This window comes from Fusibacter sp. QWL-12 (assembly GCF_058683495.1).
Map to the genome: position 1 here is coordinate 113,181 of NZ_CM178745.1, position 115,343 is coordinate 228,523.

The window sequence follows — 115,343 nt, forward strand, 5'->3', positions numbered from 1 at the left end:
TACTCACTTGTCAGTTCAGTGCCAGGATAATAGTTCTTATTGGGAACATCGGCATAACACATTGGATAAGTTTCGCTCAACTTCCCGCTGGGGTTAACTTTACCTGAGAGGACATTTAACATGGCCAATGCGCCTGCTTGACCACTTAAATAACCGTGAACAATTGCATCACAGTGATTCTCCCAAGTCATATCGATTACTGAACCGCCACTAATGACTGCAACCGTCTTTGTAACTTTAGAAAGTTCATTTAAAAGTTCTATTTGTGATTTAGAAATATTAAGGTGTGATCGATCCTGCCCTTCAACCTCGTCAATCTCATTTAAACCAATATATACGACTGCAACCTTTGCCTTTTTAGCTAAAAGAATCGCTTCATTAACCAAATTCGCATCACTCTTACCAACGCGGTGATACCCTTGTGCATATCCAATTATGTTTAAACTAGATTCATTTAACACTTTTAAAGTGCTATCCAGTTTATAAGGGTTGACCATGCTTGAGCCAGCACCTTGATAACGAGGGACATTAGCGAAGTCACCTATTATCGCGATTTCAGTCTTTTCATCTAGTGGTAAAACCGCGTCGTTTTTAAGAAGAACGATAGAAGCTTCAACTGCTTTTTGTGCCAATTTATGATGTGCCTCTAGGTTTAGGGGTTCTTTAGTATTAATTTGCGTTTCATTGACTACCTTTAAAAACTCCACTACTCTTTCGTCAAGTACAGCTTCATCAAGTAATCCAGTTCGAACTGCATCAACGATCTGATGCACACTATCATATCCAGTAGAAGGCATCTCAAGATGTGCGCCAGCGATGATGCTATCTACAGGATTGTTACTGCCACCCCAGTCCGAAACGACGATGCCGTCAAAGCCCCATTGGTCCACTAGTAGTTCTCTTAGTAAATATGGGTGTTCATGTGAATAGGTCCCATTTACTTTGTTATAGGATGACATCACCGCTTTGGGCTTGCCTTCCTTAACAGCAATTTCAAAACCAGTAAGATAAATTTCATGCAGCGTTCTCTCATCGACGACAGAGTCATTTGTCATACGTAGATATTCTTGATTATTGGCAGCAAAGTGTTTCAGACATGCGCCAACACCAATACTTTGAATCCCATTCGTAAAAGCAGCTGCGAGTTTACCCGCTTGATAGGGATCTTCACTGAAATACTCAAAATTTCTCCCACACAATGGACTACGTTTAATGTTAAGACCTGGTCCTAATAGGATATTGACATCATTTGCTGCTGCCTCTTTCCCTAAAGCTTCTCCAACTTCTCTACACAGTTCTAAATCCCAGCTGTTTGCAACAGTCGCAGAAGTTGGAAAACAGGTCGCAGGAACCCCTTTTACAAGTCCAAGATGATCCCCTTCACTCGCTTGTTTTCTTAGCCCATGAGGACCATCTGCAAGTGCAATATTGGGAACATCGAGACGTTCAATTTTTCTAGAATGCCAAAAGTCTTCACCAGAAAGCAATGATGCTTTTTCTATTAAAGTCATTTTTGAAACCACTGATTTGTAATCAGAAATCATCAGTTGTCTCCTTTCAAATATAATAATGATTTTTAGTTAAAGCCAACCTTCTGCTGAGCTTTTTTGTAGATCAATAATGTGATTTTTCTGCCAACGATACCTGGTAAGTTCATAACAGAACCTACCGTACTGAGTTTCATTTTAAAATAAACTTTTTTATTGTGTTGCCATATGGAATGCCATAACTTCCGTTTGGTTTCTAGGGCATCCTTTGTCCCGATTTTTATCAATAAGATAGAAGATATCGTCGTGATTATGGTTAAATAATGCACCATATAACTTAAACGTTTTCGATCATTTATCTTATTTATATCCATTTGTTCTATCATAAGCTGGTTGACTTTTAATTGCTGATCAATTCGACGGATCATATTTTTCTCATTTACGGATTGGTCTTCTCTTCCTATAAAATAGTGATAGACACAAACGCTCATATAATAGATTTTTTCGACATATGGCATCGGTTGATAAACAAAAATGTTGTCCACATAAAAAGTGTGCTCTGGCAAAACCAGTTCACAACGCTTTAAGAGTTCTTTATTATATATTACAGAGTGCATTAATATATATTTTCCTGTGCCAAATCGCCCCATGTCTTCCCAGGTTAGCACCTTGTCCTCTGGAACAATGCCACGATAATGCATCATCTTTTTATCTTTTTCTCCAACTTTGTCATAGACAAAGTCACAAAGAAACATATCGATGCGGACATTCATCTCTTCAAATGCTTTAAGCTTATCGACAACCCTTCTTAAAGCAGTTGGATTCACCCAATCGTCACTATCGACAACTTTTATATATTTTCCAGTGGCACTGGCAATCCCTGTATTAACAGCGCCTCCATGTCCCTTGTTAACCTGATGAATTACTCTTACAGCTGGTGCATACTGTTCAGCAAGTCGATCTGACAAAGCAGCTGTACCGTCTGACGAACCATCATTTACGATGATAACTTCTATATCATTACCGCTTTCTACTAGAGTTCCAATGCATTTAGATAAATAACATTCTGAATTATAACTTGGAACTATAACAGATAGAATACTCATAGTTTCTCCTTCAACTCATATATGTGAGCTTATAATAGCATGGAATAAATTATATAAGGTTCTGATTGCGTGAACGGTCAAAATTAGCTCAATATTTGCAAAATTATTGGATGACCCAAATATAATTTTATAGAGGTATGGATAAGAATACATATACAAAGTATGCAAGTTTTGAACCTTCAAAATTTACCACAAGCGAGATTTTTGCACAAAAAAGGAGTTGGAAATGACTCTCCAACTCAATTACGACATTATACGTTATTATTTTTAGATGAACTTGACTTAGTATCTGATAGAATCGACTTATTTTCAGATGGATTAGGAAGTGGAATTAAAATCTTCATTGTGAACCAATTGTTTTCTGTAGATATGGATAAATTGCCATTATAGCCTTCTATGGTCTTCTTAATACTCTTTATGCCATAACCGTGATAATAAGCATCTGATTTTGTCGTAACAGGTAAACCGTCCTGAAATATCAAGTCGTTTTCATAGTAATTCTCAAAACGCATCATGAGAAAATCATTCTTAGAAAAAACGGCCACGCGAATTACGCGCTTTTGTATATCAGAAATTTTTTTTACACTTTCTATACAGTTATCGATTGCATTACCAAATACAGAACAGATGTCCATCACATACATAAAATCAAGAAGCTTGCCATTGACCACACAGCTTAAGGTTATATCGTTCTCAAGACAGACTATACCTTTACCAGTCAAAATGGTATCCACAACTGTATTACCCGTTTCATAGTGATATTCATATTCTTTAATCGATCGATCGATTTCATCTAAAAATTTCTCTTTTAGAATCGGATCTTGCTCATTTCTGATTTGCGCAATTTGATGTTTGAAGTCATGGTACTTTCGATTGATTAATTCAATGTTCTCCTTAGATGCCTGATACTGATCGTAGTGTTTGTGCAAAATATCATTAATCGCATTTAATTCATGATTGAGACTCATCTCTCTTCGCTGTTCATTAGACGCATAGAGAATTAAAAGGCCACAGAAATCAACCAAAGTTCTTATATAGAGCAAATTCGCCCTAAATGTATTTTCAGTAAATGGATTATCTATAACAAAATTGATGTTATTGATTAAGAACGTTGCAATTCCAATGATAAAGGCATTGATAAACTCTTTAAGAGACACACTTACCTTTCGGTCCTTAAATACCTTTCTTGCGTCAAGTAAATAAGCTAAAAAGAAGATAACACCATAGATAGCAAGCATAACAAACGCAGCCAGTAAATCACTATGTTTGACACCAAAATAGAGAATTGCATAATAGATTTGCCATCCAATAGCTGCTGCAAACTCAGCCAAAATAAAGGCTCTAATAAATAAAAAACCCGCATCGTATTTGGTCAAATTTGCTGTTCGCCAAATGTATAAAAACATGGTCAGCATCGCCGTTAACATGCCTGGGACCCAATAAATCAATGGCAATATGCCACTGATGAGCTGAACCACGGTTAGTACTATGGGTCCTAATGCTAATAGTAAATAGAGCTGAACGCCCTTATATCTTTTCTGTAGGGGTATGATATAGATTAGACAAGCGATGGCCTCTGCTATAGAGGTGAAAATCCTAGGAATTTCAATATATTGATCGACCGTCAACTATAATCACCTCCAATATACTCAGCCAGAGCACTCATAAATGCTTTCTTTTTGGATCGACTTATGACAAGTTGATCCCCGCCTACTTTTACGATATCTTTCTCTATGCGCTCAACATGTCTTAGACTAACTAAAAAACAACTGTTACATCTTTCAAAATGATAGGATTTAACTAGTTTCTCAAGGTTAGTTAGCGTATTATAAAGCGTTATGGTCTCATCCTCTAAATGTATGCTTACCTTATGCTCAATACTTTCCATATAGCAGATTTTCGTTACATCCAGTCGTATAATTTCATTGTTCACTGTAACGAGTAAAAAAGCATTACGATTTGAGATGATTTTATTAACTGCTTTATCTAGCTGCTGAGCGAAATCAATATACACAATAGGCTTTACAATATAACTGAGTGCATCAACCTTATAGCCTTGTATTGCATAACCCGACATGTTCGTAACGAAGATGATGATGGTATTTTTATCTGTCTCTCTTATTTTTTCAGCAGCGGATAGGCCATCCAGTTTTTCCATCTGAATGTCCATGAAAATAATATCATACTGACTTTTATAATTTTTCACTAAATCTGACGCATCAGAATAGAAGTCTATTTTAAATTTTTCTTTACTTTGATTTTCAAACTCATGAATATAGCGTTCTAGTTTGCTCTGTATGGTTTGATCATCATCTACGATTGCAACCCTTATCAAATTTTCCTCCAAAGGTTAACTGTATTTAGCCTATTATATCACTGTCCTCTTAGGATAGGCAAACATACAAAAAGACTGTAATTATGAGCATTATCAAAACTACAGCCTTTACGATTGATTTCATACAAATTGGGGAGAATAGTATGAATTACGAAATAACAAATCAATTAGTGGTGTATTCATTATACAGATTGAGAAGGATAAACTCGTCTTGATTTCGTAAAATGTCGAATATTCATCCTAATTTGCACTTTATATTTTTAAAACAATGTCTCTACGTATTGAATTAAGTCTTCGCTATTTTAAAATTATTAATTAATGATCCATTTAAATGCAATTCCAAATGCAGTCATTTTAACGCCATATGACATTAAGTAAGCTTGAATAAGAAGAACAAAGAAAAAAAGTTTTCTCAGCTTTTTTGTCGTCAATTTTTTATACCAAACAATTGATAACAGTGTGATTAACACTATGGGCACTTGACGAAATACAAATGAGAGTAACGACTGGGCGAAATTACCGTCATTAAATTCGACGCTATTAAATGGAACAATATTATTGAACGGAACATAAAGTATAGACATTATCAATGTAACTACAAGCTCTATCCCTATAAAGCCAATCCAAAATAGGAGTGCTTTTCTTACTTTCCTATCACTGTCTTTTGGAACTAATATAGCCCCAACAATTAAAGGCAATAGAAATGCGACACCTAGAAAAAATGCCATTGCGATTAACATTAAAATAACGATTGAAAAACCTGCCATATTTACACCCTATTTTCATCACTTTCTCTAGATCTTATGCCCAATGCAACTTCAATATTTTCTAGTCTACGATCCATGTTTCTAAAAAACATCACTACAATGATGATAAGAAATGGGATCGCAAGTAGAAACCCAACATACAAGATGGATCCAAACCCATTAAAAATTATATCGAACAAATCTACCTCCTTTTGATAGCTAACAAATATATATCAATAGACTGATTTTATACAGCAAATCCTATTTTTTTCTTATCAACTGATTAAAGGACTGTTTAAATATGCCTATAATTTCCTTGCTTTTATGATAAATGATAATGGTAGCATCTGAGCCTTTCTCATTTTTTCAGTCACCTCAACCTTAGTGTTCAAGGTTTCTTCGTCCGTTTCTTCTATCATTTCTTCTATTTGAAAGCCCGCTTTCGCCAATGCATTTATGTAGGTGGATATTTTCCGATTGCAAAGAATCATCTTACTATCATGCAATGGAATTTCGAAGAACGACTCATCAAAATAGCTCTTACTTAAATAAAGGGCACTGTCATTATGCTCGATTTGTGAGGTTTCTCTTTGAACAGTAACGCAGTAATTTAGAGTGTGATGCCAGCTAAAAATAAAATAACCATTCGGCTTTAAATAGGAAGCAATTTTATTAAAGGTTCCCTGTAAATCTGTTGTCCATCCGATTCCGTAAATAGAGTAGACATAGTCAAAATATTTTTCTGGTATGTCCTTCAATTCTTCCATAGGTGAACAAATCAAATGCGCGTGATGCGCACTGTCTGTTAATAGCTCATGCGCGTTTTTCAACTGTTCACTTGAAATGTCTACACCCCAAAGCTCAGCAGCCTTTCTCTCTGCATGATATTTTAATGAGTGGCCGCTGCCACAACAGATTTCTAGTAATTTTTTATCAGAAACATCCCCAAATAGATTTAATTCATTTTCTGTAAGACATTTAACACCGTATTTCGGAAGTGCTGTCGTTCCAAACCAAAAGTCAGCATTTTGATTCCAGTAGCTACGGTTGGATTCTAAGATTTTTTCTTCGTTCATTGTCTCCGCCTTTATGTTTGATTTGATTAATGTTACTTGACTTGCTTTGATTAATGTTGCTTGATTTGCTTTACTTTAGTTTAACTAATTGAATATTAAGACCACATATTTTTAAGGAATTTAACGACTTTTTTTGCCTCAGCTTCACTCTCTTCATACGCGCCAGAAAATTCAGTGACGACAATCCCCATGACCCTTTTATCCTTCACAATTTGTTGTAGTAAGTGCTGAAGCATAGTAATCGGCATTCCGTGTGGGCTTGGCATATAGACACTTTTCAAGTCCGATTCTTGAATGACGTCTAAATCTAAGTGAATCAATACGCGTGCATCTGGTTCTAGTAATTGAAAGTAATCTTGAATCAACGCATCGATATTCACTTGAGCAAGTTCGTTTTTACTCATGCCTTTGATGCCTGTTACATCATAGTTTTCATCGAGGGTAGTCGGTTCATAACCTAGGGCGAATATTTTATCTTTTCCAAACGACTTAGGCTTAGAAAACCACTGGTTTTCTTCAGTAAGAAACCATAGTGTGTATGCTGTAGCGCCCATGCAGACCTCTGCTGATGGCTTTCTCATGTCGATATGATGATCGATTGAAATGATATGTGATTGTGTGCCGAACTGATTATAAAAGTAATTAAACACGCCTGTAAAAGTACTACAGCCACCACCTATAATTATAGAAAAAGCTTCCTCTTCGAAGGAGCCCTCCAATTGTTTTATCGTTTCCTCCCAGACAATTCTTGGCGCAGGCCAGTTTCTAACTGGTGGCATATCATGTCTTGGTAGATCTAGTGGTAATACAACATCGCCTAAGTCTAATACTTGATGCGCCTTCGCTAACTCTGTAATCAAGCCTGCATTTCGCAACAAGCTTGGTGCCTTTTCTGTTCCTAGATTCATAGCGCCAGAATTCGATGGTATGCCTTTAATTATTATTTTCATTTTATCCTCCGTAACTATCAAAATTCTATTTTGAGTGTTATAATTATACTATACCCTTTTACGCAGTAACTATCAATAAAGTTTTATGGAGGTTACAAATGACAGCGTCAATCTGTTTTAATTTGGCAAATTCTATTTGGTTTATGGAACATAAAGACAATGATGTGTTGCTTGATCTAGAGTGGATCAATGAAAATCTCAATACTACAGGTGAACCAATAACTCAAAATGTAACTTCTAACTTAGTGGCTCAACTCAAGCTGCTTAGAAATTATGTTATTCAACTTTTCGAAAAAGGTTCTCTTGATTATGAAATCAATGACTTAAATCTGTTTTTAAAGAATGATATCTCTTATCAGCAGTTAGTTAAAACCAATGAAGGGTTAACGGTTGTAAAGACCTCCCTAGCATCAGTCGAAGAACGTATTTTATCCAATATCGTACTGGGTATGATTCAGCTCATCAACGATCAATCGACGTCACGAATTCACAGATGTGATAATGCGGATTGTCAATTCTATTTTATGGATATGAGCAAAAATCAAAGTAAAAAGTATTGTTCCATTAAATGCAATAATGTTGCAAAAGTCAGAAGATATCGTGCAAAGCTATAGGTTAAATGAGGAAGACAATAACTATGAACTGACTTTTATAAACTTCAACAGACTACAGCTTCACTCATCATCATATTTCAATAAATACAATGTCTTTGCATTTAACCCAACTATGAAAACCAATGTGATTAGGCCATATGTCGATAGCCAATTAAATAGTGTCAAATCGTTAGTGAACGTATATTCCCCCCACTCTAATAAAGCTCTTAATATAAAGCCAATACAGTTGGAGATAAAAAATATGACAATGGGTTGCAACTTTTTTCCACTGTAGATTCGTTTTGAAAAATTACCTAGTAGGAAGTAAGCGTATCCCAGTGAAAAGAGCAACATAATATTTACGAAATTGTAGGTCTTCCAATAGTTGGATAGAGGAAATATAAACACACCTTCAAATATATAGAATACGATCAGCGCAATTTTTAGCTTAGAGCGATACTTTGCAATAAAATCAATTCTTTTCATTTTAATCCTTTCATATATGCAAAAATCTCATTTTCGACTAACGACTTCACCTGCACCTTTCATGATACTGTTTTCTGGTACTATGCCCCTTACAGAACACAATGGGTACACAACACTGTTTCTACCCAGTATAGTGCCTGGATTTAGAACCGCATTACACCCAACCTCAGCAAAATCACCTATTATCGCACCGAACTTTCTCAATCCTGTTTCGATTGCTTTTGAATCTGCTTTGACTTTTACCAAAGAACCATCTGATTTAAGATTTGAGGTGATTACGCCGGCACCCAAATGGGCTTTATAACCCAAAACAGAGTCACTCACATAGTTAAAATGTGGCACTTGAACTTTATTAAATAGAATCGCATTTTTTAGTTCCGTGGAGTTTCCCACGATGACGTTATTCCCAAGGATCACATTGCCTCTAATATAGGCACAGTGCCTTATCTCGCAGTTATACCCAATGATTGCTGGCCCCTTTATCAATGCACTTTTCTCGATGGTAGTCCCTTTACCCACCCACACCATTTCATCTATTTGCTCAAAATCTTCAGGTAAGGTTTTAGCATATTCCATAATAAATGCGTTGATTTTTGTAAGCACTTCCCATGGGTGGTTAACCTCACTGAATATGGCGCTTGCATCACATTCTTTTGTATCTAAAAGATTGGTTACTGAAAAGTCTAACATGTTCGTCCTCCCTGTTAGCTGTGTATGGCTTTTTTTAATTCTTAGTTTCAATTATTTATTTTTATTCAACTCTGGCAAAAGCTATTCTTTCCATGTCGGAAATGACTAGCTTTCTTTCCCTTGGCTTTAGGTATGTCTGTTGATAATAGTCAGCACCAACATCTTCAATTAATGACAACCTATATGGTCTAATGAACTCGCTTAATTTTGAAGGGTCAATTCCGAATTGCCATTTTTGCTCACCCATCTCAATAACGGTTTGAAAATTGATTGCACTGATATCATCTGTCGTTCTATTAATTATGTTTTCTAGTATATAAGTGAACACAAGTTGACTCCCTGCTGGTGTACCTGATATGAATCTTAAAGTATTTTCAACCGCTCCTTTTGTAATATATTGAGTAACGCCTTCCCAAACGAAAAATATTGGTTTTGATAAATCCAGCCCTTTTGAAGTTAACACCTCATCAATTTCTTGCGAATTAAAATCAATAGGTGTATAGATCACATTATCTGGAAGTTTGCCGATAAACTTGCTAATCGTTTTTTCTTTCTTAATTTGAATGTATGGTAGATCAAGTTCAAAGATCTTTATATGACGCTCTTTTGAAAATCTTTGTGAACGGGTATCGAAGCCCGCACCCAATATTACGATTTGCTCAATACCACTCATGATGGCATTAGCTAATTTTTCATCAATATATTTAGTCCTACACACCTGTAGACCGAAAATCCCTGGCATCGATATATCGTACATAAACTTTGAAATGCTTCTAAGCGGCTTATGCTTCAGTTGAAATAAAATGTTCTTACCAAAAAAACTGCTGACGTATGGATCATTAAATAATCGAAGCGAGTCAGGTTCATATTGTTCAAGTAACCTTGCATAGGCTGCATTATAAGCGGTTTTATAGCTTTGATTCGATTCCATTTTTTCACCTCATAGATCACTCAATTACGCTTTTGATTTTTCGATCATTTATATGCAAAATGATACAGCATCAACCTGCTTATAAATCGTGTGTAGTTCAAACTCAAATTGGTCCAACCGATCATTGGGAACTTCTTGAAAAGATGCGATAAATAGTTTCATACTATGATCTCCTATTTTCTCCTTTGGCGAAAATATAAAGCCAATTGACGAAGCACCATTGGCACTTTGGGGTGGATCTATCCTCTTATCCAAATATGCTGTTGAGAGAAAAGGCAGTCCATTCATTGCCTCATATGTCATTAATACCAAGCTAGAATTTTTTGATTTCAAAGCCTCAAAGTAAATGGCCATATCAGTTCGCATCTTCTGAAAATGTGCCTCAAAACCTGGTGGTATTTCATGTTCTTCTAAGGATTTGATGTAATCTTGATAATCATAAGTTTCAAGCTTATGTACATAGAAGGATTCTACTCGATTTTCATACGGATTAAAATAGTTTAGCTCAACAGGATGGGATAAATCAAAAGGCACTTTGTATTGATTCAACACTTCCGCATTTTTTTTATATGCTCTCAGATTCAACTTAATGTTTTAATCTATATTTTCTATATCTAGCCTATCGGTAGGCGTAGAACTCGTATGTCTAATAAGACGAATTCGCGATAGGTCTATTTGATCCATTTGTTTTAAATCAATGCCTCTCTCAAGAAAATATTGCAATTTATGTATTCCTTGATTCTGATTAAGTCGTATTGGTTCAGCACTATACCCACTGAAACCGATTTTATCATCACCAATTTCAATACTCTCAATCAGTCTAATCTCCGGTTGAACGGTTCGCTCTAATCGATCTCTATTGGTTTGACTTAGTAGATCAACCGGTATCAAGTCGTCATTAATCTCTGGGATCACATCAACCACCCATAAAGAATATGAGTCAATGTCATAAGTTAACGCAAGTAGATGGTTTTGAGCGCCATCTATTTCGAAGGTACGATTAATAATGATCGTTTGTATCGGATTAATCATGAAAAATTCCTTAAACTCTATTAAATTCACGAAATTGACCTCCCTTATTACTTTGACAGATAAACAACCATACACTCGTCATAGATGTCGTTTATAGTGTTAAAATATTCTAAAACCTTAAAACCGACGGATTCTAGCTCTTTAATATGATTTTCCCAAGTTTTTTTACAAAAACTCGTGGCGACTAGCTTAACGCTCTCATGATCAGAGTAATGCTCTCTGTCTACAAGATTATAAGCTTCTCTTTTGTCTGTACAATGTTCAGTTTTGCCATCTCCTTTATTAACCAATAATAGTTTTCCATCTTTCTTTAAACCATTGAAAAGGTTATTTAAAAACATTTTCCGATCTGCATCATCCACAAGCATATGTAGCGTCCCAATGGCGTAAATCCAGCCAAACTGATGAAAGTTGGATTGTGGCGATGTAACAAAATCTGCTTTAAAAACCTCTAGTTTTAGCTGATTATCTTTTGCGATTGTTTCACACATTTTTACGGCTTCATCTGATATGTCAGTGGCAGTTATTGCATAACCTAACTTAGCGAGATGTGTTGCATCTCTTCCTTCTCCACAGCCAACTTCAAGAATCTCACTGCCTTTTGGCGCTTTGTTAATGGATAACCACTCAAGCAACTCTGGGGTCGGCTCATTTTTAAACCATAATTGTCCACGCTCATGTATCTTTTGATATCTTTCATCATATGCTTCATAATATTTTCGCATGTTGTCCCCTACGATCGATTTACTTTTTCACTCCCATTGCCAGTAAAAACTCACCATTATCTAACATTGAATCTTTGGTATAGCTTGCGATTTCAATGTTAACAATGGTATTCAAAGCATCTGAATTTTTGCTCATTTCCTCAATATTCGCCTGATTGCCACAAGAGATACATGGACTTCCGCCTAGTTTTAGCGCACTAAAGCCATTGTTTTCAAATAATGCTCTTAATTCCTGCGCCTCAAAAAAATGTCTTGCAGGCTGATTAACCTTTTCATGCTTTGGTAAATCTCCAGTTGCAATGACTTGATCTATCATCCAATATTCAGGATCACTAAAGAAGTCGGTCATCTGCCTGCCAATTAGCATTTTTAATATGCCCCATTTATTGTTTACGCTTACAAATAATTTGCCATTAGGTTTCAACAGCCTGTGAAACTCTTTTATAACCTCGTCTCTTCTTTCTAGAATATAAGATAATGGCGCACCATAACATACGATTACATCAAAAATCGCATCATCAAAATTAAGTTTCTCATTTAAATCCGCTTGAAGAATACCTTCAATATTATGATTTACTTCAGCTTCTGCAATTTTTTCCTTTGCAATACGAAGCTGCTCGTTAGATATATCGAGTAAAGTCACTTTACATCCCATTTGAGCGAACTCAATGCTAAATCTCCCCGAACCACATCCCGCATCCAAAACATTCATACCTGGCTTTAAATATTCTTTTATAAAATGCATATGTAGTAAGTAATTGATTCTACTATAGGCATTTTCTTCTAATCGATTCCATTCCTTTATGCCATATTCATCGTAAAATGATTTAACCTCATGATCCATGTTGCCCCCTAAAGGTTGGTGTTTTAGTCTTTATTTATTGCTTAACCGAACGTTGTAACTTAAAACCTGAAGCAAATAATATAATCATTATTAGTGTCGATAATAGATAAACTGAATTGACACTTACGTTTCCAGTAAAACTAAGTAGGGTTGCAGACAGTCTTATCATAGGTAAAAATACCATCTGCATTTGAAAACCAATAACTGAAAAAATGCCATGTTCCAAAAAAACATTTGATAATAATAGTGTAAAGTAGCTGATTAAAGCAATACTATTTCCAAGCAAAGTGGCTTCAATAATAGAATGAGAATGTTTTGAAGAGTTATAACCAACATATAGCCAAAACACGCTAAATAAGACACTTAAAACAAACATTGAAAAACCATACCAGTCCAATCTCACCATTAACACATTAATAATGTTACCAAAGAGTAGTGGTGTAAACGCAAATAGAATCAATACCATTTTCTTTTTCATTAGCAGATTCACCTTCCTAAAGGAATAGTTTGTTTCTATAATTCATACAAATTCAAGCCTACAATTACTGCTCTTTTACATATAGCAGCATTTTCTTATCATCTCTAAGCACTTCTTTTTCAAGATTCATACCATTCTTTAATGACACAGATTCTGAGCCTTTGTTTTTAGGATTAATTAATGCGATTACTCTATTCAGTTTCTTGTCTTCGAAGGCATAACTAATAAGCATTTTACAAATCTCAGACGCGTAGCCTTTTCCCCAATATGGCTTGTCGATAACATAGATTACTTCAACCTCATCGCGTCCTTCAACTGACTTGGATAAAAGACCACAGTGCCCTATAGGCTGGTTTGATTCTTTTTCTGTCAAAATCCATAAATCATACTCTTCTAAATAAGGATCGTCTAATACTTCTTTTACCGCATCTAGCATTTTTCCTTTATCTCTAGGACCGCCCATAAACTCTGTCACATCTGGATTTGTCCATAAATCTATAAAAAATTCGCTATCGGTTGATTTCATGTTTCTTAATAGGAGTCTATCTGATTCCAAATGCACTTCGTATCTGTTATTCATATTACCTCCAAGGAGTGTGTACTTTTTATTCCTCTTTATACTTTAACCAAAGATAAATTCCTAACCCTGGAACCATTGAAGCTAATCCCATTAAAAAAAACCATCCAAAAAGTGCTACACCATTATCGCCACCATTCTTAGTCAGCCTATAAGCTGTTCCATAAGCCAATATGCCTTGTACCATGGCTATTAGCTGCCATAAAATATACAGAAATCCCATTGATATCTCCTTTATGTATTATTTTTATTCAGTTCATACAATTTATTGTATACTTAATAGATATTTTATCATAAATTTTATGATATCTGATACATTACATACTTAATTTACCTATTTATCAAGTAACAATAATATTTCAAAACATCATCTTCTTTTATATACTCAAAACCTAGTCTTTCCAAAACAAACTGACTTCTTGAATTTCGATGAATGGCATCCGCATAAATTTTAGTTAGATTTAGACTCTCCGATGCATAGTTAAGCATTAGTTTAATTGCAGTTGAACCAATGCCTCTATTTTTGTATGCATCAGTAGTAATTAAGATACTTAGGGTGCCATGCCCCTCATTTTCATCTATATACTTCAATTGTATTTCGCCAACGATTTTATCTTCAAATTGTATGGCAAAAAATTGTCGTGATTTATCCAAAACTTTAATTTGATAATACCGATCTACTTTTTCCTGTTCATAAGTAAATAGATCATAAGTCATCATAGGATCAGGTACATATTGCTTATAGACTTCATGGCATCGTGTTAAAGTATATGGTACCAGAGTAACTTTGTTTTGTGTCAGCATTTTAGTCCTTCTTTCGTTATGATTTACGCGAGTCCAAAATGATTAGCAAGTATGTCTAAAGTCTCTTGTTGACAATTTTCTTTTCTTTCGATTACAAACATCCCGCTATTTATAAATTGATCATACTGATTTCGATTAACTTGTGAAATTGCTGAAACGAAATTATTATATACATCATTAGAATTTTCGCAATTATTTATTTGCTCTAAAAGGAACTTCTTTTCCTTATCTTCTCTTTCAAAGAATCTCTTTGATGAGATTTCAGGATCAGTTAACATTATTGCAATCTGATGATAATTTGCAATTTCAACCAACTTCTCTATCGGTATGTTTGTGTCTACAATTACCTTTCTATCCTGTGATAGCCTAATTAACTCTAAAACCTCAAAGCCTTCAAGTTCACTATTATTTCCATTTATCCAGCTTTCATATTGATCGGGCGTACGGGTCAAATATTCTTCCCAATTTTTTTTCGTATGAAAGTAACTCAAATTTGGTTGATCAACCTGATTAATTACCTTGAAAATCACGTCAGAATTATAGTTTTCTTCACAATGTACCAAATTATATTTCTCTGCTAATAGTTTGCACATTGTCGATTTTCCAGCGTAAGCAGTTCCGTTAATAAATAATACATTTGATAAATAATGTTTAAGTACATTGCTTTTAATATTCATCTTCTCTCCTTGCACACCAATCTTAGTCGGCATTCAAAAAAATATGGTCAATCTAGTTTCATCAGGATATATTTTCATTGCGAATTTTGCTTTCAATGCTTTCTAATCTACTTTCAATTTTCCTCAATGACCTTAAAACTATAAACATAAACCAAGGAATACCAATAACGACACCTAGAAACAATAATAAGTTTAACATTTGAAATATACTAATGAACATCTTTTACCTCCTCTTAAGTTTAATTCTAGTTTATTAATTATATTTAATTATTTTGAGCAAAATAATTATCAATTTTCAATATACTCATTTGCTTTGGTCATTTTTTTTATTATAAAATGTTTGATGGGATACCATGGTGCCATTGAACGCCGGTGGTTTTATTAGATTTTGGTCGAATCGATATAAACATCGTATTTAAATCGCTTTGATTACCATAAGGAATCATATGAATATAAAATGATCTAGCATTCCTCTCGTCATCGCCCTTCTTTCCCATTAATTTAGCGCTATACGGATTAATTCCTTCTGGGAAAATAAAATCTGGATAATCATATAAATAAACTTTTTTACCATCGCTTTGTATAATTTTTTGTGATTCAACTTCATAAAATAATTTTTTCTTATTTTTCCCAGTATAATCATGATAATAAACTTTAATCGAATCAAAATTTATAGTATCTTGCTCTACGAAATCACCTGCTATAACAATTTCTAATCCCCTTGAAATCCCCCCGTAGTTTGAACAACTCAAAATAAAAGGTTTCCCACTTTGACAAATAATATCACTTGAATTCCATTTTATTTTAGTTTCACCTTCACAAATAAAGGCTGGCTCTTCAAATGCACTATGTTTAGAACTAAAATGAAACTCAATCACTGAATCTAACTTCGATAAATTGCAAGTTTCAACAATAGCGCTACTCTTAAATGCATCAGAAATTTCGTTAGACAATTTATGTAACATTTCTATTTCCATAGTCTCAAGTTTATTTGATACGATAGTCATCCAAGGGGTATCGTCAATAATCATAAAAAGACTAAATTCGGATTGCAAAGGATTTTTAACAACATGGAATCCATATTTTGAGAAAGTATCCTCAAAATATTTACTAATATAATCTGTATAATAGTTAAATCCTTTTCGCTTCACTTTGATACATGTATTAAAGACCATTTTATTCTCCTCTTATTATTTTGACATTATAGAATAAAAAAGCCCCTAGTTTTGAAATAACAGGGGCTAGATATTATGTAACCAAATTAAAGACTGACTAATTATACAACTTCCTCACTAATTCTGTCAGGTTCAATCATTACGTTAAACTTATTCTCATTGATAAAGCTACGTTGATATGCATATCTTACAGCAATTAAGTAAAATACGATACTAATAGGTTCAGTTGATTCTATAACTAACATTGGTAGCTTTGAAATATACATATTCTGCACAGCTTCAAGTATTGACATATCCCAATATTCAGCAATTAGAACGATCATAGTTAACATTTCTCCGAGGAAAATGCTAATCAACGCAATTACGCCTGCAATAATTCCGACTGATTTTTTTGTACCTCTACCCGTTCTTACAAAACCTTCTGATACTAAATACCCAACTCCAATCGCCACGATTCCAATGTTATAACCAGTCACTTTTACCACAACAGCCCATAAAATTGCTCCAATTACGCCTAACAGCAACCCCAAAATAATACCCAGTCCCGTTCTAGATTCGCTATTCAACTTCTCTACCATTTCTTCGTATTCGCTTTGCTTCAACGACACATACTTATTTTCCATTAAATTCCCCCTATAAAAAATAATTTATATTTGTTCTTTCTTGAAATTAATTATCACATCAATTACTATTTATGTCAATTGTGTTTTAAAATGGATTTTTAGTTGTTTCAACACATATAGTTCTCTTTCAACCCATGGATTATTATCAATTAGTTTAGTCACGCCTGAATTTATTTCGATAGCTTCCTCTAAACTTACCCATCTTGGTAGAAATCCCAATTCTGCTTCATATTCATCTAATGATTGAGTTGATTTTTCTTCCGAAATTGTGCACATGTAATAATATGATTTCATTTCAAAGATACAATTAAGATCATATAAATCTTTTCTTTTTTCAATAATAATTCCAGCTTGAGCCCCTACATTCAACACCCTATATCCAGTTTCTTCTTCTACTTCCCTTTTAATCGCAATAGCATGCGTCTCACCTGTTTCAACGCCACCACCGGGAAACTTAATATCACCTTTATTATTGGTAACCATTAAAAGCTTATCGTCCTTCATAATAATCGCTCTTACTGCAATTCTCATTATGGAGTCATTTTCATTCTTTGATTTCGTAAATCCGATTTGATGTTCAAATAACATTCAGTTCTCCTTTTTAAGACCTACTATCATAAATCCCACACCACATAAAGCAGTAGCTTTGCGATTAATACTTAGGAAAATCATAATTAAATGAAAATAACCTTCTATTTGACTTGGACTAATATGAATATGAGCCTTATAAGCCGTGAAAGCCCAAGAAGTTATTATGATTATTAGCGACGATTATTCCATTAAAATAGATCTTAAGGTGTAATAACCATATGATTGACATAGCTATCATTATAACTCAGTTTAATATTTAAAATTCCCTTTATTAACTATTTTTTGAAACATACTCCCTCATATAATAGATTGCTTTCATTTCAGCACTTTGACATTTTTCATAAGTTCATTAGCAATTGCCAAACCTTCAGTTTTTGTTTTGCCTGGATAAGTCAACATATTACCATCCTCATTACTCCAACCATCTTCTAATATACTCACAGAAACCTTTGACAAGTCGCTATTTAAGAACACTTGACCGTAAATCCGAGTATACCCCTCTGTGCTGGCATAACTTAATAGATTAATGTCTTCAGACTCATATCTCAAATTATATTCTTTTCCATCAATTTCAAATATTCCTTCAAACCAAAGTTGACCTTCGGTATTAACTTTCGCAATTCCAACGATCTTCAAATTTGATTCTTTCGATTCAGTATTTTTTTCTCCTAATTTATAAGAAATACCATTCAAAGCTTTTTCGACTTCAAAAGATTGCGTCTCACTAGATGCATTACTGTTTGAAGCATTGCCCTGACTTGCATCAGTAGTTGGTTCATCAACAGATGTCTTTTGAATATTTATTGCGATAACCGTTTTATCTACGTACTCGACATCTCCTAGTATAGAATAAAACAACATCGAGTTACTAGATTCTCGGTTCCATATCTCGATTTGTTGCTTGGTTTTGTTATCTTCTAGAAGGATCTGATTGATACTTGCGTCAAATACTTTCCCTGCAAGGATATTTACTGTAGTTTCATCATCTATTTTTATTCTAAAACCACCTGTTAAATAGTCACTATCGCCTTCAAACTTGTGCAACGGTTCATTTCTAACCAGTCTGAATTGAGCCTTATTTTCTAAAAGGATAGAAGTTCCCAAGGCACCTTCTCTTTCAAAAAATACAATATTCACATCTTTATAACTTACTGTTGATAGGAACTTGTCCATTTCCGTTAATCCGTTCTCGATTGCTTCTTCCTTAGTTGAAAATGTCTCATATGTATAAGTGCGATCTGCTTTTGAACAAGCTGAAAGCAACAAAGTCGTTAACATTAAAAATAAGAGAATTTTTATTTTCATCTCACACCTCGCTTTTAATTTTGATTGATCATCACCTGTTCCTAATTCTGATATAAAACCTGTTCAACCGCAAAAATCTCATTCTCATCATCATAAGCGCTTATAACAATTTCTCGGTTATCGATTTTACTTAGATCTGCACTCCAATACTGCATTTTATCTAGGTTAATCGTTTGGCTTTCGATCTTCGATACTTGGTCCGAAAATTCTATATTAGTAATGGCTGAATCTGAAACAAGTCCTACGCAATACAGTTTGTTCTTCATATACACTTTTGGCAGTTCAAAAACAACAATATTATGTTCATCGAGTACGCGTTGATAATCACCCATATAGCCACTATACAAATGCTTATAATTAATAAGTCCTTTTTTAAGGATTGTAAACTGTATGACATCATCTATTTTAGTTAAAACAATGACTCTATTGTTAATTTCCTCGATATGTATTATTTCATAATTCAAATTAGGTGACAGATTCAGCGCTTCGTCGATTGTGTTTTGCTTAGGATCAATGATAACCACAGCAAATGTAATAACAATTAATAATAATACTACTGATATTAGAATCTTCTTTTTCATATCTTCTCCTTCTAGTGATAATTTGATAAAACTCATTTAAATGATAATACAGCTGATACAAAAGAGCTTAAATTCAAATATGCTTTGAAAAGTCTTCCATTTCAATTTATAAATAATAAATAGGTAATTTTGAAGTCTGGACTACGCTACCATTTTCATAATATACTTTTGCATAAATCACAAAGGTTGGTTCATAGGATATTGAGTTTTTTGGACCTCGTATTTGCTTGTTTATGTATTCACTGATTTTGTTGTTTTTATAGATCCACCCATCTGAAGAATCGTTGTCAACATATAAAGTTTTAATCTCTTCATCAGAACTCATTCTAAACATACAAATTTCAACCTTTAAAGCATCTTCATATCCCAACAATTCAAGTTTGAAGTTTTCATCACTTATGACATACCAATCATCCCTCACTATGTAAGGCGTATGAAACTTATATGTACGATCCAGTAAATTAAAACTGTCGTTAAAGTCATCTAATCTCGCTTCTGAGGAATATCTAATCATCCATATACTTTCTTTTAAAGTTTCAATTTCAATTTTATTTTGAGCTATAATCGATTCTAATTTCACGTTTTCATTTGATTTCTCAATTAACTCTTGCTTTATTTTATTGTTTTCATTGATTATTTCTTCATACTTATTATTTAACGCTTCAATTTCTTTAGAAGTACAGCCTGTTAAAGCTATCGTTAATAAAAGAGTTATAATTATGTACTTTTTCATAGAGACTCCAATCAATTTGTTATACTATGTACTTGACCAACATCACTTAAATTTTCTTGATTCATAATCATTAAGGCACTAAGATTTTCGATATTTACTATTATTTGTTAAATAAATTTTCCATCATTACAGTAATAAGATATTCATCATTCTCTAAGTAATGAGCTCCACCTTTCAATCCCTCAATTCCAGAGCCAATCCTCCTATATAGTTTTATCGTTTTAATTACCCTTTTTAATTGCCAGTATCTTTAGAAGCTTTTTTAGAAAATTGACTCGCTTAACTTCACCTTTAATTGCATATTGATATTCTTGTTTTGATATGTACTCAGTTAAGTTTATTGAATAATTTTCATTCCGGATACCAGATTCAACATTATTTTCAATAATTTGTAGTTCTTTTTTTAGCTGCTGAAATCTTTTAATTGGAGAAGCAATTCCTTCCCTCATTTCTATTGCCTTAAGTATTTTTTCCGCTTCTTCAGTAACAGTTATTTTTTCTTTAGAAATAGAAAGATAACCAGTTAAAATTAATCTTCCGATTCCTATGTTGATTTCCTCATATTCAAAGATTGAATGCTGAATAATGTCCCCCACCTCAATTACATGCTTTAAATCAAAGGTTCCATTCTTTTTCTTAGAATATAATATGGATAATAATAACCATGCATCAATTTCTGTAAGCTTAAACTGATTTTCCAAGTTGCCCCCCTTTATTGACAGTCATTTGACAATTCAGTTATAACACATTTTAATCTGTTGAACTTTGGTTTTATTTGGATCGGATTTTAGCTAACGTGTTGTAGCGTAAATGAATGCGTACTTAAATCAAATTATTATTTATACATAGAAAATATCCATTCAGCAAACTCATCAGCTATTTTAGGTGGATTTGCTTCAACCGTCTGTTTCGCAATTACATCGTAGTATTCTAATTCATGTATAACTATTGGTATATCTTTATTAAACTTGTTTTTTATTATTCCATCAGTATGAAGTCTTTTAGATACATTTACACAAGTTTGAACAAATTTTTGGGTTATTTCTTCCCCATATTCAAAATATTTTTCGCTTTCATCCCATTCAACTTCTTCATCTGTTAAATATAAATCTTGTTCCTGTATCCATTTCTTGACTTGTTCAGATGATATTTCATCTGAACCAAATATCAATTCCTTATTATGTAACCAAAAAGCAAAATTCCACCTTGCCTCGTCTTTATCATAAGCACTTTCAATAGAATCCAAATAATTAGTTTCTGTATTATATCCTAGTGTTAGTGTAGGTCTGCGACAATCATCTTCATCATCATAAATAAAAAAAGATATAGCATAAATTTCCTTAACTAAATCACTGTTCCAGCTCCCAATCACTTTTTTTACTGATTCGAAAATAGATTCTTCAAAGTTTGTCTTACTCATAATTTCCTCCAATAAGCAATTTATAATAACAATTTCACCTGATGCACTAATAGTACTCAGAGTGTAAATTGCTTTGACTATGTGTTATGGGAAGTTCAATACAAAAACGCTTTGTATTCTTTAGCATTTCCGATCAATTCTATTTCTCCACGATTTAAAATAACTGCACTATTACGCTCTAAAGTATATACTCTTAACCCAGTATCCTTAATAAACTTTTCGATACTTTCATTTTGTGTATTTTCGCTTGAGTAATGAACTTGTACGGCAAACTCACTAATATGATTCAATCCGCTATGCCTACTATACACTTTATAATATTTATCTGGCGATATGTAATAATCTGCTGACTGCAAAGTTGCACCAGCACTCCACCCCATAATAATTCCTTGAAATGAATTAATTAAGTCAATCATGTTCAACTCAATTAACCTCTTTATAGTTTTTTCTGGAAATCCTCCATTAAAATATATAATATCCGTATTATTCAATATTTTTGAAAGTTCTTCAGATGTGTTTTCAAAATAGTTAATCAGTTTAATATTTTCTTCCTTCACCCCAAAATGAAGGAAAGGAACTACCAACTCATTGTAAAATTTACCATTATTTTTATCGTAGCAATCATACCATGCCTTCTTATCTCTGACCCATTCTTCATGGAAAGCGAAAGGAAAAATTGTAATTCTTGTAGTTTTATCTAAAAATCTTGAAAATCTTTCTTTGGCCCATTCTTCATGAAAGTTTGGACTATCTAATAAAACATTCATATATAATTCCTCTCACTTTGTAAAGTTTTGACTGAACTTTTCATAATGTTCTTTCAGTCCTCACAGCGTTTAGTTGTGAGATTTTGAGTTATTATGGAGGCTAATTCTCGCTTCCATCTTTCAAATTAAACTCACAAACTATCCAAGGTTGCCATAAAGCGTTTTCAGCATCACATTCTTCTCGAATAAATTTGCACGCTTTTAAGGTTTCCTCATAAGAATTAAACAATCCAAATTTATTTGGTTTAATATTTAACTTATCAAATATTTCTGTTTCTAGATTACTACATAATACTGAATGTAGAATTCCTAAATCATATCCTAATATCTCATATCCAATGATTTTACTTGTATCAATTAATAATTTTTTCTTTAACAATTGATATACACCTAACTCGCCTTCATTTTCTCCTATTGGTTTATTGTGTTCTAAATAATTATTTGCCTCACTTATTTCCAGACCAATCCCAATAAGTTTTATTCGGTCTATATAAGAAAAGTATTTATCATACAAATACCTTGCAGTAACAATATTAAAAATTGCATTTGGATATCCCAACTGTTTTTTATCAAATAAACTTGTTATTTCTTTACACAGCTCGTCCATTTTTTCCGGACTCATATTGTATTTATCACAAAACTCCGATCTTTCATTTGTAACATCTAAATCCCAATTTAACATCCACCATGCTGGTAATATTGTAGCTATACATTCACTGTTTGTAACTATATCATCATAAATCAGATTTACATTCATGCAATCTGCTCTAGTGAATAATTCTATTAGTGCGTATCTGCCAATATAAAAATCACTTTTCATATTCACCCTTTCATACTTGAAATTCCATTTAATATTGGACAAAGTATTTTATACCTAGTTGCATCTAAAGCTTTTTAATGCATTAAAGAAACTCCTGAACCTGTTCCAATAATTTTTTTGTGAGTACAACCTGAATTACTTAATTCATGTCGCCACTTTTATCATTTGCCTTTATGCTACCTGAATCAAACCCAAATCCTGCCATAAGTAACCTCCGCTTTATTATTTGAATACATTTTTAATTGTATTGCACACTCAAATTGAACAATATTAATGACATCGAACCGACTCGTAATATTTCAAATCAATTTCTTAACTTTTAGCTTATTTATTACGAGCAAAGCTGTCTTTTCAACAAATGAGTATAACTCATCTCTTGAAACTGCTATTGGATTACACAGATTTTCATTCGTTGCTGGTAAACGTCCCATTACGCCAATCTTTCGGACGATACTTCCGTGAGGCAAATAATCAATATAATCGGGGAATTTTTCTAAGGTTAAGATTTCAGTTAAATACCCGGATGTAGGATTATTATAGAGATATTCTAACTCCATTGAAAATATCTCATGCATTCGATCTCTTGTGGATATTAGACTTTTTACAGAAGTCCAATCCTCAGAAAAGCCTTTAGCAAGTTCCCTTAACTTTTCATTCGCTTTAATACGGATCCACACATTTTTAACTCTTTTGTCATCATGCATATAATAATTATATTCCACGTCTGTGATCAAGTGTGTATAATAACCCAGTAAAAAACTGTAATGCTCATGAGATGAAATTTCTTTCTTACGATTTAAAATATATTCTTCATAAAACGCTTCATAATCTGATTTCACACTATCTTCTTTGGTTGTCCAATGCGTAAGCTCTCTTGGTCAAATCACAATTTGATTACGCCATCAAACATCAAAGTAGATATTACTTAGTTTCCAGTCATTTTCTTGATATGAAAACGCCATGATACAAATAATTATAGAATCCACTGATTCAACAATCACTTCATATCCTGTTATAAAACTCAAATTATCCTCGGATAATTCAAAATACCTTTGTCTTAAGCTATATTTATTACTCATTTCAGAAAACGAATATAAATTACCATTTTCAAAAGTTATTTTGTCGTTATCTATTAATACGCCCATTGCTATTTCTGTTTTTAAATAATCAATATCCGATGACACTAAAGCATTGTAAATCCCCCTTGCTTTTATATCCACAAGATTACGAATTTCATATTCAATACGGTACTTATTTTTTAGTTTTTCATACTCATAATTTTGCTCATCAATTTTAATTTTGAGACTTATATTTTCGTCTCTTGTTTCTTTTAACTCATTTATTTTTATGTATGTAAAAATTGAAAGTATCACCAGCAGAATTACGAGGAGTGCGCTATTTCTTTTCAATTAGAATCACCTTCTTTATTTATTAATTGCTGTACAAAACCCGCAACTTTTTTTGTATCGTTATCTACAGCTAACCAAATATACGAGCTCTTTTCGAGTATTATTAAATGTTTTTCTGGAGAGGGTGGATTTGGAAAAAGCCTATTAAGTTATCTGACGTAATGCCACTTATGGTGTTAATATATTTAATCATTTATTTGCTCCTTTATATTAATTATTAACTTCATTTTTCTTTGTAAAATCATTAGCTAATTGAACTAAACTACCATCTACCGGACTCACTATAAAAAATATATCATTTGTTCCATTACTTAAAGCGTAATAGTAAGCTCGATTTGTAACAAGAAGTCCCTTTGGATTATCACTGACGGGAATCGTGTTAACTCCTTTGTAATTTTCACTAAAATAATATGAACTATCGAAATTATTACTACTTTCAATTATTGTTTTACCCTCTTGATATGTATATTCAGGTACTGTTGTGAGTATTGATACTGGTATAAATATAGTAATTAAAACCATACAAACTATTTTCAACTTATAATATTTTGATGTGTTATTCTTTAGCAGTACCTGATACCAAATAAAGGATTGCAATAAAATAAAAGGTACAAAAACGAACGCTTCATATATGCCTTTATAATCTACATTCAATCTGTAAATGACAATTAATTCAGCAATAGTAACAATAAATATTAATAATAATATCAATAATCTAAACTTGATTATCTTATCATTCTTCATTACAACGCCCTTCTTTTAATCAAATATCATCGTCTATACATTTATCGTTAGCATATAGTCTAGCAATCACGGCGTAATTTGCGCGAGCTGTGTATTAGATGAAGTTTACAATTCTCTTTTCCTTTCTAAATGCTCTTTTATTCTTTCCTTTTTCATCCTGAATTTATATCCTGAAAACGTCTGCAAACACTCCTCTTCCAAAATTGGACCGACTACTTCAATTGGCTTGCCACATTGATGAAGGATTTGTTTCGCTGTAAACTTTTTAATTCCACCAGACTTCTCATTTAATTTTTCTTGTCTAACACCAAAGACAACCCTCGAAATCTTTGACCAATGAATTGCTCCACTGCACATAGAACATGGCTCTGTGCTTGAGTAAAGAGTATAGCCTTCTAGGGAGATGATTTTATGTAATCTACAATATTCTGATATCAACCTTTTTTCTGCATGAAATGTAGGATCACAAAACTCTATGCAACCATCATGCGATTCAAATACTACTTCATTGTCTTTCACAAGTACCGCACCAAAGGGATCTTCACCTTTGTTTTTTGCTTTTTGTGCTAATGCATTTGCTCTTCTTATATACTTTTCATCGAAGTATTGTTGAGTCATATTTTTCTCCTTTAATTTCATATCAGGTTCCAATAGTGTAAGTTACTAGGGCTGTGTGTTTTTAATTTTCATCTTCATGTACACTTATTAGATTTTTTACCAAATTATCAATACCATGCATAATCTCATACAAATTTTGTGATCCAATAAATGCAGGTGTAGAAATAACCTTATTTATTTTATCAACTAGGCATTCGGAAGATTTTGTATTTATGAACTCTATTCTTTTATTTTCAAAGATTTTCATAAATGAATTGTTGCTTGTACTCAAATATAAACTGTTAACTTCGTTTAGCAAACTTCTACCTACAAGTAATGATGCGCCACATATAGCACCTATTGGTTTTTGACTGACATAAAATCGCTTTATTAATTGATCTACTTCTTCATCAACACTATATGAATCTTTAGCAAAAAAATAATCCGACAAATTTTTAAATACGCCTTGTCCGCCAGGTATAATAAGCGCATCAAATTCATCATATTTAATTGATTTCAAGGAGAAAATCCGTCCCCTTCCAATCCTTGCAGATTCAATCAAAATATTGCGCGTTTCATCTACATCAACAGTTTCAGATAAGTGATTATAAGTGTGAATCTGTACTCTATCTGGTGCAAAACAAACATAATCAATTTGATATTTATCTAGAGCTAAATATGTAAGTATTACTTCTTCAATTTGGCTTCCATCACCTATACCGCACCCAGAAAGTAAAATAGCAACTTTCATCCACCCTCCAATTTACTTTTATCTATTATTCTTTAGATTTGCTTTTATCCCTTTTCTCATATTAACCTCTAAAATTAGAATTCTGTATGCAGCTCAGAGATCTTTAAAATCCACTGTTCAAGAGCCTCTTTACTGAAATATTTGTTCAAACCAATTTTGAAATATGGAATTCCCTGATCATATAGCTTATCAGAGTATAATATTATCTCATTCATATCATCAGTAGATAACCCTAAATACTTTGATGCACCTTCTAAATCTAATAAATACACTTCATTTATTTCGGGTTCATTTACTTGATTCTCTGCTTTTATTGATGTTCCAATAAATATACCACTGAAAATTATTGATATTCCTAAAAAAATTATTGCGGCAACTAACCAACTGTTTGTTTTCATAAAACCTCCACATCTATAAAATTTACTTTGGACTCTTCGTTGATTGAATATGTAATTCCTGATTTACCATGCTTCTTATATATCAAGTCTGATATTACTTTATTTTCTCCTATCAGAATTTATATTTGGGGTAGTATTCTTCAGAATTAAATAATTTATCAACTATAACCTTAATCGAGAGTAGTAAAGAAATAAGTCACATCATCTTCAAATGTATTATGCGTTTTATCACCACCAGCTTTTTCATATAATGAACAAGCAGCAATGTTGTGTTTTTGTGTAAACAAGAAAAATCTACATATTCCAGTCAACTTGCATAGATTTTTAATACTGCTTAGCAATTGAAAACCAATACCTTGTTGTTGAAATTGTGGTAGTACACCCACTTCATGAATATATAACATATTTCCTTTACTATCTAGTCGATTTAACTCATAGCCATATGCGAAACCAATTATCTGTTTGTCCTGTATGCAAGCAAAAATCCAATTCTTCGGGTTAAGTAGAAATTGTCTTGCATTTTCTCTACAAATAAAGTTATCTCTAAAATCTCCCTCCATATTTATAACTAATGGTATATCTGATATCTGTAGTTTTCTATATTCTCTCATATACAACACCGTCCCCCAAAATATCTTTAACTTTTTTTCCCTTTAACATGACGCATTCTCAAATATTACTTTTTGGGCATTAATTTTATATCCAGTATAATAGTGCATCATTTAATTGCATCTTTTCAGTTGCCCTAAATCAACTGTTGCGAGAACTTGTCGTATCACAAAACCAATTTGTAACTTGAACCTTTTTCATTTACCGTTTCAGCCTCAAAGCCTAAACTCTTAAATAAATTTTGTGACTTCTTATTATAATGATAAATTTCCTTAACCCTAAGTTCTTCTATTCCAATATTTCTAGCTATTTCAATAAATTTCATTATTATTGATCTTCCAATACCTTTACCTCTGTATCGCTCATCACCAATTACTATTGGTAAACTCGATTTCGAAAATGTTGCATCACCGACTGCTAACCAATCTGATTCTAATACTTCAATAAAATACAGATGTCCAACTTTTTCTAAATACCTATACATTCTGTTGATATCATCAAATCCATAACTTTGGGCTGAAATTCCTTCAGACATTAACAATACCTCTTTATCGCTATACCATGGCAAAGCATTTATCCATTCTGATTTTTGGGGTTTTCTCAACCTTAATTTATCGTTTACTAAAATTATCTTTTCAAAGTCCATTTTCCACCTCCTTATGATATGTCTTAACGTTCTTGCACTCCTCTCAGCTTAAGTTTCGAGTACAATGTGTTATATGAATGCCAACTATTTAAATGTATTTCTTGTATATTTGCATAATATAATCAATATTTTCATCAATACTCTTAAGACCATCAATTTCGATTATCTGTAATGACACCTTTTCTAACCAATTATCTATTTTATCAGAAGTACGTTTTTGAACCATCCTATAAAACGCTTCTTCTGAATCGTACATATCCCCACCCTGCTTAACTCTATCTCTAAATCTTTCAGTTGATCTTTGTCTAATCCGCATTAAACGAACATCTTTTGGAGCTGAAATATATACTCCTAATTTTATTGATGTAATTATTTCTCTTCCTAAATCACCTGTAACTGCTGATAAGACAAATTTTTCATTTTTTCTTATTTCTGATAGTATTGAACTGGCGCACTCTTCTCTTGTACGCGGTACACTATAAGGTACTTTGGAATGCTCAAAATAATAATCTTCAATATCCATAAACTTGTAATTTAGTTTGAAAGCAAGTTCTTTTCCTAAAGTTGTTTTACCGCTTCCATTTAATCCAAAAACAAGAATACCATAAGACATTTAGCTCTCCTAAAAATTAGTGTTTTTATTCTTTTATCTTTCTATACTATTAATGTTCTTATTCTTTCAATTTAAATTGTACTTAAAATTAACTGCTTCATAGATTTACATTATTCTAACTCGAGCAATTAGTAACTAACATTGGCTTTCGTATAACGCTCTTGCAGCTTCGTAGCGTAAATTTCGTTAACTGTGTGTTAGATGAAGTAATTTGATTATAAATATAAGCGCTTATCTGGTAAGTCCATATTTTTTAGTCTTTCATTTATGATTTGTTCAATAAAATCACCAATTTCTTTTATTGTTTTTAGTTCCACATTTCCTTCAGTTGGATCCTCAAAATTAGAAAAGTTGAAATTCAAAGTGCTCCATCGCACCTCATTTTTTTCATTTTGGTACTCTGCAATTAATTCAGATACACTTATAGGATTTATGTCCACCTTTAATAATCTCGGAAAACCGGAATGTATTTGCATAAAGTTTAATTGGCTCATTTTTAAAAATATTCGATTTTTTTCTTCTGTACTCAGCTTAAACTCAAGCTCGAGGATACCTTCCACAGAATCATACTTCAAAATTTCATTATATGTATCTATACTTTCTTTTCCATTGACGCCATACTTATATGTAAAATTGAAATCATTCGGATAATTTATATCTTCTTTTTTTTCATAGTTAAACACTATAAGCAAAAATGTAAATAATACGCATATGCCTAATATTATTCTTTTTTTCATAATAAATCTCCATTTAATATTCTTTTACAAACCATGATGAAATACTATAGATAAATCCTTCATCTTCTCCCGAGATTGCTAATTCATAGTCATATACTTCTTTCTTCACTTTATATAGAACACCAACATAATCAATGCTTCCACCATCCTTGTAGATTGCAACTGGAATACAAAATATTGGTCTGTGATCAGTTTTAACTCTGACGAAATCTGTAACAAATAAAGTTATCCAGATTAATACACCGACAAATAAAATTTTAAATTGCTTCTGATTAATAATTTTACTTTTCATCTATCACCTTCATCAAATTGATCCTATTCTGAAATGGGTTATGTCATCTAACGTCCTTGCAGCCATAGTTGCGAGGACTTTGTGTTAGGCGATGCTCGTAATATTGTTAACAAACTAGATACTTAAAGTTATTTACTGTAAATTATTTTTTTTAAATCACTACCTATTGAAACTATATGATTATTCTCTTCAAATGTTTTATGAACAATACCAGTATAAGTGTATTCTAAAATTATTCTCTTGTTACGATTATTGGTATAATCAATAGTAAAATTTACAAATTCACCTTCTTTTGTTTCTTTTATACCAAGAATTTCAGTTATTTCTTTACAATCAATTAGATGTGATTTTATAAATTCAAAATTATAGCCTAAAATACTCTTATATGTAACGATGTTTTCTCTATCAACCAACAGTTCTAACTCATCTATCATCAGATTTTTTTTAAGAAAATCAAATATCTCTGATTCATTTCCATCATAAACAATTCCTAATTTACTATACGACTGATATTCTTTATAGGTTATGTATTCAGTCCTGTTTCCCTGACTTCTCTCAAGTATCATTTTTCCAGCAAAAATCAACACAATTATAAATAAACCTAAGCATAATAAAATCTTTGTCTTTTTACTTATCATTTTAATCTCCCTCCAATTGCATTGGTCTTGATATGCTTCATTATATTATTACCAATAGAATTAATTGTCATTATGGTTTATACTGTTTTGTCCGAGTTTCGCCTAACGTTCTTGCAGTCCTCGCAGCGTAAGTTGCGAGGACTGTGTGTTATGTGAAGTTATATTTATTATTTTTATCTTGGCTCTTCTAAATGGTACTCTTCTAAAAAATCATTGTAATTGTACTCTACATTGTACTTCCAATCCATATGCTCATACAATGGTGCCCTAATCATCATATAAAGACCGAACAATATTAGAATAATATTGATAAAATATTGGATATTTCCTAGAGAATTTATTGGTAATCTTGCGGTAATAAATGATGCTTTGGCGTACAATCCGAAGCATCCTATTATTATAAAAACGCCACCCCATGTTAGACCATTGGTATCACCTTCAGCTTTTTTTACAAATATTTCCTCAGCATCTTGTGAAAATATAATCCGTCCATCATTTTTGTATAGATTTATTGATTCATAATCTGGAACTGTTGAAAATTTAAAATTCATATCAGTAGACCAACTTGCATAAATAAACAGCACGATATACACAATTATATATACAATTCTCCTAATTATTAGTTTGTTTTTTAATTGTTCTAATTTGATTTCATATTGTGAATCTTTTTTTAACTGAATCTTATTTAGATATCTATCCATAATAATCAGAAACAGGATAATTGTAATTATTAAAACTATTGTCATAATGTATTCCTTGTCACTCAAATTTAAATGCTATTTCACATTTTTTACTGCAGTTTTTTTGAAATAATTTCACATAACGTTCTTGAAGTCTTCGCAGCCTTTGTTGCGAGGACTGTGTGTTATACGAAGGCTAAACATTTTAACTTTCTTCATGATCTTTCTTAAAATCTCTTTTCATATTTTTATCGAACTTTTTCCGATATACCTCAGAATACTCTTCGGAACTAACATCAAACCTATTAAGAACATCTGAATAGTACATCATAATATCACACATTTCTTCAATAAACCTTGTACGAATTTCTGTGTTTTCCATGATTTCTGATTCACCTTTTTTCTTTATTATTGATATTACTTCGCCAATCTCTTCAATCATATACAAAATATATGTTTTACCATGTTCTGGCTGCATCGACCACCATATGTCTTTATGCTTTTCCCATAGTTTTTTTGACATTAATAGAGCTTCTTCTATATCTAAATTATTAGCCATGTAGCCTCCCTGTTTATGAAATAATTACTTGTTAGCTTTCGTATAACGTTCTTGCAGTCCCTCGCAGCGTAAGTTGCGAGGACTGTGTGTTATACGAAGCACTTAACCAATTTCACTTGAATTATCTTTAATCCATATTGCTGCTTCAAAGAAATCCTCAGCAATATAATCAGTCTCTATATCTTGCCATGTGTGTCGAAATTCTTTTAAACTCCCTTCACCAACACCAGTCAAAACTAATATTTTTTTTAGTCCAATATTATGTGCGAATACCATATCAAACATTCCCATATCACCAATCATATAACTTTTCTCAATATCAATTTTCTTAATCTTATTCGCTTCATCAAATAAACCAATATTTGGTTTCCTACATGTACAGCCATCTGATTTTGAATGAGGGCAACAATAAAATTCTAAGTTATCAATCCCATTCTCTTTTGCTTCTATAAGTAATTCAGATTTTTTTGCTTCGTAATTACTTATAGTGATTATATTTTTAGATATTTTACTTTGATTTGTTACTATAACAAGTCGATAGTTTTCATCCTGAAGAAGTTTTAGACCTTTTAATACATTTGGATAGAACTCAAAGTCTGTTATGTCTCCTATAGGATCACCTCCCAGTGTTCCCTGTAAGTCCATTAGAACAGTTCTCATATCGATTCACTCCCCTCGTGTTTCGTATAACGTTCTTGCAGTCCTCGCAGCCTTAGTTGCGAGGACTGTGTGTTAGGCGAAGGCACTTTATTTTATTTATAATCCTACTTGTAAAAGCTAAATGCAATAATTTCGCTCTTATCAGTGTCATTTCTTGGTAATGAATCTGAAGGATCTAATTTGCCAACTATATGCTCAATCGTTCCTTTGCATTCAAGTTTGAAACCAACACTTTCAAAATACTGGATATATTTATCGAAATCAGCATATAATCTATTTTCTAGTCCTAGTTCTAAAGCAGTTTCACTTCCTTTTTCATAGAAGATTTCTATAACAGAAAATCTACCTCCGTTTTTTAGAGATCTATAAACTTCTGAAACTAATTGCTGATATTCCATCACATTTCCAAGATAATTTCCCATAAAATTATCAATACTACCACTCTTAAATGGTAAAGGCTTGTCTAAATCTAAATCAATATAACCAATATTGTTTTTCTCTTTGTTTGCTTCCATGTGAGCTTTTAGAATATCAGGGCTTCCATCAGTTATAATAAATAACTGATCATCTCTTAATTTCTTAATCACTGTTCCGAAATATCCCGATGGCCCGCTTGCAAGGTCAATAATAATTTTCCCATTGTCTAATATTCGATCGAAAAAATTTAACGCCACTTCTCTCTTTGAATAATACTTGTCAAAAGCGTTATATTTACTATTCATTTCTAAAACGATTCCATGTTCTCTAAACATTGTCTGCATATGCATTGACCAAAAAGGTCTTTCTTCGTCATTCGCGAATAAACCAATATATGAATTTTTAAACTCAATTTCGTGACTACACGAATTGCATATAAAACTTTTATCATCAATTTCATAGTTTCCAGAACAATTACATTTCAAAATATCTTTATATGTATCAGCAATTTTCATATAGTTTCCTCTTCTTATGTTATTTTTTATATTTGTACATTTTCTTTATATGTAGATATGCTTCATTTATTGTGCTTTCGCCTAACGTTCTTGCAGTCCTCGCAGCGTAAGTTGCGAGGACTGTGTGTTATACGAAGCAATTATTTCTTTATAAATTTTTTTGTGTTTTCACGAATATATTTTATTCTCAACTCACTTAAATTCTCATCAATTGAATAAAACATACTGTCAACTTCATTCAATTTTGTAAGTTCATAAGACTCACTAAATGCTTCAATTGTTCCTATTTCCCTCATTTTTAATTGCATATCTATTTCATCATTAAAAATATCAACTGCTTGTTTGATCAAGTCTGCATGTTTTACTGCTCCAATTTCTAATAATCCTACATAAGCTTCTTCAACAAATTGATTTGATGAATTATAAAAATATTGATTGAATCCACCATTGTTAACTTCTGCTTCAAATATCCATGTTGAATAAAGCATTATCAATCCATCCGGTAACGAACTAATTATTTCTTTTTCCTTATCATAATCTGTTAGTTTCTGTTCCCAAATGTAATTCATAAGTGCATACTCAATTTTTTCATCTGGAATAGCATTCATTGATTCTTCTGTCAGGTAAGTTATTTTCTCAAAATTATTGAATTCTTTAATGCTTTCCTCGATATAATCAATGGCATTTTCATTGATACTTGATTCGGAATTTAATTTATCATTTTTAACTCTTAATGGACTTTTAATGAATATAATTACTCCAATTAAAATTAATGCGGCAATGCCTATATATTTCATAGTCCCTCCTTGTTTCGTATAACGTTCTTACAGTCCTCGCAGCCTTAGTTGCGAGGACTGTGTGTTATGTGAAGTGATAATTATATTCTCTTTAACTATAGCTCTTCTTTTAATAATTTATGAAACGATCAATATTAAACGTCAATTATTATTTACAACCCCTCTTAAATGCTAATACTCAATTGCTTCAAAATACATTAATTCGACTACATTCGTTTTGTTAATGTAAACTGATTTCTTCTATCTCTTTTAGATATAGCATTGTCAATATATTTTCCAATATCGTTTTTAAAATCATCCATACTTACTAATGAAATATAAGAATCTTCTAAGCTATCATATATGCCTTGGCATCTATTTTTTTTGTAATCTACTTTAATATTGATCATGTTTTTTCTTACAAGATTGTTAAAATAATGTAGCAGATTAACTTCTGAAGTTTCATTACATTCATTGCACTTATGGCTACTTGTAGAAAATAATAAGCTCTTTGCATTTTCTGTATAAACTGCAACAATACCACTTGTTTGGTTGTTTTCTCTATCCTCTAATGAATAACGTAGTTCATCATACATCCAGTCATCATATTTGTTTGTCGAGAAATCTTTATAATACTCAATTGCATTAGGCGTCAATATTACAATAGTTACGCTTGTCCTTTTAAGTTTTTTATAAAGATAATTTCTTATTGAATCATCTGTCATATGTGATCGGTCTTCATCTTCTGAGAAATCAATTACATCCTCACTTTCATCAAACAACTCACATAACTCTTCCTTATACTCTTTCCCGTCACTGAATCTAAACGAAATAAAAACTCTTCTAGCCATCTAATTAACCTCCTCAACGGTTTTAATATGTTCATGAATCATACTCATTATTCTTTCAACTATCAAATCATATTGAGTTTCATTTTTCAGATATTCCAAGTCCTCTGAATGATAATTATTTGCAATTAATTGATTAGCAACTTCTAAACTTCTTCCTCCAGTAATCCCAATTGGAATAATCAATGCTCCATTAGAACGAGCTAACTCAAACTCTTCTTTCATACCTTGCGAAAGTACTACTTTATCCTCATTATCTTTAGTCCCATATAATAGTATACAAACTCCCACATCACTAAGCATGAGCTGTCGATACAAAGAATATTTTTCTGATAGACCAATTGGAAACGGATACAATTTCAATTTTTCCTCAAACTTAAACTCTTCATTAACTTTAATATATTCCATTGTCTCATCAATTATCAAAGAGCCAACATTCAAACCATATCCACATATTATTTTTGACCCCTCTGATAATCCCAAAACTCGTTTAACAATCCCCCTTATTAACGATTCATCTAAAACTTCTTTTTGCGAATCTGCAATGGCCGAAGAAATAAATATATTTTCTTTATTAACTTGTATAGCAATTTGTGATAATAAAATATCTAAATCAGAATACTCATTAATTTCAATAATCTCTATACCATATCTTTTAAAATCATTAATTTGGAGCTTTCTTTTTTTCTGTGCATACTCAAACTCACTTTGTGATTGATATTCTTCTCTCTTTATAACTCGCATTATAGCAAAATGTTCCTGTTTTTCCTCACCAACTATACTTCTAATTCTAGCCAATAAGGCAATCAAATCAGGATCACTGAAACTATAGCCCATAAAAAGAAATGACTTTGTTGTCAAGTCACCTCTTAAGGCATTTATCATACTTCCATGAGTATCCTGATATAGTTCGTAATCATCTTTCGTAATAACCGCATCGCTACTTTCTGTTACATCACCATGCATTTTATAAACGACCACATCTGATCCTTTAACGGGATACATCAAATCTTTATCTCTTCTTTTTACATCAGTTCTTTTTTTGTGATTTAGAAGGGCACTTTCAATTAGATTATCGTAATTAGTTGTCCAATATGTATCTATTGGTAAACTTGCTAGAATATTATGCGTATTTGTAGGTGTTTTATTTGAACTAATGTTTTCAATAATAGCTTCAATTATATTTTTTTTACTTTGCTTGTATGTTACATAGTATTGGGCTAAGCTTATTAAATCATCTTCTTTATCTATATCAAGATCTAATTCATTTGCCACATCTCTTAACAATTCTTTCCAATTAACATAACCCGCACCACTTGACAATCCAGCTCCTATAAATGCACCACCTCTACCTAACTTAAGGTACTTTGAATATTTTTTTATGAACAAGTCATGGTTCATTAAATACACCTCCATCACAATTTGATTTATTTTACTGTTTTTAATTGTTTGCTCTTCTAACTCATTTCACATAACGTTCTTGCAGTCCTCGCAGCCTTAGTTGCGAGGACTGTGTGTTAGGTGATGTTACACATGTCTTTGTTAACTAACTGATTATAATATGTCATAATCTTGTGAAGTGCCTTAGTCTCTTGCAAAGATATATTTATTGAATCCATTTCTTTTACAAACTCGAATACGGTTGAATTGACTTCATTTTTAAATTGCTTGAATGACACTTTATATGGCCCCATTTTTAATTCCGCATTTGTAAAGTATTCACTTGAAACTTCATCAAGATTAAAGGAATTTCCGCCTTTTATCCAATCATGTTTTCTATATAATTCACTAATGGATACCGTATCTTCTTTACGATCAAATTTTATCCAAGTAAAATCATTTTCAATATTATATATATATTCAGTAGACGCGATTTCAAGAGTCTTTACAACTTTCACAAGTTGTTCCAAATGCACGTTTATCAATTCTGTTGTTAAAATTTCATCGGGAATTACACCTTCTTCAATAAATACAATATATTCATAGTTCCCAATGTTAAAAGTGAATTGTCCATATATATTCCCATACTCATGCTCTAATTCTTGTTTTGACATTTGGCTCATTTCCTGTATATATGGCTTATGCAAATAGTATTTTATTTCAAATTTCTCCATGCATTTTACTTCCTCACGTGTAATTTCACATAACGTTCTTGCAGTCCTCGCAGCCTTAGTTGCGAGGACTGTGTGTTAGATGAAGCCTATTTCATCTTGAACCTTATTTCAAGATACCTAAATTATCTTTTGTTATTTTGAGCATAAGCTAAGTATCTTTTAATATATTGCTAAACTCAAAGATAATCAAAACGTTCATCGCAATTTTCACAAAATCGCAACTCTCAATGCTAATCATATTTTTTATTTTTATACTCGCAGCCTACAAGATAATCAGCCAACCCACCTCATATTATTAACGGATTTATGATTAATTCCATCTTTCAAATATAAGAACTGATTTAATTATCCCAAAGCAAAAGCATATAGCACAAATAATTAAGAATTGTATTTTTCTGCTTGTCATTTTTTTATACAAATTGAGTAATGGAAATATTAGGAGTGCAATATAAGTCAAAATGATGATTATTCCAAGTGGTATAAATAATGCAGGCATTTCTTCACCAACATCCACACTATATCCACTTATAAACAACAATGAATAAAGTCCAACAAACAAAAGCAACATGCCAGCACCAAAACTTAGTATTGAGGATAATAATATTGAAACCCAGTCTTTTTTCATTTGTTAACTCCTTTTGCATTAAGTAGTTTATACTTTTATATTGGTTTTCGTTCTTAAAGTTTAAGTCGCTTTAATGGCAAGGACAACGTGTTAGATGATGCTTAAATAATTTTTTGGCTCTTTTGAACGTTAGCTCAATTATCTTTTCATTGAATGCTTTTGCTTTAACAAGATCAAAATGCTCATCACGCTTTTAACAAAATCAAAATTCCCAATCCTAAACATCTTTTTTTAGGTTTCATCTAACGTTCTTGCAGTCCTCGCAGCGTAAGTTGTGAGGACTGTGTGTTAGACGTAGTTAGTTTTATATTTCTTAATATCTATCTTCTTTTCATCAATAATATGTCCACTTTGATAGTATTCAACTTCAATAACTTCTTCAGACAAATTTATCTCATAATAGACACCTAGACAGTACCTACATACATGTTCAGGTAAAGTTGTTCCATCAAATGACCATACATCATCATAACTATCTTTTGTGAGAGCCATTAATCTATATCTGTCTGAATCTTTTTCAGCTTGAGGCCGATTTGATTTTTTCATTTCTATTGCTATTAGGTTGTCTTGTTGAATGTTTCTACCTCTACTGTGTACAATTAAATCGCAATTTATTCTAATTACCTCTTCCTTTAATCCTTTGATTGTTTTTAAAAGAGTTTTAACAGTTCCATTTCTATTTCTGTTATATTCTACATCAACATAATATGATGAAAATTCCGAGTTATATATTACTCTTGCTATATGTTGACTAAGTGCTCCACAAAGTGTTCTTTCAGAAACTCTGGTAACTAGTAACTCAATATCATTTGTTAAAAAATTACTGTTTGATTTCTCAAAGATTTCAATCATTCGTTCTATCATCGTTTTTCCTCACTTGTTTTTCTAATTACGTCTAACGTTCTTGCAGTCCCTCGCAGCGTAAGTTGCGAGGACTGTGTGTTAGACGAAGGAATTTTTGAATCCTATTTTCTTTTAATCAACATTACATTATATTGTGCGATTTTATGAAATAACTGTTATTTATTTTTACGATTGTCAATACTGGATCATTTTTATTAGCTCCAAACAGTTTAATAGTATTATCTTTAACTTCAACCGTTTTACATTTAAAGCTCGCTGGTCCAAAATCGCTTGTGTAATTATAGTAAGCATCTGTACTTTCAAGGTAAATTAATAGATGAAAATCACTATTTGATAGCTCATCGAGATTTATTCCTGCATATGTACTAAATAAACTTTGAACTTTATTTCGTTCAAATCTATGAATGGGAACAGGTAATTTATTCAAGTTATCCTCCCCATCAAACGGCCAATTGGGATGCTTGGATAATAATTTGATTTCTGGAAGTTCTTTTGGAACAGTACCAATAGGGGAATATCTTAGAAACTCACCTAAATCAATATCCTTAATATCATTATAATATGATGCAAAATAGCCACATAGAGGATTTACAATAAAAGAATCCTGATAATTGTACATTGGTTGAAATAGAAAATTGATATCATCTATCTGTGTTTCAGAAATGTTATCTCTACTTATATAGATATCTTCCCATATATAGTTCCAATAGTAGGTTAGATCATTTGTCATTAAATCGTACTTCAAGTTGCTAAAATTAATTTTCAATTCTTCTTCGTGCTTAACTTGCTGTTCATTCTCGTCTAATAATATTTTTTTATCTCTATTCAATGATTGAACTTCTTCACTTAATTTCTCTTGCAGTATAGCCAAATCAGATATTTCATTTTCATATTGTAAGAGTGTATCGTTAATAGATATAATTTTTTTATCGTAACTGATCTTTTGAAATACAAATGCAATTATAATTACTAAGATTATTGCTACACTAGAAATTATTTTTTTCATAGAAATCACTCCCTTCTCAGTTTATGTATTTCTTCGATGATTTATACTTTTTATTCTTTCGTCTAACGTTCTTGCAGTCCTCGCAGCCTTAGTTGCGAGGACTGTGTGTTATCTGAAGCCCCATTTTTCATTTATAATCATTTATTTATTCAGTCAAATCTAATTTCTAGAAATTTACAAAAGATTTCCAATCAACAGAGAAAAAACCGAGCGTATACAATAATATGAATATATAAAATACTAATATGACAATAATCCTAATTAAGTTAAGTATAAAAATTAAAACATCCTTTTTTGTATATTTTTCTGCATTGTTCTCATATCGATTATACTTGTATTCTTTCCAGAGCCACGTTGAAATTCTTATACAAAAAATTATAAATGCTGCAATAGCTGACAGTGTTAGAGAACTTGCTAAATTTCCTTTTGTATTTTTTTCAATAAAGAAAAAGTATATCGTTACTAAGGGAACCGTAAAAAAAGTTGGCATTAATACAAACTTATTTTTTCCCTTTTCTCTATATTTTTTCCATGTTTCTGGATAAAAAAATAAGTTACTATCTTCCTTTTTCATCTAGTTGTTCCCTTCTGATTTATACGAAATCAAACAAGTTCTATTAATACATATTTGTAAGTTTAATTTCACATATTAAAGATATTTTGGGGTTTCAGATAACGTTTAAAATTCCAGTCGTCCTGTATTTAGACTTCTCCACTTTTAATTTTAACATTGCGCCACTATAAAATAACCCCGTAACAATGCGGGATGATGACTGGAATTTGGTGTTATACGATGTTGGATTTCCTGACCGAGAAACGCAGGTAGCTAGACTTTCAAGCTTAATCACTATTTATAAGACTTCGACCTCTATCCTCGCTTTTTCAGAAGCGAGCCATGTCGGCGACTGAAATAAGACAGGTTTTTCATGCACTAAAGTCAGGCAACTTAAGTATAAAGGTTGCGACACTAATTAAACGGATTTCGACCCATACGTTTCTCGGGCATTTCCCCCTTAACTCCTAAACTACAATTTCGGAATTAACTTCGAATCGTAATACAAATACTCTATGTAACACAACCCTAGTCAATCGCATTGACTTCAATCACTTAGAAAGACACCATCTTTCCCTTACCCTAACTATCAATATCGTATAACGTTCTTGCAGTCCTCGTAGCGTAAGTTACGAGGACTGTGTGTTATATGAAGGACCTTTATTCTACTAAATTGTTTTTTATTGCATATATCAAATCGATTTCAGATTCTATTTCATATTTAAAATTAGTAACACACAATCCAACTTCACTTTTATTATGACTATCGCTACCTTTAACTTGAGTTTTATTATATGTTTCAGCTACTATTTTAGCTTTTTCATTTTGTTCTTTAGTAGCTCTTCCATTACATACTTCAATAAAATCTACTTTGGTAATTATATCTTTTAAAAGAATCGGTTCTTTAATACTCGTACCTATACAATAGAATTGCTCACGGTACATGTGAGGAATACCAATAATACCACCACGATCGTGAACAATATCAATCAAATCGATTGGATGAATACACTGCATTATTACGTCCTCAATGTCCAAGATGTTTTTTTCTATTGGTAGTATGACGAGCATATCACCAAATTTTGTCATTATTTCAACTCCCCTTAAGACCAAAAAATTATCAATTTCACATTTTCTATTAAGGTATGCTTCAAATCCCTTATAAGATTCATGATCTGTAATGACCATTCCGTCAATACCTCTATTCTTCAAAATATTTATAGTATCATGAATCGATAAATCACTACAATTCGATCCTTCACTTGAGTGTACATGCAAATCTATAAGCATTTTCATCTCCTTGTTTTTTGTATTCATTTTGGTCTTTCATATAACGTTCTTATAGTCCTCGCAGCCTTAGTTGCGAGGACTATGTGTTATAGGAAGGTCAAATATCCTCGTACGCTATAAAATTAATCCTTTTTGAAATATCGAATCGTGTCAACATTTCTTCACCTAAGAATACTCTGAGATTATATAGATAATCAGAAATCGCATCTTCATTGTGATAATAAAAATTAAAATATATTGGTGGCATTTTTGTATAATCGTTTAACGTATACTTTGTTATCCAATCTTTTACCTCTTGAAAAAAATAATGATCCGATTCCCCAAAAGAAAAACCAATAAAAAATAATTCAAGTTTTTCTCTCTGATCTTTATATATTATGGAGTTCTTTTTCATCTTTATGCTTTGTGAAATTTTGAAAATACTGTGTAATTTCTTAATATCCATTTTTCTTGAAAAAGGAATTCCCAAAATAATCTCATCATTTAATGAACCGTGGACATAATTCAACTTGCTTCCAACATACTTTTCAGGAGTATTAGTATAGTTAAAAGAAAAAATTCTTTCAGAACTTTTAATAATATCAATTTCATTACTTTCGAGTAACTTAAACTTTGAATCCATTTCATATTGAACATTTAGTAAATACTCGAATAATTTTAATTTCACTTCTCTATAATCTCTATCAACATTTTCTATTAATAATTCGTACCACATTGGATTTTTTATTTCTAAAGAAGAGTTATAGTTATCTATACTAAAAAAGGAGTAATTCATGTATTGAACTGCATTATATAAATTTATTTTACTCATTGTCTTGTTAAACTCTCTTTTATCAATTACATAACTATTTGATTTCTCTCTTATTGAAATATTATTTTTAAGGTCAGATAAGTCCTCAAGCATTATAAGCAAATCATTTTCTAAGTCTACCCAATTGAAACCATTATTTTTATTACTTAAATATGTGTATATCAGATTATTTACATTACAATTTAAAGTATAATAATTAAAAAAGTCTTTATACGTTGTTTTTAGTCCATGTCTTAAGTCAAATCCATTTCCAATTATCGTTACTTTCATTTTTCCTCCTTAATTGACTTTCCTATAACGTTCTTGCAGTCCCTCGCAGCGTAAGTTGCGAGGACTGTGTGTTATCTGATGTCCGTTTTGATCGATAACAATTTTTTCTTCAACTATCAAAGCGGAACATTCTACTTTTCTTACAACATAACCTAACAAATGCTTTGTCGCTTTTTCGAGCGTCAGCGAGTTTGTCTCTTCCGAGCGAAAGCGAGTTGTCTCTTTCGAGCGTTAGCGAGTTTGTCTCTTCCGAGCGTCAGCGAGCTTGTCCCTTCACGAGCGTCAGCGAGCTTGTCCCTTCACGAGCGTCAGCGAGCTTGTCCCTTCACGAGCGTCAGCGAGCTTATCTTTTCTCGAGCGTCAGCGAGTTTGTCTTTTCCGATCTAACATGTTGATACTTCGCCTCTTATAAGTTGAATAAAATCCTTCGATATGCACCATCACTTATTTCTTTAATTTACTTCAATTAGCTAACTGACTTAACGATGTTTGTCTTAATACAATGTCTCTTTTAATTCGTAAGTCTAATTTCGGATATCAGATAACGGTTTGCTGTTCTCGAAGTTACTGTGTTTCCTCCTCAGAGGAAACTTGGCGCGGAACTTGCCTCAATATAACTATTCTACACACTGTAATATTTTCCTTCATAACCTAAAAACTTCTCTCGCAATTTCCGTGACAAAAGCAATTTCGAGAAAAGTTTGTTAGGCGAAGTTTTTAACCATTAAGTGAGCGAAAAACTGTAGCCAGCCCACTTCATAACCTTTTAGCTAATCCCACCTTCACTTATCAAACCTAGATAGCCTTACTTAGTTTTTCGTGAATTCTAACATGAAGCTGTAAACATCACATTTTTGAGTCTTTAATTCTAATGATTCTATAAAGGGATTTAAGTATCGCAAAAATCCCAAATATGTAAATGCGAACAATCAAACTTTAGCCTAATCGATCACATCTCTTCCTTACCTAACCACTCCTAATTTCGCCTAACGTTGTTGCAGTCCCTCGCAGCGTAAGTTGCGAGGACTGTGTGTTATATGAAGTTCATTAATTATTCGATGAGAGTTCCATCAAAACTCACTCTGTATTTATTATTTTCAAAATCCACTAAATCTATCCAATTATCTTTAATTTCAAATGGATTTGAACCATTTATACTGACAAAAATATCTCGCCCTGTAAACTCCCATTCTAATGTTCCATCCATTGTAATTCCAATAATTGAGCCCTCACAATAAACTATAAATCGATTTTCTACCTTATGAACAGAAAAACATTCGTAACAATTCTCAGTAGTTAAAGACCAAATTAACGATAAACTATGTAAATTAAGAGCAACAACGTAGCATCCTATAACTATGATTATTTTGTTATTTTGTATAACTGCGCTATCTTCATGTGGTTGTAAAATTCCAGCATTATCAGCAACAATTATTGCACTATTTCTAACATTATCTTCTTGGTCGGTTACTATTACAGAGTATTTAGTTGAATACTGTTCGCCATTAATTGAATGTAATAACTTATGAATATGTTAATAATTTGTTTTGTCATCTTTAGATTTTAATGAAAATTCCTGATCTGATGAAATTTTAATGATCATGCTATCATAATTATAAATACTCATCAAAGTGTCTCCCTAATTATCTTCTACTGAATTTCATATAACGTTCTTGCAGTCCTCGCAGCGTAAGTTGCGAGGACTGTGTGTTAGACGAAGTAATTTTTAAATTATCTTGATAACGACATGTATCTGTTATACAATTGATCACACAATTCAAGACATTCAATATACTTGTTTAATATAATTGAATCCTCACTTAACTTTAAATAGCTCTCTTCTTTTAGTATTGAAATAAGTTGAAGTACATTATAGTAATGAATCGTATTATTATCTTTTTCGAATTCATTTAGTTCATTTTTTAATATTTCTAAATACGAGTTTAGAATTGAGAAATATGAACCACTAGCATTTCTATACTTACATTTTTGACCTAATTCATTGAAATGAGAAATAATGCCTGTTGAAAAATACTTACCGTGATTTTCTATGTCATTTCCATATCTTGCACCAAATGGAGTATACCAGCATACATTAGGTTCATTAATACTCCTAGTAATCATGATTCGATGCCACGTCTTAATTTCATTATATTTATTTTTCTCAAGCACTCTATATAATTGACTGTAATTTGTAAAGTTAGAATTTGAAACAAAATCGAATATTGCCCTATTTATCTCTTTGTCTACAACGCTAGAAAATGAACACCAAACCAAATAATTATTATCTAATTCACCAATTATCGCTAATTCACCTTTAGCGCTCATGTAAATACAGAAATATACTTGTTTTTGTGATAAATCATAGCTCGGTTTACTGCTATTCTCACTATTTACAAAATTTAATTTTGAAATATCTGTTGTTAATGTCATTTTTTCTCCAATCATATGTTGATATTATTATTTCGTCTAACGTTCTTGCAGTCCCTCGCAGCGTAAGTTGCGAGGACTGTGTGTTATGTGAAGTCCCTTATTCTTCATTTTTATGGCTCTAACTTTCAAACTGCATATTGAATTCTCCTATTTCTTAACATCTATTAATATCGCTATTGTCTCTTTCAGAAAATTTATATTAATGCAACCTCAATATCTACTATTGAATCTTCATTTTCATCAATTATTTCTACCGATATTTTTTTAACTACGGTCTGAAATACAGCATCATATTTCATCGACTCATTATACGCTGACTCTAATTCATCTTTAGAAGAGAAGCTGCCTAAAGTCATATGAGGTAAATAGGTTTCCTCATTTAACCACACTGGTTTATGGTCTTCCAATATCCCAGTATATAGTTTTGAACTGATTTTCTTTACCTGGTCAACTCCTTTATCCAATAAAAGAAAGAGAAATTTACCTAACTGATTGTCTATCTTAACAATTTTATACATTGATAACTCAAACTTCGCAATATCCGATAAGCTATTAATTAAGTGTGTTCTCATTTCATCTAGGTTTAAATCACTTTCAAATGTAAAAACTAATGTAATGTGTGGTTTTACATGATGTGCTAACGGATCATATTTTTCTCGAATACTATCTATTACACACATATTTTCGAACTCTGGAAAAATCATTATTGTTCTTTTCATCACTTATTCTCACTTTATATTTTATTCTATGTTTGTTATCACTATTGGGATTTCACATAACGTTCTTGCAGTCCTCGCAGCGTAAGTTGCGAGGACTGTGTGTTAGATGAAGTTCACCTTTAAACTTCTTTTAAAAAGCTTTCACTTCCAATTTCATAGCACTCATATTTACCAAATAATTTTAATAATGCAATTGGTTGACCAAAATACTTGTTCTTTTCATCTGGAAATTGACTTTTATATATTTCAATTAATTTCATCTTTGATTTTAACTCTTGTCTGTTTAATTTTATTAATTTATAACTGTCTAAATCGCTTCTACAAATTTTAGATGTAACTTTTGTTTTAACTTTTTTGGGCAACCACCAAAGTTTAGTTTTAGCAAAACTTGATGGGTATTTTGTGATTTGAATTAGTTCGGTACTTTTTAACCGGTTTTGCACTTCATGAGTTATATTTGAGATTTCTTTATGATCGGGATGACCGTTTCCGCCATACTTATCAAAACTGATTAAATGAGTTGGATTAAATGAATATGATATATTAATAATTTTTTCGACAGATTCTTCTTTATCCCATTTTAAAGATTCGCCATCAATCAAATCTAGAAAATAATATTTATGTATTTTTAAATGTTCGCAAGAACTTATAAATTCTCGTTCTCGTATTTTTGAAATTTCTTCATTGTTTAATCCAGACTGCTTATTTCGTATTCTTCCAGCTTCACCTTTAGTCGCACATATAAAAGCAACTTCATTATTTGAATTAATCAATTTTGTTATTAATCCTGAGAATGTATACTCATCGTCAGGGTGAGCAAAAATTGCTAGTATCCGATTTTTGTCCATTTCTTTAATCCTTTCATTTTGAATTTCATCTAACGTTCTTGCAGTCCTCGCAGCGTAAGTTGCGAGGACTGTGTGTTATGTGAAGTTTATTATTCTCTCATGCTTTCTATTAACGATTTTATATTTATACCAATCCCGCCAACATTAGGTTCAAGTATCACAGCGTTACATATAGCTGCCCCGAACCCCTTTTTCATTTCTTCAACAACACGAAACTCAATAATTCCCCTTTTATCGGTTATATCATTAAAAATCTTATTGATAATTGTTATTACATCACTTGTTGTTTTACAAATTTTCTTAAACGGTACAATTAGCATAACCATATCATTACTCTTTGCTTGTATTACATAATTTTGCTTTTTCTTAAATCCGTCATTATTTTCTTTAAAATATTTTGGATGTTTATTAGTTATTAATAATGCTGGCAATAACTCCTCAGCATCTCTGTTATTAATCTGGTGCCATGATAAAACTTCATTGTTAAAGTGAGATCCAACGGTCCCTTTTATAACAACAGCTTTATTGGTGGCTGCAATATCAGCCATTGTGTTAAAGTTATCTCTGAGTGCGTTACTAATCGGTTCATTCCAGCCGTAATCCAACAAGTAAATAAAGTAATCCCTGTTTGCTGTTTCAGGGATATTTTCTAGTGAGTGAATCATTAATCCCATGCTTTTTGTCCTTTCTTTTCCCTTATAAATTTCACATAACGGTTTAGCTGTTTCCGATCTTGCTGTGTTTCACTCTTCAGAGGGAAACTTGGCGCGGAATTTGCCCTCACCTTTAATATTCAAGAACTACTCTTATAATACCTTCTAGCCATTCCTTACTTTCTCGCAAATTCCGTGACAAAAGCAATTTCGGGAAAAGCGTGTTATACGATGTTGGACCATCTTGACCGAGAAACGCAGGTGGAGAGATTTTCAAACTTAACCACTCTAAAAAAGGCTTCGACCCCTTCCCTCGCTTTTTCAGAAGCGAGCCACGTCAGCGACTGAAATAAGACAGGTTTTTCATGCACAAAAGCCAGGCAGTTTAAGTATAAAGGTTGCGACTCTAATTAACCGGATTTCGACCCATACGTTTCTCGGGCATTTCCCTTTAACTTCTAAACTACGATCTCGGAATCATCTTAAACTCGTAACATTAAAAACACTATGTAACAAAATCCTTGTCAATCGCATTGACTCCAATCACTTAGAAAGACACCATCTCGCCCTTACCCTAACTCCCAATATCGTATAACGTTCTTGCAGTCCCCGCAGCGTAAGTTGCGGGGACTGTGTGTTAGGTGAAGAACTAATTAAATGTTTCAGTCTCATAAATTATATGAACTTTTTTCACTTCATCTTTTGAAATGATTATTGTTTCATAAATTATTGACTTCTGATTTTCTTTGTTTTTTGTTTTAAAAAGAATATACTCATTTTTATTTTCAAAGATTTCATCAAAAATATCAGATTGTTCATTCTTATCCTTATAAATTATTTTTATAATTCTCTTTTTTAAATAAAACTTTTCTAAAACATTTACAGCATAATAGCTAAAACTTAAAAAATGAATTGTTCCCAAAATAAAGTAACCAGTGTACCTTGATTTTTCTTCCAATCCTAAATTGTTATAGTTATTAAATACGTAAAATAATAGAATTGAATAAGGAATTGCCGTACATATCAGAACAAGATTTTGAATAAGCATTCTTTTGATCTTCCTCAAGAATATCTGAAATTTAATTCCTACTCTCGTATCTAATACTAAAACAAAAGAAACTGTAACAAAGTAGATTAATATTCCAATATTCTTCAACAAATCAATATTTTTAGGTATTATCATCAATAATACAAAAATAAAGAAGGTGAACATAATGCTTCTAAAATACTCTAAATAGTAAACTTGACGTTTATATTTTATTGCATAAGTATTAACTGATTTCATTACAAATTTACCTGTAACAATTGTAAATGCTAGTGTGATTATTAAATTCACAATATTATTGGTCATTTTTACTCCCCTATTTTATAGTTTTTCACCTAACGTTCTTGCAGTCCTCGCAGCCTTAGTTGCGAGGACTGTGTGTTAGCTGACGCCTCACAATATCATTTTAGGGAATACATCAATTGCTTTGTGCGCCAATTTAATAAAGTGTTGATAATTTCCTATCGTCATTTGCAGCTCTTCTTGGCTAATTTTATCTCCTGTTGGGTGTCCTGATTGATTTCTAACTTTTCGTATGATATCTAAAAAGTTGAAATTTAAAATTGGATTTTCAAACCCAACCTTTTGAAAAATATCAACATTTGAACTTACTCTTTTTAAAAATTCATCTAATCTATTATATGCACTTTTAGCATTTATGACTTTTTTCTCATAGCTCTCATACTCTGATTTTGTATAATTATTTTTCAAAAATTCATAATATGCATTACACAAATTAATAAGTAAATACTCTGCAGCACACCCCAGCATAGTAGTTGCAGCCAATATGTTATTTCTCATCGCACATTCGCAAGCTTCGTATAAATACGATTTTTCTATCAAGTCCAATTTCATGTTTGAAATTTCTTTAATGAAATTTTGATAAATCGAATCTGAAATTATTTCTCGATCAATCTCGTCAATTTCAATCTTTGTAACCTTTGAAGCTAGAACGGTTACTTCAACTTTATTAGCGTAATAGTCATCATCATCTTCATATATTTCAAAAATCATTTTTTCAATTAACTTAATATTTTCTTCAAGCATTGATTTGAATGCAATTGGTGTTTTTAGATTAATTGTTAATTGCCTTTGATTACTAACTACACCCGAAAAAGCCCATTTCCGATCATATACAATTCTCGAGTGTTTAATAACATTACTTAGTTCCTTTAGATTTTTAAGCTCTAGATATTGAATTAATGTGTATTGCAGATCTTTCTCTGGTGTCATACTGTTATTTCTCCTTTTCTTGAGGTTTCAGCTAACGTTCTTACAGTCCTCGCAGCGCTAGTTGCGAGGACTGTGTGTTATGTGAAGTCCCATATTCTTCATTTTTATGTCTCTGACTTTCAAACTACATATTGAACTCCCTAATTTCTTAATATCCATTAATATCACTTCTGTCTCTTTCAGAAAACTTATATTAATGCAACCTCAATATCTACTATTGAATCTTCATTTTCATCAATTATTTCTACCGATATTTTTTTAACTACGGTCTTAAATAAAGCATCATACGTCATCGCCTCGCTATATGCCGATTCTAATTCATCTTTAGAAGAAAAGCTGCCTAATGTCATATGAGGTAAATAGGTCTCCTCATTTAACCACACTGGTTTATGATCTTCCAATATACCCGTATATAGTTTTGAACTGATTTTCTTTACTTGGTCAACTCCTTTATCCAATAGAAGAAAGAGAAATTTTCCTAACTGATTGTCTATCTTAACAATTTTGAACATTGACAGCTCAAATATCTCTATATCCGATAAGCTATTCACTAAGTGTGTTCTCAGTTCCTCTGGGCTTAAATCACTTTCAAATGTAAAAACTAATGTAATATGTGGGTTTACATGATGAGCTAACGGATCAAATTTTTCTCTAATACTATCAATTACACTCATGTTTTCAAACTCCGGAAAAATCATTATTGTTCTTTTCATCACTTATCCTCACTTTAATTCTATTCTATGTTTATTATCACTATTGGGATTTCACATAACGTTCTTGCAGTCCCTCGCAGCGTAAGTTGCGAGGACTGTGTGTTAGACGAAGTTCACGAATGATTTTTATATGTTTAATCAAAATTAATTGGATATATTTCAATACTTGATATTGGTACCTTAAACTCAATAAAGTCATCTTTTTTTAAATTAACAGTCTCTATTTCCAACATTTCCAACCAGTTTACATCAAACCTAATCACGTATATATCATCATCTATCCACTCACATAATCCTCTAAATGAAACGTAATCATAATCCGCTGTTACTTTAGCAGACATTTCTTTTGTTTGAAAAATTCTTAAACTACCTTCTTTAATTAAAGGCAACGACAATTCCACATCGTAAAGAACGTCAAGTAATGGCTCAGATGTAGATATCCAGTAACCTTTCAAATCTCCGATTTTCGTAACACCATAGATCATTATCTTATTATTATCTATATTATAAGATTTGATTTGAACTCTCATAACTTTTCCTTCCAAAAATCTAGATTAATTTAAATAAATAAGTAAATTAATTACAAGATGACGACTCAATTTTTTTCCTTATTATTTTAATGAATTTCGTCTAACGTTCTTGCAGTCCTCGCAGCGTAAGTTGCGAGGACTGTGTGTTAGACGAAGGCGTTTGCTTCCTCAAATCGAATTTTCCGAAAACACTTTCCTCAAACACACTTTCGCATCCTAAACTAGATCCGCACTAAAACAACCTTATTCTTTTGATCTTCTATTCTCTTTTGCACTTTATTTCTTTTCGATTTTTTCTAACTAAGTAGGTCAAATAACCACCTTACTTAAATAAGTCGAGTACCGCTTCACTCTATGTAACTCAACCTAGCTTTCGTCTAACGTTCTTGCAGTCCTCGCAGCATTAGTTGCGAGGACTGTGTGTTATACGAAGCGATTAATTGATTATTGATTTTAAATCCTGATCAATTCTACACCTATCAATTAGCCACTTGTTTTTTTCTAATGAAAATTCAATGTACCCAAAGTATTCATTTTCAATTATTTCTTTATTTTCTAATTCTACTACTAATAATAATTTGTAGTCATAAACCCTTTTTGATGTAGTTTCTTCACGAATAGTTAATGTAATATTCTTTACAGTTGTTGTAAACTTATAATTTGACGCGGCTTGAATCAGCCACTCAGTATCTCTATTAGCAATTGATAAAATCATACCTTTCTCTGTGAAGTAATCCGAATATTCCTTTTTTATTCTTGCTTCATATTTTTCAATAGTATTTTCAGTTTCGATGTTTCGGTTATATTTTTCAATATCCCCAGCGCTGACGCTATAGCTTTTTAACAAAAAATATTCAGTTACATTTTCACTTGAACTTAATTCATTATTTTTAGAAAATATGTAATAAAATATACCTAACAACAAAATTACAAAAACTAATATACTCATAATTATAAATCTTTTATTTTTGATCATTTTTCACCTCTCCGCCTTAATTAAGTTTATTATTAAACCTCAAAATCAACTTACACTAGGTATGGTCTTTAAATCAAATAATAGTTTTTAGATTGTCCTTATAAGTCAAGTAGCCTGAATGACACACCTGGAATTGATGATGCTGATGTATAACTAATTGAAGTAACTTCCATAATACAGCCATTATAACTTATCGGCGAATACCAGCCCCTGCTAGCCCAATTTCCGATTGGGTAGCCCGATAATGGAGAATTCTGAGTTACATATATTGTGTAACATTTGGAACATTGCCAAGCTCCCCCAATAATAACTAGATTTCCATTCAAATAGACTTTACCAGTTCCATTTGAAACTGCATCACATATTCCATTTCCATAAGGACAAGCTGCAACCACATTTGGTGTGATAAGGGGTTCAGATAACTTCTCATGAGAATGAGTATTATCAATTGATATATAAGTCAAATCAGAATCATCAGTAAAACTTGACATCGCAATAGATGGGTTATTAATTAAGCTTATAATAAGTATCACAATAGAATACAACACAATTTTTTTCATATGTAGCCCCCTTGTAGTTTCACACCTAGTGTAAGGTATTGCATCGCAATTAATTGTTCAAAATCTAAATTATCACCCCGTTCTTTTATTGTTTCGTATAACGTTCTTGCAGTCCTCGCAGCCTTAGTTGCGAGGACTGTGTGTTAAGCGAAGTTAACCAATGTCTCCAAATTCAATGCATCTAATTGCAATATCTGCAATTGACCTATTAATGGTTATGTTTTTATATTTCAAATCACGAACCAACGCCTCTCTCTTATGGAAATTTATCTCTCCAAGGATGCTGAATAGTTTAACAACATGATCCCAATCTGAATTATATGTTTCAAACAACTTCCATAGATGACCATTTTCAATATCCCAATTTGTTTCTTTTCTAATATATTCTCTATATTTATTTGGTTCTAAAACTTTAGTTAAAATAATTATCGGTATTATGAACTCTGTTTCAGGAATACTTATAAATTTATGATTTGAAATTCGAATTATTTCATAAATTTTTTCGCACTCTCTTAATCCTATAACTGGATTCTGTTCAATCAACTTAATTAAAACACTAATATAGTCACTATTATCGTCATTAATAATATCAGTTTGAGAGAGTAAAAATCTAAAATAAACATTTGATTTTGGTGCTGGTAAATTATACGTTATATCAAAAAACTTTCTAAAGTACGAATTTACATTTATATTTCCATAAACATGTTTTATTGATTCGCCTAATTGTTTTAAGTCAACAGAAAATACAAAAACAAAGTTAGGTATTGTTAGAAAATGTTTAATTCTTTCTAAAAAATTTATTGCAAACAAAGGTTTGCATCTATCAAGCTCATCAATAAAAAAATATACTTTACCATTCTTTTCAGCATAGTCAGCAAGTTTTGTATTTATTAAATTATTTTGTTCTTCATAATTTACATAAAGAGTAGAATTTTCTCGAGTCATGTTTGAAAATGAGTTAATTATATCATCGTAGTTTATTTTTGTGACGTTTTTTAATATGTCTTTCATAATAATTAAAAATGCACTTTTTACATCACTAAAATCAGCATTTTGAAGGTCTAACAATTCATTGATAGATCCTACAATTGGAATTATGGGATCTATATAATAATCAACTTTCCATGCGTCAATATATATTGTTTTTGATCCTTTTTTATTTAGTGAATTCTCCCACTTTTTCAAAAATGTAGTCTTTCCTGAGCCCCAGTATGAATCAATAGCTATTGAAAAAGGCTGCTCTGTCTCTTCAATCATTTTAGTTAATTCTTTAGCCAAATTTTCTCTTTTGAACAAGTCGTCTTCTTTAAAAGTTTTACTCATATTTCACTCCCTTATTACTAATTTCGCTTAACGTTCTTGCAGTCCTCGCAGCGTAAGTTGCGAGGACTGTGTGTTAAGCGAAGTTATTTAAAGAATTTTATCATATCTTCTATCAATGGTTTGAGATTGTAAATCAAGTCAGTGTCATTGTCAATTGCATATTTAGCTAATTCTTCTTTTTTACTCCCATCAATTTTATAAAGATGATAATATAGAACATCTTCATTAAGTTTTCTACTTATAATTTCTTCTTTGATAAATTCAATATAACTTATAGTTCGGTTAACTGGTATCTTCTCTTTCCATAAATTTTTCTTCTCTATCAACCAACCTTTATCTTCAGCGTATCTCCATGTGCTTCCACTATAAAACTCTTCTAATGTAATTGCCGATATCATGTCGTTCTTTAGCAAATCATGTTTAAAAGCGTCTAATTTAACTACATTTACTATTCCTTTTGCCTTATAATCTTGATATCTTTTCGTTAATAATTTATCATTTGATAAACTCTTGAAATGTTCTTTACCCTCTTCATCACCATCAAAAATTCCAAAACACTTTTCGCTCTTTTCATTAAACATCCAACCCACAATTTTTCTTTTAACCCATTCAGCACCAGCACCATTAGGCTTTGTTTCAATACAAATTTTGTGTAGTAATTCTGGATCAATTTTAGCAATTGTATGTTCCAAAATTAATTTATCCGTAATTCCTTCAACAAAACATGTAGGTTTACTAATTTTTTCAAGGTCTAGTTTTTGTTTTTTTATTTCTTCTTCAAGTTGATTTTTCTCTTGAAGTGATTGTTCCCAAGTTGCTGACATTTTGACTAAGTACTCTAAATCCATTCTCGTATCTAAATTATTATTTCTTGAACTCATTTTTTCAACTATTGTACACTTTTCATTATCCTGGCTTACAAAATAAGTAGTAGCTATCTCATCATTTCGTCTAGAAAGAGAGTAAAAAATTGGTGAATGTGTTGTTAATAAAATTTGAATATACTTTTCTTGCACAGTATCATTTACAAAGTAATCTGCTAATTCTGAAGCTGAACTAATTTCAAGGTTATTCTCAGGTTCTTCAAACCCCCATATGGTATAAATCTTTGGATTCTTTCTCACCATTTCTTTACTATATTCTTGATCTGCCAAGTATTTCAATATTATTGGTATGTAGCGTGCTTTTATACCATCACCCATCTCATCTAACGATATATTGGTAATTTCATCATGAAATTTCAAATTGCTAAATACCGCCTTAAAGCTGCTTTTATAACTTAGTAAAGACTGAATTGATAAATTGCTTTTTATTGAGTTGGAAAGCTCCATAGTATTTTTACGCAAACTATCAGTAAACATTACTTCATCAAAAATATCTTTATTATTTTCTGAAAGCACAATATATAGCTCTCCCATGAGTTCATTAAAATAATTATCAGACTTCACCGCTGGTATATATCGATATCTAATTGATTGTAAAAACCGATAATATCTAACTCTATTATCAGGTTTCATTGTTTCACCTGTATTTTTATAAATTATTTTCTCTTCAACTAATCCGGACTCATTCCATACTTTTGTCCATATTATATTTCCCAAAGAACATAAATTTTCTTCTTCACTTGGAGGTTCAATTTCAACTTCAATCCGTATCTCCTTCGTGAGTTTCTTTTTATTTTTGTTTTGATAAGTAAAATCTCTATCAAATTCTAAGTTATTTCTATTACTAATGTAATTGTTGAAAAACAGATTTAACGCTTTTAAAATATTTGATTTGCCAGAATTATTTTTTCCAACAAAGGCTGTAATTTCTGTTAAGTTCAGATGAGTAACATTTCCGCGAGTTGTATTTTTTATTGATCTAAAGTTATTTATTTTCACTTCTTTTATTATCATTGTTCTTTCTCCTTATTTTATAATTTCGCTTAACGTTCTTGCAGCCCTCGCAGCGTAAGTTGCGAGGACTGTGTGTTAGACGAAGGCGTTTGCTTCCTCAAATCGAATTTTCCGAATACACTTACCTCAAACACACTTTCGCATACTAAACTAGCTCCGAAATAAAATAATCTTATTCTTTTGATCTTCTATTCTCTTTTGCACTTTATTTCTTTTCGATTTTTTCTAACTAAGTCGGTCAAATAACCAACTTACTTAAATAAGTCGAGTAACACTTCACTCTATGTAGCTCAACCTAGCTTTCGTCTAACGTTCTTGCAGTCCTCGCAGCGTAAGTTGCGAGGACTGTGTGTTAGACGAAGGCGTTTGCTTCTTCAAATCGAATTTTCCAAAAGCACTTTCCTCAAACACACTTTAGCATCCTAATCTAAATTCGCAATAAAATAACCTTATTCTTTTGATCTTCTATTCTCTTTTGCACTTTATTTCTTTTCGATTTTTTCTAACTAAGTCGGTCAAATAACCAACTTACTTAAATAAGTCGAGTATCGCTTCACTCTATGTAACTCAACCTAGCTTTCGTCTAACGTTCTTGCAGTCCCTCGCAGCGTAAGTTGCGAGGACTGTGTGTTAAGTGAAGTTCCTATTTCATTTCAATGTGTTTTTTATATTCTGAAATTTTCATAGCTGATACAGTTCCTATTGATTGTAACTCCTCAAGCAATGTTAAGAAAAAAAATAATAATCCGTTTTCTATATTGCTAATCTCAACTTTATCTTTAATAGAAAAAGCACCTTGCTCTAAGCATAGTCCTAAATCAATTATTTCCGATTCAGTATCATGTAATAACTTGTCATGCAAGATAGTTGACTTTGAAAAATCATAAGTTGAAGTTAAGGTTATAATTCCTCCTAATATTTTATGTGGAGTTTTTGGTAAATACTTACCACCAGCATGAATAATATCTGCAGAGGTTCTAGCTAATTCTCTAACACTTCTAATTTTCGCTCTAGAATAATCGATATTTTGAGAATTCAATTCTTGTTTAATTTCAAAAACTGCATATACGCTCTCCGATGGTATATATTTTACACCGTTCGAGTTAAAAACAAATGGTGAGTACAGGTTATCATAAATTACCAAGTCAATTTGGTCACTTATTTGATTGTTAGAATCAATTACAAATGCATTTCCAACACTATACCTCTTGGGCAAGTAATCACTGAGCCAATTAATCCATTCCACTTCACTTATTTGTCCTTTAGTGCCTGGATGCTTAATAAATGCTCTAGTGCCAGTTAATTTTGTATACATTTCTACTTGAAAAGATTCAAATAACTGTGTAATGGTTGGTTGATTTACCATAGTATATTTCTCCAGTCTTTCTGATTTATTGCATCAATTGCTTTAGATTTAATAGTCTTCCTTTCAGAATCGTTTAGAGTGTCTGATATTATATTATTAGTATTTGAAGGATCTATAACCTTAATGGATTCAATATTATCTATTAAAAAGTGAAATACTGACCACACATTTGCATCATAGTCACCATTTTTTTTTCCTTTCAATGCTTCAATTACTACTAACTCAAGATAAATGGATGGGAAACGAATTGAGTGGTTTTTTCTCCAAATCTTTAATGCAGATATTTCTACGGTTCGATTTGAATTTCTTACAATATTTATATGATTTGTTACATTGGTTTGTATCCAACTATCTTTTCTTCGAGTATATAGTTTGTGATAATTTGTATTTCCTTTATCATTTTTTGCTGGAACAACATCAATTTCATAATTACCAGTGACTACTCGAATAGACACATTTTGCTGTCTTACATTACTATACTTTGTAATTAAAAAGGCATAGAGAGACTCATAAATTTTTTTTAATGTAAAATCAGTATCCGATTTTAGAGAGACAAATAAATCTAAATCTGAACCTAAATTAATCGAAGTTCCTTTTGCATATGAACCAGAATATGATATTGATTGCAAATATCTATCTGCCCAATACTCTAAATTTTTTATAAGCGGATCTATATATAGCAGTTGATTAATAGGATTGATTTCTTTTGACTTATGTTTGTCAACAATTGATTTTATGTAACTCATTTTATCGCCTCCGAATTTCACTTAACGTTCTTACAGTCCTCGCAGCCTTAGTTGCGAGGACTGTGTGTTATAGGAAGTGCACTACTATAATTCTATTTTATATAATCCATTTACATTCCATGGCATTAATTCCCATTCACCGCCGTTATCTCCAGGAAGTGCAAGCTTTGAAGTTGTACTTTTATAAAGTATTCCAAACTCAAGTTCTTCTTTGTATATATGCGAAAATTTTTCCCATTGTACTTCAACTAAAATCCTCTTTAAACATATAGCTCTATCTTCAATTTCAAGGATTTCATACTTGATTAAAATTAAATCTTTAAACATCTCTTTACAAAGTTTAGGATGTAATTTCTCATTCTTCTCAAATTTATATATATTTACAAGGATTTTTGATAATTCACCATAGTTTTTTGATTTCCAATTTTTAAATAATTCTAAGAATTTCTCAACATATTCAAAACCAACATAAGAATCCATAATACCATCTCTAGGTACATCTATATCAATAACAATTTCTTTAGACTTCCACTCGCTAATTATCTGTCTATTTGCTAAATGCTTTTGATAATCTCTTATTACATCTCCTAATGGTTTGGATACAGAATCTTTTTCAAATTTTTCTTTTCTATAATCTTCAGTTTTTTTATTTTCAATCCAATCGCCAATTGCAAGTAGCAGAACAATACATTTACTTGATACATAAATATTGTCATAATTTAAGTCTCTACCATGCAAAATTCCGTTTCGATACGGCATAGTAATAGGATCGGTATTTGTCTTCTTTCTTGATACAAAATACATGTCTTTTAACTTTTGTAAACCACTATCACTTCCAACCAAGCAATCCCAACATTCATTTGACGATTCGGCAGAAAAAAATCCTTTTCTTTTAGTATAATCATTAATTATACCATCACAAATAATTAAAAATAATGGAATACTTGAATAATATTTTCCCTCTAAATGATCATTATATGCAAGCTCGATTAAATTACACCTTTTCAAGAATTCATCAGACTTGAATTTTAACCACTGAATAACCTGTTTTACATCATCTGACTTATAATAATTTATTATTTCATTTTCAGCAGGTGTGAAGCCCTGACTTTCGTAAACTTTATTCGTATTTTCGACAAAATTCATGTTAATCGAATCGTATGCAATCCAACCGAACTCACTAAATCGTTCATTGTATTTATCAATGTTACTAACCATACTTTGAAGATTTTCTTCAATATTCCTAAAATCTTTATATTGTTTTGATGCAAATAGTCTTAAAGGTAATCTTAGACCTTTCAACTCGTTCTCTAACTTCTTAATCGAAGGCATATTCCCGTATGTATTCGATTTTTTATTCATTTGATCCTCCATTTTTTTGCATTTCCTATAACGTTCTTGCAGTCCTCGCAGCGTAAGTTGCGAGGACTGTGTGTTATGCGAAGAGCAACTTATTTTTCTCAAAATAATTATTTAAAGCATCTCTTAAACCTCGCAGTTCAACTTCTTCTTTATACTTTTCTCTTAATTTATTTAATTCAATATTCGGAACGTTGTTTCCAAAATACACTTTATATAGAACAGCATATGCATCATATATAAAATAGTTATCAAAATCACTTTGTAAACTTCCAATAATTGAAACTACCATTTCAAACTTAATATTTGGAACTTCAGTTTTAAAATACGAAATAGAATCATTAAAACTTTTTTCACACCAATCATTTCCCCACTCATCCTGCATACTTCCATAATTGGATTTTATAAAATTATCTAAATATATAGCAATAATTTTAGCTCTTATAAATTCAAGGGTTTTTGATTTTCTAAAGAAATTAAACATATAATACTCCTCTTTTTTGAATTGATAAGATATATTGTAGCATTTTTAGTCCTAATTGCTTTTCGCATAACGTTCTTGCAGTCCTCGCAGCGTAAGTTGCGAGGACTGTGTGTTATAAGAAGGTGTTTGCTTCTCCAATTGAATTTCGGATATAAAACCTTCCCAATAACAAACTGAAGCATCCTAAATTTAGTTCGCGATAAAACAAACTTGTTCTTTTGATCTTTTGATCTTCAATTATCTTTTGAACTTTATTTCTTTTCGCTTTTTACCACTAGCTCAACTTAAAATCATCTTATTTTAATGAATCAAGTACCGCTTCTCTCTATGTAACTCAACCCACACTTTCTTATAACGTTCTTGCAGTCCTCGCAGCGTAAGTTGCGAGGACTGTGTGTTAACTGAAGTTGATTATTGCTGTCTTATAAACTTTTGAAAAGTAATACCCACTCCAATAATTAATAGGAACTGTCCAATTAACAACTCCGACATTACAATTATCTTAGGAATTAAACCCTTTGCTGATATATCTCCATATCCAACAGTAGTAATTGTTACTACACTAAAATATATAGAATCAACTAATTTACTAATAGCATATTCGTAAGATACTTGAAATTGATTAGCAATTTTATTACTATCCCAAATAAATATATTGTTGTAATAGTCTTTATTATTTGTACCAGTAATCTCAAGGAGGTTCTTATATCCATATTCATCAACCCAATTAACAATCTGTTTGAGATTATTATATTCTTTTCCATTACTATCAATTGTAGAGAGCCATTTTACTTCTTCAACTATTTCAAAGTAATCATAATATAAAATTACAACTGAATATAAGATAGCAAACAATAAAACAATCTCAATATAGCTTTTTATTAAGAAATTTAAAGAATTAGTAAAATCAGATGAATTTGTAAAAGTCTTTTGCGTGATTTCAAAAACCCTATAAAAAATACTAAACAATTCAACTGGAATAAAAGAGAACATAAGCAAGCCTAAATTTTGATTTGAATAGTTTCTTAATCCAAAAGGATTATTTAAAAAAATTGCAAAAACATAGATTATAATACAATATATCAAAGGATATAGTAGTAAAATAATCAAAAGTTTATACTTGATCACTTTCTCATCAAACTTATTATTAAGTCTATATATTTTTTCCATCTTTTTTTCCCTTTATCTTATCATTCTTTTTTTCAATTTCAGTTAACGTTCTTGCAGCCCTCGCAGCGTAAGTTGCGAGGACTGTGTGTTATCTGAAGTGATTAATTGTGAATTATTATATTTTTATCAAATCTTAATTTTAATAATTTTTTTCTTAGAAAACGATACCTTTCAAAGGGTTCAATAAAAAAATCACTTGTGTGAAATGTATCCAAATCAGATTTAACTATATGGACTAGAGAATTAATATCTCTGCTATATGTATTAAAAATCGTAGAAATATTAACATATAACTGTTCAACATACTTATCTAACTCAACACATATCATATTATTTAACTCACCAATAGACTTAACATATTCTCTTATAAAAGGAGTGATTTCTTCATGTGAATTGAACTCACTTCTCAATTTGTTCTTTTTATTTTCATTTATGTTAAAATCCTCAATTAAATTTTCAATGGATATCTTTGGTGACATAGTTATACTTGCTACTCCATTTTCAAGAGGTCCACATTTACTCCCATTTCTAATACCTTCAATTTTGATTCCAACTAAAGGCATCGTTTTATGTTGTGAATAATCTCTTAATATTTCACAAATAAAATAACCCGGTACAGTATCATATTGATTATTCATATATTTTATATAACTATTAGCATTTTCAATATAAGGCTTCTTCAATAAAGATTTATAATACTCGAAATATAGTTTTGTACTTGTAAATAAATTCAATATTGTTGAATTGATATTATGAATTTTAGTGGTATTGTTATCCCATGAAAATTGATTGTAAATCATGTAATCGATTGTCTCTTTATATACACCAACTTCATATTCACTATATTTATTAAGTACAAAATTGTATTTTTCCTGTAATGCTAAAATTTTAATAATTTCCTTAAGTGCACTTGATAACACTTTATATTCTTCCTCACTAATTTCATATTGTTCATCACTTATATAAGGTTGATAGAAATAGTATTTCATCTAGATATTCCTCCTAATTCATTTCAGATAACGTTTTTGCAGTCCTCGCAGCGTAAGTTGCGAGGACTGTGTGTTATAGGAAGTTATTATACTTATCTTGAACTGTAATACCTTTTTAGCCACTTGCTGATTCCGTCCAAACCAGGGTATATAGTTCTTTCATTAATATTTGCTTGATCTAATTTATCTCTAACTTCCCATTTCAATTCTTTAGGAATGATAATTCTTCTAAATATATTCGGATTATTCTTTAAAATAGACTCAATTGTTAGATTTTTATCTGAGACAATGGAAAATGCACCATATTGATTAATAATCCTTTCATCAATTGATGGCGGTTCAAATATTATTGCATAAGGACTGTTATCATTACCTCTGAAAGAATCAAACTTTACTAAATCAATATCATTTTGGAATAACATACTTGAAGTGAATACGAAAGCATCATCATTTTCTTTCAATATTTCTTTAAGCTCATCTGGTAAACTTAAGTTCAACTCAGGAATGTTTAAACACCATACAACTGCCTCATCATTTGTATCCGGTTCTTCAGTTGCAAAATGTAACGCGACAAATGGTGAAAAAGTCCAATCCAGAAGCCGAGTTGGCAATCCATGATGTTGAGCAACAGATAAGAGTTCCCATACCGAATCAATTTTATGATGAAATCTAGTATACTTTTCAAAATTTCTTAGAAGGGATTTTTCAACATCTTTTGGATTTTTCAATCTAATTAAACTAGTCTCAAGATTATAGTTTTTACAAGGAAGTCCTCTATATGCATAAGGTGATCGGTATCTATTAGGGTATGTACTATCATGTGTGTCCTGAAAAAGTAAACTTTGTAAATGTGACCAATCTGTTGCAACAATGTCAATCATGTTTCATTCTCCTTTTTGAATAATTTCCTATAACGTTCTTGCAGTCCCTCGCAGCGTCAGTTGCGAGGACTGTGTGTTAGCTGAAGTTAGTTATACGCCTTTAATTTCATTTCTTAAATTCCCACACTTTAACGATTTGATAATCACCGTTCTTAGTGTTCATAGTTATTAACGCAAGATTATCAATTATGCCTTTATTGAAGTTAATTTCTTTACTCTTTAAGTCCTCAATTGCATCATCTAAAATATTCGTTGATATGTCTTTCATTGCAATTGTAATATGAGGTATCCAATTTTCAGTATTATATAAATTAAACGTTTTCAAACCGGCTTCATTTAAAACAGTTGAAATGCATTTATGTAATTCTATTAATTCTTTTGTTTTATCAACTTTTAAAAATATTGTATTTTCAGGACTTTCAAACTTATCAATTTGTACTACTTCAACTCCAAATGTTGCAGGACTTAACCTTGAATCCAGTATAGATATTAAGCCCTCAATATCATCGCAAAAACCACCTGTGTAGCTAATGTTTGGATAAGAAAATGATTTCACTCCTTTTAAACCATATGAGCTTTCTAAGTAATTCCATAAGTTGATTACTTCAATTTTCAATTCATTGTTTAACAGAGTCATTAATCCAAAAACTACACCCATTTGTCATCCTCTCTTTTGCTACTTTTGATTTTAATTGTTTCTTTTTTCTTCCTAATTTCAGCTAACGTTCTTGCAGTCCCTCGCAGCCTTAGTTGCGAGGACTGTGTGTTATGTGAAGTTTGGTCACTATTCTATTTCTAATACTTCTCACACACTTTAAAATTTTCAATAAATATTTGCTCTTTTTAGTTTTCACTTATCAATCTTTTTATTAATTTGGTTTAACTTCAGCTCAATCTCTCTAATATGCAATTGCAATAAATCGACCTTATCTTCTACCTTCTTTATATCTTTTGGCACCTTAAATGCAACTATGTAAATCAAATAACAAAAACCTGCTACAAGAAGAAAAATCTCCGTCATGTGACTCCCCCATTTTGTTTTTTATAATAATCTCTTTTTATTTTCCCCCAAATTTCACATAACGTTCTTGCAGTCCCTCGCAGCGTAAGTTGCGTGGACTGTGTGTTATAAGAAGTCCAACTTCATCTTGAGTCTTAGCTCAAGATATTTAGATCTTCTAATCTTTTGAGCGAAGCTCACTATTTCTTTTCGAGTGATGCAAACTTTACTTCGATAAGTTCACCTAAATAATCACACTTTTTCATAAATCACTTCTCTAACTAATCAGTTTTGTTTTTTCTTTTCTCTTTTGGATTTCTTATAACGTTCTTGCAGTCCTCGCAGCCTTGGTTGCGAGGACTGTGTGTTAGGTGAAGGATTAATTATTTTTGTACAAATTATTTAAGCTGTTTTTTAATTTATCTAAGTCCATAATGGATTGTTTTTTTTTACATTCTATACATTTTTTTATTGTATCTTCTATACTACTTTCAAAAGAGTTCAAATCACTACCATCATTCAATTTAAACAATATTTGCTTTACTAAATTTTCATAGCTTATACGTGAAGACAATGAATCGTAATAGTCATTAATTGCTGGAACTATCATATTATTATCCCTATAAAAATTTCCTCTTAGTGTAAATACTGTTTCACGAGAGTTTCTGTGTCCAGAATACTTTTCAATAACATCACTATAGACCATTAATTTTTCATCAAAATTGTCAAGCTTGTTGGTTTTACTTAAAATAGCTTTTATATCTTCTTCACTTCGAAAATCTAACCGTTCTACGATATATTCTATTAAATTGTCTTTTTCATTTTCTTCATCCTCATTATATGTGTTAAAAGTGTGTCTATCATGGGCATATTTTTCATAATCCATTTTAAGTTTTTCAACGGTAAAATCAATTTTTTTTGTTATATAAACATCTTCGCTATACTTGATGTATTCAAATTTTGATGGATAAAATGATACAATATTTTCTCCATTGGATAATGTACTACTAAATATAATACCTTGAAAACCAATATCTCTAATAATCTCAGATAAAAATTGACTGATTAAATAACAATAACTGTTTTCTGTATTTACAGGTTTTAACATCAAATCTTTAATAATATTAAAAATTTCATTTTCACTATCACTTGTAAGATCAAGAAACTCAACATTTCCTAAAACTTTAAATTTTGCTACTGAGCATTTTTGATTAATTTCAGCCCTTAGCTCTGCCAAACATGTTTCAATATTATTTGATAGGTAAATATATGAATATCCAGCTCTATTAAAGCGTCCACCTTTTACACTGTATTGAGGAGCTGCACCTATAAAATCATTAAAATATGGCGTTTCAAACGTAATGTTTAAGTCATCTACTGCTGCTTTAAACTTTAAAGATCCAATTCTTGCTCGATAATAAATTTCTCCATCTTTGATAATTTTTGTTTTAAAAAATTTCTTATTATTATTGATTACTCCTAAGATGTCATCATAAATTGTATTTGGATTGTTCTTTTCTAAATACTGTTCAAGTTTTTTTAATTTTTTAAGTCCATTTCTATAATGTTCTTCTTTCATATTTCCCCCAAGCTCTTTATTTCATTCCAAATAATCTTTCACCTAACGTTCTTGCAGTCCTCGCAGCGTAAGTTGCGGGGACTGTGTGTTAGGCGAAGGCAAGTAATTTTATCTCAATATTTTTCTCATGACCGCCACACTGAAATAAGACATAAAAAAAACACCTAAAAATCCTTCAAGAACAACGAGCAGCTTACTTAAGGCATTAAATGGAGCAATATCACCATACCCAATTGTTAGAAATGTGATTCCACTTAGATATTGTCCATCAAAAAAATTCGAAATGTTTACTGCACTACCATTTAATTCAACTTTAAAAAAAGGTAGTACATAATATAAAAGCCCAAATGAAAATATAATTCCCAAAATAAACATGGCTATTCTCTTAGGTGCAGTACCATAGCCGCCAGTATAATATAAAATGTTATCAAAAACTCGTATTTTTTTATTTCTACTTGTCAAATATTTATACAATACATAAGCATCGTCTTCTTCATCATATTTCCCTAGTCTGTTAAAATTTTCTTTTAGCATTCTCAATGTTTCAATTTTATCACCTTGTAATTTATTGTTTCTTATTATATCAGTAGGTGTCTTTTTTAAAATCCAATCTAGATATAAAACACCTAATAGCTGATTACGTTCAAATCTCAATTGTTTAATTATAACCCTATGCTTTTTTGAAGATATCATATTTATAGATCCATTAATCATACAATCTTCGAAAATCAGCTCATTAACCTCTTTAAATCTAAAGTCACTATTTCCCATCAGCTTGCTATACTTAAAATTACATTTTCCAACAATTGATCTAAAAAAAATAACATCTCCACCACCAAATTTAGTATATTTGAAATCTACTTCTCCAAGTTTGCTAAAACTAAAATTAATATCGCCATCCCCAAAGACTGCATTTTTAAAGTCAATTTTTCCTAATATAATCGAATTCTGAATATTCAAGGAATCAATTTTAAATTCATCTGCGTTTATATACCCATTTGCATAAGCAATCTTTTCGATTGATATATCAGAATGTATATAGCATCTATTCAGATTAATATGAATTGGTTCACCTTTTTTGAATTTTAAATCTTGGTAAACATTAATATGTCCATATTCTTTACCTTCATCATCAATCCAAGTTCTATTTCTATTTAATACTTTATTTTGAAAGTTTGATGCATTTTCACCATTGTATTTTCTATTTTCTAATTTCATTTTTTTCCCCGAATGTTTTTTTTGCTTTCGCCTAACGTTCTTGCAGTCCTCGCAGCCTTAGTTGCGAGGACTGTGTGTTATACGAAGGCTAACTATTAACTTAAATATCCATATCTATCAAACCAAAATAATCACTTGTCTTCATTTGTAAAAAGTGAGCTTTATTTTTCACACTAATGTTTTCTAAAATCTTCTCAGATAATTTATCACCTAATGATATAGAATATGTCCCTGATTTTTCCTCACCAACTTCTAAATCATATTCATCAATAATATAAATTCTAAGATACCAATTGAAGTTTAGATCACAGAACCCCAAATTTACATAAGTATCACCAGATCTGCTAGAGTAAAAAGTCTGATCATCTTTCAAGATATCAAGTAAAAATTGTTTTGGTACGATTTTTTTTGTTGGAATATAATCGTCATGTTCAATCCAATCCCAAACAAAATATATACTTGAATCTAATAGATGATTAGAGTCAAGAAATCCTACAAATTCTAAAATAATAGACCTCAAATCAGTAATTTGAATATTTAATTTACTGTATGTTGTTCTGCCTTCAAATGGTTTTTTATTTGTTTTATATTTCAATAAAAGTTCTCTGTCCATATTTTCCTCATATTATCAAATATCTCAATATTAGCTTTCGTATAACGTTCTTGCAGTCCTCGCAGCATTAGTTGCGAGGACTGTGTGTTATACGAAGCGATTAATTGATTATTGATTTTAAATCCTGATCAATTCTACACCTATCAATTAGCCACTTGTTTTTTTCTAATGAAAATTCAATGTACCCAAAGTATTCATTTTCAATTATTTCTTTATTTTCTAATTCTACTACTAATAATAATTTGTAGTCATAAACCCTTTTTGATGTAGTTTCTTCACGAATAGTTAATGTAATATTCTTTACAGTTGTTGTAAACTTATAATTTGACGCGGCTTGAATCAGCCACTCAGTATCTCTATTAGCAATTGATAAAATCATACCTTTCTCTGTGAAGTAATCCGAATATTCCTTTTTTATTCTTGCTTCATATTTTTCAATAGTATTTTCAGTTTCGATGTTTCGGTTATATTTTTCAATATCCCCAGCGCTGACGCTATAGCTTTTTAACAAAAAATATTCAGTTACATTTTCACTTGAACTTAATTCATTATTTTTAGAAAATATGTAATAAAATATACCTAACAACAAAATTACAAAAACTAATATACTCATAATTATAAATCTTTTATTTTTGATCATTTTTCACCTCTCCGCCTTAATTAAGTTTATTATTAAACCTCAAAATCAACTTACACTAGGTATGGTCTTTAAATCAAATAATAGTTTTTAGATTGTCCTTATAAGTCAAGTAGCCTGAATGACACACCTGGAATTGATGATGCTGATGTATAACTAATTGAAGTAACTTCCATAATACAGCCATTATAACTTATCGGCGAATACCAGCCCCTGCTAGCCCAATTTCCGATTGGGTAGCCCGATAATGGAGAATTCTGAGTTACATATATTGTGTAACATTTGGAACATTGCCAAGCTCCCCCAATAATAACTAGATTTCCATTCAAATAGACTTTACCAGTTCCATTTGAAACTGCATCACATATTCCATTTCCATAAGGACAAGCTGCAACCACATTTGGTGTGATAAGGGGTTCAGATAACTTCTCATGAGAATGAGTATTATCAATTGATATATAAGTCAAATCAGAATCATCAGTAAAACTTGACATCGCAATAGATGGGTTATTAATTAAGCTTATAATAAGTATCACAATAGAATACAACACAATTTTTTTCATATGTAGCCTCTTTGTAGTTTCACACCTAGTGTAAGGTATTGCATCGCAATTAATTGTTCAAAATCTAAATTATCACCCCGTTCTTTTATTGTTTCGTATAACGTTCATGCAGTCCTCGCAGCGTAAGTTGCGAGGACTGTGTGTTAGACGATGTCGTGATTTCATCAAACTCTTTTTATCAAGTACTCAATATCATCAATATTTGAGATACCTTGATCTATAGCAAAGAAAGTGAGAAGTGTAATTGGTTTATTCTCAATACTTGCAGAAAATAATTTATGATGTCCATCTAAAATGTAATGAGCTAAGCAATAATGACTTTCTTCACTATCATAAAATTCTTTTATATCAAGTACAGACATTGCAATTACCGTAGGCTTTCCGCCTTCATTTAAACGCTTTTGATACTCTTTTATTGTCTCTGTATTTAGCCATTTCTGCGGAAACATAGGAACAATAAACTCAAATAATAACTTTGACTCTTCTAATTTTTGATCATTACCTCTATAATAGTTGATTTTTGGATGGTGTGGAAATCCCCAAAAGCCATCTTCTCCCCAACACTCTATCTGTTCGTTGCTGAAATAATCATCTTTACTTCCAATTTCGATTTGTCTTGGATTTACTTCAATTAGTAATGCATAGTAATTCCCGTTCGGGATCAGCATAGAGATTTTGTCCAACAAATCAGATTCTAAATATGATAATCCATTCTCAAGCTCACTTGTAATCTCTTTCGCTGAAACACTTCGATTTGCCCCCTCCATTCGCTCAAAAAAGAAACTGCAAGTTCCGCAGACATTTCCAATATGGTAGGCTTTCTTTCCATCAATTGTGATGTACCTATCCCACTTATCCCAGTTTCCATCTCCAGTAGTTTCAAAAGCAATTATGGACTTTGAGTTTATGATTTCAATATTTAATCTATCTATTACTCTACTCAATTTGCTCTCCTTTATTGTTTTATCGATATCGTCTAACGTTCTTGCAGTCCCTCGCAGCGTAAGTTGCGAGGACTGTGTGTTATAAGAAGGTGTTTGCTTCTCCAATTGAATTTTGGAAACGAAACCTTTCCTAATAACTAACCATTGCATCCTAAACTTAGATCGCAATAAAATAACCCTGTTCTTTTGATCTTTTGATCTTCTATTATCTTTTGAACTTATTTCTTTTCGCTTTTTACCACTAGCTTAATTTAAAATCATCTTACTTTAATGAGCCAAGTACCGCTTCACTCTATGTAACTCAGCCCACACTTTCTTATAACGTTCTTACAGTCCCTCGCAGCGTAAGTTGCGAGGACTGTGTGTTATCTGATGTCCGTTTTGATCGATAACGATTTTTTCTTCAACTATCAAAGCGGAACATTCTACTTTTCTTACAACATAACCTAACAAATGCTTTGTCGCTTTTTCGAGCGTCAGCGAGTTTGTCTCTTCCGAGCGCAAGCGAGTTGTCGCTTTCGAGCGTTAGCGAGTTTGTCTCTTCCGAGCATCAGCGAGCTTGTCCCTTCACGAGCGTCAGCGAGCTTGTCCCTTCACGAGCGTCAGCGAGCTTATCTTTTCTCGAGCGTCAGCGAGTTTGTCTTTTTCGATCTAACATGTTGATACTTCGCATCTTATAAGTTGAATAAAATCCTTCGATATGCACCATCACTTATTTCTTTAATTTACTCCAATTAGCTAACTGACTTAACGATGTTTGTCTTAATACAATGTCTCTTTTAATTCGTAAGTCTAATTTCGGATATCAGATAACGTTCTTGCAGTCCTCGCAGCCTTAGTTGCGAGGACTGTGTGTTAGACGAAGGCGTTTGCTTCCTCAAATCGAATTTTCCGAAAACACTTTCCTCAAACACACTTTCGCATACTAAACTAGATCCGCACTTATACAACCCTATTCTTTTGATCTTCTATTGTCTTTTTTGCACTTTATTTCTTTTCGATTTTTTCTAACCAAGCCTTTCAAATAACCAACTTACTTAAATAAGTCGAGTACCGCTTCACTATATGTAACTCAACCTAGCTTTCGTCTAACGTTCTTGCAGTCCTCGCAGCCTTAGTTGCGAGGACTGTGTGTTATAGGAAGGTTAAATACCTTCTTAAAATCTTTATTTAAAATACATTTCTAAAGATTGGATATCCATTATTTCGCTATATTTCCGGCACTTTGCAGTACCTAATAAGTTTGAAATCTCATCTAAGTATTCACCTAAAGTATGTATCAAATTAAAAACACTATCTATCTCAATTTTATTTTTCTCATATAATTCGCTTGGATTAATATACGCTTCTAAATCACTATGTGCTAAATGTTTATTTCTAATATCTTTTAGACTATTAATTGTTTCTAAATTTGACTCTAAACTTCTTCTTAAATCTTCATTTATGGATCTCATAGAACTTTTATCTGTTGAATCCAATGACAATGATTCGCAAACATTATCAAGATATTTTCTTAAATAAACTATTGAAGCTTTATCTTGACCTTCGAAAAATTTTACTAATTCAATTCTTGATGTTCTTTCAATGGCAATTCTTGAAATACTAAAAAACATTGGTGCTACATGATACATTTTATTTATATCTGTACTAACACTATTTATTGTTCCATATTCGAAACCAAACTTCATATAAAACCAAATATGATGGAGTGCGTTAAGCACAGCCCATCTTTTAGAATAGTTATTAAGAATTTTTCTCGTTTCATTCATTTGATTTTTTGTCATTTTTTTCTCTTTCTTTTATTAACTTTCCTATAACGTTTAAAATTCCAGACGTCGTGTATTTAGACTTCTCCACTTTTAATTTTATCATTACGCCACTATAAAATAACCCCGTAACAATACGGGATGATGACTGGAATTTGGTGTTATACGATGTTGGATTTCCTGACCGAGAAACGCAGGTGGCTAAACTTTTAAACGCAATCACTCTATATAAGGCTTCGACCTCTATTCTCGCTTTTTCAGAAGCGAGCCATGTCGGCGACTGAAATAAGACAGGTTTTTCATGCACTAAAATCGGGCAATTAAAGTATAAAGGTTACGACTCTAATTAACCGGTTTTCGACCCATACGGTTCTCGGGCATTTCCCTTTAACTCCTAAACTTCGATTTCGGAATTAACTTCGACTCGAAATACAAAAACACTATGTAACACAACCTTAGTTAATCGCATTGACTCCAATCACTTAGAAAGACACCATCTCGCCCTTACCCTAACTACCAATATCGTATAACGTTCTTGCAGTCCTCGCAGCCTTAGTTGCGAGGACTGTGTGTTATGTGAAGGTTATCAATTTTTCTTCAATTATTTCCAAAAGTATTTCCTCTAACTCATCGTAATATGAATACTCTTTTTCATTTAATAAATCTTGGAATACTTCAATAATTTGATTAGCTCCAAAATTTGTTGTTAGTAGTGAAATAATAATGAACACAATTATAATTGCTGCAAAAATTATAAAATAGAATTTGCTTGTGAAATTAAACTGTTCTTTAATAAGAATTCTTGAAATTTCATTTAAGATCAAATTATAAAAAAAAGTTATTGAAACTGAAACGAACAATATAACTAGAAAGTTTTTATTTTTTTTACTAGTTTTCTTTGATATATTCTCATATCTCACTTTATCAATTAGTAAGTAATGTATATCTAAGTCCTCAGACATCAACTCTTTCATTTGAACTTTCAAAATATCTTTCTTCAAAACAATAATATTTTCCAAATAGTAAGATTTGAATGTGATATTATACATTCTACAAAATTCGTAAACCATATGTACTTTAGTTTTTTTAATTTTATTTCTTAAGTTAAATAGATAAGGCAAAAAAAACAGAAAAAATAGTGAAATGCATATTATAATCACTAAATCAAAAGCTGTCCCTTTAAGCCCGTTTGAATTTGAATTTATTGCTAATTCTAATACAAGTAAAAAAATGAAGGTAAAGATAAGTGACCCAAATAATAACCAATTTCTAAATTTATAATATTCTTTATTTATTACATATTCACTAAGATTATCTTTATAGAATTTTATTATCTTCATTTTCTCTCCTTAACTTTCACATAACGTTCTTGCAGTCCCTCGCAGCGTCAGTTGCGAGGACTGTGTGTTAGCTGAAGTTAGTTATACGCCTTTAATTTCATTTCTTAAATTCCCACACTTTAACGATTTGATAATCACCGTTCTTAGTGTTCATAGTTATTAACGCAAGATTATCAATTATGCCTTTATTGAAGTTAATTTCTTTACTCTTTAAGTCCTCAATTGCATCATCTAAAATATTCGTTGATATGTCTTTCATTGCAATTGTAATATGAGGTATCCAATTTTCAGTATTATATAAATTAAACGTTTTCAAACCGGCTTCATTTAAAACAGTTGAAATGCATTTATGTAATTCTATTAATTCTTTTGTTTTATCAACTTTTAAAAATATTGTATTTTCAGGACTTTCAAACTTATCAATTTGTACTACTTCAACTCCAAATGTTGCAGGACTTAACCTTGAATCCAGTATAGATATTAAGCCCTCAATATCATCGCAAAAACCACCTGTGTAGCTAATGTTTGGATAAGAAAATGATTTCACTCCTTTTAAACCATATGAGCTTTCTAAGTAATTCCATAAGTTGATTACTTCAATTTTCAATTCATTGTTTAACAGAGTCATTAATCCAAAAACTACACCCATTTGTCATCCTCTCTTTTGCTACTTTTGATTTTAATTGTTTCTTTTTTCTTCCTAATTTCAGCTAACGTTCTTGCAGTCCCTCGCAGCCTTAGTTGCGAGGACTGTGTGTTATGCGTAGTTCTTAGTTGCTATATACCTTAATTTTCATTATGCTTTTATCTGATTTATATTGTCTTACCCTTACTTTTGTACACTTTTCGTCCTCTGGATTCCATTTGATTCCATTGCGATATAGAGAGACTAGTTTCCTTTCTCCAAGAATACTAAATGGTTTTTCAGAAAGCATTTCTTTTGCTTTATCATTTGTTATATCTAGTTTCCTTGATACTATGTTCAAAACACTTTCTGATACATCAATTTGAAAGTGAAAACTTGAAATAATTCCATCAATCATAGGTTTAATTAGTGAAACAATATTAGGATGTCTTTGCTTAAGTCCTAATTCTATATCAATGGAAAAATTATCGTTTATCTTATAATTATTAACTTGTTCAACATTAGCTTGATTTATCAAATGCCAATAATCAATAGGTTTACAGGATGAAGTTATATGAGGTATCAAGGTTTCTAAAGTTAAAAGTAATTTACTATTATCAAAAAGAAGTGGTGTTTCTTCAAACAATCCATAGAAATATTCATATAGATCACTTTGAGCATCGTACTTCAGTTCAAAATTTATCTCATCCACTGATAAACCATTAAATGCACCTGAACCAACATTGTAGAATAGAACATTTTCAACATCGAAAAATTCTTTTTTACTTGTTGCTAAATATGCATATAAAATTCCACAATCATCTTTATCTAGCTTTCTTAAATTTTCTCTTATTTCTTTTTTTAATTTTAATGCGTCATTTTTTGGTTCAAAAGGTAATCTGATATTTGATTTTACTATAAAGTTTCTCATAATTTCCCCTTTAAAAGAATTACGCATAACGTTCTTGCAGTCCCTCGCAGCGTAAGTTGCGAGGACTGTGTGTTATAAGAAGTCCAACTTCATCTTGAGCCTTAGCTCAAGATATTTAGATCTTCTAATCTTTTGAGCGAAGCTCACTATTTCTTTTCGAGTGATGCTAACTTTACTTCGATAAGTTCACCTAAATAATCACACTTTTTCATAAATCACTTCTCTAACTAATCAGTTTTGTTTTTTCTTTTCTCTTTTGGATTTCTTATAACGTTCTTACAGCCCTCGCAGCGTAAGTTGCGAGGACTGTGTGTTATGAGATGCCCTTTTCCGAGCGTAGCGAGATTGTCTTTTCTAAACGTAGCTCAATTCGATTTTGATTCTAAAGTGGCGCAGCTAACTTAGATCTTACTTGATTATTAGCTTTTATGTTCATTCTCACTCTTACCTTGGCGAAGCCAATTTTAATTTCAGTTCTTTTTCACCTTTAAATTCTTTATCATTTCCACTATTTCTATTACCTTTAAAATTGTCATTTATTTTTTTCAATCTTAATTTTGAGAAGCCAAACTTATTTTTTTTCATCTACTAATTCATTTTATTCTTATTTGTTATTTAAACTTCTTATTTCTTCCACAATTACTATCGTGCAAATTACAACTATTGAACATAAGATTGCTATAGCACTAACAATTATTCCAATATCAACTGGTCCAGATCCAATTGCTTGAGCAAAATTAATAGAAATAAAATTCGTTAGTATAAACACAATGATTCCAATTATTATGTAAGCTAAAATCTTCAAACTACACCTCCTATATTATCAATTTCTATTAGTTATAATGTTTTTGTTTTTAAACGGTTCTCAATGTTTTTTTGTTTTTAAGGGTTTCTCATAACGTTTAAAATTCCAGTCGTCCTGTATTTAGACTTCTCCACTTTTAATTTTAACATTGCGCCACTATAAAATAACCCCGTAACAATGCGGGATGATGACTGGAATTTGGTGTTATACGATGTTGGATTTCCTGACCGAGAAACGCAGGTTGCTAGACTTTCAAGCTTAATCACTATTTATAAGGTTTCGACCTCTATCCTCGCTTTTCAGAAGCGAGCCATGTCGGCGACTGAAATAAGACAGGTTTTCCATATACTAAAGTCAGGCAACTTAAGTATAAAGGCTACGACTCTAATTAACCGGATTTCGATCCATACGTTTCTCGGGCATTTCCCCTTAACTACTAAACTACAATTTCGGAATTAACTTCGACTCGAAATACAAAAACTCTATGTAACACAACCCAAGTAAATCGCATTGACTCCAATCACTTAGAAAGACACCATCTTTCCCTTACCCTAACTACCAATATCGTATAACGTTCTTGCAGTCCTCGCAGCCTTAGTTGCGAGGACTGTGTGTTAGACGAAGGCGTTTGCTTCCTCAAATCGAATTTTCCAAAACACTTTCCTCAAACACACTTTCGCGTACTAAACTAGATCCGCACTAAAACAACCTTATTCTTTTGATCTTCTATTCTCTTTTTCACTTTTTTTCTTTTCGATTTTTTCTAACTAAGTCGGTCAATTAACCAACTTACTTAAATAAGTCGAGTATCGCTTAACTCTATGTAACTCAACCTAGCTTTCGTCTAACGTTCTTGCAGTCCCTCGCAGCGTAAGTTGCGAGGACTGTGTGTTATCTGATGTCCGTTTTGAGCGTTTAGCGATTTTGTTCTTCAACTATCAAAGCGGAACATTCTACTTTTCTTTCAATATAACTTAACAATTGCTTTTATCAAAAATACAAAATCCTTGTCACTTATTCGAGCGTTAGCGAGTTGTCTCTTTCGAGCGCAAGCGAGTTGTCTCTTCCGAGCGTCAGCGAGTTTGTCTCTTCCGAGCGTCAGCGAGCTTATCCCTTCACGAGAGTCAGCGAGCTTGTCCCTTCACGAGAGTCAGCGAGCTTGTCCCTTCACGAGAGTCAGCGAGCTTATCTTTCCTCGAGCGTCAGCGAGTTTGTCTTTTTAGATCTAACATGTTGATACTTCGCCTCTTATAAGTTGAATGAAATCCTTCGATATGCACCATCACTTATTTCTTTAATTTACTTCAATTAGCTAACTGACTTAACGATGTTTGTCTTAATACAATGTCTCTTTTGATTCGTAAGTCTAATTTCGGATATCAGATAACGTTCTTGCAGTCCTCGCAGCCTTAGTTGCGAGGACTGTGTGTTATAAGAAGGTGTTTGCTTCTCCAATTGAATTTCGGAAACAAAACCTTTCCATATAACTAACCATTGCATCCTAAACTTAGATCGCAATAAAATAACCCTGTTCTTTTAATCTTTTGATCTTCTATTATCTTTTGAACTTATTTCTTTTCGCTTTTTACCACTAGCTTAATTTAAAATCAGCTTACTTTAATGAGCCAAGTACCGCTTCACTCTATGTAACTCAACCCACACTTTCTTATAACGTTCTTGCAGTCCTCGCAGCGTAAGTTGCGAGGACTGTGTGTTAGACGAAGGCGTTTGCTTCCTCAAATCGAATTTTCCGAAAACACTTTCCTCAAACACACTTTCGCATACCAAACTAGATCCGCACTTATACAACCTTATTCTTTTGATCTTCTATTGTCTTTTTTGCACTTTATTTCTTTTCGATTTTTTCTAACTAAGTCGGTCAAATAACCACCTTACTTAAATAAGTAGAGTAGCGCTTCACTCTATGTAACTCAACCTAGCTTTCGTCTAACGTTCTTGCAGTCCTCGCAGCGTAAGTTGCGAGGACTGTGTGTTAGACGAAGGCGTTTGCTTCCTCAAATCGAATTTTCCGAAAACACTTTCCTCAAACACACTTTCGCATCCTAAACTAGATCCGCACTAAAACAACCTTATTCTTTTGATCTTCTATTCTCTTTTGCACTTTATTTCTTTTCGATTTTTTCTAACTAAGTAGGTCAAATAACCACCTTACTTAAATAAGTCGAGTACCGCTTCACTCTATGTAACTCAACCTAGCTTTCGTCTAACGTTCTTGCAGTCCCTCGCAGCGTAAGTTGCGAGGACTGTGTGTTATAAGAAGGTGTTTGCTTCTCCAATTGAATTTCGGAAACGAAACCTTTCCTAATAACTAACCATTGCATCCTAAACTTAGATCGCGATAAAATAACCCTGTTCTTTTAATCTTTTGATCTTCAATTATCTTTTGAACTTATTTCTTTTCGCTTTTTACAACTAGCTTAATTTAAAATCATCTTACTTTAATGAGCCAAGTACCGCTTCACTCTATGTAACTCAACCCACACTTTCTTATAACGTTCTTACAGTCCCTCGCAGCGTAAGTTGCGAGGACTGTGTGTTATATGAAGTTCATTAATTATTCGATAAGAGTTCCATCAAAACTCACTCTGTATTTATTATTTTCAAAATCCACTAAATCTATCCAATTATCTTTGATTTCAAATGGATTTGAACCATTTATACTGACAAAAATATCTCGCCCTGTAAACTCCCATTCTAATGTTCCATCCATTGTAATTCCAATAATTGAGCCCTCACAATAAACTATAAATCGATTTTCTACCTTATGAACAGAAAAACATTCGTAACAATTCTCAGTAGTTAAAGACCAAAGTAACGATAAACTATGTAAATCAAGAGCAACAACGTAGCATCCTATAACTATGATTATTTTGTTATTTTGTATAACTGCGCTATCTTCATGTGGTTGTAAAATTCCAACATTATCAGCAACAATTATTGCACTATTTCTAACATTATCTTCTTGGTCGGTTACTATTACAGAGTATTTAGTTGAATACTGTTCGCCATTAATTGAATGTAATAACTTATGAATATGTTTATAATTTGTTTTGTCATCTTTAGATTTTAATGAAAATTCCTGATCTGATGAAATTTTAATGATCATGCTATCATAATTATAAATACTCATCAAAGTGTCTCCCAAATTATCTTCTACTGAATTTCATATAACGTTCTTGCAGTCCCTCGCAGCGTAAGTTGCGAGGACTGTGTGTTATAAGAAGTCCAACTTCATCTTGAGCCTTAGCTCAAGATATTTAGATCTTCTAATCTTTTGAGCGAAGCTCACTATTTCTTTTCGAGTGATGCTAACTTTACTTCGATAAGTTCACCTAAATAATCACACTTTTTCATAAATCACTTCTCTAACTAATCAGTTTTGTTTTTTCTTTTCTCTTTTGGATTTCTTATAACGTTCTTACAGTCCTCGCAGCGTAAGTTGCGAGGACTGTGTGTTAGACGAAGATAATCAACTTCTCTTTTTCTTGTTCTACGAGCTTTTATTTCATACTACATTATTAAATTTTCACTATTCTTTTCTATATAATGATTTTTACTCATTAATAAAGTTGTTATCAATAAACCAATAATGCAGGATATAATCCCCCCATTCATGAAAGTGTGAACAGCAACAACAGGAAGAATAGAATTGAAAAAATATCTCAAGAGTCCAAATGTGATTATTGTATTGAATAACATACTTACAAAACTCAAATGATATAAACCTAGAAATATCTGAGTATGTGCAATTGTAAAAATCAAACTACTCAATAATATTGCAATTAAGTTTTTATTTTTATCATTTTTAAATATGACTAAAATGATTAAATAAACAAAACCTCTAAAAAATAACTCTTCACCGGTTCTTGCTATTCCTTCTATGATTTTAGTAATAAATCCAATTTCAGAATTTGATTTCAATCCTGTCAATAAACTTAAAGTTATAACAATTATAATAGTTGCAATAACAGATCTCCAATTGAACTTTAAACCCAAATTTGATAATGACATCTCATTAATATTTTTGAATAATACAAGTGGAAGAAAAAGTAAGACTATTGTAATTAGCCTTACAACATTTAGAAGCAACTTATCTTCTATGTTGAAATAATACAAAAATAATGATGAACAAGTAAAAAACGCTAATACGAGAATTGAGTAAATAATCGGTTTTTTTATTGCTTTATAGTTATCATCAATTTTCATATATATGCTAGCCCTCACATTCTTTATTTTTTTAGTCTTTTTCTTCCTTATTTTCGTCTAACGTTCTTGCAGTCCTCGCAGCGTAAGTTGCGAGGACTGTGTGTTAGACGAAGGCGTTTGCTTCCTCAAATCGAATTTTCCGAAAACACTTTCCTCAAACACACTTTCGCATACCAAACTAGATCCGCACTTATACAACCTTATTCTTTTGATCTTCTATTGTCTTTTTTGCACTTTATTTCTTTTCGATTTTTTCTAACTAAGTCGGTCAAATAACCACCTTACTTAAATAAGTAGAGTAGCGCTTCACTCTATGTAACTCAACCTAGCTTTCGTCTAACGTTCTTGCAGTCCTCGCAGCGTAAGTTGCGAGGACTGTGTGTTATATGAAGTCCTTTAATTAACTATTCGCTTTTATTCTGCAAAGTTCCCTTTTTTCAATTACTTCTTTAGGAACAATACTATTAAAATCAGTATTGAGTATTGGTTTTAATTTAACGATAAGTTCTCGCTCAATATTAATTTCCTCTTCAAAATGAACATTTGCTAAGTAGGCAATCATAGTATTCAAGTTTAGCCACTGTATAATTGCCTTCTTATCTTCTTCGATAAACCAATAATTCCGCTTATTTGCATACAAATTTAATTGTCCTACTGGGGGTGTAAAATCTAGTGCTGCTCCAATAGTTCTAAAAAAGGTACCATGTTTTTTCCCCTTTAACTCTTGAGAAACTCTCCTTTTTAGATTATTAGATTTGCCGATATATAGAAAATCCGATATATTTTCATCCATGGAATTTTTCATCCAAATTGGTATATCATTTTTATTTCCAGTAAATCGAATGCAATAAAAACCTTCAACATTTTCAATTGGTAATCCATTTAATGTAATATCATTACTTGAAATATAATTTTCATAATTCGAAAAGTAATCGATAATTCCAACGACATCCATATCAGTCTCCTTTAGGATTTCATATAACGTTCTTGCAGTCCTCGCAGCCATAGTTGCGAGGACTGTGTGTTAAGCGAAGTATATTTTTATTAAACAGTCGTTATATCACCATAATAATTCGGAAATTCTTTTTTAAATCTTTTTTTATATTTGCACGGAATTATTATTCTATTTATTTCACTTAACTCAAAATTAATTTTTTTCATAGATCTCCATTCTCTTTCAAAATAATAATTTTCCTTATCATCATCACTTTTTTCACTATCAAAGAACTTTAAATAGCTCATTATATATTGCTCTAAAAAAAAATTCATTTCTAATATTTCATTTTTTTCAGCAATTGTTCTATTCTCATTCGCAAACTCCTTAGCAAAGAAATCGCAAATTTTCACACTATATTTATCATATAAATCTGCCCATGTTTCTGTTCCCATCTTTGATTTTTTATCAATATAGTGAACTGGTGTAACTCCCTGATTTATTAGAAATTTTTTTTCAAAAGAAATACCAAAGTGGCTATATTTATTCATATGTATTTTGAGCTCAGAAATCGGAATATCACAAAAACATACCATGAACATATTATAGTATTCGTTACTAGAAATCTTATTTTCCTTATCCCTTAATAACGAAGTAATAATGCTATCTGGCCAATCCTTTGTTTTAAGAACACCCGACTTTAAAATCTTAATGAACAGATTGAACTGTTCTTCAGTTTTTTCCCCTCTCCCAACAAAGTGAGTTAGTTCATTTGATATATATCTTTGAATCATTTTGTTCTCCTTAGCTTTTTTAATATTTCGCTTAACGTTCTTGCAGTCCCTCGCAGCGTAAGTTGCGAGGACTGTGTGTTATATGATGTTTGTTATTTTTTCACCTCAATGTAAAAAACATTGTCGATACTGCTTTTAGAAATTACTGAAGTAAATCCATTATTTTTTAACAACTCTACGAAAGTATCCAAACTTTGTTCTTCTTTAAGTTGAACTCCATATCCTGTATTAACTATTAAATCTTCAGACATTACTTCAATCTGGGCTATTAAAAGATCCTCTTTTACCTGATGAACTGAGGGCATTTCAATATCCCAGATTTCAAAAGAACCATTCTTCTTTAAAACTCTATGAACTTCCTTAATTGATTTAATAATCTCATCTTCATTCATATACATGAACGAGAAAAAAGCAGTTGCTCTATCAAACTGATTATCAATAAAAGTCATTACAGTTGCATCCATGATAATTTTGAGTGAATCAGTTTCACTAATTTCATCTAACTCATCTTTTCTTTTATCAATTGCAGTTACATTACTCTTATATATTCTTGATATTATTCCTTCTCCGCCACCGCCAATGTCTAATATCTTCTCATTGTCTTTAATTTCTTTTGGGATAATTGTTATAGACTTTTTTTCGGTTTCAATCAGTCTAGATTTTTCTATATTCATTAACCGCTCCTCTATTTCAAATATCATATAACGTTCTTGCAGTCCTCGCGGCCTTAGTTGCGAGGACTGTGTGTTAGATGAAGTTCAATTATTGCTTTTTACTACTAATACGTATATAATATACGTATAGAGCGTTGTTCTTGTTCTAAATTTCCTATTACTTAGGAGGATTCATGAATCATCGTTCTTATAACTCAAGGGAGCTACTTAAACTACTTAATAGTGATGGCTGGGTTGTGGTCAGAATCAAAGGTTCTCATCATCAACTAAAATACCCTACTAAAAAAGGGACTGTCACTATTCCGCATCCTAAAAAAGACTTACCTCGAAAAACCTTTGAGAGTATTCTTAAACAGGCTGGAATTGAAGGGTAAGTGCTCCCTTCGATTTCAACATTTACGAAAGAAGGTGTAACAATGTTAGCTGATCGTTATGTTTTCCCTGCAATTTTCCATTTTGCAGACGATGGTATTTCTGTCGAGTTTCCAGATTTACCTGGATGCTTCACTTATGGCGAGGACGAAATTGAAGCTTTATCTAATGCAAAAGAAGCTTTAGAACTGCATATCTTTGGTTTGGAAGATGATAAAGAAACTATCCCAGCACCCTCTCATATAAAAAATATAGTTACAAAGAAAAATGAATCTATCGTGCTTATAGATATATGGATGAAACCTGTTAGAGATTTCATGAAAAATAAGGCAATTAAAAAAACTTTAACAATCCCCAAATGGCTTAATGATGTTGCTATTGAAAATGATGTGAATTTCTCTCAATTATTACAAGTAGCAATTAAAAACTATTTAGGAATATCCACTAATGAATAACCATTCGATTTTGAATGGTTTCTTTTTTTGAATTTCATCTAACGTTCTTGCAGCCCTCGCAGCGTGAGTTGCGAGGACTGTGTGTTAGACGAAGGAATCTTAATTCTTCTCAATTAATTTTTCTACAACATCATATCCCTCATCATTTTTAGGATCAATTATAATATCAAAAATTCCTAAGTATTTTTTATCAAATAAATCAAAGTATTCAATTTTTATCTTTAGTTCCAAATAATTCTCAATATCTTTAGATATCGGAACTTCTAAACTAATACAATCATTTTGAACCATTAAATGACTAATCCCATTTTTTGATTCTTTTAATTGAATCTTATTGAGTTCATCTCGAATATCTCCAAGAATATGAGTAAACTCTTTTTCAATAACAGATAATCTTGCATAAGAATACTTATAAATTTCTTTCTTCAATTTTTTACTATATATTATAATTTTTATATTTTTTGCATAACCCTTACCATCATTATAAATAGTTAAATCTAATGTGTTACCTTTGCTTTCTTTTCTACTTTCCCAAATTTCTACTTTACCTAAAATCAAATACGGCATTAAAGCTTGATGCTTGCCTAATTGTGCAGTTTTAAGCGTCTTATATGTTATAAACACAAGAAATAAAGTAGATGATATATAAATCATTTGTAAAATCAAATTAATTTTATCTAAGTCAGTACTTGATGTAGTCTTATAAATTTTAATTGAAAAAAAGCTGATTAAAACAAGTATTGTAACTATTGTTAACATTTTTAATATACTAATAATTTTTTTCATGATCTTCCTTTCTGAATTTCTTTCGTCTAACGTCCGGCTGTTCACGATGTTGCGGGATTTCACTCCTTAGAGTGAAATCTTGGAGCGGTCTTGCCTCAATAATAGATTCTGTATCGAGGCAACTTTACCCTTTGTTTAGTTTCATACTTTTATAAAAGACCGTGACAAAGCAATATCGGGAAAAGCATGTTATGGGAAGTATCTATCAGATGAATGATTTGAAACGACTAGCGGAGGGACAACAGCGAAAAGGAGGCCACGTTATGTTTCAATCAGGATTTAAGCTTAAGTTTACTTCTGAGATCGAGCTTCCTTAGAAGCGATTACATGAGACGACTGAAATAAGAGAGAACTCGATATGTATCACGGCTGAATTTGCTCCAGGTATCGACTGAACCATCAAATTTCAGAACCCCTCTTTTCGATGGTGGATTCGTTATGTCTATCTTCACATTATCCAGCGGAACTTTGATCACAATACACCAGAAGACCTAGCCAAAGATCGCACCGGAACAACTAATCAAGTCTACATACCTACTTTCTCGACACCACACTTTAAGACCCAATTCAAGTCCATACCCTCAACTTCCATATTTCCCATAACGTTCTTGCAGTCCTCGCAGCCTTAGTTGCGAGGACTGTGTGTTAGCTGAAGTCTTTTAATTCATCATCGCTTTAATTTTACTCACAATCCTATTTATCTGGAACAAATCTAGCTTATTCATTTCATTGTTCTCTTCTTCACTCAACATACTTTTGTATTTTTTTATTTTACTTAAGAATTCGTGAAACTCATTAAAGTTACTATCCTTTAACAACATGTCTATTGACCTGATTTTAGAAATAAACGCTCTGTTTTTATACGTATAGAAACTTCTTGCCACGGTATGAAGAGCATATAACTTAAAATCGTTGTCAGTAAACTTATCTAATAATTTAAGGGTATTACTTGTATTCTGCTTAATTTCAGAGATTACTTCTTCCCATTGATAATCAAATAATTCTAAGTTTTCTCTTTTATTCATTAATGAATAACTAACTTCTTTAATCAGAGCTTTATCAAGACTTGTAAATATATCGCCTTCAAAACGCTTCCATCGTGACTCGGTTGATCCAATGTAGATTCCGTTAGATATCTTTAAATCAACTTTTGATATAACAAGATAACATCCTTCTAGTTGGGATTCCAAATTCTTATTTTGCTTAGTATTATGATGGTAAGAAATTAGATTTGAATATTCAACATCAGATACATTTTGAGTCAAAATGACAATGAAATCTATATCTCCTTTGCCATGAACAAAATCTCCACCAATAGTTGACCCATGAATAATAATGTCTTCTATTTTTTCTCCTAATATGTCTTTTAATGTAATATAAAATTTACCAATCATAAGTTCTACAGATTTGTCCATTATTACTCCTCAATTAAGATTTCAGCTAACGTTCTTACAGTCCTCGCAGCCTTAGTTGCGAGGACTGTGTGTTAGCTGAAGTCTCAAAATATGGTTTTAATTTCACTTCAATTGCTTCGATTTTACTTTTTTTGTTTAATTTGAGAAAGGAATCTATATCTAGCATTGCTCTCAGCATTATCCAAATAGTTGTAACTACTACATATCTTTGATCTGAATATTTTGGTAGTGGATTTAATCCAACTATAATATTGTCTTCCCAATCCATATAGCTAAATAATGATTTTATGTTCGTATGAACATCTTCACAAAGCTTATGATAAACATAAAAAAATACATCTTTCATCTTTGCTTTATTTGCGAGATTACGTGCAGTAAAATTATCCTTATTATAATTTAAAATAATCTTTTCCAATTCTTCAAAATCACTGTTCATTATGTAACTTTTTAAATCTTCTCCGTATTCATTAGGGTTTTTACGAATTCTTTTAATCAACTCGTAAGTCTCATAATCTCCTTTTAGTACGAACTGATCATAAAGAGATTCTTCATTAATAATTCCACTAAAAATAAAGACTGATTCTATAAAAACTCTTAGAATTGCTCTGGAATCACTCAACAAACCATAGTTGCTTAAAATAAGTGTAGAATTATAGCTTTCGATTATTTTACAATATAAAGCTAATAGTACTACTTTTTTGTTATCATCATTTGCAACATTTGTAGAGTACATAATTTCGTATGCCAGACTAACAGTATCCATTCCAATTTCAAATAGATCTTTATTTTCAATTTTATTTTGGTTTTTAATATCAAGGATTTGAGTTCCTAAATAACCATATTTTTCAAATGGCATAATATTCTCCTTAGATTTCAGCTAACGTTCTTGCAGTCCCTCGCAGCGTAAGTTGCGAGGACTGTGTGTTATAAGAAGGTGTTTGCTTCTCCAATTGAATTTCGGAAACGAAACCTTTCCTAATAACTAACCATTGCATCCTAAACTTAGATCGCGATAAAATAACCCTGTTCTTTTAATCTTTTGATCTTCAATTATCTTTTGAACTTATTTCTTTTCGCTTTTTACAACTAGCTTAATTTAAAATCATCTTACTTTAATGAGCCAAGTACCGCTTCACTCTATGTAACTCAACCCACACTTTCTTATAACTATACAAACCCTGTACTACACTCATAAATAATACATACGTTAAGAAAACCTAAGACTGTATTACAGGGTTATTCATATTCTGAGTATATAATGCACTCACTCCGATTTTATATACAATAACCCCTTCATATCTTAAAAAATCACTAACACCCAAACACTTACAAACACTATCAAATTTGATGTTCCATATTGTATATAGATCTATTAACCCCTTCTAAAACAATCTCCGATTTCACCGTCACATCAAATCCCATCGATTTCCAGAACTTCAGTGCACTCTCATTTTCTATGAGTACACCTATTTTTATTTTGTCACCACTATCTTTTTTGACCATTTTGATTATTTCATGAATTATGTACTTACCTAATCCATTTCGTCTTGCTTTTGGATCTATCAACAGAAGTCCAATATACCAAGTTCCATTTTGAGGGTAATTTCTTATAAGATCTACAAAACCAACCAGATCTTCTGCTATATTAAAGATCCCTAAATTGATTTTGTCTTCATAAGTTTTATTAGGTGGTAATGCCACTAAAAATTCTTGTGCCTCATTGCCAGTTGCAGGTTTACCTTGAGAAATCAAGAAATAATCAACACAAGAATTACATAATTCTTGAATTTTTATTTGATCATTATGTGATACATCTTTAATAATGAAGTTTTTATATTCATTGTAGTTACTTATCATAATACATTTCCAATCTTTAATTAAAATAAGAGTTCACTTTTTCATTTAGATGACATTAAATCATAACCATACACATATTCATCATAATATATGCTAGTTCCCGATTTGTTAAAAACGCCTTCCCTTTCAACTTTAAATCCCAACTTATTTAAAACAGCATTTGAACCTATGTTTTCCTTGGCTACTGATGCAGTTATTTTTTCGCCACCATTTACCGTGCAAAACTCTATTAAACTCGATATCATTTCTGACGCAAATCCTTGTTTCCAGAAATCCTTATGAATACAATAGCCTAAATCCCAAACTTTATTGTCCTCGCTTGGCACTAAACTACAGGTTCCAATATATTCACCTGAATCCTTTGAAATAGCCACCATATAATGACAGCCATCATAGATTTCGACATTCTCTTTCCATGATGAGTAGATGGCACCAGCTTTATCACGTGGCGGATCTGAAAGGTACTTTCCCATTTCTTCATCTAGCCATATATCAAGGCAAAAGTCAGCGTCCACTTTTTTTGTGCTACGGATAGTCAATCGTTCTGTATTGATTTGATTTATCATAATTATGCTCCTTTGGATGATAACTCTTATTTTGAAAAGGATCTATTGTCTGAAGCATTTGCATAACAATTACAATTACTATTTCAATATACATGTTTTTTGATATAATCCATCAAAATCGGCCTAATTGTATGACTTATGTTTTCAGGCAACTCATTTGCATCAAAAAACCTTGCAGCTCTGCCTTCCGTCTTTTCTACTATGATCTCTCCAGTGAAATCAGAACAAATGTAAGCAGCGGTTACATTATAGACTTCATTACCATCTGGATACTGATAATATAGCTCTGGTCCAGAATAGACATTTAAAAGCTCAAATTCACCACAAACTAAGTTAATTTCTTCATACACTTCTCGACGGGCAGTATCCTCAAGACTTTCCTTAAGTTCCATTGCGCCACCAGGTAATCCCCACCAATCACGATCGGTTCTATGATGTAGTAGGATTTCATTCTTATCATTTATGAGAATTACACATGCACCACACATGATTATAGGTTGTGTACCGATGTACTTTCTAAGATTTGATATATAATCCATATCGTAAAAGATCCTTCCAGTAAGATATCGTATTAAATTAATCATTCAAACCCATTAGTGTTTTTAAATAGTCTTGTACATTTATGCTTTTTCTTTTATGCTTTTTCTTTTATGCTTTTTCTTTTATGCTTCTTCTTTTACGCTTTTTCTTTTACGCTTTTTCCTTTACGCTTTTTCTTTTACGCTTTTTCTTTTAAGCTTTATCACTTTTGATCTCTTAACACAAGCGCTATCAATTCATCTAAAGTCCCAACACATTGGACGACACCCTCTAAATGATAAAATGTACTCGTCTTATCTAGATCATTTAACTCATTATTTTCAGAGTACAAATAAGTTTTAATGCCATTTCCAATTGCGATCCCCAACTCAACATGACTCCCCTTACCAGCTGGTAAAAGTACCACAACAAAATCCGAGCTCTTAACCGCTTCCAACTCTTTCATACCAACTTCTCTTAATTGATCTAAGGAGGTTAAATGTTTGTTCTGTGTCCAATCATAGGTATGAATAAAGCCTTCCTGTTTCAACCTTTCACTTACAATCTGTACATTCTCTTTATTATTTAATGTCGATGCTATATAAAACCGTTTCATAATTTTCTATTCCCTCTTCCTTTTTTTCCTTTTCCTTTTTCTTTTCCTTTTTCAGTTTTAACGCCCTAATCTCTTTTCCCTTTACCTTCCTTAACCATCAAAATTTCCGTCATACCTTCCGTATAAAATCCCTTAATTTCACAAAGACTTACATAACCAAGCCTCTCATATAGCTGCTTAGCTCTGGTATTCCACGTTCCTACTAACAGCATTATCTTTCGATAGTCAGGGACAATTTCCTCTTCTAAATATTTCATGAGCCGTTTGCCATAGCCTTTTCCACGGCTGTCAGTAGCGACAGCCAAAATGTGTATATAGGGATGAATACCAAATGCACCCTCTAGTTTATAGATTAATACTGCCACGCACTTCATATTTTGATCCTCAGCGATCACGATGCTCTCTTGAGCCAACTCTGTTCGAATCATTCTCTCAATTTTCCCTTTATCATGTTTGAAATAAAGCGATCCCAAATCAGAATCATCGATAATTGCTACCATTGCGTCTATATCATTTTCAGTTGCTTTTCTTATATACATAGTCCCTCCAAATATTTATAGATCAAAGCCCAAGCTGATCCAGCGGATTCACAATCCCCATCAGCGATTTATTGGAAACATGTGTGTATATTTCTGTCGTCTTTGAATGCGAATGCCCCAGTAGCTCTTGGATATATCTCAAATCAACACCCGACTCAAGTAGGTGCGTTGCAAATGAATGGCGAAGGCTGTGGAAGCTGACGATTTTCGTGATGCCCGCCTTCTTACAGCTGGTATTAAAGACAGCTTGAAGTGTCCTCTCGGAGATAGGTCCCGTTCCCTCTTGATTGAGAAAAAGGTACTCATACGGATGATAAACATTTATGTAAGAGCGAAGCTGCTGTGCCAATTTACCCGAAAGTGGCACCATTCGATCCTTGCGCCCCTTGCCCTGTGCGATCAAAATCATCTGACGCTCATAATCAATATCAGAAAGCTTAATCGCAGCCACCTCACTCACACGCATACCGCAGCTGTACCCCATCATGAGCTCAGTTTTATGCTTAAGATTCTCAGTTGCTTGAAAAATCAAAGAAATCTCCTGCTTGCTCAGAACCTTTGGCAGCTTTTTCTCCGTTTTCGGACGTAGGATTCCCATGATCTCCTGTTCATTGAAATTCCCAACAATCCTCAAATGATGCTTAATCGCATTGATGGCTTGATTCACATACGCATGACTACACCCCTTTTCCTCAAGTAAAAAAAGAAGGTATGCGTTCACATGCTCCGCCTCACAATTAAGCTCCATTTGATATAAAAACCGCCTCAAATGTGACAAGTAGCCATCGATGGTCTTCGGACTATAACCCTTTCTCACCAGACGCTCTGACAATTGCTTCACATGATACTCCACCTCTTCCTCAAACTCAGCCTTGTAGTAAGGCACATTTTTAGGAAGCTGCGCTTCTTTCTCTTTAGGGTTATATTGCAAAGCTTTAGCATTAGAATACTTTCGATTCGTCACATAGGAAATTCGTTCTGCATACTCCTGCTTGAACATCACAAGTGCCGTAAATTTCTCTACGGGAAACTCCCAGACTCTAAGCTCTGGTTGCCACCTACCGCCACCAATTTTCTTAAGCCCATTAATCAACACTTCATCATAAGCCAACTTAACGCGTAAAACATCATCTACATGAGTAATTTCCATACTGACCTCCAAATTTTGTAAACTGATTTGAAGTCAGTATATCATATTTTACATTTATTGGTAATTGTATTGTGTGCTAAAATTCTATCAGTTAAGACTATAACTAGACAGACGTTTCAATCCTTTAACCTATTTTTTATTAATTAACGCCACAAATAAATGACTTTTTTCACCGGGAACACGGTACATTCCAATTGCATTCAATTGATGCACACTCATTGCAACAATCTCATACGCCATTACTTCATTGCAGTTTAGTCCTTCCATTTCAAATATATCCAAACCTGTTTTTTCCTTTAAAGCCTTAATTTTTACACTCATATTTCTACATTCATTTGTTTTATGTAAACCTAGTCAGTGGAAGGCGAAGCACGTCTTCACACTAATATCATTATAACATTTTTACCAGTTGATTACAGCGTAATTTGCGGTAAGAATGACAGAATATTACAGTCGCTGCTTTATGCGTTTATCATATAAATACCAAAAAAAAAATCTTCAGGCACAGAGCCTGAAGACTTTTCTCAAGTAAGTTTGTGGCTAGATTGTGGCTAGATTGTGACGAGATACTGGCTAAATAAAACTACTTTATCGCAACAACAACCTCAATTTCCACATTTTGATTGGGATAGCCTAGGACTGTGACACCTTGGAGTGTGCTCGGCGCATCATGTTCACCCATAAATGCTTCATAGGCATGCCACGCTTCGACGAGATCGTCACGGTCTTGAGTCGCTACAAGGACTCGCGTATAGGCGATGTCTTTTAAAGTTGCGCCGATTTGAGCTAAGACAGACTGAATGTTTTCGACACAAAGTGTTGCTTGCTCGCCAATGCTTAGGTTTTCTGGCACCTTCCCATCGCGATCCAAAGGACATGCCCCTGCTAGATGATAGATTTTAGAGCCTTCTGCGATTTCACTCGCATAAGCATAGCTAACATCGGCTAAATTTGTATTTCTTAGCAGTTTTATGTTTTGGTTTATATTTTGGTTTATATTTTGGTTTATATTTTGGTTTATATTTTGGTTTTCATTATGTTTTTCATTTTGTTTTTCATTTTGTTTTTCATTTTGCTTTTCATTATGGTTTTTTTTATGGTTTAAAAGCTGATCCAAATTGTGTGACATATGTGCCTCCTCTGTTTCACCGCTATCTCTTTACCAGTTAGAATCAAGTCGCATTTGCCACTTAGGGCTTTCAACTGCGTCACATTGGTCATCGCATTTTTCCCAAATGGCGAGGTATTGATCACCGAGTCCATTGGTCATCCATGTCCCCAACTCAAAGATGCGAGTTTCATTTACAGGGAAACTATAAATCGCTGAAAGGCTTACCGAATAGCGCTCATCATCCATATAACTGTAAACCTTTTGGAGGTTTTCCCGTCCACTATAAAGCGTACCTCTATTAAAGTAATGACAATCCTCAGTATACAAGGTGCGAATCAGTTCAGCTGCGCCTTTTTCTGATGCAATATTTGCCCAAGTTTCTCTAGCCGTATCTAATTCTGTCAAGAAATCGATTGGCATATCTTTGACTGTGCATGCACTGATGACCTCAATTTCACGGCACCATGTTGTTTCAAAATACCGCCATCCCGTTAATGTCGCATACGTTTCCCCATTAGAAAATTGAAAGCGTCCGATTTCGAATATCAAGTCAGGTGTTTGATTAATCTTCACTTGCTTTAGAATCTCACGTTCTGACATTTCACCTTTTGTTTCTATTAGCGTCTGATAGGTCTTTAAAAATTCCGCAGCACCTTGCTTAACCGCTTCCCTTTCATAAAAAAGCACAACACCTTCAGCTAAGCCAATGTTTGAAAGTTCACCTTGGTTCATGAGTTTCATCCAATCCTCAAATGTCGTTAAAAGTTCTGTCTTAATCATAATCGTCTCCTTTTAAGTGGGTGTCATCATGTTAAAGATTCCAATTGATAAGGCACATCAAAATACGTGCATCTACTGATATATTACCATTTCTCCACAACGAAGCAAAGCGAATTGGAGGCTTCGTCGTAAGGGGCGCCGGCTACGTTTGAGTAGTACGCGCTTAGCTTTAGCCCTGCTGATTCGATTTCCTGTTGCAATCTTGCCACTGTGAAGCTTCTGTCCCAAACGCGAATGACATCTACCTGATCCTTTTCATCGATGATGACGTACTGATCTAAGTAGACATCATCCTCATACAAGAAATGAGAGAAAAGACAGAGATGCGGACCATCCTTATAAAACCCTGAGGCATTTTCCGCATACCAACTATGCGATTCCTTAAGTGGTTCGTATTGGTGTGGTGTGAAGACGTCGAAGATCAGTTTGCCACCTGGCTTTAGAGCACGCTTGATGTTTTCTAAAAGGGTTTGCCTCTGTTCTGGCGAAAGTACGCTATAGTCGCAGTAGATCAATATCGCCCAGTCATAAAGCGCCTCATCCTTGAGTTCAAGATAGCTCTCATTGCGATAGTTGATTTGTAGGTTATTTGAGGCAGCAACTTCTTTTGCATAATTGATTGAGTTCTCTGATATGTCGACACCAGTGACTTCATAGCCGAGCTTTGCCAATCGAGAGGTATACATCCCAGGACCACAGCCAAAGTCGATCACCTTTGGTGCTGCCTCTACAGGTGAAAGCGTTGAAAGCCATTTCACAGAACGGTCAATAAACTGATGATTTCGACTTGCAGCATCATTGTCTGGCGCTAAATGAGCCTCGAGCATGCCTTTCGCTATATGTGGATCCTCCCAAAGTTGGATGCTTCCCGTTGCATAAAGTTCTGGTTTTTGTGCGTATTGCATCAGAAGTTTAAAAACGGATGCGTTTACGTTTACGTTTCCATTTGCATTTGAGTTTGCATTTGCATTTGCATTTGAGTTTGCGTTTATGTTTGCGTTTATGTTTGCGTCTGTGTTTTCGTTTTCGTTTGCGTTTGATGTAGCTGTTTTGATAATCATGTTGCCTCCTTGTTATTTGGTAACACCCGATCTGAGGCTAGATTGGATTCTAGCTCTTCTAAGTTGCACAATATCTGGGTGATCGTTTTTCTAAGTGTTGTAAGGTCATTGCTATCGATATCTTTAAAGAGTTGTCTTGAAAATAGTTCCCCTTCAGGCTGTGTCGATTCCCAGAACTCGCTTTTCGCAGCATTCAGCTCTGCACGTGTGACACGCTTGTCTTGTGCATCTTTTTTGAGGTTTAAGAGCTCCTTTTGCTCGAGCTTAAGTGCGACCTGTTTGATATTTTGATGCGAGGTGCCCATGGCATTTGAAATTTCCTTTATGGTAGGTGCAGTATCAAATAGTTCGATTACTGCGGCAAGTATCCACTGTTTGGAAGTGATTTCAAATGGCTTAAGCGCCTGATCCATCACTTTTTCTAGCTTATTAGCGACGACAAAAAGGTTGCCCAATATATATTGCTGATCTGGTAACTGATTTAACTTATCCATTATACCTCCCTTAATCTACGATAATAGTGATAGGTGTCACTCACCATGTTGGGCTGTATGTGACCAACTGGTTTTCTAATCTCAAACAGTTCGAACCCTGCCTTTACTGCCACTCGATGTGAAGGATGATTCGCACTGTCGATCGTTAAAATCATATATGGTTGATCTGATATCGACATACACCACTGAAAGAGTGCCTCAACCGCCTCAGCCGCATAACCGTTCCCTTTATAGGCGTCGTCTATAAAATAAGCCATTTCAACTTCATTTAAAGTATCCTCAAGCCCCATGCCTACCATCCCCACTATTTGTAGTGTTTCTTTCAGATAGACGCCATAACGCTTGTTGATCCGAATGTCTTTGCAATCCGATTTTGACCGCATATAATTGATAAAGCCATTGAAATCATCTGGCTGTTTTATTTCATCCGACCAATCCTTCATGAATTTCACAACGTCATTTTGGTAGATCATCCGAAATAAATCAAAACGATCCTTTAAATCGAAATCCTTTATGATCAACCGATTTGATACTATGTACATCTCTACCCCCTAGGTTTTTATGAATTAAAGAAAAGGTAATACATTACCTTGTTATGGTAACATATTACCTTTCTGTTAATCACTTTGTCAAGCATAAAGTCTTAATTCCCTACACCAATCTAAGATAAAACTCATATAGCCATCCAAACACGATGCCGCCGAAATAGACCGTTAGAACATAGTATAATATCGCTCTCTTTTTCAAGATTGCAGACATACCTGCGATAACGGGTACACCTGTCGCTTTTCCTGTTATTAGGAACGCTAGTAAAGCACCTTGGCTGGCACCTTCAGTTAGAAAGGATTTCATTAACGGTAATGCCGCTGAGCTTGAAACATAGAGCGGTAACCCAATCGTCGCACCCAGTGGTACAGAATAACTGTTATTTTCACCAAATAATGAGAGAATCCACTGCTGAGGGATAATGAGTTCAACGACTCTGCCTATAGCGATGAAGATGACAAAGTAAAACAGTACCTTCTTGATGCCGAGGTCATAAAAGTTTTCTGCCATCGCCTTCAGTCTGAAACGAGTGACAAGTGACTTCTCTTTAAGAGGTACCTCGCTGAACTGTACCACATTAACTAAATTTGTTTTAGGCTCAGCTTTAATCCTGAACTGATCTTTGAAAAAGTTTGTTTTAACACTCAAATAGTGCGCAATTCCGCCTGCAGTGACACCCAGTACAATTGAAGCGATTAAGACGACTACTGCAAACTCTACACCAAGAAATGTACTTTGAAAGACAAACTCCGATGGACTGGTAAGTGGCGATGAAACTAAGAAAGCCATTACTGGTCCCCAAGGCATTGATGAGATAAACATGGACAAAATCACTGCCATGGTACCACATGCACAAAGTGGTGTGAAAGCACCAAACCCTATAGCAGCTCCGATCGATACTTTTGAATGTTGATTGATATACTTCTTAAAGCTCTGATCATCGATGTAGGTCTTAATAAGAACCGCAATCATCACACCTATTAACAGAATTGACCAGTCTGCTTTAAGATATCCCACTACCGTTAATACGATATCTTTTATAAACAAATAGATTTCTGAATTCATAATATACTCCTTTTACTTAGGTTTCTTAGGTTTACTTAGGTTTCTTAGGTTTACTTAGGTTTCTTAGGTTTGTTTTTACTTATTTATGTTTACTAATTTTATTTGTATCATACAAGTATTGTATAAAAAAATTAGCAGCAATTTGGATTTGCTTTTTCAAAAGCTGCTATTAGATGTGAAACGGAACGAAAGACTTCGTCGATTTCCCCTACAGGCAAATGACTGAGGATATTGCTATAGTATGCGTCAAGGTGTTGGCTCAGTTCATTGGCACTTCCTTCACCTTTTGCGGTTAATTTTACGATAACGATACGTCGATCTTGCTGGTCTTTTTCTCTATCTATATAACCATCTCTGACCAATGTGTCTACGATACGCGTCATGGTACTTGAATTCAAGTTCATTTTAACACTTAAGTCATTCATCGGCATACCGTCTTTATTACGTAACTCTAAAAGGCAGTAGCACTGGGAAGTGGTAAAACCGTGGACTTTAATTTGATCCCGTTCAAACATCTGAAAGATTCTCACAAGCTTTTGAGTGGTCACACGTACATCGTCGATGCAGCATTCCTCACCTTGAACCTGGCACTCATCCGTATTACAGCATGCAGATGTCAACTTTTCATCCATTAAGCGGTCACTTCGATTCTCGACTTGATCGATTCCTTGGATGTTACTTTTCATATTATCTTTTGAGCTCATAATGAACCTCCTGATTTATTTGTATCATACAATTATCATCCTGTCAACTGCATTATTTGTAGGTCTTCAGTTTGGCCAGTATAGAATGAGTTACATAGACGACGACGGTTTAAACTATCAGTTCAAAGGGGATCACATCAGTGAGTATATTAACCCCGATTCTGGTGAAGGCTTTACTTTTTTCTCATTTATAAAATTCAATGTTGACAACAGCTCCATCAGTTTTTCTAGAAGAGCACATTCACTCTTTCAGCTTGACGGAATCAAATGGCTAAACTGGGTATTCTACTTAATTAGCTTTTTAGGATTTTGGGCAGGTGTTAGTACAGGAATTAAAGGCGCTGCGGTTAATAAACAGTACTGTAATTCTTGTAAAAAATTCATGAAAGACAAAGACATTTCTATCATTGATAACGTACAAATGGTTACGGTTAATGAGATTCGTCAAAAAATCGAAGGCTCTGAGTCAATTATGGATAGCATTGCCGAGCACCCAGTAACCACCGTTCCAAAATCAGACAGATACTTTATTCTCAAACGCCATCACTGTGAGGCTTGTAAATCAGGTGTCGTCGAAATGACACAGTATTGCAGAGCACAAAATGGTAAATACTCAAGTGTTGGAAAAAAAGAAGAAATTCCAGTCAATGCTGATTTTGTAACCGATTTTATTAATTAGAGAACCTTCGCTAATAACATCAAGGACACCAACCTAGTATCCCGCTGGGCGAAAGATCATTTTGCGCTTGCGATGCAGGACGGCTTCCTAATCCACTACCGCGCTGACTACCTTGACCCAAAAGTCAATCTCACGCGTGGCGTAGCTGCTAAACTCATCTACGAGTTTTACAAGCGTTGGTGGTAGGGTGAAGGCAAGTTTTGAGTGAGTTAGCGTTAGGTTAACTTATGAACGCTTTATAAAAATGAATATTTAAAATTTAAAAGAGATCTTCAAATTCGAAGGTCTCTTTATTTATGTAAAATTATTATGTTTGTCTTGGTGCACAACAACTCAATTTTTTTCATAATAGACTAATTGAAGGTAATTTTTCAAATTTTTTTGAATCTTCTCTTTTTCTTTATCAAAATCGTTCGAAAAAAAAGGGATTCCAAAGTGATGGTTAGGCGCAATCAGTACATGTATTTCGGGAAATAGTATGCATAAATTTGAAATCCCCCTAAAGGCTCCTTCGACTATCATTTCAATAATCTCGACATTACTAATCGATAATCTTACTCCTGCTTTTGAATTATTTTTTATACCGTACTCCAATAAAAATTTTTTTATTTCTCTATAAATATCATTTTCTGCATCAACAACGTCAAACTGTTTTATTCTGTGAAAAGGCGCTACTATAAACTCATTAACACCTCTATCAGCAACATATGACATTAAAAATGACAAAACTTCTCTCAAATCATTGTAAAAAGCTCTTTTCGTTCCACAGTAACCATAATCAGATTCATAACCATGATCCCAATCATGAGTATGATAAATTCCACAGACCGGCATTTTAACCAAGTCATCAACTTCGATATTTAAGCAACTATTATTCATTTCATTCAAAATTTCTGAGTAACTTATCCTCATAATATAGTTCCCCTTTACCTCACTGCCCCAACTGGATATTCATTTGCCTAAACCAATCCTTCTGCAGAAAGTTTGCTGATTTCAATTGTTTTGCATTACATGGATTTATTGTTTGATGTAATAAATTTTACATGCCTGTCACATAAATAGGGATTCACCTCAATACTTTTCATTTTCCTTTTCAATATTTGCAATTGCCAGTGTTAGTAGCTCTCTATAAAGTTTTATTAACTCTACTCTTAATTTTTGATTTTTATTGAATCCAAACTTTGTATGTAACAACTCATTCTTTTTTTTGTGAAATAGTTCTTCGCTCCAAACCTCTGTCGTAAATTCAAAAATGCTTTTGTATACGACTTTTTTATTTAACTCGCTCGGTCTACTCAACTTATGATTAACTGGAGATTCACAAATTAAAAAATTTACAGAATTATAAACCAACTTAATTTCAAAAGTAAACGAAGTTTCCATTAAGTCACAATAAAATATAATGCTAATATTATCTTTATCATATTGTACTCTTCTTGATACATATGTTTGATTTTCAATTGATAACATGTATCCTTTATCCATCAGTAAGTACATAAATTCATCTTCCAGCATATTAACAATAATTAATTCACCCCTTTCATGTATTCAATTTCCTTACTATTGCGAAAAAATCAAAATGCTCTCGAATAATAATTTGAGCTGTATATATGATTGGCTTTCTAAAACAATAATCATACACGTTCCTCGATCGAAGGATGGATTGTAGCATCCCACTCTCATGAAAATTATTAAAACGCCTCGATATCTACATGAATTAATTCATCAAAATTCATATAATAACCTGAACTATACGTTCCAAGAAATATGCGTTTGTCATCCTCCTGATGAGCAAACTCAAAACATAGAGGTGAATCAAGTTCAAATGACTTGATTTTATTTAAACTAGGACATTCATAAATACGAACAGTCTTCCCCCATGTGACTAAGATGTGATCACCCTTACTAGACCAATCTAGTCCTTTTCTTGCCACTCTTTCTCCTAACATTATGCTTTCCAAAACGTTAAACTCATAGTCATATAAAACCAAACTTTCATAATTTAATGCTGCATAACAATTCATACTGCTGTTATATTGAACAGCCCATGTGGTGCAATCTATTCTGTGCTCAACAGGTTCATTAGAATCAAATGGGTATTTCCATTCTAGTAAGATGTTATAATCATCGATAGCCGTTTCTGTAAACTTGTCTGGGCGTATTTGTGATACTAAAAAGTAAAAATTGTTAGTTCTTTCATCAAATCTCATCGATTTAATCATAGAACTTTGATATCTTTTTATTACTTCAACCTTTTCGTCTTTTATATCAATCATATGGATATTCCCATCCCAATCTGCTGAAATCAGATAAGCATCATCCGGCGTAAAATGTAGCTCGCACCCTTCGCTTCTAGAAGGAGTTATAGATTTTAATTTTAAATTTGCTTCATTATCATAAACTGAAATCTTCCCTGCTGTGTTCTTAACAGCTAATAATTTACTGTTATGACTAAAGGATATCCTGGATGGGTATTTTAAATCTTTAAAACTACAAGTCACTTTTCCAGTACTTACATCAAATAGATTTACCTTACTATTGTCTATATTCGCGATATACTTCCCATCGTTACTGATTTTTAGATTATATGATAATTTAAACTTTAAGATAGCCGCTTTATCAATCATGGATATTAACCTCCCACTATTTTTTTCATATCGAATTACTTGTTGACACTTATTGTTTTTTGATTAAATCTTAGATTACCTTTAGGTATAGTTTCGAATTGGTTATTCACTTAGGGGACCATCCATTTTCTAGCATAATCCTCACCACATTTAACACTTTAATTATGTCTACTTTTAACATTCCTTTTTATTTTTTTGATTCTAATAAATCAGCAATATCCCTTACCTTACTAAATGAATAATGAGCAAAAGATATAATTTGATTCGCATGCCACTTTAGACCTTCGGGTCTTTTTGAACTGTATGTCTCCATGTTACGTCCCAATTTTGACGATAACTTAGAATTTTGATTATTGCTTTTACTCCAAAGTAAGCCAGCGTTGCAGAGATAGCAGATTCAACACTATGTATTTTCAAAACACCATCTATAAAAATGGTGTTTTGAAATATAAAAACCAATACACTCAACTCAAATTTATGATCTTCAAGATCGTTGTAGTTACTTTACTGGCACATAAATCCCTGCTTCTGAAAACTTTGGTTCTTCATCTTTCACATTTATCACTTTTAGGCAGTATAAACCAATATTTTTTGGGTTTTCATCATCTTTAGTATATTCCAATATAGAGATTAAATACTGTTCATTATCTGTATAAACATTAAATCGGTACCTATATTTTGTTGTTGTGCGACCTTCGTCTATCGATTCATCTACAGAACCTCCAATTTTATCCCATGATAATATCTTCTCATCTATAAGCGTAAACAGGTAGTTAACCCCTCCATCAAGGTCTTCTGCTTCACTTATTGCTTGCTCAGAGAACATTTCTATGATTATGTCTTTATCTTTAATGTTAATGGCTTCTATTATTTGCTCAAGTCTATTTGTCGCTATTTTTCCTTCGTCTTCTTTGTTGATCCTGTTTATCATCCACTCTCCTAAGGTTTGCTTGGTTTCTGTGGTTTTATTTAATGAACATGAACTTAAAAACAACACACAAAAAAACAAAACTAATTTCAGTCAAAACTTACGCATAATTATTTTCTCCCTATTCTCTTCTAAAAGTAAACGTTTCACTATAATCCTTTGAATTAAAAGTCCATCTAGTTTCATCAGGGACTAAAGAAATTTTAAATGCATCTTACATACTTTTATTTCCAGAAAAATAAATTGTGAACGTCGCTATCAAATTATCTGCTTTAACACCTTGGTAATATGGATTAAACCTAGTTATCCACCATTGTTTTTCATTAGGGTCATAAGATAAAATCTTATTGCCTTGATTGTCTTCGAGGGTCACTTTCATGGCAGTGCAAGATTGGTGTCTACAATCCAGTGACAGTTGTTAAGAATCTAGTTAAATACCAATTTCAGCTCCTGCACCTAAGTTTAAATAATCGCCTTTCCATGCCCAAATAATATACTCAGTTCCGTTCATGATAAAGTCAAATTTAGCTTTATCCATACTTGTAGCATGATCAAACACAATATCATAAAAATCATTGTATCCTCCATATTGTTGTAACGCATCTTGTCTCGTATGATAAACACCACTTAAATCTCTTGCAGTACTTCTTGTCCAACTTATCGTTTCAGTAAATTGTCCAGTTAGATCTGCGAAACTGACTGGATTGCCTTTGCAGTACGACTACCTATTCTGACTAAATGGGTTGGTGAGCACACCGACATACGTGCCCTCGTAATAAACCTCATAATCTAAGCATTATAATATATCGCTCTCAGGTAGATTAAGCCCGTTTATACATCGAAGTTTTCGCAACTATATCTAAATATATTGGCTTCTGCTCCGGGTTTCGATGTGAGTAGTCCGTATCCTTCGTACTGGTAGCTTGCGACTTGGGTGCCTTGAGCATTTATCATCTTCACGACGTCGCCGTGAGCGTCTTTTACATAGCTGCGGTAGCCGTTTGGTGTGATGCGGCCCATCATGCCATAGGTCTTTAGGTTGGTGGCGGTGAGTTGACCTGCGATGGCCTCGTTAATAATGTCATCGCCATGATAATAAAAGCTTGTAGTTTGATTTTGTACGGTCTTACTTTTTCTAAGGTTATCTGCATAGTAACTGTAACTGGACATACTGCCATCTGGCGCAATGTAGGAGATGAGTTGATTGTTTTCATTGTAGCCATATTGCTTATGAGTCGTTTGGTTATTTTCAGTGGTGGACTGTTTCGTTAAGTTGCCATTTTGGTCGTAAACAAATGCATCTGTGCTTTTCGATATCACATTTGATGGATCTGAAATCCAGATGGTGCTTAGTTAAGGACTGTTTTAACTTAGGGGCCATCTTGCAACAGCCCCTATGCATCTTTTAACAAAACAGATTAAATTATACTTTTCCATCTGACTCAATATCTACATGAATTAATTCATCAAAATCCAAATAATAACTTGAACTATACGTTCCAAGAAATATGCGTTTGTCATCCTCCTGATGAACAAACTCAAAACATAGAGGCGAATCAAGTTCAAATGACTTGATTTTTTTTAAACTATGACATTCATAGATGCGAACAGTCTTCCCCCAAGTGACTAAGATGTGATCACCCTTACTAGACCAGTCTAGTCTTGCTGTTGCCGTTCTTTTTCCTACTAATATGCTTTCTAAAACGTTAAACTCATCGTCATATAAAACCAAACTTTCATAATTTAATGCTACATAACAATTCATACTGCTGTTATATTGTACAGCCCATATGGTGCAATCTATTCTGCGTTCAACAGGTTCATTAGAATCAAATGGGTATTTCCATTCTAGTAAAATGTTATAATCATCGATAGCAGTTTCTGTAAACTTGTCTGAGCGCCTTTGTGATATTAAAAAATAAAAGATGTTTGATTTCTTATCGAATTTCATTGATTCAACCATGCAACTTTGATATCTTTTTATTACTTCAACCTTTTCGTCTTTTATATCAATCATATGGATATTCCCATCCCAATCTGCTGAAATCAGATAAGCATCATCCGGCGTAAAATGTAGCTCGCACCCTTCCTTTCTAGAAGGAGTTATAGATTTTATTTTTAAATTTGCTTCATTATCATAAACTGAAATCTTCCCTGCTGTGTTCTTAGCAGCTAAGAATTTACTGTTATGACTAAAGGATATCCTGGATGGGTATTTTAAATCTTTAAAGCTACAAGTAACTTTTCCAGTACTTACATCAAATAGATTTACCTTACTATTGTCTATATTCGCGATATACTTCCCATCGTTACTGATTTTTAGATTATAAGATAATTTGAACTTTAAAATAGTAGCCTTTTCAAACATTGATTAACGACCTCCCTTAATCTAAAAACTATTAATCTATACACTTTCTAAAGTTAAATTAATAATAAACTGAATGGCCCAGTGGAAGCTAACTATTACTTAGGAGACCATCCATTTTCGAGCATAATTCTCACCTCATCTAACACTTAAATTATCTCTACTTTTGACATACCAAATTCAATTTTTGATTTTAATAAATCAGCATACTTTTGACAATGTAAAGTGAGATGATAATTAGCTTTTAACCAAACACCATTAAAATGACTATTTAAGTCTACACCCGCTTTCTCAGCGATACTTCTAACTTCATCAAATAGACGATGACCAAATGGTATAATATGATGCGCATGCCAATTAGGACCTCCAGGTCTTTTGGACCCATTGTTTTCCATATTACGCCCTAATTTTGATGATAACTTAGATTTTTGATTATCACTAAATAAAGCATCTTTAATTTTTGATATACCAGATGAAATCTCTTTGTAGTTATTCTTTACATACACTGAGCCAACATAAAGTACTGCAAGTGTGACTATTGCTTTTACACCAAAATAAGCCAGTGTTGCAGATATAGCTAACTCGCCACTCGGATCCACATAGCTCATCGGATTATTAATACAATAAGCATACATATTCGTCGATTGAACGATGGATGCCATGTCCGGCAAGTTTGAACCATCACCATAGATCATGTTTTTAGGATTCCAATATGGATCCTCCGTAATAAACCTCATGATCTCTGGATTATAGTATCTCGCTCTAAGGTAGATAAAGCCTGTTTCCTCATCGAAGTATTCGCCACTGTATCTAAATGGATTGGCTTCTGCTCCGGTTTTCGATGTGAGTAGTCCTTATCCTTCGTACTGGTAGCTTACGACTTGGGTGCCTTGTGCATTTAACATCTTCACGACGTCGCTGTGACTGTCTTTTACATAGCTGCGGTAGCCGGTTGGTGTGATGAGCCCCATCATACAATAGTTCTTTAGGTTGGTGGCGGTGAGCTGACCTATCGTCAATACTAGTTTACAAATACATTTATTCTAAGCAAATAAAATTCAAGTAATGTAAAGTTGAGAAAAGACACGGTACTCCAAATGCATGTCTTTTCACATAATAATTTTGTATACTACTCTTACCTGTCAACCATGTAATAAATACAATAGAATCAATTCTGATTTTTCAGTTTTAAATAAGCTCTCAATTCTTCGACTGCAAACTCTGGTAGGAATGGTAGTATTACTTCATAAAAAACATCATTTTCCTCGTACTCCCGTCCGTTAACATAAATGCTATCTGTTACTCCCCACATAGCCACATCGAACAACTTTTGACCTTTTTGATCTTTAAACACATAGTATATACGTGTATTCATACGAGATTTAGAATCTACTGGAATTAAAACATTATTGTTTATAAGTTTGAGCAACTCTTTATTTTCGTTTAAAGCACTATCCTTTACGTTGATTTTTGTGACACCGTCCTCATAAATTCCAACTTCTGAACTCATATTAATTAAATCCTCTGCGCTCAATGGGTACAATGTTAATGAACTCGGATTCATGTAGTATATTGTTAAGCTCATTTTATCAATATTTCCCTTAATGATTTCAGTTTCAAATTTACTCAATACATTATTTTCATTCATTTTTTTTACCACTCCACTCATTAGTACAATCATCATAATTATCAATAACAACACTTTTAAAACCGTGCTCATTGTTTGCTTCATTTTTTTAGTTCCTCCATCTGTATCACATCTAATTCCTCATGCATTTAATACCAATTAAATTAAATGCATAAGAATATTATTATATTACAAAAGCGAATAATAAAAATCTCATTTAGGGTTTCCACGAATTTTGGTCAAATAATTTTGAAGATTTAAACCAAGTCCATGGTTTATACCATACACCATAACTTTTTAAATATCCCCAGCTTGTTGAAGCTTTAACTAATACATTTTCAAATCATCAATGTAGTTCTTTCTTGTATATTTACCAAGTTCTTTTGCAATTGGAATTTCATAGCTTAACACAAGACCTGCAAACGGATACCATTTTATTGTTTTTGTGATTGGTTCATAATTATCTATAAATTTATTATTAAACTCGATTGTAAAAACTTCAGTTGAATCCATTAGTTGTTTTATAAGCGCTGCTCTTTCTTCTGTTGTCTGTAAATACAAAATCGCTCTTTTATGTTCTTCAATTTGAGTATCCATCGCTTTATCAGATAATTCAATTATGTTTCCTCATCGAAGTATTCGCCACTATATCTAAATGGATTGGCCTCTGCTCCGGTTTTCTATGTGAGTAGTCCGTATCCTTCGTACTGGTAGCTTGCGACTTGGGTGCCTTTTGTGCATTTAACATCTTCATGACGTCGCCGTGACTGTCTTTTACATAGCTGCGGTAGCCGGTTGGTGTGATGCGCCCCATCATACAATAGGTCTTTAGGTTGGTGGCGGTGAGCTGTCCATCGATGGCTTCGTTAATGATGTCATCGCCATGATAATAAAAGGTTGTAGTTTAATTATTTTCAGTGGTTTTCTACAGAAAAGTACAATACTCCATTCAAAGTGTCAAGGTAAACGTCACCTATAAACGATTGTGACTTAAAAAGCGTTTCAAATTCTTCATTATAACACCAGTTAAACTCCTTTAATGTTGTAATTTCAGGTTCAATACCTCTGGGAAATTTTACACTTACTGGTTTCCAAATATAATCACTTAAAAGTTTTAAAAAGGATTCATTTTCTAGGACAATGAAACCATTCATCCAGTAATTTGTTGGACCAAAATCTATTCTACCAATGGTGTTAGCCTTCCAATGACATGACTTAAAAGCAGGCAATGATGGGAAACGGTCAATAATTGGTTGCGTATCAGTTCTATACTCTATTTCACTTGCATCACGTTGATCTAATGAACTATTATGACGCATAATAAATACAACAAGTAAAGCAACTGCTATAATAATTAACCCCATAAGGAAAAACTTTGAGGTAATAATATCAAATACTTTTTTCATCTGCCTCCTCCTTTCTTAGTTCCTGTACTAAAACTTTTGACAAACTCCATGTGATTGTTTTGGTAAATGAACCATATGTTTTAAACTCACATGCCCATCCTAACTCACCAAATCTTCCATTTACCGCATCAGGTGTTCCAGACGCAATATCAGCCTGTCCAGGATTAAAGTTATACATATCTTCCATATAAAAAGTTACTTCCATATAGGCTGTTCCAGTACTTGGATCAATTGTTGCAGTTGCAAATCCATAAGTGTAAAATGCCCCAATTGTTTTTTGCCAGTTTTCAGAAGTTCCATTACTTACGCTTTGCAGACCTCCTATTATTTCAAAGGAGGTACCTTCACCGTTTGAGTAAGATGTCTTTACAAAATTTTGCATTATTAAAATCTCGTTATCAATTGCTGCTTTAATAACATCATCCTCTTTATACGCCCTTTCAAAATCAATCTCTACATCTGTTCCGGTATTACCTCTATAGTGCTGATACATCTTTGCAGCGTCATCTAACCAAGGAGCGAATCCAGCAAGCCAGGCCTTTCGTCCCTATGCTTTCCAATTCTTATAATCAGATTTAGTTGCAACTGCATTAGGATCATACTGATATCCGTGATCAAATTCAAATATTGGTGCATTGTCTATTCCTCCAATTCGATAAGCAGCATGTCCAGTTGGATCTGCGAAACTGACTGGATTGCCTTCGCATTACGAATACCTATTCTGACTCAATGGGTTGGTGAGCACACCGACATACGTGTCCTCCGTAATAAACCTCATGATCTTGGATTATAGTATCTCGCTCTAAGGTAGATAAAGCCCGTTTCCTCATCGAAGTATTCGCCAATGCATCTAAATGGATTTACTTCTGCTCCGGTTTTCGATGTGAGTAGTCTGTATCCTTCGTACTGGTAGCTTGCGACTTGAGTGCCTTGTGCATTTATCATCTTCACGACGTCGCCGTGAGCGTCTTTTACATAGCTGCGGTAGCCTCGTTAATAATCTCATCGCCATGATAATAAAAAGTTGTGGTTTGATTTTTACTATCTTACTTTTTCTCATGCCATCTGCATAAGAATCATACTGGAGTCCTAGTAAACTGGTGGTAATCACCTCTGTGATGACTATCAAAGAAAAAACTTTTTAATACGAATCTCTCCATATACGCCCATTTTTCTAGTAATAAAAAACGAAAATAGCCCTATTTTCTTATCAGATAAGAAAGGGCTCTAAGAAGTACATTTTTTATATTCAAGTGTTTTAAATCATATGTATGCACAGTACTCCTCCTCTCATATAAGCTCTCTGTAAAGCAATGAGGTCGTACTCACTCTGTCAAAATAACAATTATGTAATAATATTATATCCAATTTTTAACAAACTGCAATATAAAAAAAATTGTACATGTAATAAGATTTATTAAAATGAGTATTCTCAGCAGTCATGTCTAGCTAGAATTTGACTATTCATTGTTATATAACATAAAATTGTCGTTATACCATAGACTTTATGTATACTAACAAAAAAGAGTGTCTGTGAAGACACTCTTTTCTATACTTTTAATCATATCCCATTACTTCTCTACTTATATCACACTATTTTCTGCAACATTAGAATAGCTTTATTTCGATCATTGACACCAAGCTTTGAGTAGATGGTGGACATGTAGTTCTTTACAGTACCGACAGATAAATATAGGGTCTCACAAATTTCTTTATTACTAAACCCTTTCAACATCAATTCAATAATTTCTAGTTCTCTTTCAGTAAAATCATAATGTTTGGATTTGCCAGTCTCCTGAGAGGTTTTATTTTCTTTGATCGTCCTAGCTAACTTATAGGCTACTTTTCCCGTTATCAGTAAATTACCTGCAATAGCTTCTTTTATAGCATCTATTAGTTTTTCCCTACCAATATCTTTTAAAAGATATCCCGAAGCACCATAACTTAATGCGTCTATAATATAGTGATCATCATCAAATGTGGTTAAAATCAAAACACTTATATGAGAATTTAAAGCTTTGATTTGACGTGTCGCTTCAACGCCGCCTATTCCAGGCATTCGAATATCCATTAAAACTATATCAGGTGACAGAACACTTGATAATTGCACTGCTTCTTCACCTGTACTTGCTGTTCCTACCACACAGAAACCGGGTTCACTTTCAACGAGTACTTTTAATCCTTCTAAAATGATATTTTGGTCATCAACTAAGAGTATTTTTACTTGGGGCATCGTCTATCTCCATTTCTTGAACAACAGGTATACTCACTTTAATAGCAAATCCCGTTTCTTGACTACTATTAACCAATATGCTCCCGCCTAGAGCAGCAACCCTTTGTCGCATCGTATTTAATCCAAATCCAAAATTCACTTGGTCATTGCCTATACCGTCATCTTGAATATTAACTTCATAAGTTAAACTGTGCTGATGTAAATTGATGTAAACATTTCTTGCATTTGAATGTCGCATTATGTTCGTTAAAGCTTCTCTTATAACATTATAAATAACATAATCGTGTAATGAAGGGAGAGCATCTACTAATTCATACTCAAGTTTGACATTTAAATTCTCTGTTTGAGTCACTGTATCTATCAGCGCTTCAATTCTCACTTCAAGGCTTAGTCTATAATCTACACTTGTGTCCTTTAAATTTCGAACAACCTGTCTCACATCTGACAAACTATCCTTTAGTAAACGCTTTGATTTAGCTAACATCTCCTTAGCTTGTACTGGATTTTTGTCCATCAAATGCTCTACACTATCAAGTAAAACGATAGAAGCTGTTAAAGTATGCCCAACCGTATCGTGCATTTCTTCAGCGATTTTATTTCTTTCGTTGATCACTGTACTTTCTTGAATCATTTGATTTTGAACCATAATCTGATGATTTAATTGAGTGATTAGCTTATTATTATCTAATAGTTTTTTTGAGCTTGTTATCGCAATTATAACGAACATAAATGAAATCGTACGAATAAAATAGAGAGATAAATTAATCGTTGGACCACTCCAAAAAAACAAATAGGTGATATAGCCGAAAATCGTATAGGCTATTCCTAATCCATTTGGAAATAGCATGAGTATTTCATAAACAAAAATCATAAACACGATGGTTGTGTACTCTGTCTGAAACTGATAGAGGTACAGTGTTAATAAAAATAGTTCTACCCCTAGTACGATGATTTTATAGGGCATAGTAGCATAAAGTATTTTTTTATGAGAAAAATAAAAAACCAATAAAAAAGACAAACCTGAGAATACGACTATGGGAGTTATTGGGTTGAAAAGCAGTAGTCCTATTAAAGACATGTAAAAAAAAACCTTCATGATGGAAGGTATTTTTTCATTTATTATATTGTATTTATCAAGAAATTGCTTCATTCAATCACCTCATAATTACATTCCCACGCCCAATACAACTAATAGTACCATTACGAATAAAGGGATAAACTCGATACCATGCACGATTAATCCGGGATAGAACGATCGGAATTTTTTATTTAAATACGACATGAAAATCGACCCAATAATGAAAATTGGCACTTCTTCAATCTTATGGACGTGATAGGTCGCAAAAAGTATGCCATTAACTGCCCAATCCCATCGTCCAAAAACACCGTTCATTTTTGGTAATAATACCCCTCTAAAGAACAATTCCTCACCTAAAAGATAATTAAATAATGAAGATATCAAAACGATCCCCATAATATACCATGCGCCTACGAATTCAGGTGTTGCCAGATTTTGAATCAAAACAAATGAAGGTGGTTTCAACATTGGAAAAAGCTTTAAAAATCCTTCACTTAGAAAATCAAATAATCCAGACGACTCAATAAAAAATGTATAGAGTATAACGGGAATAACAAACCAGTATAGCTTTTTACTGAACTTTCCTGTTTTAGGGCTAATCGGTTGATTTAACCACAATCGTTCTTTTAATTTACCCTTAGTTAATTTACCAAGCTCCAATTTCAAAACAATCAAAGACAGGACAAATTGCCACATCATCCCTAAGATCATAAGTAACCAGAAGGCAATTCCAGGATTCATCGTTATTTTGCTTTCTAAATTTGGTAAAATGACAAATCTAGAAAGTCCCATTGGTAATGTTACTAGTAGCCAAAGAAAAAGTATTTTTTTCAAACTGTATTGCTGATCCGTCTTTTGTTCCCCAATAAATTGCGATATATTTCTTTTCATATTAAACCATCCTTTTATAATTGTGAATACAATAAATAACTTCTAATGTAATTTCACTTTATATAAAATACAGTCATATGATAAGTTACTACAGTCATAAAAATCACCTGCAAACATTCGTCTACAGGTGATTCATTCACAATCTATTGATTTAACTTATCTTTAAGCGCCGCTATATCAGAGACTAAAACCGTCGCACCATTCTCAATAAGCACCTCACGCGACCTAAATCCCCAAAGCACACTGATGCAATCGATCCCAGCGTTTTGTGCCGTCTTTAAGTCCACCTCTGAATCGCCGATGTAGACCACTTCCTCTGGTTTTAAGTCCATCTGTGCGAGGCATGCGTTCACCATATCTGGTGCTGGCTTGCGAGCGAGGCCATCGGTTACACCAAGAGCAAAGTCGATCCAGCTATGAAAATACTGACGGTTCAACTCTTTTACAGCGGTATCGAACTTATTTGATACGATGCCCAGCTTTTTACCTGACTGATGTAGGTTATCTATTAACTCTAATATGCCATCATAAGGACCTGTTTTGTGGTCGCAGTTCGCCTCGTAAAACAACATAAATTCGGAGAGAATTTCCACAAACTGTGGATGTGACTCACCACCGGGCACACATTGTTCGATGAGGTTGACCACACCGTTGCCCACATAGCTTCTCACCTGCTCCAAAGTCTTCGTTTCAAGCGAAAACTGCGCCATCGTATGATTGACCGCATCCGTCAAATCCTCAAGTGTATCTAGTAAAGTACCATCTAGATCAAAAATTATCCCTTTATACATAGCAATTCATTTCCTCTTTCTCAGTTTCAAATCTCTTTTAATTTGTTTCACCCAAACCCTATTTTACCGCATCTGTCTCATGAAGCCAACATCTTGAATAATGTCCCACTTCGAGTTCTTTTAGCTCAGGTAGCTCCAAATGACACTTGTCCATCGCATGCTGACACCGATCTGAGAATTTGCACCCCTTTGGTAGCTTCGTCAGCGCAGGCACATAGCCCTTTATAGTTTCAAGTCGTCTCTTACGGTCGTCGATCCTTGGGATACACGTCATCAGAGCCTGTGTATAAGGGTTCAGCGGTTTATCAAACAGCTTCTTATTAGAAGTAATCTCCATGACCTTCCCACAATACAGCACCACCACATCATCCGCCATTTCCGCCACAACACCAAGATCGTGCGTGTTCAAGATGATCGACATCTGATTTTTATGTCGTAGCTTCCTTAAAAGATCGAGAATCTCCGCTTGAATCGTAACATCCAGCGCAGTCGTCGGCTCGTCTGCGATGAGAATCTTTGGCTCACACGCAATCGCCATGGCGATCATCAGCCTTTGACGCATCCCACCGCTAAAACTACTGGGGAGCTGATGATACCTCATTTCAGCATCCGTAATGCCAACCTCTCGCATCAACTCTATCGCCTTGGTTTTCAGGCTCACCTTGTCGATTCTTTCATGTAGCTTTATCGCCTCTTCGATTTGCTTGCCCACCTTAATATAAGGGTTAAGGCTGTTCATCGGGTCTTGATAAATCATCGCGATTTCCTTACCGCGAATTGCCTGTAGCTGCTTTTCGCTGAGTGCTGTCAAAACCTGATCCTCATAGATGACCTCCCCTGACACCACTCGTCCAGGCGCATCCACCAGTCCCATCACCGACAGAGCCGTGACCGATTTGCCACTTCCCGACTCACCGATCACCGCAACCGTTTTCCCCTTTTCTACAGAAAAACTAACATCATCTACGGCGGGAAAGGCTTCGCCATCCAGATAGAAGTAAGTTTTAAGCGCCTTAATCGTTAACAGTGACATGACTTACCTCCTTCTTTACTCAGACTTAATTTTAGGCATTACATATGCCTTTAATAGGTTGATAACACTGAACACCACATAATAGAACACTGCAAGGGCAATGATAAAGGCACTAAAGGCCATACTTGCCGATTCTCTCGGTACCAGTGTGGTGGTATAAAAATAGATTAAATGATAGCCTATACCTCTATAAGAGTAAAACATTTCAACGATAACCAAGCTTGAAAACAGGATGCCCATAGCTGCAGGTAACGCTGACAGCACACTAAAACCGATCGGTTTGGAAAGGTGCGTCGTTATGATCTGTCTCATAGAGCAGCCCTTTCCCCTAGCGGTTAAAACATATGGCTTCGTTAATCCCTCTTCTATGGCGCCTGCTACGACTCTTGCCAGATAAGCACCCGGTAATAACGATATCGATAAAATCGGTAACAGTACACTTTTGACACCTTCATCACCAAAGTATGGTAATACACCGATGAACGGAATTGCCGTTTCGTTTTTATAAAGTGCCATCGCCCCTAGCTGGATCAACGTTATCACCAATATATCGGGGATTGAAAGTGGAATCAATGACTGTAGCAGTTTAAACGTTCCCATATGTCCATTGCGCCTACTGTCGATCATCCCTTTAACCAGACCGATCAGCACGGCTAAAAGTGTACCAAAGATCAGTAAAATTAAGCTTCTTTTTAGCGCAAGTACGAGGATTTGCCCCACCGATTCACTTTTAATCATGGTTTTGAAGAGTTCGCCTGAGGCAAAACCTCTAAAGTTGGCTTTGATGCTCTCAAAAACCTGTTCTTTTGTAATGCTAATCATGGTCTCGCCGTTATAATAAGAGATGCCAAAATCCATCGGTATAGCGGTCACCGTAATGACCAATGCCAAGATTACTATTAAAATGAGTAGGTTACTCAATCCTTTTTTTAACAGACTAATGATTAACTTTTTATTTCTCATATTCTTATCTAAGGCTCTGTTATTTTGATTCTGCTGATTAATGTTACCGGTATTCCCTTTTAAAGTCATAACTGTACCTCCTGACGATAAAGATGACAGGCGATGGTTCTTCCTTCACCTATGGTGATGGTTTCAGGAACGACGTCACTGCAAATCGGCATAGCGTGTGTGCAACGGGTATGAAACGGACAGCCTTTTGGAATCTGCATCGCACTTGGAATTTCTCCCTTAATGGCGATACGGTTCGGTGTCTTACTGGGGTCTGGTAGTGGCGCAGCAGACATCAACGCTTTGGTATATGGGTGTAATGGCGAGTTGAACAGATCATCTACCGGTCCCATTTCCACGATTTGTCCTAAGTACATCACCGCTACTCTATGACTGACATGTCGTATCACGCTTAGATCATGGGCGATAAAGAGATAAGAAAGCCCAAACTCCTCTTGGAGATCCATAGTTAAATTCAGTATCTGCGACTGAACAGAAACGTCCAGTGCAGAGACTGGCTCATCGCATACGACAAACTTTGGACGTGTCGCAAGTGCTCTGGCGATGCCGATACGCTGTCTTTGACCACCGCTGAACTCATGTGGGAGCTTTTTAGCATCTTCAGAGGACAATCCCACGAGATTGAGAAGTCTTGCAACCTCCTTTTTATACATCAGTGGACTTACGACTTTAAAGATTTGTAATGGCTGAATCAATATGTCTTCGATCGTCATCTTATAGTCCAGTGCAGAATAAGGATTTTGAAACACGATTTGAAGGTCTTTTCTCATCCTTCTAAAATCGCGATTTTTAATCTGACTGATGTCTTGCCCTTTCAGAAGAATTTTACCCGATGTCGGCTCAAGTAACCTAAGCATGAGTCTGCCAGTGGTAGATTTTCCACTTCCAGATTCGCCAACAAGACCAAGTGTTTCCCCTTCGTTCACATGAAAATTGATGCCATTAACCGCGTGAACTTGGCCTTCTGGTACACCCAAAAGCTTACTTTTAATGGCAAAGGTTTTGGTTAAATCTCTAACTTCAATCATAGGTAATTGATTTAAACTTTTACTTGATGAATTGTCTATACTTTCTTCTTTAGATTTACTTATGTTTTCATCATTAGTTATGTTCATGCTTTCATTTTTAATATTGTTCATGTCTTCATTTTTAATATTGTTTATGCTTTCATTTCTAGGTTTGCTTATACTATCAATTGTAAAGTTGCTCATGGTGTCACCTCTTTTTCATCTGAAAGCTCTGACGCAGGCATCATAAGATACGGGTTCATGGTAAGCGTATCTACGATGAGCTGACCCATTGCAGTCATCATTTCTTCATTGATATGTGCCACAGTATCCCATTCCATATTTACTGGTGTATTGCCATAATTGCCGATGCCCATGCTGGTTAGCGCATTGAGTCTTAACATAGATAGCGCTTCCGTCATGCCGTATTCATAGTGATAGCGATGGTATTTCACCGACATTTCTTTAAGACGATCCTCCATGGCAAGACCTACCAGATAGTTTTTGCCATTGGCTCTTTGTGCGGGTAGTGTGGTAATATCCAGCGTGTCATTTTCTATATAGCCTGGATAATTGATATCGATATAGTAAAATCCATCTTCCATTGACAGCTCAATATCTCTCATAATGCCAAGATGATACCAACCGCTACCTGTATATTTCGAGCCAGTTCTTCCCTCTGCTTGGTTGTCCCAAAAGATAAACTGAACTGATTTTTCAAGCGGTTCCTCTAAATTTGCAAGTACCCTAGCAACTTCTAAAGCTATCGCCGCAGGCGTTGCATCCATAGCGTAGACCGTATCCATATCTCCACTGTATAAGCCATCGTAGCTGGAACCGATAATGATGGTTTCGCCCGGGTCTTCTATGGTCTTTCCCTTGCCAGGCAGATAAGCGATGATGTTTCTGCCATCATGCACTGGACGCTCAGGCATTTGAAGGGAAAGCGTCATCTCTAAGCTACCCGCAGCAAGTAGATCGTAAAGTTCGCCAAACGGGATAATGGTTGTGGTGTTAAACACTTGTGTGCCAAAGGACCACTGGTCACGACCAAATCCCATAAAGAATTCCACTTGATAGCGAAGGTTGAACTGGTTACTCGCTTTATAATATGAAAGTGGTTTTGCATTATAATCGTTTAGGTATGGAAACTCACTGCCGATAGGGATAATCCGTGAACTCTCGTCGATCGCTATGCCCTCCGCACTTATCTTTTCAGATGTCGTAGCAAGTCCACTATAGACAAAGGTTTGATCGACAAGGTTGTCAAATACATCACGTCCAACGGAGACCAGTCCAAAATCTTTATTCAGCTCAAATACCTTTTCACTGCCATCAGATAGTTTCGCTGTAATTTGTCCTTCACTGACAAAGACAGGTGTAAGATCCTTAGGACGTATCTTGCCGTCTTTTTCTTCCGTATACGGGATCGTAACGTCCTCAAGCTGATACCCTAAATCGATCAGTGTGGACTTAATGTACTCGCCAGCCTGATAGCCACCCTCAGTTCCCGAGACGCGCCCCATATATGCAGGGTCTAAGAGTGCGTCCAAATGATGAAGTGCGTTCTCAGTATCAAACTGGTATGCACTTGGATGCCAAGGAATGACGAAGTAGAGGACGATCATCACCACGACGAGCACCTTTGCAATAACGGGTTTATAATAGCGTCGAAACGCTTTGATTTCCGAGAGAAATAGTTTTGGAGAGAGCGTTGAGAAGAATTTGCGAATGTAACTGATGACCCTCGAATTTCGCTTTTGAAATTCAATTCTAAGGCCTTCGCCCACGAGGTTAAAGCCCACGATGGCAAGGCTGAAAAGTAGAATCGGATAAAACGTCATCCAGTACACGGTATCAAATTTGCGCATATTCACTGCGATTCGAGATAAGGTACCGCCCCATTCGGGTTCGAGTATCATACCGTAGTTGGCTTTAAAGGCAAGTGCTTTTATCTCTCGGGTCACTCCCACGAAGACGTTGAAGACAGCGAGCTGTGCCACTAAAAACATCGCCATGCCCAGTTCTTTAAAGAACAAGCTTACCGCATCGGGAATCAAATGTGGGAGCACGTTTTGAAAGGCGATGTGCCACTTGGTTTTACCGATGGCAATCTCACC

Annotated in this window: 137 protein-coding genes (2 of these 137 cut by a window edge); 4 read left to right on the plus strand and 133 right to left on the minus strand. The window is 33.0% G+C overall.

The window, feature by feature from the left end; translation table 11 throughout:
• The 8 genes from AC4PID_RS00710 to AC4PID_RS00745 form a co-directional block, all read right to left on the minus strand.
• On the minus strand, positions 1–1,544 hold the 5' portion of the coding sequence (locus tag AC4PID_RS00710; protein ID WP_492133667.1) for a glycoside hydrolase family 3 C-terminal domain-containing protein. 853 nt of this gene lie to the left of the window's left edge; 1,544 of the gene's 2,397 nt are visible here — the first part of the coding sequence; it begins with the start codon at positions 1,542–1,544; its stop codon lies beyond the left edge, outside the window.
• Positions 1,545–1,576: 32 nt separating this feature from the next.
• Positions 1,577–2,593, minus strand: a complete 1,017-nt coding sequence (locus tag AC4PID_RS00715; protein WP_492133668.1) for a glycosyltransferase family 2 protein — start codon at positions 2,591–2,593, stop codon at positions 1,577–1,579.
• Between the two features lie 251 nt (positions 2,594–2,844).
• Entirely contained in the window at positions 2,845–4,221 is a 1,377-nt protein-coding gene (locus tag AC4PID_RS00720; protein ID WP_492133669.1) for a GHKL domain-containing protein, read from the minus strand.
• Complete coding sequence (locus AC4PID_RS00725; protein WP_492133670.1) at positions 4,218–4,928, minus strand: LytR/AlgR family response regulator transcription factor; 711 nt, start codon at positions 4,926–4,928, stop codon at positions 4,218–4,220. The genes AC4PID_RS00720 and AC4PID_RS00725 overlap by 4 nt, the downstream gene beginning before the upstream one ends.
• 311 nt (positions 4,929–5,239) lie before the next feature.
• Positions 5,240–5,695, minus strand: coding sequence for a hypothetical protein (locus tag AC4PID_RS00730; RefSeq protein WP_492133671.1), 456 nt, complete (start codon positions 5,693–5,695; stop codon positions 5,240–5,242).
• Between the two features lie 2 nt (positions 5,696–5,697).
• The gene (locus AC4PID_RS00735; RefSeq protein ID WP_492133672.1) at positions 5,698–5,874 is read right to left on the minus strand and encodes a hypothetical protein; all 177 of its coding nucleotides are present in this window, start codon (positions 5,872–5,874) and stop codon (positions 5,698–5,700) included.
• Between the two features lie 105 nt (positions 5,875–5,979).
• On the minus strand, positions 5,980–6,750 hold the full coding sequence (locus tag AC4PID_RS00740) for a class I SAM-dependent methyltransferase (protein ID WP_492133673.1): 771 nt from the start codon (positions 6,748–6,750) through the stop codon (positions 5,980–5,982).
• 95 nt (positions 6,751–6,845) lie between these two features.
• On the minus strand, positions 6,846–7,700 hold the full coding sequence (locus tag AC4PID_RS00745; RefSeq protein WP_492133674.1) for an arginase family protein: 855 nt from the start codon (positions 7,698–7,700) through the stop codon (positions 6,846–6,848).
• 98 nt (positions 7,701–7,798) lie between these two features.
• On the opposite strand from AC4PID_RS00745, the gene AC4PID_RS00750 reads away from it, so the two are divergent.
• Positions 7,799–8,314, plus strand: a complete 516-nt coding sequence (locus AC4PID_RS00750; protein WP_492133675.1) for a CGNR zinc finger domain-containing protein — start codon at positions 7,799–7,801, stop codon at positions 8,312–8,314.
• 60 nt (positions 8,315–8,374) lie between these two features.
• Here the strand turns inward: AC4PID_RS00750 and AC4PID_RS00755 are convergent, their stop codons facing one another.
• From AC4PID_RS00755 to AC4PID_RS01180, 86 genes are all read right to left on the minus strand, one after another.
• The gene (locus AC4PID_RS00755) at positions 8,375–8,779 is read right to left on the minus strand and encodes a hypothetical protein (RefSeq protein ID WP_492133676.1); all 405 of its coding nucleotides are present in this window, start codon (positions 8,777–8,779) and stop codon (positions 8,375–8,377) included.
• A gap of 27 nt (positions 8,780–8,806) precedes the next feature.
• Positions 8,807–9,469 (minus strand): acyltransferase, encoded by a 663-nt coding sequence (locus AC4PID_RS00760; RefSeq protein WP_492133677.1) that lies wholly within the window; start codon positions 9,467–9,469, stop codon positions 8,807–8,809.
• Positions 9,470–9,530: 61 nt separating this feature from the next.
• The gene (locus tag AC4PID_RS00765) at positions 9,531–10,400 is read right to left on the minus strand and encodes a class I SAM-dependent methyltransferase (protein WP_492133678.1); all 870 of its coding nucleotides are present in this window, start codon (positions 10,398–10,400) and stop codon (positions 9,531–9,533) included.
• A gap of 48 nt (positions 10,401–10,448) precedes the next feature.
• The gene (locus AC4PID_RS00770; RefSeq protein ID WP_492133679.1) at positions 10,449–10,985 is read right to left on the minus strand and encodes a hypothetical protein; all 537 of its coding nucleotides are present in this window, start codon (positions 10,983–10,985) and stop codon (positions 10,449–10,451) included.
• Between the two features lie 9 nt (positions 10,986–10,994).
• Positions 10,995–11,462, minus strand: coding sequence for a hypothetical protein (locus AC4PID_RS00775; RefSeq protein WP_492133680.1), 468 nt, complete (start codon positions 11,460–11,462; stop codon positions 10,995–10,997).
• Between the two features lie 17 nt (positions 11,463–11,479).
• Positions 11,480–12,157 (minus strand): class I SAM-dependent methyltransferase, encoded by a 678-nt coding sequence (locus tag AC4PID_RS00780; RefSeq protein WP_492133681.1) that lies wholly within the window; start codon positions 12,155–12,157, stop codon positions 11,480–11,482.
• Positions 12,158–12,176: 19 nt separating this feature from the next.
• Positions 12,177–13,001 carry a class I SAM-dependent methyltransferase gene (locus tag AC4PID_RS00785; protein ID WP_492133682.1) on the minus strand — a complete coding sequence of 275 codons (825 nt, stop codon included), beginning with the start codon at positions 12,999–13,001 and terminating at the stop codon, positions 12,177–12,179.
• Between the two features lie 34 nt (positions 13,002–13,035).
• Positions 13,036–13,479: a hypothetical protein gene (locus AC4PID_RS00790; RefSeq protein ID WP_492133683.1), complete on the minus strand. Its 444-nt coding sequence runs from the start codon at positions 13,477–13,479 to the stop codon at positions 13,036–13,038.
• A 64-nt stretch (positions 13,480–13,543) separates the two neighbouring features.
• Complete coding sequence (locus AC4PID_RS00795; RefSeq protein ID WP_492133684.1) at positions 13,544–14,059, minus strand: GNAT family N-acetyltransferase; 516 nt, start codon at positions 14,057–14,059, stop codon at positions 13,544–13,546.
• 25 nt (positions 14,060–14,084) lie between these two features.
• Positions 14,085–14,279, minus strand: coding sequence for a hypothetical protein (locus AC4PID_RS00800; protein WP_492133685.1), 195 nt, complete (start codon positions 14,277–14,279; stop codon positions 14,085–14,087).
• A gap of 107 nt (positions 14,280–14,386) precedes the next feature.
• The gene (locus AC4PID_RS00805) at positions 14,387–14,860 is read right to left on the minus strand and encodes a GNAT family N-acetyltransferase (RefSeq protein ID WP_492133686.1); all 474 of its coding nucleotides are present in this window, start codon (positions 14,858–14,860) and stop codon (positions 14,387–14,389) included.
• A gap of 23 nt (positions 14,861–14,883) precedes the next feature.
• Complete coding sequence (locus AC4PID_RS00810; protein ID WP_492133687.1) at positions 14,884–15,537, minus strand: hypothetical protein; 654 nt, start codon at positions 15,535–15,537, stop codon at positions 14,884–14,886.
• A gap of 329 nt (positions 15,538–15,866) precedes the next feature.
• Positions 15,867–16,712, minus strand: a complete 846-nt coding sequence (locus AC4PID_RS00815) for a hypothetical protein (protein WP_492133688.1) — start codon at positions 16,710–16,712, stop codon at positions 15,867–15,869.
• A gap of 101 nt (positions 16,713–16,813) precedes the next feature.
• A complete protein-coding gene (locus AC4PID_RS00820; RefSeq protein ID WP_492133689.1) occupies positions 16,814–17,335 on the minus strand; it encodes a hypothetical protein in 522 nt (173 codons plus the stop codon).
• A gap of 69 nt (positions 17,336–17,404) precedes the next feature.
• Complete coding sequence (locus tag AC4PID_RS00825) at positions 17,405–17,923, minus strand: NUDIX domain-containing protein (RefSeq protein ID WP_492133690.1); 519 nt, start codon at positions 17,921–17,923, stop codon at positions 17,405–17,407.
• A gap of 318 nt (positions 17,924–18,241) precedes the next feature.
• The gene (locus AC4PID_RS00830; RefSeq protein WP_492133691.1) at positions 18,242–19,231 is read right to left on the minus strand and encodes a hypothetical protein; all 990 of its coding nucleotides are present in this window, start codon (positions 19,229–19,231) and stop codon (positions 18,242–18,244) included.
• A 41-nt stretch (positions 19,232–19,272) separates the two neighbouring features.
• Positions 19,273–19,812, minus strand: coding sequence for a hypothetical protein (locus tag AC4PID_RS00835; RefSeq protein ID WP_492133692.1), 540 nt, complete (start codon positions 19,810–19,812; stop codon positions 19,273–19,275).
• A 106-nt stretch (positions 19,813–19,918) separates the two neighbouring features.
• A complete protein-coding gene (locus AC4PID_RS00840; RefSeq protein WP_492133693.1) occupies positions 19,919–20,545 on the minus strand; it encodes a putative periplasmic lipoprotein in 627 nt (208 codons plus the stop codon).
• Positions 20,546–20,766: 221 nt separating this feature from the next.
• Positions 20,767–21,246 (minus strand): hypothetical protein, encoded by a 480-nt coding sequence (locus AC4PID_RS00845; protein WP_492133694.1) that lies wholly within the window; start codon positions 21,244–21,246, stop codon positions 20,767–20,769.
• A gap of 134 nt (positions 21,247–21,380) precedes the next feature.
• Positions 21,381–21,965, minus strand: a complete 585-nt coding sequence (locus AC4PID_RS00850) for a hypothetical protein (protein WP_492133695.1) — start codon at positions 21,963–21,965, stop codon at positions 21,381–21,383.
• Positions 21,966–22,060: 95 nt separating this feature from the next.
• Positions 22,061–22,732 (minus strand): Type 1 glutamine amidotransferase-like domain-containing protein, encoded by a 672-nt coding sequence (locus tag AC4PID_RS00855; protein ID WP_492133696.1) that lies wholly within the window; start codon positions 22,730–22,732, stop codon positions 22,061–22,063.
• A 100-nt stretch (positions 22,733–22,832) separates the two neighbouring features.
• Positions 22,833–23,552 carry a hypothetical protein gene (locus AC4PID_RS00860; RefSeq protein WP_492133697.1) on the minus strand — a complete coding sequence of 240 codons (720 nt, stop codon included), beginning with the start codon at positions 23,550–23,552 and terminating at the stop codon, positions 22,833–22,835.
• A 299-nt stretch (positions 23,553–23,851) separates the two neighbouring features.
• Entirely contained in the window at positions 23,852–24,391 is a 540-nt protein-coding gene (locus AC4PID_RS00865) for a hypothetical protein (protein ID WP_492133698.1), read from the minus strand.
• Positions 24,392–24,454: 63 nt separating this feature from the next.
• Positions 24,455–24,961, minus strand: a complete 507-nt coding sequence (locus AC4PID_RS00870; protein ID WP_492133699.1) for a hypothetical protein — start codon at positions 24,959–24,961, stop codon at positions 24,455–24,457.
• Positions 24,962–25,171: 210 nt separating this feature from the next.
• Positions 25,172–25,705 carry a hypothetical protein gene (locus AC4PID_RS00875; RefSeq protein ID WP_492133700.1) on the minus strand — a complete coding sequence of 178 codons (534 nt, stop codon included), beginning with the start codon at positions 25,703–25,705 and terminating at the stop codon, positions 25,172–25,174.
• A 105-nt stretch (positions 25,706–25,810) separates the two neighbouring features.
• On the minus strand, positions 25,811–26,344 hold the full coding sequence (locus AC4PID_RS00880; protein ID WP_492133701.1) for a nucleoside deaminase: 534 nt from the start codon (positions 26,342–26,344) through the stop codon (positions 25,811–25,813).
• A gap of 40 nt (positions 26,345–26,384) precedes the next feature.
• Entirely contained in the window at positions 26,385–27,053 is a 669-nt protein-coding gene (gene elbB, locus AC4PID_RS00885) for an isoprenoid biosynthesis glyoxalase ElbB (protein WP_492133702.1), read from the minus strand.
• Positions 27,054–27,127: 74 nt separating this feature from the next.
• Positions 27,128–27,451, minus strand: a complete 324-nt coding sequence (locus AC4PID_RS00890; RefSeq protein ID WP_492133703.1) for a hypothetical protein — start codon at positions 27,449–27,451, stop codon at positions 27,128–27,130.
• Between the two features lie 170 nt (positions 27,452–27,621).
• Positions 27,622–28,062, minus strand: a complete 441-nt coding sequence (locus tag AC4PID_RS00895; RefSeq protein WP_492133704.1) for a GNAT family N-acetyltransferase — start codon at positions 28,060–28,062, stop codon at positions 27,622–27,624.
• A 164-nt stretch (positions 28,063–28,226) separates the two neighbouring features.
• Complete coding sequence (locus tag AC4PID_RS00900; protein ID WP_492133705.1) at positions 28,227–28,706, minus strand: GNAT family N-acetyltransferase; 480 nt, start codon at positions 28,704–28,706, stop codon at positions 28,227–28,229.
• An 88-nt stretch (positions 28,707–28,794) separates the two neighbouring features.
• Positions 28,795–29,319 (minus strand): AAA family ATPase, encoded by a 525-nt coding sequence (locus tag AC4PID_RS00905; RefSeq protein ID WP_492133706.1) that lies wholly within the window; start codon positions 29,317–29,319, stop codon positions 28,795–28,797.
• 215 nt (positions 29,320–29,534) lie between these two features.
• On the minus strand, positions 29,535–30,056 hold the full coding sequence (locus AC4PID_RS00910) for a hypothetical protein (protein WP_492133707.1): 522 nt from the start codon (positions 30,054–30,056) through the stop codon (positions 29,535–29,537).
• A 13-nt stretch (positions 30,057–30,069) separates the two neighbouring features.
• Positions 30,070–30,348, minus strand: coding sequence for a hypothetical protein (locus AC4PID_RS00915; RefSeq protein ID WP_492133708.1), 279 nt, complete (start codon positions 30,346–30,348; stop codon positions 30,070–30,072).
• 128 nt (positions 30,349–30,476) lie between these two features.
• Positions 30,477–30,986, minus strand: coding sequence for a hypothetical protein (locus tag AC4PID_RS00920; RefSeq protein WP_492133709.1), 510 nt, complete (start codon positions 30,984–30,986; stop codon positions 30,477–30,479).
• A gap of 173 nt (positions 30,987–31,159) precedes the next feature.
• The gene (locus AC4PID_RS00925) at positions 31,160–31,687 is read right to left on the minus strand and encodes a hypothetical protein (protein WP_492133710.1); all 528 of its coding nucleotides are present in this window, start codon (positions 31,685–31,687) and stop codon (positions 31,160–31,162) included.
• Between the two features lie 184 nt (positions 31,688–31,871).
• Positions 31,872–32,225 carry a nucleotide pyrophosphohydrolase gene (locus tag AC4PID_RS00930; RefSeq protein ID WP_492133711.1) on the minus strand — a complete coding sequence of 118 codons (354 nt, stop codon included), beginning with the start codon at positions 32,223–32,225 and terminating at the stop codon, positions 31,872–31,874.
• A 102-nt stretch (positions 32,226–32,327) separates the two neighbouring features.
• Positions 32,328–32,885: a D-glycero-alpha-D-manno-heptose-1,7-bisphosphate 7-phosphatase gene (locus tag AC4PID_RS00935; protein ID WP_492133712.1), complete on the minus strand. Its 558-nt coding sequence runs from the start codon at positions 32,883–32,885 to the stop codon at positions 32,328–32,330.
• Positions 32,886–32,989: 104 nt separating this feature from the next.
• Complete coding sequence (locus AC4PID_RS00940; RefSeq protein WP_492133713.1) at positions 32,990–33,817, minus strand: class I SAM-dependent methyltransferase; 828 nt, start codon at positions 33,815–33,817, stop codon at positions 32,990–32,992.
• Positions 33,818–33,957: 140 nt separating this feature from the next.
• The gene (locus tag AC4PID_RS00945) at positions 33,958–34,614 is read right to left on the minus strand and encodes a DMP19 family protein (protein ID WP_492133714.1); all 657 of its coding nucleotides are present in this window, start codon (positions 34,612–34,614) and stop codon (positions 33,958–33,960) included.
• Between the two features lie 206 nt (positions 34,615–34,820).
• Complete coding sequence (locus AC4PID_RS00950) at positions 34,821–35,444, minus strand: TIR domain-containing protein (protein WP_492133715.1); 624 nt, start codon at positions 35,442–35,444, stop codon at positions 34,821–34,823.
• The gene (locus AC4PID_RS00955) at positions 35,445–36,842 is read right to left on the minus strand and encodes an SIR2 family protein (protein WP_492133716.1); all 1,398 of its coding nucleotides are present in this window, start codon (positions 36,840–36,842) and stop codon (positions 35,445–35,447) included. It lies immediately after the preceding gene.
• 116 nt (positions 36,843–36,958) lie between these two features.
• Positions 36,959–37,555, minus strand: coding sequence for a hypothetical protein (locus AC4PID_RS00960; RefSeq protein ID WP_492133717.1), 597 nt, complete (start codon positions 37,553–37,555; stop codon positions 36,959–36,961).
• Positions 37,556–37,865: 310 nt separating this feature from the next.
• Complete coding sequence (locus AC4PID_RS00965) at positions 37,866–38,180, minus strand: hypothetical protein (protein ID WP_492133718.1); 315 nt, start codon at positions 38,178–38,180, stop codon at positions 37,866–37,868.
• A gap of 288 nt (positions 38,181–38,468) precedes the next feature.
• The gene (locus AC4PID_RS00970; protein ID WP_492133719.1) at positions 38,469–39,044 is read right to left on the minus strand and encodes a hypothetical protein; all 576 of its coding nucleotides are present in this window, start codon (positions 39,042–39,044) and stop codon (positions 38,469–38,471) included.
• A 121-nt stretch (positions 39,045–39,165) separates the two neighbouring features.
• The gene (locus tag AC4PID_RS00975; RefSeq protein ID WP_492133720.1) at positions 39,166–40,050 is read right to left on the minus strand and encodes a hypothetical protein; all 885 of its coding nucleotides are present in this window, start codon (positions 40,048–40,050) and stop codon (positions 39,166–39,168) included.
• A gap of 166 nt (positions 40,051–40,216) precedes the next feature.
• Positions 40,217–40,624, minus strand: a complete 408-nt coding sequence (locus tag AC4PID_RS00980; protein ID WP_492133721.1) for a hypothetical protein — start codon at positions 40,622–40,624, stop codon at positions 40,217–40,219.
• A 639-nt stretch (positions 40,625–41,263) separates the two neighbouring features.
• Positions 41,264–41,893, minus strand: a complete 630-nt coding sequence (locus AC4PID_RS00985) for a PHP-associated domain-containing protein (protein ID WP_492133722.1) — start codon at positions 41,891–41,893, stop codon at positions 41,264–41,266.
• A 97-nt stretch (positions 41,894–41,990) separates the two neighbouring features.
• Complete coding sequence (locus tag AC4PID_RS00990) at positions 41,991–42,974, minus strand: AbiH family protein (protein ID WP_492133723.1); 984 nt, start codon at positions 42,972–42,974, stop codon at positions 41,991–41,993.
• 1,051 nt (positions 42,975–44,025) lie between these two features.
• Complete coding sequence (locus AC4PID_RS00995; RefSeq protein ID WP_492133724.1) at positions 44,026–44,181, minus strand: hypothetical protein; 156 nt, start codon at positions 44,179–44,181, stop codon at positions 44,026–44,028.
• A 524-nt stretch (positions 44,182–44,705) separates the two neighbouring features.
• Positions 44,706–45,407, minus strand: a complete 702-nt coding sequence (locus AC4PID_RS01000) for a hypothetical protein (RefSeq protein WP_492133725.1) — start codon at positions 45,405–45,407, stop codon at positions 44,706–44,708.
• A gap of 194 nt (positions 45,408–45,601) precedes the next feature.
• Positions 45,602–46,126: a 2'-5' RNA ligase family protein gene (locus AC4PID_RS01005; RefSeq protein WP_492133726.1), complete on the minus strand. Its 525-nt coding sequence runs from the start codon at positions 46,124–46,126 to the stop codon at positions 45,602–45,604.
• Between the two features lie 119 nt (positions 46,127–46,245).
• Positions 46,246–46,974: a PIG-L family deacetylase gene (locus AC4PID_RS01010; RefSeq protein WP_492133727.1), complete on the minus strand. Its 729-nt coding sequence runs from the start codon at positions 46,972–46,974 to the stop codon at positions 46,246–46,248.
• Positions 46,975–47,063: 89 nt separating this feature from the next.
• Positions 47,064–47,648, minus strand: a complete 585-nt coding sequence (locus tag AC4PID_RS01015; RefSeq protein WP_492133728.1) for a hypothetical protein — start codon at positions 47,646–47,648, stop codon at positions 47,064–47,066.
• A gap of 628 nt (positions 47,649–48,276) precedes the next feature.
• Positions 48,277–48,978 (minus strand): hypothetical protein, encoded by a 702-nt coding sequence (locus AC4PID_RS01020; RefSeq protein WP_492133729.1) that lies wholly within the window; start codon positions 48,976–48,978, stop codon positions 48,277–48,279.
• An 87-nt stretch (positions 48,979–49,065) separates the two neighbouring features.
• Positions 49,066–49,905 carry a hypothetical protein gene (locus tag AC4PID_RS01025; protein ID WP_492133730.1) on the minus strand — a complete coding sequence of 280 codons (840 nt, stop codon included), beginning with the start codon at positions 49,903–49,905 and terminating at the stop codon, positions 49,066–49,068.
• Between the two features lie 188 nt (positions 49,906–50,093).
• Entirely contained in the window at positions 50,094–50,618 is a 525-nt protein-coding gene (locus tag AC4PID_RS01030; RefSeq protein WP_492133731.1) for a 2'-5' RNA ligase family protein, read from the minus strand.
• 134 nt (positions 50,619–50,752) lie between these two features.
• Positions 50,753–51,148 carry a hypothetical protein gene (locus tag AC4PID_RS01035; RefSeq protein ID WP_492133732.1) on the minus strand — a complete coding sequence of 132 codons (396 nt, stop codon included), beginning with the start codon at positions 51,146–51,148 and terminating at the stop codon, positions 50,753–50,755.
• A 436-nt stretch (positions 51,149–51,584) separates the two neighbouring features.
• Positions 51,585–52,124 (minus strand): hypothetical protein, encoded by a 540-nt coding sequence (locus tag AC4PID_RS01040; RefSeq protein ID WP_492133733.1) that lies wholly within the window; start codon positions 52,122–52,124, stop codon positions 51,585–51,587.
• Between the two features lie 98 nt (positions 52,125–52,222).
• Complete coding sequence (locus AC4PID_RS01045) at positions 52,223–52,684, minus strand: hypothetical protein (RefSeq protein WP_492133734.1); 462 nt, start codon at positions 52,682–52,684, stop codon at positions 52,223–52,225.
• A 153-nt stretch (positions 52,685–52,837) separates the two neighbouring features.
• Entirely contained in the window at positions 52,838–54,007 is a 1,170-nt protein-coding gene (locus AC4PID_RS01050; protein WP_492133735.1) for a KAP family P-loop NTPase fold protein, read from the minus strand.
• Positions 54,008–54,090: 83 nt separating this feature from the next.
• The gene (locus tag AC4PID_RS01055) at positions 54,091–55,905 is read right to left on the minus strand and encodes an ATP-dependent nuclease (RefSeq protein WP_492133736.1); all 1,815 of its coding nucleotides are present in this window, start codon (positions 55,903–55,905) and stop codon (positions 54,091–54,093) included.
• A gap of 643 nt (positions 55,906–56,548) precedes the next feature.
• Positions 56,549–57,271 (minus strand): DUF6602 domain-containing protein, encoded by a 723-nt coding sequence (locus AC4PID_RS01060; protein ID WP_492133737.1) that lies wholly within the window; start codon positions 57,269–57,271, stop codon positions 56,549–56,551.
• Complete coding sequence (locus AC4PID_RS01065) at positions 57,265–58,017, minus strand: nucleotidyltransferase domain-containing protein (protein WP_492133738.1); 753 nt, start codon at positions 58,015–58,017, stop codon at positions 57,265–57,267. The genes AC4PID_RS01060 and AC4PID_RS01065 overlap by 7 nt, the downstream gene beginning before the upstream one ends.
• 84 nt (positions 58,018–58,101) lie before the next feature.
• On the minus strand, positions 58,102–59,379 hold the full coding sequence (locus tag AC4PID_RS01070; RefSeq protein WP_492133739.1) for a hypothetical protein: 1,278 nt from the start codon (positions 59,377–59,379) through the stop codon (positions 58,102–58,104).
• A 73-nt stretch (positions 59,380–59,452) separates the two neighbouring features.
• The gene (locus AC4PID_RS01075) at positions 59,453–59,860 is read right to left on the minus strand and encodes a hypothetical protein (RefSeq protein ID WP_492133740.1); all 408 of its coding nucleotides are present in this window, start codon (positions 59,858–59,860) and stop codon (positions 59,453–59,455) included.
• A 411-nt stretch (positions 59,861–60,271) separates the two neighbouring features.
• Positions 60,272–61,030: a potassium channel family protein gene (locus AC4PID_RS01080; RefSeq protein WP_492133741.1), complete on the minus strand. Its 759-nt coding sequence runs from the start codon at positions 61,028–61,030 to the stop codon at positions 60,272–60,274.
• Positions 61,031–61,131: 101 nt separating this feature from the next.
• Positions 61,132–62,019, minus strand: a complete 888-nt coding sequence (locus AC4PID_RS01085; protein WP_492133742.1) for a hypothetical protein — start codon at positions 62,017–62,019, stop codon at positions 61,132–61,134.
• A 92-nt stretch (positions 62,020–62,111) separates the two neighbouring features.
• Positions 62,112–62,900, minus strand: coding sequence for an FRG domain-containing protein (locus tag AC4PID_RS01090; protein ID WP_492133743.1), 789 nt, complete (start codon positions 62,898–62,900; stop codon positions 62,112–62,114).
• 106 nt (positions 62,901–63,006) lie between these two features.
• Positions 63,007–63,558 (minus strand): 2'-5' RNA ligase family protein, encoded by a 552-nt coding sequence (locus tag AC4PID_RS01095; protein ID WP_492133744.1) that lies wholly within the window; start codon positions 63,556–63,558, stop codon positions 63,007–63,009.
• 192 nt (positions 63,559–63,750) lie between these two features.
• Positions 63,751–63,921 (minus strand): hypothetical protein, encoded by a 171-nt coding sequence (locus tag AC4PID_RS01100; protein ID WP_492133745.1) that lies wholly within the window; start codon positions 63,919–63,921, stop codon positions 63,751–63,753.
• A 358-nt stretch (positions 63,922–64,279) separates the two neighbouring features.
• Positions 64,280–65,479 carry an RES family NAD+ phosphorylase gene (locus AC4PID_RS01105; protein ID WP_492133746.1) on the minus strand — a complete coding sequence of 400 codons (1,200 nt, stop codon included), beginning with the start codon at positions 65,477–65,479 and terminating at the stop codon, positions 64,280–64,282.
• Positions 65,480–65,587: 108 nt separating this feature from the next.
• Positions 65,588–66,697 carry a potassium channel family protein gene (locus AC4PID_RS01110; protein WP_492133747.1) on the minus strand — a complete coding sequence of 370 codons (1,110 nt, stop codon included), beginning with the start codon at positions 66,695–66,697 and terminating at the stop codon, positions 65,588–65,590.
• A 100-nt stretch (positions 66,698–66,797) separates the two neighbouring features.
• Positions 66,798–67,310 carry a hypothetical protein gene (locus tag AC4PID_RS01115; RefSeq protein WP_492133748.1) on the minus strand — a complete coding sequence of 171 codons (513 nt, stop codon included), beginning with the start codon at positions 67,308–67,310 and terminating at the stop codon, positions 66,798–66,800.
• A 100-nt stretch (positions 67,311–67,410) separates the two neighbouring features.
• Positions 67,411–67,950 (minus strand): hypothetical protein, encoded by a 540-nt coding sequence (locus tag AC4PID_RS01120; RefSeq protein WP_492133733.1) that lies wholly within the window; start codon positions 67,948–67,950, stop codon positions 67,411–67,413.
• Between the two features lie 98 nt (positions 67,951–68,048).
• A complete protein-coding gene (locus AC4PID_RS01125) occupies positions 68,049–68,510 on the minus strand; it encodes a hypothetical protein (protein ID WP_492133734.1) in 462 nt (153 codons plus the stop codon).
• A 164-nt stretch (positions 68,511–68,674) separates the two neighbouring features.
• Positions 68,675–69,454, minus strand: coding sequence for a hypothetical protein (locus AC4PID_RS01130; RefSeq protein WP_492133749.1), 780 nt, complete (start codon positions 69,452–69,454; stop codon positions 68,675–68,677).
• 1,166 nt (positions 69,455–70,620) lie between these two features.
• Complete coding sequence (locus AC4PID_RS01135; protein WP_492133750.1) at positions 70,621–71,238, minus strand: AbiU2 domain-containing protein; 618 nt, start codon at positions 71,236–71,238, stop codon at positions 70,621–70,623.
• 554 nt (positions 71,239–71,792) lie between these two features.
• Positions 71,793–72,560 carry a hypothetical protein gene (locus tag AC4PID_RS01140; protein ID WP_492133751.1) on the minus strand — a complete coding sequence of 256 codons (768 nt, stop codon included), beginning with the start codon at positions 72,558–72,560 and terminating at the stop codon, positions 71,793–71,795.
• 97 nt (positions 72,561–72,657) lie between these two features.
• Positions 72,658–73,209 carry a 2'-5' RNA ligase family protein gene (locus tag AC4PID_RS01145; RefSeq protein WP_492133744.1) on the minus strand — a complete coding sequence of 184 codons (552 nt, stop codon included), beginning with the start codon at positions 73,207–73,209 and terminating at the stop codon, positions 72,658–72,660.
• Between the two features lie 121 nt (positions 73,210–73,330).
• Complete coding sequence (locus AC4PID_RS01150) at positions 73,331–74,116, minus strand: hypothetical protein (protein WP_492133752.1); 786 nt, start codon at positions 74,114–74,116, stop codon at positions 73,331–73,333.
• Positions 74,117–74,720: 604 nt separating this feature from the next.
• Positions 74,721–74,921: a hypothetical protein gene (locus tag AC4PID_RS01155; protein ID WP_492133753.1), complete on the minus strand. Its 201-nt coding sequence runs from the start codon at positions 74,919–74,921 to the stop codon at positions 74,721–74,723.
• Between the two features lie 2,575 nt (positions 74,922–77,496).
• A complete protein-coding gene (locus tag AC4PID_RS01160) occupies positions 77,497–78,072 on the minus strand; it encodes a hypothetical protein (RefSeq protein ID WP_492133754.1) in 576 nt (191 codons plus the stop codon).
• Between the two features lie 380 nt (positions 78,073–78,452).
• Positions 78,453–79,148 carry a CPBP family intramembrane glutamic endopeptidase gene (locus tag AC4PID_RS01165; protein WP_492133755.1) on the minus strand — a complete coding sequence of 232 codons (696 nt, stop codon included), beginning with the start codon at positions 79,146–79,148 and terminating at the stop codon, positions 78,453–78,455.
• 400 nt (positions 79,149–79,548) lie between these two features.
• Complete coding sequence (locus tag AC4PID_RS01170) at positions 79,549–80,103, minus strand: GIY-YIG nuclease family protein (protein WP_492133756.1); 555 nt, start codon at positions 80,101–80,103, stop codon at positions 79,549–79,551.
• A gap of 89 nt (positions 80,104–80,192) precedes the next feature.
• Positions 80,193–80,876 carry an abortive infection system antitoxin AbiGi family protein gene (locus AC4PID_RS01175; protein WP_492133757.1) on the minus strand — a complete coding sequence of 228 codons (684 nt, stop codon included), beginning with the start codon at positions 80,874–80,876 and terminating at the stop codon, positions 80,193–80,195.
• A 92-nt stretch (positions 80,877–80,968) separates the two neighbouring features.
• Positions 80,969–81,550, minus strand: a complete 582-nt coding sequence (locus tag AC4PID_RS01180; protein WP_492133758.1) for a class I SAM-dependent methyltransferase — start codon at positions 81,548–81,550, stop codon at positions 80,969–80,971.
• 173 nt (positions 81,551–81,723) lie between these two features.
• On the opposite strand from AC4PID_RS01180, the gene AC4PID_RS01185 reads away from it, so the two are divergent.
• Positions 81,724–81,924: a type II toxin-antitoxin system HicA family toxin gene (locus AC4PID_RS01185; protein ID WP_492133759.1), complete on the plus strand. Its 201-nt coding sequence runs from the start codon at positions 81,724–81,726 to the stop codon at positions 81,922–81,924.
• A 42-nt stretch (positions 81,925–81,966) separates the two neighbouring features.
• Complete coding sequence (locus tag AC4PID_RS01190) at positions 81,967–82,377, plus strand: type II toxin-antitoxin system HicB family antitoxin (RefSeq protein ID WP_492133760.1); 411 nt, start codon at positions 81,967–81,969, stop codon at positions 82,375–82,377.
• A 99-nt stretch (positions 82,378–82,476) separates the two neighbouring features.
• Here AC4PID_RS01190 and AC4PID_RS01195 read toward each other — a convergent pair whose 3' ends face one another.
• From AC4PID_RS01195 to AC4PID_RS01275, 17 genes are all read right to left on the minus strand, one after another.
• A complete protein-coding gene (locus AC4PID_RS01195; protein ID WP_492133761.1) occupies positions 82,477–83,163 on the minus strand; it encodes a hypothetical protein in 687 nt (228 codons plus the stop codon).
• A 659-nt stretch (positions 83,164–83,822) separates the two neighbouring features.
• Positions 83,823–84,578 carry a hypothetical protein gene (locus AC4PID_RS01200; RefSeq protein ID WP_492133762.1) on the minus strand — a complete coding sequence of 252 codons (756 nt, stop codon included), beginning with the start codon at positions 84,576–84,578 and terminating at the stop codon, positions 83,823–83,825.
• A 34-nt stretch (positions 84,579–84,612) separates the two neighbouring features.
• On the minus strand, positions 84,613–85,434 hold the full coding sequence (locus AC4PID_RS01205) for a DUF5677 domain-containing protein (protein ID WP_492133763.1): 822 nt from the start codon (positions 85,432–85,434) through the stop codon (positions 84,613–84,615).
• A gap of 482 nt (positions 85,435–85,916) precedes the next feature.
• The gene (locus AC4PID_RS01210) at positions 85,917–86,435 is read right to left on the minus strand and encodes a GNAT family N-acetyltransferase (protein ID WP_492133764.1); all 519 of its coding nucleotides are present in this window, start codon (positions 86,433–86,435) and stop codon (positions 85,917–85,919) included.
• A 41-nt stretch (positions 86,436–86,476) separates the two neighbouring features.
• Complete coding sequence (locus tag AC4PID_RS01215) at positions 86,477–87,001, minus strand: GNAT family N-acetyltransferase (protein ID WP_492133765.1); 525 nt, start codon at positions 86,999–87,001, stop codon at positions 86,477–86,479.
• Positions 87,002–87,084: 83 nt separating this feature from the next.
• Positions 87,085–87,585 (minus strand): NUDIX hydrolase, encoded by a 501-nt coding sequence (locus AC4PID_RS01220; protein WP_492133766.1) that lies wholly within the window; start codon positions 87,583–87,585, stop codon positions 87,085–87,087.
• 158 nt (positions 87,586–87,743) lie between these two features.
• On the minus strand, positions 87,744–88,136 hold the full coding sequence (locus AC4PID_RS01225; RefSeq protein ID WP_492133767.1) for a nucleoside 2-deoxyribosyltransferase: 393 nt from the start codon (positions 88,134–88,136) through the stop codon (positions 87,744–87,746).
• 65 nt (positions 88,137–88,201) lie between these two features.
• Positions 88,202–88,675: a GNAT family N-acetyltransferase gene (locus tag AC4PID_RS01230; RefSeq protein WP_492133768.1), complete on the minus strand. Its 474-nt coding sequence runs from the start codon at positions 88,673–88,675 to the stop codon at positions 88,202–88,204.
• A 22-nt stretch (positions 88,676–88,697) separates the two neighbouring features.
• Entirely contained in the window at positions 88,698–89,825 is a 1,128-nt protein-coding gene (locus tag AC4PID_RS01235) for a tyrosine-type recombinase/integrase (RefSeq protein WP_492133769.1), read from the minus strand.
• Positions 89,826–89,954: 129 nt separating this feature from the next.
• Positions 89,955–90,146 carry a hypothetical protein gene (locus AC4PID_RS01240; RefSeq protein WP_492133770.1) on the minus strand — a complete coding sequence of 64 codons (192 nt, stop codon included), beginning with the start codon at positions 90,144–90,146 and terminating at the stop codon, positions 89,955–89,957.
• Between the two features lie 262 nt (positions 90,147–90,408).
• Positions 90,409–90,954, minus strand: a complete 546-nt coding sequence (locus AC4PID_RS01245; RefSeq protein ID WP_492133771.1) for a RidA family protein — start codon at positions 90,952–90,954, stop codon at positions 90,409–90,411.
• A 30-nt stretch (positions 90,955–90,984) separates the two neighbouring features.
• Complete coding sequence (locus AC4PID_RS01250; protein WP_492133772.1) at positions 90,985–91,716, minus strand: hypothetical protein; 732 nt, start codon at positions 91,714–91,716, stop codon at positions 90,985–90,987.
• An 83-nt stretch (positions 91,717–91,799) separates the two neighbouring features.
• Positions 91,800–92,777 carry a class I SAM-dependent methyltransferase gene (locus AC4PID_RS01255; RefSeq protein ID WP_492133773.1) on the minus strand — a complete coding sequence of 326 codons (978 nt, stop codon included), beginning with the start codon at positions 92,775–92,777 and terminating at the stop codon, positions 91,800–91,802.
• On the minus strand, positions 92,774–93,271 hold the full coding sequence (locus tag AC4PID_RS01260) for a MarR family winged helix-turn-helix transcriptional regulator (protein WP_492133774.1): 498 nt from the start codon (positions 93,269–93,271) through the stop codon (positions 92,774–92,776). The genes AC4PID_RS01255 and AC4PID_RS01260 overlap by 4 nt, the downstream gene beginning before the upstream one ends.
• Positions 93,271–93,813 (minus strand): GNAT family N-acetyltransferase, encoded by a 543-nt coding sequence (locus tag AC4PID_RS01265; RefSeq protein WP_492133775.1) that lies wholly within the window; start codon positions 93,811–93,813, stop codon positions 93,271–93,273. Before AC4PID_RS01265 ends, AC4PID_RS01260 begins: the two co-directional genes overlap by 1 nt.
• A gap of 109 nt (positions 93,814–93,922) precedes the next feature.
• Entirely contained in the window at positions 93,923–94,882 is a 960-nt protein-coding gene (locus AC4PID_RS01270; RefSeq protein WP_492133776.1) for a permease, read from the minus strand.
• Positions 94,883–95,013: 131 nt separating this feature from the next.
• Positions 95,014–95,586 carry a MarR family winged helix-turn-helix transcriptional regulator gene (locus AC4PID_RS01275; RefSeq protein ID WP_492133777.1) on the minus strand — a complete coding sequence of 191 codons (573 nt, stop codon included), beginning with the start codon at positions 95,584–95,586 and terminating at the stop codon, positions 95,014–95,016.
• An 85-nt stretch (positions 95,587–95,671) separates the two neighbouring features.
• Here AC4PID_RS01275 and AC4PID_RS01280 point away from each other — a divergent pair, with 85 nt between their 5' ends.
• On the plus strand, positions 95,672–96,265 hold the full coding sequence (locus tag AC4PID_RS01280) for a hypothetical protein (RefSeq protein ID WP_492133778.1): 594 nt from the start codon (positions 95,672–95,674) through the stop codon (positions 96,263–96,265).
• A 333-nt stretch (positions 96,266–96,598) separates the two neighbouring features.
• Here the strand turns inward: AC4PID_RS01280 and AC4PID_RS01285 are convergent, their stop codons facing one another.
• The 22 genes from AC4PID_RS01285 to AC4PID_RS01390 form a co-directional block, all read right to left on the minus strand.
• Positions 96,599–97,177: a hypothetical protein gene (locus tag AC4PID_RS01285; RefSeq protein WP_492133779.1), complete on the minus strand. Its 579-nt coding sequence runs from the start codon at positions 97,175–97,177 to the stop codon at positions 96,599–96,601.
• Positions 97,178–97,336: 159 nt separating this feature from the next.
• Complete coding sequence (locus AC4PID_RS01290; RefSeq protein WP_492133780.1) at positions 97,337–97,780, minus strand: hypothetical protein; 444 nt, start codon at positions 97,778–97,780, stop codon at positions 97,337–97,339.
• A 176-nt stretch (positions 97,781–97,956) separates the two neighbouring features.
• Positions 97,957–98,892, minus strand: coding sequence for a WD40 repeat domain-containing protein (locus AC4PID_RS01295; protein WP_492133781.1), 936 nt, complete (start codon positions 98,890–98,892; stop codon positions 97,957–97,959).
• A 499-nt stretch (positions 98,893–99,391) separates the two neighbouring features.
• Positions 99,392–99,823 (minus strand): DUF5104 domain-containing protein, encoded by a 432-nt coding sequence (locus AC4PID_RS01300; RefSeq protein ID WP_492133782.1) that lies wholly within the window; start codon positions 99,821–99,823, stop codon positions 99,392–99,394.
• 211 nt (positions 99,824–100,034) lie between these two features.
• The gene (locus tag AC4PID_RS01305) at positions 100,035–100,199 is read right to left on the minus strand and encodes a hypothetical protein (RefSeq protein ID WP_492133783.1); all 165 of its coding nucleotides are present in this window, start codon (positions 100,197–100,199) and stop codon (positions 100,035–100,037) included.
• A 51-nt stretch (positions 100,200–100,250) separates the two neighbouring features.
• Positions 100,251–100,481 carry a DUF4474 domain-containing protein gene (locus AC4PID_RS01310; RefSeq protein WP_492135403.1) on the minus strand — a complete coding sequence of 77 codons (231 nt, stop codon included), beginning with the start codon at positions 100,479–100,481 and terminating at the stop codon, positions 100,251–100,253.
• Between the two features lie 170 nt (positions 100,482–100,651).
• Complete coding sequence (locus AC4PID_RS01315; protein ID WP_492133784.1) at positions 100,652–101,140, minus strand: hypothetical protein; 489 nt, start codon at positions 101,138–101,140, stop codon at positions 100,652–100,654.
• Between the two features lie 103 nt (positions 101,141–101,243).
• Entirely contained in the window at positions 101,244–102,188 is a 945-nt protein-coding gene (locus AC4PID_RS01320; protein WP_492133785.1) for a WD40 repeat domain-containing protein, read from the minus strand.
• Between the two features lie 146 nt (positions 102,189–102,334).
• Positions 102,335–102,958, minus strand: a complete 624-nt coding sequence (locus tag AC4PID_RS01325) for an RHS repeat-associated core domain-containing protein (protein WP_492135404.1) — start codon at positions 102,956–102,958, stop codon at positions 102,335–102,337.
• A gap of 395 nt (positions 102,959–103,353) precedes the next feature.
• A complete protein-coding gene (locus AC4PID_RS01330; protein WP_492133786.1) occupies positions 103,354–103,917 on the minus strand; it encodes a hypothetical protein in 564 nt (187 codons plus the stop codon).
• Positions 103,918–104,139: 222 nt separating this feature from the next.
• The gene (locus tag AC4PID_RS01335) at positions 104,140–104,409 is read right to left on the minus strand and encodes a hypothetical protein (RefSeq protein WP_492133787.1); all 270 of its coding nucleotides are present in this window, start codon (positions 104,407–104,409) and stop codon (positions 104,140–104,142) included.
• A 317-nt stretch (positions 104,410–104,726) separates the two neighbouring features.
• On the minus strand, positions 104,727–105,218 hold the full coding sequence (locus AC4PID_RS01340; protein WP_492133788.1) for a hypothetical protein: 492 nt from the start codon (positions 105,216–105,218) through the stop codon (positions 104,727–104,729).
• Complete coding sequence (locus AC4PID_RS01345) at positions 105,202–105,711, minus strand: hypothetical protein (RefSeq protein WP_492133789.1); 510 nt, start codon at positions 105,709–105,711, stop codon at positions 105,202–105,204. Before AC4PID_RS01345 ends, AC4PID_RS01340 begins: the two co-directional genes overlap by 17 nt.
• A 281-nt stretch (positions 105,712–105,992) precedes the next feature.
• Positions 105,993–106,169: a hypothetical protein gene (locus AC4PID_RS01350; protein WP_492133790.1), complete on the minus strand. Its 177-nt coding sequence runs from the start codon at positions 106,167–106,169 to the stop codon at positions 105,993–105,995.
• 637 nt (positions 106,170–106,806) lie between these two features.
• Positions 106,807–107,451, minus strand: a complete 645-nt coding sequence (locus tag AC4PID_RS01355) for a response regulator (protein WP_492133791.1) — start codon at positions 107,449–107,451, stop codon at positions 106,807–106,809.
• Complete coding sequence (locus AC4PID_RS01360) at positions 107,423–108,415, minus strand: sensor histidine kinase (RefSeq protein ID WP_492133792.1); 993 nt, start codon at positions 108,413–108,415, stop codon at positions 107,423–107,425. Before AC4PID_RS01360 ends, AC4PID_RS01355 begins: the two co-directional genes overlap by 29 nt.
• Positions 108,416–108,616: 201 nt before the next feature.
• Complete coding sequence (locus tag AC4PID_RS01365) at positions 108,617–109,420, minus strand: CPBP family intramembrane glutamic endopeptidase (RefSeq protein WP_492133793.1); 804 nt, start codon at positions 109,418–109,420, stop codon at positions 108,617–108,619.
• A gap of 143 nt (positions 109,421–109,563) precedes the next feature.
• The gene (locus AC4PID_RS01370; protein WP_492133794.1) at positions 109,564–110,211 is read right to left on the minus strand and encodes an HAD family hydrolase; all 648 of its coding nucleotides are present in this window, start codon (positions 110,209–110,211) and stop codon (positions 109,564–109,566) included.
• 58 nt (positions 110,212–110,269) lie between these two features.
• Positions 110,270–111,244: an ABC transporter ATP-binding protein gene (locus AC4PID_RS01375; RefSeq protein ID WP_492133795.1), complete on the minus strand. Its 975-nt coding sequence runs from the start codon at positions 111,242–111,244 to the stop codon at positions 110,270–110,272.
• A 15-nt stretch (positions 111,245–111,259) separates the two neighbouring features.
• Entirely contained in the window at positions 111,260–112,276 is a 1,017-nt protein-coding gene (locus AC4PID_RS01380; RefSeq protein ID WP_492133796.1) for an ABC transporter permease subunit, read from the minus strand.
• Positions 112,273–113,427, minus strand: coding sequence for an ABC transporter ATP-binding protein (locus AC4PID_RS01385; RefSeq protein WP_492133797.1), 1,155 nt, complete (start codon positions 113,425–113,427; stop codon positions 112,273–112,275). Before AC4PID_RS01385 ends, AC4PID_RS01380 begins: the two co-directional genes overlap by 4 nt.
• Positions 113,424–115,343 carry the 3' portion of an ABC transporter permease gene (locus AC4PID_RS01390; protein WP_492133798.1) on the minus strand. 561 nt of this gene lie beyond the right edge of the window, so only the last 1,920 of its 2,481 coding nucleotides appear in the window; its start codon lies beyond the right edge, outside the window; the stop codon is at positions 113,424–113,426. The genes AC4PID_RS01385 and AC4PID_RS01390 overlap by 4 nt, the downstream gene beginning before the upstream one ends.

Bases quoted from the DNA above. Each gene is read 5' to 3' on its own strand.
- AC4PID_RS01020 (WP_492133729.1), bottom strand. From the start codon at position 48,978: ATGACCAATAATATTGTGAATTTAATAATCACACTAGCATTTACAATT.
- AC4PID_RS00855 (WP_492133696.1), bottom strand. From the start codon at position 22,732: ATGAATGTTTTATTAGATAGTCCAAACTTTCATGAAGAATGGGCCAAA.
- AC4PID_RS00730 (WP_492133671.1), bottom strand. From the start codon at position 5,695: ATGGCAGGTTTTTCAATCGTTATTTTAATGTTAATCGCAATGGCATTT.
- AC4PID_RS00810 (WP_492133687.1), bottom strand. From the start codon at position 15,537: ATGAATATTAAAAGCAATGTACTTAAACATTATTTATCAAATGTATTA.
- AC4PID_RS01185 (WP_492133759.1), top strand. From the start codon at position 81,724: ATGAATCATCGTTCTTATAACTCAAGGGAGCTACTTAAACTACTTAAT.
- AC4PID_RS01180 (WP_492133758.1), bottom strand. From the start codon at position 81,550: ATGAATATAGAAAAATCTAGACTGATTGAAACCGAAAAAAAGTCTATA.
- AC4PID_RS01230 (WP_492133768.1), bottom strand. From the start codon at position 88,675: ATGTATATAAGAAAAGCAACTGAAAATGATATAGACGCAATGGTAGCA.
- AC4PID_RS00850 (WP_492133695.1), bottom strand. From the start codon at position 21,965: ATGAGTAAGACAAACTTTGAAGAATCTATTTTCGAATCAGTAAAAAAA.
- AC4PID_RS01295 (WP_492133781.1), bottom strand. From the start codon at position 98,892: ATGATTGATAAAGCGGCTATCTTAAAGTTTAAATTATCATATAATCTA.
- AC4PID_RS01225 (WP_492133767.1), bottom strand. From the start codon at position 88,136: ATGAAACGGTTTTATATAGCATCGACATTAAATAATAAAGAGAATGTA.
- AC4PID_RS01265 (WP_492133775.1), bottom strand. From the start codon at position 93,813: ATGTACATAGTATCAAATCGGTTGATCATAAAGGATTTCGATTTAAAG.
- AC4PID_RS01005 (WP_492133726.1), bottom strand. From the start codon at position 46,126: ATGAAAAGAACAATAATGATTTTTCCAGAGTTCGAAAATATGTGTGTA.
- AC4PID_RS01200 (WP_492133762.1), bottom strand. From the start codon at position 84,578: ATGGACAAATCTGTAGAACTTATGATTGGTAAATTTTATATTACATTA.
- AC4PID_RS00890 (WP_492133703.1), bottom strand. From the start codon at position 27,451: ATGAAAACAAACAGTTGGTTAGTTGCCGCAATAATTTTTTTAGGAATA.
- AC4PID_RS00830 (WP_492133691.1), bottom strand. From the start codon at position 19,231: ATGAAAATAAAAATTCTCTTATTTTTAATGTTAACGACTTTGTTGCTT.
- AC4PID_RS01035 (WP_492133732.1), bottom strand. From the start codon at position 51,148: ATGAGAGTTCAAATCAAATCTTATAATATAGATAATAATAAGATAATG.
- AC4PID_RS00800 (WP_492133685.1), bottom strand. From the start codon at position 14,279: ATGGGATTTCTGTATATTTTATGGCAGCTAATAGCCATGGTACAAGGC.
- AC4PID_RS00990 (WP_492133723.1), bottom strand. From the start codon at position 42,974: ATGAAAGTAACGATAATTGGAAATGGATTTGACTTAAGACATGGACTA.
- AC4PID_RS01240 (WP_492133770.1), bottom strand. From the start codon at position 90,146: ATGAGTGTAAAAATTAAGGCTTTAAAGGAAAAAACAGGTTTGGATATA.
- AC4PID_RS00860 (WP_492133697.1), bottom strand. From the start codon at position 23,552: ATGAAAAGTGATTTTTATATTGGCAGATACGCACTAATAGAATTATTC.
- AC4PID_RS01285 (WP_492133779.1), bottom strand. From the start codon at position 97,177: ATGAGGATAAGTTACTCAGAAATTTTGAATGAAATGAATAATAGTTGC.
- AC4PID_RS00895 (WP_492133704.1), bottom strand. From the start codon at position 28,062: ATGAGAGAATATAGAAAACTACAGATATCAGATATACCATTAGTTATA.
- AC4PID_RS01125 (WP_492133734.1), bottom strand. From the start codon at position 68,510: ATGAAAAAAATTGTGTTGTATTCTATTGTGATACTTATTATAAGCTTA.
- AC4PID_RS01245 (WP_492133771.1), bottom strand. From the start codon at position 90,954: ATGTCACACAATTTGGATCAGCTTTTAAACCATAAAAAAAACCATAAT.
- AC4PID_RS00965 (WP_492133718.1), bottom strand. From the start codon at position 38,180: ATGAAAAAAGACTGGGTTTCAATATTATTATCCTCAATACTAAGTTTT.
- AC4PID_RS00825 (WP_492133690.1), bottom strand. From the start codon at position 17,923: ATGTTATTTGAACATCAAATCGGATTTACGAAATCAAAGAATGAAAAT.
- AC4PID_RS01090 (WP_492133743.1), bottom strand. From the start codon at position 62,900: ATGATTGACATTGTTGCAACAGATTGGTCACATTTACAAAGTTTACTT.
- AC4PID_RS00755 (WP_492133676.1), bottom strand. From the start codon at position 8,779: ATGAAAAGAATTGATTTTATTGCAAAGTATCGCTCTAAGCTAAAAATT.
- AC4PID_RS00765 (WP_492133678.1), bottom strand. From the start codon at position 10,400: ATGGAATCGAATCAAAGCTATAAAACCGCTTATAATGCAGCCTATGCA.
- AC4PID_RS00920 (WP_492133709.1), bottom strand. From the start codon at position 30,986: ATGATAAGTAAAAAGACAAAGATTTTATTATGCTTAGGTTTATTTATA.
- AC4PID_RS01105 (WP_492133746.1), bottom strand. From the start codon at position 65,479: ATGAAAGAAGAACATTATAGAAATGGACTTAAAAAATTAAAAAAACTT.
- AC4PID_RS01255 (WP_492133773.1), bottom strand. From the start codon at position 92,777: ATGATTATCAAAACAGCTACATCAAACGCAAACGAAAACGAAAACACA.
- AC4PID_RS00880 (WP_492133701.1), bottom strand. From the start codon at position 26,344: ATGAAATTAAAGGAGAAAAATATGACTCAACAATACTTCGATGAAAAG.
- AC4PID_RS00785 (WP_492133682.1), bottom strand. From the start codon at position 13,001: ATGGATCATGAGGTTAAATCATTTTACGATGAATATGGCATAAAGGAA.
- AC4PID_RS00970 (WP_492133719.1), bottom strand. From the start codon at position 39,044: ATGATAGAACGAATGATTGAAATCTTTGAGAAATCAAACAGTAATTTT.
- AC4PID_RS00790 (WP_492133683.1), bottom strand. From the start codon at position 13,479: ATGAAAAAGAAAATGGTATTGATTCTATTTGCGTTTACACCACTACTC.
- AC4PID_RS00900 (WP_492133705.1), bottom strand. From the start codon at position 28,706: ATGGACTTTGAAAAGATAATTTTAGTAAACGATAAATTAAGGTTGAGA.
- AC4PID_RS00835 (WP_492133692.1), bottom strand. From the start codon at position 19,812: ATGAAAAAGAAGATTCTAATATCAGTAGTATTATTATTAATTGTTATT.
- AC4PID_RS00805 (WP_492133686.1), bottom strand. From the start codon at position 14,860: ATGCTGACACAAAACAAAGTTACTCTGGTACCATATACTTTAACACGA.
- AC4PID_RS01380 (WP_492133796.1), bottom strand. From the start codon at position 112,276: ATGACTTTAAAAGGGAATACCGGTAACATTAATCAGCAGAATCAAAAT.
- AC4PID_RS01060 (WP_492133737.1), bottom strand. From the start codon at position 57,271: ATGGTAAATCAACCAACCATTACACAGTTATTTGAATCTTTTCAAGTA.
- AC4PID_RS01280 (WP_492133778.1), top strand. From the start codon at position 95,672: ATGAGTTACATAGACGACGACGGTTTAAACTATCAGTTCAAAGGGGAT.
- AC4PID_RS01210 (WP_492133764.1), bottom strand. From the start codon at position 86,435: ATGATAAGTAACTACAATGAATATAAAAACTTCATTATTAAAGATGTA.
- AC4PID_RS00995 (WP_492133724.1), bottom strand. From the start codon at position 44,181: ATGGATGGAACATTAGAATGGGAGTTTACAGGGCGAGATATTTTTGTC.
- AC4PID_RS01025 (WP_492133730.1), bottom strand. From the start codon at position 49,905: ATGACACCAGAGAAAGATCTGCAATACACATTAATTCAATATCTAGAG.
- AC4PID_RS00955 (WP_492133716.1), bottom strand. From the start codon at position 36,842: ATGAACCATGACTTGTTCATAAAAAAATATTCAAAGTACCTTAAGTTA.
- AC4PID_RS01340 (WP_492133788.1), bottom strand. From the start codon at position 105,218: ATGAAAAAAGTATTTGATATTATTACCTCAAAGTTTTTCCTTATGGGG.
- AC4PID_RS01120 (WP_492133733.1), bottom strand. From the start codon at position 67,950: ATGATCAAAAATAAAAGATTTATAATTATGAGTATATTAGTTTTTGTA.
- AC4PID_RS01270 (WP_492133776.1), bottom strand. From the start codon at position 94,882: ATGAATTCAGAAATCTATTTGTTTATAAAAGATATCGTATTAACGGTA.
- AC4PID_RS00745 (WP_492133674.1), bottom strand. From the start codon at position 7,700: ATGAAAATAATAATTAAAGGCATACCATCGAATTCTGGCGCTATGAAT.
- AC4PID_RS01275 (WP_492133777.1), bottom strand. From the start codon at position 95,586: ATGAGCTCAAAAGATAATATGAAAAGTAACATCCAAGGAATCGATCAA.
- AC4PID_RS00750 (WP_492133675.1), top strand. From the start codon at position 7,799: ATGACAGCGTCAATCTGTTTTAATTTGGCAAATTCTATTTGGTTTATG.
- AC4PID_RS00950 (WP_492133715.1), bottom strand. From the start codon at position 35,444: ATGGCTAGAAGAGTTTTTATTTCGTTTAGATTCAGTGACGGGAAAGAG.
- elbB (WP_492133702.1), bottom strand. From the start codon at position 27,053: ATGAAAGTTGCTATTTTACTTTCTGGGTGCGGTATAGGTGATGGAAGC.
- AC4PID_RS01080 (WP_492133741.1), bottom strand. From the start codon at position 61,030: ATGGAAAAAATATATAGACTTAATAATAAGTTTGATGAGAAAGTGATC.
- AC4PID_RS01385 (WP_492133797.1), bottom strand. From the start codon at position 113,427: ATGAGCAACTTTACAATTGATAGTATAAGCAAACCTAGAAATGAAAGC.
- AC4PID_RS00820 (WP_492133689.1), bottom strand. From the start codon at position 17,335: ATGGAAAATAAGTATGTGTCGTTGAAGCAAAGCGAATACGAAGAAATG.
- AC4PID_RS01115 (WP_492133748.1), bottom strand. From the start codon at position 67,310: ATGGACAGAGAACTTTTATTGAAATATAAAACAAATAAAAAACCATTT.
- AC4PID_RS01175 (WP_492133757.1), bottom strand. From the start codon at position 80,876: ATGATTCAAAGATATATATCAAATGAACTAACTCACTTTGTTGGGAGA.
- AC4PID_RS00940 (WP_492133713.1), bottom strand. From the start codon at position 33,817: ATGAAAATTGCTGATACATATAAAGATATTTTGAAATGTAATTGTTCT.
- AC4PID_RS01040 (WP_492133733.1), bottom strand. From the start codon at position 52,124: ATGATCAAAAATAAAAGATTTATAATTATGAGTATATTAGTTTTTGTA.
- AC4PID_RS00985 (WP_492133722.1), bottom strand. From the start codon at position 41,893: ATGCTTATAGATTTGCATGTACACTCAAGTGAAGGATCGAATTGTAGT.
- AC4PID_RS01170 (WP_492133756.1), bottom strand. From the start codon at position 80,103: ATGGATGTCGTTGGAATTATCGATTACTTTTCGAATTATGAAAATTAT.
- AC4PID_RS01075 (WP_492133740.1), bottom strand. From the start codon at position 59,860: ATGTTTAATTTCTTTAGAAAATCAAAAACCCTTGAATTTATAAGAGCT.
- AC4PID_RS01215 (WP_492133765.1), bottom strand. From the start codon at position 87,001: ATGATAAATCAAATCAATACAGAACGATTGACTATCCGTAGCACAAAA.
- AC4PID_RS00960 (WP_492133717.1), bottom strand. From the start codon at position 37,555: ATGGAGAAATTTGAAATAAAATACTATTTGCATAAGCCATATATACAG.
- AC4PID_RS01250 (WP_492133772.1), bottom strand. From the start codon at position 91,716: ATGATTAAGACAGAACTTTTAACGACATTTGAGGATTGGATGAAACTC.
- AC4PID_RS01235 (WP_492133769.1), bottom strand. From the start codon at position 89,825: ATGGAAATTACTCATGTAGATGATGTTTTACGCGTTAAGTTGGCTTAT.
- AC4PID_RS01140 (WP_492133751.1), bottom strand. From the start codon at position 72,560: ATGAAGATAATAAAATTCTATAAAGATAATCTTAGTGAATATGTAATA.
- AC4PID_RS01345 (WP_492133789.1), bottom strand. From the start codon at position 105,711: ATGTATCAGCACTATAGAGGTAATACCGGAACAGATGTAGAGATTGAT.
- AC4PID_RS00760 (WP_492133677.1), bottom strand. From the start codon at position 9,469: ATGTTAGACTTTTCAGTAACCAATCTTTTAGATACAAAAGAATGTGAT.
- AC4PID_RS00905 (WP_492133706.1), bottom strand. From the start codon at position 29,319: ATGTCTTATGGTATTCTTGTTTTTGGATTAAATGGAAGCGGTAAAACA.
- AC4PID_RS00840 (WP_492133693.1), bottom strand. From the start codon at position 20,545: ATGAAAAAGTACATAATTATAACTCTTTTATTAACGATAGCTTTAACA.
- AC4PID_RS00935 (WP_492133712.1), bottom strand. From the start codon at position 32,885: ATGAGAACTGTTCTAATGGACTTACAGGGAACACTGGGAGGTGATCCT.
- AC4PID_RS01165 (WP_492133755.1), bottom strand. From the start codon at position 79,148: ATGAAAATTGATGATAACTATAAAGCAATAAAAAAACCGATTATTTAC.
- AC4PID_RS01205 (WP_492133763.1), bottom strand. From the start codon at position 85,434: ATGCCATTTGAAAAATATGGTTATTTAGGAACTCAAATCCTTGATATT.
- AC4PID_RS01085 (WP_492133742.1), bottom strand. From the start codon at position 62,019: ATGAAATACTATTTCTATCAACCTTATATAAGTGATGAACAATATGAA.
- AC4PID_RS01260 (WP_492133774.1), bottom strand. From the start codon at position 93,271: ATGGATAAGTTAAATCAGTTACCAGATCAGCAATATATATTGGGCAAC.
- AC4PID_RS00930 (WP_492133711.1), bottom strand. From the start codon at position 32,225: ATGGCTAATAATTTAGATATAGAAGAAGCTCTATTAATGTCAAAAAAA.
- AC4PID_RS01070 (WP_492133739.1), bottom strand. From the start codon at position 59,379: ATGAATAAAAAATCGAATACATACGGGAATATGCCTTCGATTAAGAAG.
- AC4PID_RS01190 (WP_492133760.1), top strand. From the start codon at position 81,967: ATGTTAGCTGATCGTTATGTTTTCCCTGCAATTTTCCATTTTGCAGAC.
- AC4PID_RS00925 (WP_492133710.1), bottom strand. From the start codon at position 31,687: ATGGATAGATATCTAAATAAGATTCAGTTAAAAAAAGATTCACAATAT.
- AC4PID_RS01335 (WP_492133787.1), bottom strand. From the start codon at position 104,409: ATGGATACTCAAATTGAAGAACATAAAAGAGCGATTTTGTATTTACAG.
- AC4PID_RS01370 (WP_492133794.1), bottom strand. From the start codon at position 110,211: ATGTATAAAGGGATAATTTTTGATCTAGATGGTACTTTACTAGATACA.
- AC4PID_RS00910 (WP_492133707.1), bottom strand. From the start codon at position 30,056: ATGAAAAAAAGAATAATATTAGGCATATGCGTATTATTTACATTTTTG.
- AC4PID_RS01355 (WP_492133791.1), bottom strand. From the start codon at position 107,451: ATGCCCCAAGTAAAAATACTCTTAGTTGATGACCAAAATATCATTTTA.
- AC4PID_RS01290 (WP_492133780.1), bottom strand. From the start codon at position 97,780: ATGCTGGAAGATGAATTTATGTACTTACTGATGGATAAAGGATACATG.
- AC4PID_RS01300 (WP_492133782.1), bottom strand. From the start codon at position 99,823: ATGATAAACAGGATCAACAAAGAAGACGAAGGAAAAATAGCGACAAAT.
- AC4PID_RS01150 (WP_492133752.1), bottom strand. From the start codon at position 74,116: ATGAGAAACTTTATAGTAAAATCAAATATCAGATTACCTTTTGAACCA.
- AC4PID_RS01220 (WP_492133766.1), bottom strand. From the start codon at position 87,585: ATGATTAATTTAATACGATATCTTACTGGAAGGATCTTTTACGATATG.
- AC4PID_RS01365 (WP_492133793.1), bottom strand. From the start codon at position 109,420: ATGAAAAGAAATATATCGCAATTTATTGGGGAACAAAAGACGGATCAG.
- AC4PID_RS01145 (WP_492133744.1), bottom strand. From the start codon at position 73,209: ATGGGTGTAGTTTTTGGATTAATGACTCTGTTAAACAATGAATTGAAA.
- AC4PID_RS01055 (WP_492133736.1), bottom strand. From the start codon at position 55,905: ATGATAATAAAAGAAGTGAAAATAAATAACTTTAGATCAATAAAAAAT.
- AC4PID_RS01375 (WP_492133795.1), bottom strand. From the start codon at position 111,244: ATGTCACTGTTAACGATTAAGGCGCTTAAAACTTACTTCTATCTGGAT.
- AC4PID_RS00875 (WP_492133700.1), bottom strand. From the start codon at position 25,705: ATGAAGAATGATAAGATAATCAAGTTTAGATTATTGATATTATTATTA.
- AC4PID_RS01360 (WP_492133792.1), bottom strand. From the start codon at position 108,415: ATGCCCTATAAAATCATCGTACTAGGGGTAGAACTATTTTTATTAACA.
- AC4PID_RS00980 (WP_492133721.1), bottom strand. From the start codon at position 40,624: ATGAAAAAGGAAGATAGTAACTTATTTTTTTATCCAGAAACATGGAAA.
- AC4PID_RS01110 (WP_492133747.1), bottom strand. From the start codon at position 66,697: ATGAAATTAGAAAATAGAAAATACAATGGTGAAAATGCATCAAACTTT.
- AC4PID_RS00915 (WP_492133708.1), bottom strand. From the start codon at position 30,348: ATGAAAAGTAAAATTATTAATCAGAAGCAATTTAAAATTTTATTTGTC.
- AC4PID_RS01015 (WP_492133728.1), bottom strand. From the start codon at position 47,648: ATGGGATTAATGATTCACTCACTAGAAAATATCCCTGAAACAGCAAAC.
- AC4PID_RS01095 (WP_492133744.1), bottom strand. From the start codon at position 63,558: ATGGGTGTAGTTTTTGGATTAATGACTCTGTTAAACAATGAATTGAAA.
- AC4PID_RS00740 (WP_492133673.1), bottom strand. From the start codon at position 6,750: ATGAACGAAGAAAAAATCTTAGAATCCAACCGTAGCTACTGGAATCAA.
- AC4PID_RS01010 (WP_492133727.1), bottom strand. From the start codon at position 46,974: ATGGACAAAAATCGGATACTAGCAATTTTTGCTCACCCTGACGATGAG.
- AC4PID_RS01045 (WP_492133734.1), bottom strand. From the start codon at position 52,684: ATGAAAAAAATTGTGTTGTATTCTATTGTGATACTTATTATAAGCTTA.
- AC4PID_RS00780 (WP_492133681.1), bottom strand. From the start codon at position 12,157: ATGCGAAAATATTATGAAGCATATGATGAAAGATATCAAAAGATACAT.
- AC4PID_RS01100 (WP_492133745.1), bottom strand. From the start codon at position 63,921: ATGACGGAGATTTTTCTTCTTGTAGCAGGTTTTTGTTATTTGATTTAC.
- AC4PID_RS01320 (WP_492133785.1), bottom strand. From the start codon at position 102,188: ATGTTTGAAAAGGCTACTATTTTAAAGTTCAAATTATCTTATAATCTA.
- AC4PID_RS01050 (WP_492133735.1), bottom strand. From the start codon at position 54,007: ATGAGTAAAACTTTTAAAGAAGACGACTTGTTCAAAAGAGAAAATTTG.
- AC4PID_RS00945 (WP_492133714.1), bottom strand. From the start codon at position 34,614: ATGAAATATATAGGCATTGCCGCATTAATTTTAATTGGAGTAATTATA.
- AC4PID_RS01065 (WP_492133738.1), bottom strand. From the start codon at position 58,017: ATGAGTTACATAAAATCAATTGTTGACAAACATAAGTCAAAAGAAATC.
- AC4PID_RS01305 (WP_492133783.1), bottom strand. From the start codon at position 100,199: ATGAAAGTGACCCTCGAAGACAATCAAGGCAATAAGATTTTATCTTAT.
- AC4PID_RS01000 (WP_492133725.1), bottom strand. From the start codon at position 45,407: ATGACATTAACAACAGATATTTCAAAATTAAATTTTGTAAATAGTGAG.
- AC4PID_RS00715 (WP_492133668.1), bottom strand. From the start codon at position 2,593: ATGAGTATTCTATCTGTTATAGTTCCAAGTTATAATTCAGAATGTTAT.
- AC4PID_RS01330 (WP_492133786.1), bottom strand. From the start codon at position 103,917: ATGAAGCAAACAATGAGCACGGTTTTAAAAGTGTTGTTATTGATAATT.
- AC4PID_RS00795 (WP_492133684.1), bottom strand. From the start codon at position 14,059: ATGAATAACAGATACGAAGTGCATTTGGAATCAGATAGACTCCTATTA.
- AC4PID_RS01135 (WP_492133750.1), bottom strand. From the start codon at position 71,238: ATGACAAAAAATCAAATGAATGAAACGAGAAAAATTCTTAATAACTAT.
- AC4PID_RS01195 (WP_492133761.1), bottom strand. From the start codon at position 83,163: ATGAAAAAAATTATTAGTATATTAAAAATGTTAACAATAGTTACAATA.
- AC4PID_RS01160 (WP_492133754.1), bottom strand. From the start codon at position 78,072: ATGAGTATTTATAATTATGATAGCATGATCATTAAAATTTCATCAGAT.
- AC4PID_RS00815 (WP_492133688.1), bottom strand. From the start codon at position 16,712: ATGGTCTTTAATACATGTATCAAAGTGAAGCGAAAAGGATTTAACTAT.
- AC4PID_RS00975 (WP_492133720.1), bottom strand. From the start codon at position 40,050: ATGAAAAAAATAATTTCTAGTGTAGCAATAATCTTAGTAATTATAATT.
- AC4PID_RS01030 (WP_492133731.1), bottom strand. From the start codon at position 50,618: ATGAAAAGAACAATAATGATTTTTCCGGAGTTTGAAAACATGAGTGTA.